Source organism: Simiduia sp. 21SJ11W-1 (genome assembly GCF_024138675.1).
Classification (GTDB): Bacteria; Pseudomonadota; Gammaproteobacteria; order Pseudomonadales; family Cellvibrionaceae; genus Simiduia.
The window spans coordinates 2,667,066-2,782,408 of the sequence record NZ_CP090959.1; the positions used below are offsets into that span (position 1 = coordinate 2,667,066).

A 115,343-nucleotide genomic window follows, 5' to 3' on the forward strand; every position below is an offset into this window, starting at 1 on the left:
GGCGTTATCCACGGTGAGAGTAGCGGCAATACCGGCCTCGGTAGATGCCACCGCCTGAATGCCCGCTTGCTCCAGACAATGCACCTGGCCTTGCATCAATGCGCGGCCAAAGGCCTGCCGGTTGGCGAGCTTGGCGCGCGGGAAACCGCTGCCGCGGTTAAGCAGAACCACGTGATTGTGTTTGGCCAACAGCAAGGCATCTTCAAGCGCGGAATCACCGGCGCCCACCACCAGCAGGCGTTTGTTTTTAAAACCTTCGGCCGGCACCTGGTAGTGCACTTTTACACCCGCCGCCCCTTCGGCTTGCAGTGGCCGCGGCTGACGCGTGCCGTAGGCCAGCACAACATTGCGTGCGCTGTATTGCTCGCCGCCGGCGGTGCCCACTGTAAACCGGCCTTTGCTGCCGGTTATGCTGGCAAGCGGGCGCTGGTAGTGAATGTCTAGCGCTTCACTGGAGGCATCCCAGCTGGCCAGCAGGGCTTCACGGGCATCGGCCTCAAAGGGCAGGCGCGCACGCAAGGTAACCTGGTCTGGCTCTGCCATCACCCATTTACCTTGGGTAAATTCACGCACGGTATTGGCAATGGCCGCGCCCGCTTCCAGCACCAGGCAGCTTAAGCCCCGGTGTTTGGCTTGCAAGGCTGCAGATAAGCCGGCCGGGCCCGCACCTACAATAATTACGTCGTACATTTTCATAATTTCAGGCGTAAAAAGTTCTAGGCCGCGCACGCGCGGCGTGAATTCAATGTGGCCCGCGCTGCAGGCCCTGGGAGTTGCCACAAGGTGGCTAAGGGTTTGGTGCAGGCCTAGTTCACGTTGGTGAAAATGCCTGGAATACTGCTGGCGCCATAGGGCACGCTGATGCCCGCAGCCTGGCCGATCGTCGTCCAGACGCGCTGCATGTCTACGGCCTTGCCCATGCGCCAGTGGCTGCGCTCGCCTTGGTCGTACAAATCTTTTACGCGCCCGCCCTGGTGCTTTAACAAACCAGAAGCGCCACCAATTAATGTGACGGGCACATCTTGCATATGCTCGGGTGCGCCATCGGCCATTTCGGAGGTAAATACCACCAGCGTGTGGGCCAGCAGGCTGTCTGTGGGCACATCCGGGTCTGGCATGGCATTTAATTTATCCAGCAGGTATTTCACTTGCTGCACGTACCAGGCGCGCGAGTCGCGCCACTCGGTTACGCTGCCGTAGCGGTGTGCACAATCGTGCGGGTTGCGCGTGGCCGATACAGATTTAATGGCCACCGGATCTGCACTGCGGCCAATCTGCAAAGTGGCCACGCGGGTGCTGCCGCACGATAAGGCGCTCGCCACAATGTTGGAGTGCGCGCGGGTCACTTCATCGCGGTAATCAGCCGAAGTGCTCACAAGGCCCGCCGCCGGTTCTGCATCGCCCGGCGTGCAGCCGCCGGCCACAGGTACAGAGGCATTGAGATCGGTAACTACTTGTTCAATGGCATCCAGGTGGGTGTCTAGCTTGGCGCGCTCAGAACCGCCAAGGTTTGCCCGCAATTGCTGAATGCGGCTGTTGGCGTTATCGAACAAATGCGCGCGGCTTTGGGGCTGGCTGCCCCCCCCCATGCCACCGGCACCGCTGCCGTACACCTGCTCGAATAACTGGTAGGGATTAATTTCCGGCACGATCATCGCGTTGCCATCGTAAGACACGTTCCAGGCGGCGCCCACGGTGGCGTGCGGGCCGGAATACAAACGCTTCATCAAGGCATTGGTGCCGCGCAGTTTGTCGCCCAGCAACAAGTCGATAGAGGTTTTGCTGGCGTTGGTATCGCGCAGGATGGTGGTCCAGGCGTTGTGGCCACCGGTGCCGGAACCCACAATCAACCCCTTTAAAAACAGCGATTGGTTTTTGTAGGCAGCCAGGTGCTTGGACATTTCATTGAGCTGGAAATTGCCCGTATCTTTTAGCCCGCCGGTTTCGGGGAACCACAGGCCCTTGTTGTAGCCGCCGTAGGCATCTACGCCGAAGCCATCGGGGATCACCGCAAAAACCACTTTTAATTTTGCACTGCCCTGGGCCAGCGCCATGCGTGCAAAGCCACCCATAGAGAGCGGTGCAGCAACGCCTGTGGCTAACAAAGATTGTAAAAATCGACGACGGTTCATGGCAATTTCCTGAGCATTTTCTGAGAGCTACAGAGTACCGTTTACCGGCAAGAAAACTATTGGCCGGACGGCCTAGGCCGTCCGGCTAAAAGGATTACCGATCGACGCGGTAAAGGAATGACGTGGAGCTTAGGCTGGCTTTTACCATGTCTTTAACGCTGCCGGTCACCACAAAGGCTTCGGCCTGGGCTTTGGCATCGGCTGCTACACCGCTGTCTGGGCGGTAGCCGTGGCTGTAGCGGTAGTAGCTATCGGCAAAGCAGCTGCGCGCCTCACTACTGCTGGCCAGGAACTGGGTGAGTTCGCGCCCGTTGTTAAAGTAGGTAAGCTCTGTTTGGCCGCTGTTGTCGCGCAAAATACCTGCCGCATTGATGGCCAGCGCCACGCTCGGCTGATTGTACGCAGGCTCCGAATCGCGCCAACGGCCGGTTTGGTCGAAGTTTTCAAAGGCGCTGCCCGGCTCGTTCATGAGCTTGTGGCACTGCCAGCACTGGCCATTGGAGGCATCGGGCCCGGTGATCACATTCCAGCGCTCGCGGGTGGTGATTGCATGATCTGGCATCTCGATGGTTGACGGATCAATACCCACGGGCACACCCATGTCGTGGCACAAGAGGTTTTCACGGATCATCTTGCCGCGCTTAACGAGCGAGGTGGCCGCAAAATCCGAGTTCATCACCTGGGTGTAGCCTTGGTGCAACAGGCCGCCACGGCGGTCATCTGTAGCGACCTTCACAAGGCTTGCACCACTCACACCGCTGATGCCGTAATGGTTGGCAAGGGTTGCGTTCACAAAGGTGTAGCCGGGGTTCAGCAGTTCATCGAACTTGCCCGTACCTGCGCTCAACCAGTGCTTGATGGCCGCACGCTGTTCTTGCTGCATGGCACTGATCACCGCACCTGAGAGATTGGTTTTCTCAGATGCCAAGCCATCGGTGTGGGTGTAGTAGCGCACGAAATCCACAAAGTTTTCCGCAAAGCGGGCATCGCCCAACATGGCGTTGATCTGGTTGGCCACCGCCTCCTGGGTGGTGAGCGAGCTTGCCGCAGCCAACAGGCTGGCATCGGGTGTGGTGCCAAACAGCTGGAAGCTTAAGGCGCTGGCCACTTCGTAGCCGGTGAGCTTGTAGGCTTCTTTTTCGGCATCCCAGCTACCCAGCTCGGTGCGGTACAGGAAATCGGGTGCCATCAACAGGCTCGCCAGTAAATCGCGGGCGCCGTAGGTGGTGTTGAACGACTTCAATGTACTCTGTTCCTGGCTGGTCAGCGCCCGTCGCCACACCTTGGAGGCCACGCTCACCACCTGGCTGTCGGTACAGCTATCGGCAGTACAACCGAGCTTGGTGAGATTGGCATTGGCGGCAATAGATTCTGCCAGGCTCAGGTAAAGGCTGGCCGCACTGTGGTTAACCACACCCTTTTCCGCTTGGGTTGGGTATTTGAAGTTGTCGTCGTGGAACGCCTTGGGCAGCTGGGCATCAGCCAGTTGCACACCGGTGAGATCTGCCACGGCGTTGCGGAACTGCCACGGGGTGAGCAGGCGCAGGCCACGCACACCGCGGTCGGCAGTGATGGTTTGCTGCTGGCCGTAGAGGTTTTCAGTAATGTAAGCCGCCACGTGAACCGCACAATCGCCGGTACAGTTGGCTGCATTGCCCAGCGGCATGCTGGCATCAATGTAAGCGGCCAGTGCCTGCTGGCTCATGGGGGCAGTCACAATGCTCTTGCCCGTGTTGCCATCGGCACCGTGACAGTTGGCACAGCCCTGTTCGCTGTAGTACTGGGCACCCAGCATGGCATCGGGCGTGGTGGTGCCGCCGGAAGAGCCGCCAGATGAGCCGCCAGAGGTATCGCCACCGGACGAACCGCCAGAGCTGTCGCCACCGGATGAGCCACCTGTTGATCCACCTGTTGAACCACCAGAGGTATCACCACCCGACGAGCCGTCAGAGTCGCCGTCATCGCCGCCAGACATAGGGTAGAGGTTATCTACCACGTAGCGGGCAATGGTGCTGGCACAATCGCCCACACAGCTGGAGGCCTTGCCGTAGGGCATGTTCAGCTCAATGTAGTTGGCCAGGTTATCGAAGCCGCGCGGGTTTTCAATGATGGAAACCAGCTCGTCGCCTTTGGCGCCATGGCAGGCGGCGCATTCTTTTTCCACAAATAGGGCGGCGCCATCAAGCGGGGTTGGCTCTACATCCACCATGCCCAGCTGATTGGCAGTGATTTCAATTTGGGCGGCCGGTGAGGCCTCAGACACGCGGCTGCCATTAATGGCCACTACGCGCAGCGCCAGCTTTTGCGCGCTGTCTATCTCCCACTGGTGCTCTTGGGTATTGGCCGCAAGCTGGGCCAGGTTCGACCAGGCACCGCCATCGCGCTGCTGCTGAACCAGGTAGCCTGTTTCGTTTTGCGCCATGTCGGCCCACTTGAGGGTCAGACGCTTTTGCGCTTGGGCAAACTGCACTTGCAGCGCCAGTGGCTGCTGGGGTGCGGCCTCCCAGGCGGGGCGGCTCTCTTGTTGCCTGGCCCACTGGGTATCCAGGTACACAGGTACACTCTCGCCAACACTGGTGAGGCTCGCCAGGTTGCGCAGGGCCTCAATGCCTTCGGCCATGGCGAAGTCGGCCGCGCGCACCACAATGGGCGACTGGCTGAAAATACGCAGGCGATCGTTGGCTGCGCGCCACAGGGTCAGCTCGGCTTGCACGGTTTTGTGCACGCCGTGCAGGCTCAGGCTTGCGCTAACGGTTTGGCGGGCAAGCTCGCCCACCGCCAATGCTTCGGCAGCAGCCAAGTCTACCTTGGCGTTCAAATACAGCTTGGGCAGCCAATTGTATTCAAACAGCACATCGCGCATTCGCTGATCGCGCAGCTCGATGCCGGTAGACACACTGGCCAAAGGGATTTCAAAGCGCAGGTTACCGCTGGCATCCAGATCTGCACGCATTTCGGTAAATTGCTGCACCTCGGCCACGTGCTCTTTCTTGTAGGTCACAAACCGCAGCGAAGAAGCCGCCGGTGTTAAGGTCCAGGCCGTGGTCACGCTGCCATCGGGCGTAGGCGTAGGTGTTGGCGTCGGCGTGGGCGTGGGCGTGGGCGTCGGCGTTGGCGTCGGCGTTGGCGTCGGCGTTGGCGTCGGCGTGGGCGTGGGCGTCGGCGTGGGCGTCGGGGTCGGGGTCGGGGTCGGGGTCGGCGTGCCGGTATTGGCACAGGCACCCAGGCTCTTCCAGGCATCTTGCCAGGCCAGACCATTGCCGGGCTCGTAGTAGAGTGCTGAATTCGAGGAACACCAGCCGCCTACGGTACATTCGTAGGCGTCACCCAGGTTTTTAACCTGCGTGCCCGCGGCATAGCTTGTGCCCGCCTTATAGGCCGGCAAATTAGTACAATCGGCACCATAGGCACCGGCAGACAGGGCGCTGGCGAGCAGGGCCACAGATACTATACGTTTCATTAGCGCACCTCCTCGTTGCGAACAAATACCAGTTGCACATCCACAGGCACGGTGGCGCCAATGGAGGTTAAGCCAGCGAGTGCTTTCAGCTCGTCTATGCCGGCCTGCAATTCAAACGCTGTGGCATCCAGCAACAGGGGCGCCCGTGTGCGCACCAGCAGGCGATCTGCGGCTATTTTCGCCAGCAATACATCAGCGTTCAGGGTTTGCTGTACGCCGTGTAAAACCACATCTATAGCCACCGTGAGCGGCTTTTCGCTGCCCACAGCCAAAGACTCAATCAACGCGGGATCTACCCGGGTAAACACTTCAGCCACGGGAAAGCGCGCCACTTCAAACAGCAAGTCGCGCAGGCGTTGATCGCGGGTGCCGTTGGCGGTATCAACCGAGCCCAGCTCTACCTGAAATTCGCCGCTGCCATCGCTGTAGATGGCACCGTTCAACATGGTGAAACGCCCTACTTCAGCCACATGCAGCTTTTTGGTCATCACAAAATTCAGCAGCGACTGGTTAGACTGCAGCGACCACTGCTGGGTTTTGGCATCAACCGGGTCATCGCCACCGGTAGGCGTGTCGCCGCCGTCTGTGGGCGTATCGTCGCCGTCAGTGGGGTTGTCTGTCTGGTCGCCACTGCCGGTATCAGGGGTTTGGGTTGCCGGAGTATCGGTGGAGCCAGACTCGGAACCGCCGCCACCACCGCCACAAGCGGTTAGCAGGCCGGCAATAAACAGCATTGCGAAGAATTTTGGGCTAATAGTAAACACGGGACATGCCTCTGGTAATTTCGAAGGCTAGCTTAGAGAAAGCCCCGCGCCCGAACCATTGGCATCATGGCCTAGGCCATGGCTTAGGCCATGCAAGCAACAGGAGAAAAATTCGAAAAAACGCCAAGCGCTAATGCGCCCGAACGGAGGCCACACCAAAGCCCAAAGGCAAGTTTGGAAGGTTCATCAGAGGGAGCGAAAACCGCTTAGAAATACCACCAAATGAGGTAAATGGCTGCAGCCATTGCACCGTAATAACCCACGAGCAATGTGTATTCTGCAATCTTTTTAGCAACGGGTTTGAAACGCAACTGCTGCTCGAAAGCGGCGCCGCAAAGTGCCGTTAACACCGTTAACAAACCCAGTGCGGCCACTGTGGCCAGCAGTTTTAGTATCCATACAAGCATCGGCAAGCCTTAAAAACGGGGGCAGTTGTTACACATTAACCGGTAAAGAAATCAAACACATTACCAAGGGTTGAGGCACTGGCTTTGTAGAACTCGGTATAGGTGCAACGGGCGCAGGTGATGGCTGTGTATTTTTTGTTTTGCACATCGAAAATACGCGACCAAAAGCCACCCGATACGCACTGCTGTCCCACAAATCTGTAGGCATGGAATATGGGGCGGAGTTTGTGACCGTCACCCGCATGGACGCGGGTGCCGAGACTACATGGATGTATTTACGTCGTGTCACAAACTGCGCCCCAGATTTCATGTCCAGACATCGCGTAGAAACTCTGAGATATAGGTAGTATCAACGTCTGCCTTCCATGGAGACTTAAACTATGGGACAGCAGTGACCCGATACGCGTATTTCACCCAGCTCATATTCATTGTGCTGGCACTTGGGGCAGGCCCAGTTTTTATGCTGCATTGCGCGCTCCTGTTTACCATGGCGTAACTGCCACGGGTAAAGCGCCAATCATAAACACCTTCGCGATTGCTGAACAGTAAAAGCCCGCCCAAGGCGGGCAGTAACTTAAGCGATTAATTTTGCGGCAACAGCCATTCGTTAAAGATGGCATCTACATTTTCACCGGCGGCCAGTGAAAACTTTTGCCGCAAATAGCCCCAGCCACTGCCGGGCTCACGGTCTAGCTCTGCATAGAAATTACGATAAAAATCCCACCCGTACCGGGTTTGAAACTCCATCAAAAAACACAGGCCTGCCCAAGGGTCTGTGCCTTCTGTAAGGCCGGATGCATCGTTACCCGCCAGGTATTTTTGTTTACGGGCTGGGCAATCCAGGTCGCGCTTTGGCAAATTCAGCATTTCTTGTGCATGCACGCTGAAGATATTCGGCCAGACTTCAATACCCAGCTTGGTGGCGTAATACCAGGTGCCACCGGCAAAGTTGAAATCGTGCCCCAGTTCGTGGGCAAAGCCCCAATTGCCGTTTTGCGCGCGGGCGGCCCGGGTTATGCGGTCGTTATTGTTAGCGTATACCAGCGCCGGGTCCATGCGCACGGGGTTGCCCGCCAGCATCCAACCGGGCGCATCTTCGGTATCGGGGTACCAGCGAATGGGCTGGCCGTGCTGCGGGCGCTTGCCACGCAGGCTCACGTGCAATGTGTAGATGTCGTCTAAGCGCTTAATGGCGTCGGCAATTTCACTGGCATCTTGCTGTGCAATGCTCGCTGGCAAATGTAAAAGGGTATGTTTGCCCAGCACTTCAACCCAGCCGCTTTCAATTTCGCCATAAGGGAAGTTTGCAGCAGCGCCCACCTCGATGGTGGGCACAATTTTGCCCCTGCTGCCATCGGGGTTTACCGCGCTTACGGTAACGTTAATGGCACCTTCGGCGCGCGCACGGGTTTCGTAAGATTCCCCCAGGTCGTTAGAGACAATACCACCCACAAACACCACGCCTGCACGCGGGGCGGTATAGGTCATGGCCTTGCCGGCACAACCTACCAACGGATCTTTGTAGGCCAGGCCAATGCGCACCACCAGGCTGCCAAGCTTGCAGCCGTTTTCATATTTTTCGCCATAGCCTTCGGGGCCGTGCATGGGGGCATCGCCTTTTAACTTCCAGCTGCCTTCGGCGCTTACCTCAATGGTTGCGCCCTTTTCCACATACAGGCCTGCATTCACCCAATTTTGCGCTGCAGGCACGCGTAAGGTGTAGGTGGTGTAATCGCCCAGGCTTTCAAAACTGAAATAAGACCAGCCGCCATCAACCGTATGAGAGGTGGCCGTTTTGGGAGCGTCTGCCGCGCTATTTTCCTGGCCCGTGTTTTCATTTTCAGGCGCAGTGCTACCGTTTTCAGCTTGTGTGTTCGCTAAATCTTCAAAGGGGCCCTGCCAGCGCTGATTGGCGTTGCCATGATAGCTGTAGATGACGACTTCAAGATTGGCCCTATCTAAATCAATGGCCCAGTTACCCTGCACCAGTGCGCCCTCTTTCAGGGCCCAGTGCTGCAGGCTTTGCTCGCAAGGGGCGAGTGCAAGGGTGCCATAGTGATCAAGGCTCTGCGCAATCAGGCAGTAAGATTCATCCAGCACTGTGTGTATTGTGCCGTCTGCTTTTACCAGCCAACGCTGACCCGGCGCATCGCTGCAGGCAGCCAGGCTCACAGAGGCTTGCGTGCTGGTGAAATTTTCATCTTCAACGGCCAGGCAATATTCGGGCATCGCTTGTGATGCAATCACACCCCCACGCACAGGCATGGGGTTTGGTGCATCGCCAGTGCCGGTTTGCTCACCACCCACTGATTCACTTTGGGAGTTGTCTGTGGCATCAATGCCACTGTCGTCGGCTGCACCGGTGTTATCCGCGCCTGAGGTTGCACTTTCGCTTTCCGCTGGATCACTTGCATTGGGGGCATCTGCGCTATCGGACGCCTCGCCGCCATGTGCATCACTGTTATCAGTTGCGTCGCCGCTGGCTGCATCATTGCCATCGGTTGTGCCGCCGCTGGCTGCATCATTGCCATCGGTTGTGCCGCCGCTGGCTGCATCATTGCCATCGGTTGTGCCGCCGTTGGCCGCTCCATCAATCACAACGCTTACCGAGCCGTCGTCATTCACACTCACATTTCCGCTGGCCTCGCCACCGCAGCCGGTGAGCAGAAGGCCCGGCATTAACAACACCATCAACGCTGTGGCTGATTTCATGATTACACTCCAAAAAGATAGCGGCCCTTAGCGAATTGCATTCAGGCACATTATTTACAGTGGGCATCATAAAAAGCGCGCAATGGCGTGGGTATTGGCCAGATGGTGATGCGCAGGGCTAGCCCAAACGGGCTAGATAATCAGGCGGATACTAAAGTGTGACCCAATCGATATAATTTCATCATTAAATTTGGAAGTGACACAGAGGCCACCATGTTCAACATTAACCCACAGCAAGCTATTCGTACCCAAGATTACATTTCACCCTACTCCATTGAGTACAGTAATGGCCGCTATGTGATCTACTGGTTAACCAAAATTCTTTCCAGCCACGCATCGCTGCGTGAGGCAGAGTCTGCTGTTATGGGCTTAAGTGCTGCCGCCTGAGGCTTGCACGCAGGCAAGGGGTACAGCCTTGCTCACACCAAATAAAAAAGCCCGCACTTGGCGGGCTTTTTGGTGCTTAAAGGCGTGTTACTCCCATTCGTAACCGAAGCTCACGCCAATGGTGCGCGGGCGGCTTGGGCCGAAGAAATGGGCCGGTGCAATACCGCCATTGTTGTTCATGCCATCGTAGGTATTTTGATTGGTAAGATTTTCAACATAGCCAATCACAGACCAGTTGTCGTCTGAACGGTAGCCTGCACGCAGAGTCCACTCCTGGTAGGCATCAATCTTGGTTTCATCCAGATCTTCCCAACCACCGCCCCGCTCGGACTCCCAGGTGACTGCCAAGTTGCCTACCACCTGGCCACCGGCCACAGGGTAGTGGGCATTCAGCACGGCACTGCCGGCAAATTCCGGCGACCAGAACAGCGAGCGGCCTTCACAACCCAGCGGATCATCCAGGCCACAAATATCTTCAAGCTTGTTGGCTTCGGTATCCAGGTAGCCTGCGGCAAGGTAGAGATCCCAGTTTTCGTTCAGCGAGGCAGTAATGGTGCCCTCAAGGCCTTTGCCGTCTACCTCACCGGCGTTTTGCACGCTGGAGGCGCCGCCGTCTGCAATTACAACCTGCAGGTCTTTGTAGTCGTACCAGAAGGCCGTTAAGGTGACATTGGCCTTGCCATCGAGAATGGTGTCTTTGTAGCCCAGCTCCCAGGAATCTACGGTTTCCGGATCAAAGATGTTCAGGCTTTGAACGTTCGGATCTATCTCGCTGCCCCATTCGAAGTCGTCATCAAAATCCATGTTGAAGGTGCCGAAGCCACCGGGCTTGTAGCCCTGGGTGTAGCTTGCGAAGAACATAACCGTATCAAACGGACGCCAGCGCACCAGTGCACGCACGGTGGTGTCTTGCCAGCTTTCGGAACCTTTGACGTCGCCATCTGTGTAGAAACCGTAAGCCCAGTAGGCGCCCAGGTAGCTATCTGGCTCGGGCACATTTTGAGTGAAAGTTTTCTTGTCGTCCGAGTAGCGAACACCCAGGCTTGCATCCAGCGCTGCGCTGAACTCGTAACTTAAATCTACGTAGGCAGCCCAACCTTCGTACTCGCCAATGGCGCGGCTGGTTTCATCCAGATTGCCGTTGGCGCTTGGCTCAAAATCGGTGTAGTAATCGCTACAACCGCCAATAGTGGCATCGTAGTACTCGTAGTAGTAGTACTTGCACATTTCATCTTCGCTGGCACGGAAGAGAAATTTTGCGTCGATAGTTTCCTGGTAGTAAGACACACCGGCATACCAGCTAAGTGCCTCGCTGCCGGTGGAGGTCAGGCGGAATTCCTGCTGGAAGTAATCACCGGTTTGATCCTGGCTGTAGTTATTCAGATTGGCAGGCGTGCCGTCGTAATCTTCTGAATAGTAGTAGTCGTGATCTTTGTAGCCGGTGTTGGAGGTAAATTCAGCAAAGCCCAGATCGTAGGTAAGCTTTAAACCGAGCGATAAAATATCGGCGTTGTCTGCCTCGCCTGAGGCCAGATCAATATCGGCATCGCGCTCGTCGCCGCGCAAGGTGATGGGGCCATTCGAAGCCTGCAAACGCTCCCAGGTATCGCCTTCGGTCACGGCGCGATACACAGAGCCCGATTGCTCGCGGGTTTCATATTCCACGGTTGTGTCTATGCCGAGGTTGCCGCTTTGATAGGCGGTAGACCAACGCACAGCGGATTTATTGTGGGCAATTTGATCATCACCACCGAAGTGGTTTTTCACATAGCCATCTTCCTCTGAGTGATAACCCGCCACACGCATGGCGAAGTTATCGGTCATGGCCAGATTTACGGCACCTTCCAGCACGCCGTGGCCGCGCTGGCCAATATCTACATCAATGTAGCCCGAGTTGCCGCCGTTGAGGTCAGCCTTGGCTGTGTGCACGCTGATGGCGCCACCAATAGAGGAGCGGCCAAACAAAAAGCCCTGCGGGCCACGCAGCACTTCAGAGCGCTCCATGTCGTACAGGCTGGTTACCGCCGCGCCATTGCGACCTTCATAAAAATCGTTTTTGAAAAATGCAGCCGAGGGATCCCCGCCCACACCAAAATCCTGCGTGCGGATACCGCGCACGCTTACGGCATCCAGAAAGGAATCTTTCGAGTTACCGGTCACACCGGGCGTGACGTTAATCAGATCTTTTACGTCATCCAGGTTGTTGTCTTTGGTGAAATCACCAGTGAATGCGGAGATGGCAAGTGGAACATCCTGCACGTTCTCGGCGCGCTTGGTGGCCGTTACTGTTACCTCTTCCAGCCAATCCTGGGCGTGGGTGGTTGCCGATAATCCTGTGGCAAATACAGCAGCAGTGATGCTGGCGGCGAGCCGCTTGCGCTTGAGCGCGGTTGGGTGGTTAGTTTGCATGGGTTCCTCTCTTGTCATTGTGATCCCCGGATTTAGCTGATGTGCTTGTTAAACCTCAATGTTTTCATTGCTAAGTGTCTGCAAAATAGGTTGCAGGTGTTGTTGGTATTTTTTCCAGCGCCCGATGGAGCGGGTGTGCACCGGTTCACGCACTTGCGCTGCACTGGCGGTAGCCACAGTGGCAGCTTGGGCATGAAAATCCAGGCAGGCCGCTTGCCAGGGCAGCTCTAGGTATTCAATTAACGCGCGCGCATTGGGTTCAAGATTTTGCGCGGTGGCCTCGTAGCTGATATCAAAAATGCGCCCGGGAAATTGCGCGTGATAGTGCGCCATCAAATGCCGGTAGCGCGCGTGGTGGCGCGCCATTTCTACTTGATCATAGGAGTGCAGGTAGGCATCGGCAAACAGCTGCTTGAAACTGGCAAAGCAGGCATCCATCGGGTTGCGGGTAAGATGCACAATTTTCGCGTTCGGCAGCGCTTTTAAAATAAAGGGAATCAGCAGGTAGTTCACCGGCAGTTTATCCACAAAGCGTGCAGTATTGCCCTGCATGCGTTGGGTGGCCTCCATGTAGAGGTTGCCCACCTGGCGGTAATCCAGATCCAGCGCCGATTTAAACAGCGCCGCAGAAAACCGCTTTGGATCTTGATGGCGGCTAAGCCTGCGCAGCGATAAACCAAACTGCTGTAATTCACCTGCCGACGTGACATCGCTGTGGCTGGTAATAATGCGCTCAATCAAAGTGGTGCCGGTGCGCGGCTGGCCCAATACGAAAATGGGTGCGCGGTGATCACTGCCTTCACCTTCTGCCAGCCAATCGGCGGTGCAGTGGCGGGTGAGAAAATCGAACATCTCGATTTCTGCCGCCTCATCAAAGGCCACCGTGGCCCGCCGGGCACGGGCACCGGCCATGAAGGCCGCAATGGCGCCCTCCCAATCTTGTAAATCTTCACACTCTTTGCCAATGGCGTACTGCAAAAATGCCTGCGCGCGCTCGGGCAGATCGGGCCGTGCCAGCAGTGTTCGCATTTGTTGAATGTGGTGGTCGTCACGGGCTTTATGGGCAGACGCTAGGGCCCAGTGTGCCTGCGCGTGGCCGGGTACTTTTTCAAGTACGGCGCGGTAATCCACAGCGGCCTCTGCCAACTCGCCGTGATAGACGCGGTTGCTGGCAAGGTTCAACTTGAATTGAATGTTCTCTGGCGCACCGGCCACGGCCTGCTCAAACTGCGCCCGCGCCAGGGTGTGATCGCCCATGCGGGAATACACCGCACCTAACACATCGCGTACCAGCGGGTCTTGGGTGTTGCCGGCCTCGGCCTGTTTGAGCGCGGCATCGGCTCGGTTAACCTGGCCTTCTTCCATAAACAGCTTGGCCAAGTGGGCCCAGCCGGCGGCGTGATCCGGTTGCAGGCTCGTCACCGAGCCAAAGGCCTGCACGGCGGTTTTGCGATCGCGCATATCCAGGGCCACCAGCCCCACCAGAAAGTGGGCTTGCACCAGCCGCGGGTTGGCCGCCAACAATTGCTGGCACAGCTGGGCCGCTTGCCGGGGCTGGCCTGCATTTAACAGTGCAAAGCCTTGCTTGAGCATGGCGGGCACGGTTGGACTGGCGGTTGCTTGATCCATGAAAGCCTGTATTGATTAATGTTGTTGTCATTATTGTGGCAATCGGCCAACGGCACGTCAGAAGCCTTTGGGCTGCGTGCACATCATTGAACCAAATTGCGCCAACCCGAATAATTATTCAATACCCAATTGGGGTCAAGTGATTCAATGCTGGCGTAACGGCCTGTGCTTGGTTACATTCCGCTTTTCGTTTGACGCCAAAAACTGCTTTTATCAGGTGCCACATGCCACATAACAATAGCAAATACCGCCCGCTACGGGTGTTGTTCACCACCGTTTTCCTGCTGCTCATAAGCCTAGTAGCCAGCGCCAGTGAAGCACCCGAAAACAGCCCCTGGAGCCTGCCTGCCATAGTACTGAAGGACGTGCCCTTTAGCATTACCATTGAAGGCGCGAGCCCATTGCAGCAACGCACCCTGTTTGTGAGCATCAATGGCGAAACCCACCAGGGCACCCTGGCCGATGGCACCCTCACCTTTGAAGGCCTGGTGAGCGCGCAAAGCCCTGCAAAGCTTAGCCTTAACAGCAATGGCCACCTGTTGGCCGAGGCTGAAATCACAGCCCTGCCCGGCTGGTTTTCACTGATTCCGGCACTGATGGCCGTAACCATGGCGCTGCTGCTGCGCAATGTGATGGTGGCGCTGTTTGTGAGCCTGATTACCGGCATCTGGATGCTCTACGGGCTTTCTGCCTCGGGCCTTGGGCACGCCATTCTGGATGCCTGCCAGGTGTATGTGATTAACGCGCTAACCGAGCGCGAACACATGGAGGTGATTGTATTCTGCTTTTTAATTGGCGGCATGGTGGGCATTATTTCCCGCAACGGCGGCACCATGGGTATCGCAGAGCGCATTACCCGCGTGGTTAAGAACCGCTCACAAACCCAGCTTTCCACAAGCTTCTTAGGCCTTGCCATCTTCTTCGACGACTACGCCAATAGCCTGATTGTGGGCAATACCATGAAGAAGATTTCAGACACCATGCGCATCTCGCGGGAAAAGCTTGCCTACCTGGTAGATTGCACCGCCGCACCGGTTTCGGCCATTTTGTTTGTTACCACCTGGATCGGCTTTCAGGTGGGCGTAATCAACGATGGCCTGGGCGCCATTTCGGGTTTTGATGAATCGGCCTATTCGGTGTTTTTAAACTCGCTGATGTTCAGCTTCTACCCGGTGCTGGCCATCGTATTTGTGCTGTTTATTGCCGGCACCGGTAAAGATTTTGGCCCCATGTTGCGCGCCGAACAGCGCGCATTTCACACAGGCCGCGTGCTGAGCCCCGGCATGGACAACGATTCAGGCCCGGCGCCGGAAGAAAAAGACCTAGAGCCCAAGCCCGGCGTGCCGCACCGCGCCTTTAATGCGGTGATCCCCATGCTTGTGCTCATTGGGGTAACCATGATCTCCATCTACTACACAGGCCTTGCCAGCCCTGATCGTGCCGACGACTCACTGCGCGAAATCATCGGCAATGCCAACTCTTTTGCCTCTATGATGTACGGCTCTGTGGCCGGTTGTATCGTGGCGTTTCTGATGACCTTGGGCCAGCGCCTGCTCACCGTACACGAGATTACCGATGCCTGGTTTGGCGGCGCCAAGGCGGTGATGCTGGTGATTTTTGTGCTTACCCTGGCCTGGTCGCTGTCGGCGGTGAATACCGAGCTGCACACGTCTGATTTCCTGATTTCAGCACTGGGCGACACCTTGAACCCCAACCTGATGCCGCTGGTGATCTTCCTGCTGGCGGCCTTCATGGCCTTCGCCACCGGCTCCAGCTGGGGTGTGATGGGCATTATGATGCCCATGGTGGTGCCCTTGGCCTGGGCGGTACTGGTGCACAACGACATGACCGGCACCGAGCACCTGCACATCTTCTACTCCTCGGTGTCGGGCGTGTTGGCCGGTGCCATCTGGGGCGACCACTGCTCACCGCTGGCGGAATCTACCCTGCTTTCGGCCATGGCCTCGGGCTGTGATCTGATCGACCACGTGCGCTCCCAAATGCTCTACTGCCTAGTGGTGGGTGCCGTGGGCATGCTCATTGGCACCCTGCCTGCAGGCTTCGGCCTGCCCTGGTGGCTGTGCATGCTGGTGGGTGCGGTACTGCTTTGGTTGATTGTTCACTACTTTGGCCGGCGCGCAGAAGATACCCCGCTGCAGGCGAGCCAAACAGCCCCCCATGGCGCGCCCGAAAGCGCCTGAACCAATCGGCCCGGGCGCACCTGAGTGCTACTGGGCCGACACCGCCACACCGCCTGCCGCGGCCAATCAGCCCCTGGCTGCCAGTTACGATCTGGTGATCATCGGCGCGGGCTTTACCGGCATAAACGCGGCACTCACCGCCGCCGAAGCCGGCATGCAGGTACTGGTGCTTGATGCCCACCGCCCCGGCTGGGGTGCCAGTGGGCGCAACGGCGGCTTTTGTTGCTTAGGGGGCGACAGGCTCGGCATTAGCGCCATCGCCAACACATTTGGCGAAACCGAGGCCAAACACTACGCCCAAGGCCAATTAGCCGCCATCGAGCGTGTAGAAGCCCTGCTTGCCAACCATCACATAGAGGCAGACCGCTGTGGCCAGGGCGAATGGGTGCTGGCCCACACAACCAAACACCGAGGCGAGCTGACCCAATACCAGCGGGAGCTGGCGCACTTTTACGGCATTCAGGCCCAGCTGCGCCCCACCGCCAACCTCGATAGCGCGGGCAACGCCAACCCCTATGCCCAACCGGCCCTCTGGAACCCGGCGGGCTTTGGCCTACACCCGCTCAAATACCTCTACGGGCTACAAGCCGCAGCGCTGGCCGCCGGTGCCCAGTTTCATGCACCGGCGCAGGTATTGCAGCTAAAGGCCAGCCCCAAAGGCTGGCGCCTTGGGGGCCGCAACTTCGAACTGTTCGCCCGGCGCGTGCTGGTGGCCACCAACGGCTATACCCCCGATAATCTCACCGCCACATTGCGCGGCCGCTTGTTGGCTGCGCAATCAAACATTCTGGTAACCCAACCGCTGCCGGCCAGCACCTTGAAGGCCTTGCACTGGCAACACCTCACACCCGCCTACGACACCCGCAAGCTGCTCTACTACTTCCGCCTATTGCCCGATGGCCGCCTGTTATTTGGCGGGCGCGCCGGTATTTCGGAATCTACGACCAGTTTTGCGGCGAGACGGGCCCAACACACGGCAGACTTCCAGCAGCTGTTCCCCGCAGCACACGGCCTTGGCATAGACTACTTCTGGAGAGGACGGGTTGCCTTGAGCTTTGGGCAAACGCCGCACGTGGCACAACTGGGCAAGGGTTTGTATTGCGCCCTTGCCTACCACGGCAACGGCATTGCCATGGGCAGCTGGTGCGGGCATCAGGCAATCAAGCTGATGCTGAACGCCAGCCACCAGTTGCCGCGCTTCATGCAGCGGCCACCCAGGCGGTTTCCGCTCGCAGCACTCAGGCCCCTCTACCTGGCCGCGGCCTACACCGCCTACCGCTGGTTCGACTAGCGCACGGGGCGGCCTTATTGCCAGGCGCAAGCCTGCATCACCAACGTTGGAAACACGATGGCGCAAAACATTAAACGCTGGGCATTAATCGCAGCCTTGGCCTTAGGCCTGATTGCCTGTGCCTGCGCGCTTGCGTTTATTTTGCTGTGCGGGCTTACGCCCTCGGTGATGGTGTACAACCAAAGCCAATGGCCGCTTTCACACATCCGCGTTGAGCTGCCCGCCAAAACCCTGCACTTTGAAAACCTGGCACCGGGCGAAGAGGCGCGCGCGTTTTACGATGCCAACCAACCCAAGGGCAGCTACCGCATAAAGTTACACCGCAATAATTTGCCGCTGGCAACAGATTGCGGCTACATCACAAGTGGCGAATGGGGCAAGCGGGTGCACATTGTGGTAAACGACACCCGCGTGAGTTGCCGCGAGCAGCTGCACTATTAATTGGGCCGTGTTTAACGGCGGTATTTAACGAAAGGATTGAGAACAAGAATTGAGAGGCATCGGCGTTTTGGCGCCGCTAGCTGGTTGAGTGCCCCAACTGTCGGCTCACTTCCGCCAGGCATTGATGCAAAGCATCCAGGGTAATGGGTTTACTTAATACACTGTTCATACCGGCATCGAGCGACATTTGAGTGAACTCATCCAGTGCGTGCGCAGTAAGCGCTACAATATATTGCGCCGGCAAATTGTGTGTTTGCTCGTAGGCGCGAATAGCACGCGTGGCCTCCCATCCGTTAAGTTCCGGCATTTCACAATCCATTAAAATCAGATCTGCACTTTGATCTTGCTGATAGGCATCAAATAACAGCTGGCCGTTATCAAACAACTTGAACACGTGGCCAATTTTTCCAAGCAATAACGAGATGACTTTTTGGTTTACCTTGTCGTCTTCTGCCACCCAAATATTAAGCGGCGTGAATACAGCCTCAACAACCGCCTTATTTGGGCGCTCGGGTTTTTCACTGGCAACCTCTAGCGGCAACACCAGGGTAAACACGGAGCCCTTACCCAGCTCACTCACCAGCTCGATTTTGCCATCCATCAAGGCCGTAAGCCGCTGACAAATAGCAAGCCCCAAGCCGGTACCGGCAGCACGCGCGCCCTTTGCGCCCACCTGTACAAATTCGCTGAAGAGCTTTTCGCTATCTTCTTGGCTCATGCCGGCGCCGGTATCTTCAACCGAAATGCACAGCGCGCTATCGCGCATGGCGGCGCGCACAGTGATCTGCCCATACTCGGTAAACTTCATGGCATTGCCAATTAAGTTCAGCAGCATCTGCCGAATGCGATGGGCATCGCCCTGCATGTATTTGGGCAGCTCGTCGGCAATCGAGACTTCCAGCGCCAACCCCTTTTCTGCCGCACTGGCTTTAAAAATACTCACCGTATCTGTGAGCAATTCACGAGGGCTGAAGGGCCTGGGGTTCAGCTCCATTTTGCCGGCTTCTATTTTCGAGAAATCAAGAATGTCGTTAATAATGCTCAGCAATCCACCGGCGGCGTTGCGAATAATATCCACCCGCTCCCGATCGTCTGCGCCCAATTGGCTGGATTGCAAAATCTCCGACATCCCGATAATGGCATTCATGGGTGTGCGAATTTCATGACTCATGGTGGCCAAAAATCGGCTCTTGGCCTGACTGGCTTCCATTGCTTGCTCGCGCGCAAGCTCCAGTGCCTCGTTGTTGTGCTCTAACGCCTCGCGGCTTTTCAAGAGCTTTGCACGGTTGCGCCCCAACAACAGCAGCAAGCCCACCACCGCAACCAGCGCAATACCCACCGCACCCAGCAACATAGTTTGGGTGGTAATAATGGATTGCTGCTTGCGGGTGGTTGCGGTTTCTGCATCAAGCTTTTGGGTAAGCGATTCCAGCAACGCCTGGCGCTCACTGATTTGCCCGCCCAATGCGTTTAGCTCGGCCAATGCCTGATCGCGCTGCTGACGCGATTGATTCGCCTGTAAAACGGCCTGCTCGGCAGCCTGCGCCGAGGCCTCGGCTTTGGCACGCGCACTGGAAGTTTCTGCAGCCAGCGCAGCTATACGCTCATCCAGCGCAGCTATGGCGCTCTCTCTGGCTTTTACATCGCGATTGCGGGCGGCCACCTCACCTTCTGCACGGTTTAATTGCTGCGCTTTTTCCGCCAACTCTTGGGTGCGCTGGCGAATCTGGCGGTTAATGGCAGCAAGTTCGGCATTGGCCGCCTGCAGCTGCAGTGCCAGCTCACGCGCGCGGGATTCGCTGGCTTCAAGCTCCTGCTCTTTGGCCTCAAACAGCGCGACTACATCAAGCTCTGTACCGCCAAGCAATAAGATATCCGGCCCAAGGGTGAGCGAGGCCTGCAATATATTGGGGCGGTTGATTTCGAAACTGAGCTTGCCCTTGGCAGAATCCACAATGTTGATCATAACCTGGCTGCGATCTACCGCTTTATCTGATACCACCAATAGCTGCCTGGCTTTCGCCTGGGGCAACAAGGCCTCAAGCTGTGCCAAGCGCCCAGGCGCCACCACCAACACGGCCGGTGCATTCACCTGCTGCCAGCTATCAACGGTTACCACCTCTACTGCCATGGCGCGAATGCGCTTTTGGGCAAGGCCAGATACCAATGCGCTTTTAAGTGACGGTTGCGCGCCTAACAGCGCAAATGTGAGTGTTTTGCCGTCTTCCTCGGGCCAATAGGTGTGCAGCGCAAAGTTATACACCAGCGCCGCTTTGATATCGTGCCGCTCTTGTGCCGCAGCGGGGCTTGGCCCTACACACCATGTAACAACCAAACCCACCACCCATACGAAAAGCCGCTGTTTTATCTTGCATAAAACAGCGGGCTGCCTAACTCGGCTAACGCTAACAGGCTTTGGGTGCGCGAAGGCAGGCATCGCGGGTTCCGGACAATTCAGCTTAGAAGCAAGGAGTATAGGCCATCAGGCGGGAGACACCGCGCATTGCTACCTAGCACAAATGTTTAAAATTGCACGGACAAATTAACAGGCTAAGCTGAATACATAATCTGGGCTGCAGTATTCAGCCCCTATAACTAAAAATAGCCTTGGGTCGACCATGACGCCTGCACACAGCGATCTCACGTATCAACAACTCACACTAGGCCGGACCAACAAAGGCCTGCAGTGGTCAACCGGGGCAAGCTTGCGCCGCAAAGCCTGCCTGAGCCTGCTGGGTGCAACACTGCTGGCCAGCGCACCCGCCCTTGCAAACAAGGCGGCCACAAGCCTGTTTGAGCTAAGCCTTGAAGAACTCACAAGCCTGAGTGTTTCTGCGGCCTCCAAGCAGCAGGAATCTTTGCTGGATGCCTCGGCCACCACTTACGTATTCACCGCAGAAGAAATCAAACTCTATGGCTGGCGCACCTTGGCCGATGTACTGCGCGCAGTACCCAATACGGATTTCAGCTACAACTACGAAACCACCAGCTTCAACCAGCGCGGTTTCACCGGCGACGGCAAGCAAACCCTGATTCTGGTAAACGGCGTTGAAAACAACGAAGTGTTCGATTTCAACGCCCAACTGCGCGGCTGGTATGGCGCCAATGAGATTCAACGTATTGAAATACTCATGGGCCCCAACTCCACGCTCTACGGCAGTTCTGCGCTATTTGGGGTGGTAAACATTGTTACCCGCAGCCAAGGGGCAGCTAATTCCACTGGCAACCTGCGGGTCTCCTACGATGAAGCCAACAACCTTATGGCCGAGGCCAGTAGCGTAAAGGTAAGTGATAATTACCGGCTGGGCGCTACGTTCAGCGTGCGAAAATTCGAAAACGACTGGCCGCAAGTGAAAGAGTTCACCACCCGCGATGACGATTTTTCCCGCACCAAAACTACAGACCCGTTCCGGGACAAAAATCCGGAAAACGTGCGCCTGCTGGATGAAACCTACAGTTTCGACAGTTACCTGGAAATTCACGATTTTTACGCAGGCGTGCGCTCACAACTGCAAGATGGCACCCAGGGGCTGGATCGCACCCGCTTTCAATGGGGCGAAAATACCGGCCAAACCCGGCGCCATACCGCCTTTGTGGGCTACAACTGGCAAAGCGAACAATGGGCTTGGGAAAATCGCCTAAGCTACAGGGAATCTACCCGCGACTTCACCTTTTCGCGTTTGAATAACGTCAATATCAACGCAAACTTTGTGGATTTCTTTCAAGAACTTTGGGGCGTGGATTTAAGTGCATTCCCGCAAGCTACAGACTTCAGCGACCTATCGGTATTGCTTTCCGGGGTGTTTAGCGATCAAGGCAAAGAAACCGCCTGGCAATCCACTTTCGATTACATAGGCTTTGACGACATAAAACTGAAAGTGGGTGTAGATGTAAAAGATAAATCCTACACATCTTCATTTGCACAGGAAAACAGATCCCGACCTAGCCTTAGCAGCTTTAACGATGCTCCCAGCTACCGCGTCAGCTCACTCTACGGGCAAATTGACTACCAAATTATTCCAGACAAACTCAAAATGGTCGCCGGTGTAAGAACCACTCACGACAACAATCCCTTTGCAGACGAGAAAAATTTTGTAACGCCCAGGCTATCGCTTATTTACCGTCCGGGTGCCGAACAATCTGTGCGCTTCACCTACAACGAAGGGTTCCGCCAGGAATACCGCAACGACTTCCCCATCACGCCTGAATACATGACCATGTATGAGCTGCAATACAGCCTGCAAAAGCAACTGGACAATGGCGAGGGTTCTTACTACTTAAGCGTTACGCCCTACCATATGAAATCAAAAGGTTTAATTCGCGAATCACTGAACCCCGACCAGAACGCACGTGCGCGCGTGATCATATCCAACGGTGCCGACTACAACATATCGGGTGTTGAAAGCCTCCTTCGCTTGCGCCAGGGCCGCTGGTCTTGGCTGCTTGGCATGCGCTACCTTGCAAGCGGCGAGGTAGACGTAAAGCTGCTACAGGAAGATCAGGAAAAGATCCTCAAAGACGTACCCCGCTACAAGTTCCAACTGGGCTTAGGTTACGGCTTTGAATACCTGACCACCTCGGTATTTCTGGACTACTGGGCCAGCAGCCAAACAGAAACCGTATACGCAGATCACCGCACCTTTACCGTAGGCAACAGCACACTACCGGCAAAAGAAATTCTGAAAACAGACAAGCTGCTTCTGGTTAATCTCACCATCAGCAGTAAAGATTTTGAAGTAGACGATGCCAGCTACCGTGTGTTTCTAGAGGCATACAACCTGCTGGATAACACAAACTACCACGTAAACCTGGACAACTCCCCAGTGCAGTACATGCAACCGCCACGCACACTGCGCTTTGGGTTCGAGCTTGCATACTAGCGACTTTCTCTGCCCACGCCTTGCAGGTAAGATAACCGGCCAACCAAGCGCACAAGGCACACCGAGTGAACGCACTGCACGGCATTATTTTTGATTTAGACGGCACCCTGGTAGATTCCAAACTGGATTTCCCCGCCATGCGCGCAGAGCTTGGCCTGCCAGCAGGCACCGGCCTGCTGGAGCACTTGGCAAGCCTTGAAGACCAAACACAACGCACCCAAACCCAGGCAGTGATTGAACGCCACGAATTACAAGGCGCCCAAGCTGCCAGCTGGATAACCGGCGCACAAGCCGCACTGCACACACTGGCCAATGCCGGCATTCCCATGGCCATTGTTACCCGCAACATGCAAAGCGCCACCCAACAGATGGTAAAAAGGCTTGGCATTCCCATCCGCCTGATCATCACCCGCGAAGACTGCACCCACGTCAAACCCCACCCAGAGGGTTTGCTGCGCGTAGCCAACCAATGGCAAATCGCCCCCGAGAAACTCGCCTACCTGGGCGACTACACCTTCGATCTGCAAGCCGCCAAACGCGCCGGCATGCAAGCGTGGCTATGGCGCAACGAACACAACGCCGCATTTGAAAGTGAGGCAGATAAAGTATTCAGCGAATATGAAACCCTGGTGCGGGAGTTTATTTAGTGGCAGTGGGAAACAGCGGTTTTGGGTAGCGACGTGTACCTGTGGGATTTGGTTGATGGGTTATCTGCTCATGAGGCTATGTGGCTGACACAGAAGTTTGAACGCACTCTGAAAAACTGGACAATAGGTATTCCTTTTATTCCGCTACATACGCATTAATCTCACATTCAAACCTAGCTGGCTGACTTTCGCCATATGAAACAATAAAAATTATTTCATTTCTAGTTAAAAAGTATAACTTACTGCCTCTTGCCGTACCTCTATATATACAAAGTGAACCCAATCGTGTTTTTTCCGTATTTAAAGATCGAACCACATCATCAGGAGCTAGATTACTGCTAGCTTGGTTGATTTCGGCAATTGGTCGAAGTTCACTCGGACTGAAGCTAAACCGTCCTAATTTGATATGGTCTAGATCCGCGTTAATCAACGCTGGCTCTACGCCATCGTAAACGCAGATGTCTGTAGGTAATGTTGTTAATTTCATATTATTTCAACTAAATACCCTTCTTTGACCAACGTCTCAATATCCGCAGGAAGTTCGTACTGCATTCGCTTTCCTTTTTTCCGAACCAGGGAATTGCCTTCCCGGCTTTGACATCAGGAATTTCCTTTTTCACTATATATTTCTTAAGAATTTTGTTTTTCGTGCCATCGGGTAATGCTCTGTTTTCAAATGGTTCATTTAGTCCTGCGGTAAATGTACCCGCATCTCTAAACTCCCCAGACTTTTCATCGATAAAACCTCCAAATCTATCAATTTTTTTAGGGGGTTTTAGAGATATATTTTTGGTAGATATGGCACCACCATTCGGGGGCCAGCCACCATTTAAACCTTTTTTGTTAAAAAATGACTCCAACTCCTTCCAGTTTTCTTGCTGAAACAGCTTATAAGCCCTCTCGGCATCCGGGCCGCCACTTTTAAACTCTTTAACTGATTTTTTAAAGTCATTGTAGCTGACAAATCGCGGAGAATCGTAGCTAAATCCCACGCTATTATCGTTGTTGTTTTTGCTGTTAGACTTTGATTTCCTATCCGCCGCATCCATATCCGTCTTCAGATCATCAAAGCTCTTCTTCGCAGCTTTAGCGGCTTGTTTGGCGCGGGCTTTGGTGTGGGCGGCGAGTTGTTTGCTGGCTTTGGCGAAGTCTACCAGCAGTTCGCCGAGCTTTTTAAACTTGGTCATGTGGCGGGCTTTGCTGCCCATAGAGGCCACAGCGCCTACACCGCCGCTTACGGCTGCCAGAATTGCCGTGAGGATGATTTCAAAGGCGGCACCGCCGCCCATTTCTGTGAGTTCGATGGCGTGTTGGGCTTTGGCCCTTTTTACCTATTTAGCCGCATGCGAAGTTTTTGAGATCATGGCGCAGGGTGATATCGCAAGTAAGGCGGTTTAATTCACTCCGCCCCCTTTACCGGGAGTTTATTTAGTGGCAGTGGGGAACAGCGAGCTTGGGTAGCGACGTGTACCTGTGGGATTTTGTTGATGGGTTATCTGCCCATGAGGCTATGTGGCTGCCAGAGAATTTTTAACACCTTATTTTTTAGGTCTTGCCGAAGGGTGGTATCGCAAGCAAGGCAGTTTAATTCACTCAGACCCCGTTACACTCCAGTTATCCGCCAATTACAAACAACGCTTTAAGGCTGGCAATACTTGATCTGCAATAGCTTCTCTCGGAATTTGAAAGGATTGCGGTGCAATATCCGTAATATGATCTAGGCGACTATAGTTTCGTAATGTATAACCTGGATTATTCTCTTCGCAGCAATGCCTACTTGGGCTTAAAACCAGCGATTCACCAGAAAATATATCGTCTACAGAAACGTCCCCTGGCTCGGCAGCTACCTTTAGCGGCTTGTTTTGTGCGCCAAGTTCTAGTTGACCTATAAGCCAACCCAATGAATTAAGTGGAAACTCTTCCTGAGCACACTCTCTTTTCTTTGTAAATATATCCATATAACTCGTCCAGAAAATGTAATGTGTTTTAGTTTTATAAAGACAAATTTTATCTCCAGGAAACACCCTATATTTAATCTCTTGGACATACTTCACGCCATCGTCAAGACTTAATGGATCAATGATTTTAAAACTTTCAATTATTTTTCTATTCATGCTAGCTACCAATTGGCACCAAATCTATCGTTACTACAGTTCCGGCTGATTGCAATTGTGAAAGTGGCGGCGTATTGTAATCCATAGTTAAAGTCTCGACTACTCCATAGTTTCCACCACCTGAAGCCGTATTTGCAGTAAGCCCATTGCCAGTAAACTCTGTATTGGCACCGATCTCAGTTCGAATACTATGACGCATTAAAAATTTTGATTTTTCAGACTCACTCATTTGGCTGGAAAATCTCTTAACTTCTCGCTGATTATACTGATTTCCGCCGCTTGACCAAAATTCCTCCATTTTTGTCGCATATTCGGCTTGGCATTCACTAGACATAACAGAGTCAATCAGGTCAGGATCTGCCTTTGCTAAATGATTTTTACTAGCATCACTTAAGTTATCCCACGTGGGCACAATGGTATTGTTACCATACTGATCTAGGTTTTCCCCCCTATCAATAATATGCATAACATATTCTTTATTGGGATCAAAATTAGATTGCGCACCCAAAACTTGATGGATTAATTTTGGATCAGAAACTGCCGCCTCAAGCTGATCAAATGAAGTCGTCCAAGCTGGGGCCAGCTTACTCTCCCGCTGAAAAACTAGAGTGGCATCTGGTGATGTATCTTTAGGTTGCACACTAACTAAAAATCTTTCGTTTGCAGTGGCCCCATTTTCCGCCATCGCAATTAACTCCTGATCTGAATACTTTGGCTTGTATTCAGGCAACCCAGCCTTTCTTCGCTGAATAATTTCTTTCCGGGCTTCTGCCAGCCTAGCCTTAGCCTCCTCTACAGATTTGATCGGGCGTTTTCTTCTCGGCTTCTCTATAGCCCTTGGCCTCTCCCCCTTCTGAACCGGGGCGTCCATATCCGTCTTCAAATCATCAAAGCTCTTCTTCGCAGCTTTGGCGGCTTGTTTGGCGCGGGCTTTGGTGTGGGAGGCGAGTTGTTTGCTGGCTTTGGCGAAGTCTACCAGCAGTTCGCCGAGTTTTTTAAACTTGGTCATGTGGCGGGCTTTGCTGGCCATAGAGGCCACAGCGCCTACGCCGCCGGTTACGGCTGCCAGAATAGCCGTGAGGATGATTTCAAAGGCGGCACCGCCGCCCATTTCGGTAAGCTCAATGGCGTGTTGGGCTTTGGCCCTTTTAACTTATTAGCCGCATGCGAAGTTTTTGAGGTCTTGGCACAGGGTGATGTCGCAAGTAGGGCGGTTTAATTCACTCCGACCCCTTTATCCAGACCCCTTTATCCAGACGATCCACTTCCCGGATCGCTTGGAAAAATACATCAGCCTATGAGGCTATGTGGTTGACACAGAATTTTGAACACCCTCTATGTGGATGACACAGAATCTTGAATACCTTATTTTTGAGATCTTGCTGAAGGGTGGTATCGCAAGCAAGGCAGTTTAATTCACTCCGCCCCCTTTACCGTCATTCCAGATCAAGACCAACTATACACATCAGGCTTTTTTAGTTTTCATTAGGCCATGAATTCTGTTAAGTGCACTAGCCCTTTCTACATCAGAATCAAGCAACAACATCTTTCGAATTATCTCAAACTCTTCAGGAAGATTTTTTTGATCCCGCGAATACAAATAGTTGCACACTCCCAACAACGCCGTTTTAATTACTTGGCGTGAAGTTTCGACCTCCAGCAGCTTAGCACAAAATATAGCATAATTCATTGGACTTAAAATTCTCTTCAGCACTCTACCGAGCGCTGATCGCCTCATGTCCCAACTTCTATCCCCATAAAAAATTCCGTCCTTCATCCTTTCAATGTAATTATCTTCTCCAGTAAAACGATAAAGCATGTAAGAAATATAAATATATCCATGCTCCGAACGTTCTAACCTCTCTAGGCGACCCTCCAAGAACCTCCTCCAATCATCACCCAACAAATTTTCGGTAAACTCCAGTAGCCATTCAGCACCCTCCTCAACATTATCTAGCAATAATTCAATCGCCTGCGCTCTTTCCTCTCCGACTAGATTAGTCAAATTTACATTGTCAAAATATTGCCTTTCTGTAGGATGGGCATTTATCTCCGCTGCAATTTTATCCAGCTCTGACCTACTCAATCGCCTGCTCCACTTATATTTATAGCCATTTCAGAAATTTGCTCCTTATTGTACACCACTCTTTGACGTCCATTTAAATCTAAAATTTCAATCGACTCTACTTTTCCTTCGCCCGCAATTGTCGGCAGCTCTCTTGTTCTCCAAATTTTACTACCACCATCCAAAAATGCTTCATCGCTGTGTACTACGCGAACTTTCCCACCAACTCCTGACGCATATTTTTCAGAGAAATCACCCCAAAACTGACCACTTATTGGACTATTATTTAACTGATCCCAATTATTAACTATTCGTCCACCTTTAGTCGTTTCAAGCGATACCCCATTAGCCTCTCTCGCAAATTCAGCAGCTTTATCAAGCGCACCTTGTTGATATCCAGACCAGAAAAATGCTCCGTCTTTGGGCGAATCAACATCTAGCCTAGCCAAAAGCTCTGCCGGACTATCATCATCTAAATAATCAGCCAATATTTCCCTAGCCTCCTCTATTAACCGGTCACGTTTCTCTATGTCATTACGTAACTCAGCCTCATGAGCTTGCTCCGAAAGCTCACTAACCTTTTTTCGATCGCTATCCGCAAGCGACAATATTGATTTATCGTTTACCTTTTCTCTAGTAGCCTTCGGCCTCTCCCCCTTCTGAACCGGGGCATCCATATCCGTCTTCAAATCATCAAAGCTCTTCTTCGCAGCTTTAGCGGCTTGTTTGGCGCGGGCTTTGGTGTGGGCGGCGAGCTGTTTGCTGGCTTTGGCGAAGTCTACCAGCAGTTCACCGAGTTTTTTAAATTTGGTCATGTGGCGGGCTTTGCTGGCCATAGAGGCCACAGCGCCTACGCCGCCGGTTAAGGCTGCCAGAATAGCCGTGAGGATGATTTCAAAGGCGGCACCGCCACCCATTTCTGTGAGTTCGATGGCGTATTGGGCTTTGGCCCTTTTTACCTATGAGCCGCAGGCAAAGTTTTTGAGGCCCCGGCGCAGGTGATGTCGCAAGTAAGGCGGTTTAATTCACTCCGGCCCCTTTATCCCCAGCTGATCAAGGCTAGTCGACCAATATTTTGAACCTTTACCTGAGGCCCCATCCATAGTCATGCCCATCGCTCCGCTAAGGTGTTCTGATGGACTGTCTCGATGTACCAGATATTTTGTCTCGATAAATCTTACTTGGAATCGTTCAGCGCCAACATTCCCATGCTCTGCCAAGTAAGCTAGCTCATCATCGGTATATTTTGGCCTGTAACCTTCGCGGGTAATCTGAGCACGCCTTTCGGACAATCGAGCATTTGCCTCAGTCAGATTGCTGGCATGGTATTTCTTTACTGCAATATTCTGACTTCTTGCGTTTGAGTTCGAATCTACGTCAGCAACAGCGTTACTCCCCTTCGGCCTCTCCCCCTTCTGAAGCTTGGCTTGCATATCCGTCTTCAGATCATCAAAGCTCTTCTTCGCAGCTTTGGCGGCTTGTTTGGCGCGGGCTTTGGTGTGGGCGGCGAGTTGTTTGCTGGCTTTGGCGAAGTCTACCAGCAGTTCACCGAGTTTTTTAAACTTGGTCATGTGGCGGGCTTTGCTGGCCATAGAGGCCACAGCGCCTACGCCGCCGGTTACGGCTGCCAGAATAGCCGTGAGGATGATTTCAAAGGCGGCACCGCCGCCCATTTCTGTGAGTTCGATGGCGTGTTGGGCTTTGGCCCTTTTAACTTATTAGCCGCATGCGAAGTTTTTGAGGTCTTGGCACAGGGTGATGTCGCAAGTAAGGCGGTTTAATTCACTCCGCTTCCTTTACCGGACCCCTTTACCGCTAGAGCTTAAATTTCTTGAATATTTGTATCTTTACCGCCTTTCCAGCTTATCCTTTTAAATTTACCATTTATTAAACCTAGATCCCTCAGATGTTCAAATACCTCCGATGGGCACCATTCTTTTCCGTCCGAAAAAAGAACTCCTATTGCTCTTAATTTTTCAAATATATTTGCTTTTTCAAGATTATTGGAAGCATTTATTTCAAATTGATTTTTATCTATTTTTTTAAATCCGAGTTGTATCAGTTTATTCGAAACGTCTTTGTCGTCAGCATAAACCTTTACTTTGTCTAAATCTGCCTTATCTACGTAGGAGTAATTCACTTAACTATAATCTCCGCAATTGTTTTTACATCGTTTGAATCGACTGTTGGTATGGATTCAATTACCAGTTCCGGCGCTCCGCCCGGCAGGTGCTTTCCTGGCCCAAGAAAATACTTATTGCCTTCTAGTGGGCTCCGAGTCAACTTGTCGTTTATATTTTCTACTTTTCTAATTTTAAATCCGCCATTAAGTGTTCCAGGCTCCAGCCCGAAGTCCTTCTCTAGCTTAGCTACGTCGGCAGCGTTAATGCTTGTCATATTTTGGAAGTCTCCGAGCACGTCCGATATCCCCTGGCTGTCCGAAACAAACGTTCCATTACGACCTATTGTAGGGTAACTGTCCCAAGAGGTAGGGCTGATGTTGTAGCCTACATTGTCTTCTAGCATTTGGTGTTGACGCTTCCTTGCTTGCCGTATTCGAATTTCTTCAGACGTTGCCGTGACCCTATTACTATTTTTTCGCGCCCTCGGCCTCTCCCCCTTCTGAACCGGGGCATCCATATCCGTCTTCAAATCATCAAAGCTCTTCTTCGCAGCTTTGGCGGCTTGTTTGGCGCGGGCTTTGGTGTGGGCAGCGAGTTGTTTGCTGGCTTTGGCGAAGTCTACCAGCAGTTCACCGAGTTTTTTAAATTTGGTCATGTGGCGGGCTTTGCTGGCCATAGAGGCCACAGCGCCTACACCGCCGGTTACGGCTGCCAGAATAGCCGTGAGGATGATTTCAAAGGCGGCACCGCCACCCATTTCGGTAAGCTCAATGGCGTGTTGGGCCTTGGCGTAATCCCACGCGAAGTTTTTGAGATCTTGCCGCAGGGTGGTGTCGCTCCACACCAGGTCTGCCGCTTCCATGGCCTCGGCCATTTGTTGCTTGCTGATTTGGCTTGGGTCGAACCCCATCACCTCTACCACTTCGCGCCACTCGGCGGCCATGTGGTTTTTGGCGTAGACCTCTAGAAAATTGTCTTCACCCCAGGCATTTTTAGCCGAGGTGTACTGGTTGTGCAGGCGCACCACGGGGTTTACCAGGTCGCTCACCTCTTTTACCCAGCACAATAGGCCCCAGGCGGCTTTGCCGAGGCCCGTCATGGCGGCGCCCGTATTAATCAGGCCTTTATTCAGGCTACTTTCTTTGCTGAGTAACGCTTCGTGGCGGGCGGCCTCCTGCCGCTCTGAAAGCAGAATCGCCCCCAGCGCTTGGCGAATTTTCATGCGCAGCACTGAGCGCGGGTCTTCAATGGGTGTGAGGCTGGTATCGGCTTGCACTACCAAGTGCGAGTTGCAAATGGCCTCGGCCACGCGCTGGGCGGGTGTGCGGGTTACCGTGGGAATGGCATGGCGGTGCAGGCTGCTGCGGTTTACCGGCGTTTCACGCAGGTGGCGCGGGCGGTGATCTGTGCCGCCAAAAAAACAGCGCAGCACTTCTGAAAGCTGCTCGTTACTTAGCCGCTCTACAAAACTGCTGGCCTCTGCGTGGCCGCGACATATGTTATGGGTATTGCAGGGCCCGGAGCCCCAACCGTGAAGAATGCGAAACCGGCGACCCATCGGGTCGGTTAGACTTACTGACATTTCCTTGTCCTGATCAGCAATCACCTGAGCTGGGCATTATGCGCACGATTGCCCTGCGAGGCACCTTTTGCCGCTTTTTTAGCCAAGCCCGCCTGCCCGCGCACAGCTAATTGGGACAGGCGAACCAGCATGGCGCATTGAGCCTTCAGCGCGTAAACACCACACATGCCAGATTTTCAACAGTGCTGGCTGCAAACCTTTGCCAAACTTGCACTAACACGCCTGCCTGACTATGCGGATCAACGACTCTGACCCTATTGATCCCTTAACAGTACAGGCTGCAAACCTTTGCCAAACCTGCACTAACACGCCTGCCTGATTATGCGGATCAATAACTCTGGCCCGAATGGCACTATTGGCCCTTGGGTGCGACCTTTAAAATCTTGCCGTTTTTGGCATCGGTGAGCAGGTAGAGAGCGCCTTCAGGCCCTTCGTATACCGCGCGCAGCCGTGCGCCAACCTCTTTAAACAGCGCTACCTGATGCGCGGCCTGGTTGCCTTGCATCTGCACCCAGCGCACCTCGTTGAACTTCAAGCTGCTGCTGAGCAAATCGCCCGCCATGGCGGGGAAGGCCTTGCCGCTGTACACAATTAACGAGGCCGGGGCGATTGAGGGCGTCCAGTTAACCAGCGGCTGCTCCATGCCGGGGTACTCTGTGTAAGGCGTGATAGAAGCCCCGGAGTAGTCGCGCCCGTAGGTGATTACCGGCCAGCCGTAATTTTTGCCGGGCGCGAGAATATTAATTTCATCGCCGCCTTTGGGGCCATGCTCGTTGCTTAACAGCAGCTTGCGCTTGGCATCGTATGCCATGCCCTGCGGGTTGCGGTGACCCAGGGAATAAATGGCTGGGTGGTAGGCTTTTTGGTTTACGAAGGGGTTATCTTCCGGAATGCGCCCGTCATCGTGAATGCGCACCACCTTGCCCAACAGGCTATCGGTTTTTTGGGCGTCTTCCCGGTAGTTGTAACCATCACCAATGCCCATTACCAGTGTGCCATCCGGCAGGAAATCCAGCCGGCCGCCGTAGTGTACGGGGGTATCTTTCAGGGGGGTTGCCGTAAAGACTTCTTCCACATCCACAAAGGCCTCGCCCTTTACGCGCCCACGCACCAAACGCAGGGCGTTTTCTTTGGGCGAGCCCCAGGCAAAGCTTAAATACACCCAACCGTTATTGGCGTAATCTGGGTGTAACTTAAGGTCGTGCAGGCCGCCCTGGCCTTTAAAGTAAGTAGCTGGCACGCCCGTTAAGGGCGCTGATACCGCGCCATCTTTTACCAGGCGCAAGGCACCGCTGCGCTCACTCACCAGCAAGCGGCCATCAGGCAAAAACGCCATGGCCCAGGGCAGGTTTAACCCCTCTGCTACTGTATTGATGGTGTAATCACCCAGTGTTTTGGGGGCTTGGGGCGCCTTGGTATCCGGGGCTTCTGCCTGCGCCAGCTGCCCGGCAGCGAGCACGGCAGCAAGCACGGCACACGACACAGGGGTTAACAGGCCACGCCAAATGCGCGCGCAGGTATACGGCTTCATAATTTTCTCCAATTTGGCAACAGGCACACTCTACTGGGTTGCCTGCCGGCATTTCAATGCACCAGGCGCCATGGCTCACACCCGAACGCAGGCATCATAGCGATGGGCAAAGTGTGCGGCTAAATTTCTGCCCGGCTTTATTTCATAGCCAAACCGTGCTGATATAGCACGGGCTTTCAGCAACAAAGGGAATTACGCATGTTTTTAAAACACCGATTACTGCCATGGCTGCTGGCCTCTTGCGTGGGGTTTGTGTTGGCAAGTATCAGCCAATCGCAATTTGTGCTGCACCGTTTGGCAGAAGTGGGCGTGGCGCTGCCTGTGGGCGTGCGGGTAGATTTCACCCTGGGGGATTTGCTTGGCCTGGCACCTGCGTATTTGCCCATTATCGCCATAGGCCTGGCCATTGCCCTGCCCATTGCAAGCTGGCTTTCGCAGCGGTTGGCAGCGCAAGCGGGACTTCGCACAGCGCTGTTTACACTGGCAGGTTTTTGCACCATGGCCACCATTTTATTAAGCATGGAGCCCATCATGAACATTACAGTGATCGCGGGCAGCCGCGGCATAGCCGGCCTTTTGGGCCAGTGCCTGGCAGGCGCAGCCGCAGGTTGGCTTTATGCGCTTACAGCACCGCCAGCAGCTTCTTCGCAACCAGCTTAAAGCCTGCAGAGTTGGGGTGAATCTCATTGCGCCAATGCTTTTCAGAAAGCGTGCCTTGGGTATCTACCACCGTAAAGCGGCCAGGGTATTCCACCGCCAGCGCCTGAAGCATTGCGCGAAATTGCTCCAGCAGGTATTGCACCACTTCAGCCATAAAACCCACATCCTGATACCCCAAATATTTAAACACCGGGTACATCCAGGATTCGCCAATGGGAAATAAATCAAACAGCGCATAGCCGCGCTTGTTGGGTATGGGGTAGTCGTAGCAGTGGGTAACAATGCGCGTATTGGGGTTGTGGGAAAACTGCATCACCCTGTGAATCAGCTCTTCATACACCGCGCGCAGCTGCAGCAGTTTGTTTTGCAGGCGATCTTGGTGCACAGCCGCCAGCCTGTCGCCGCCGGGCGTGAAGGGTTTAACCAGGTAATCCAGATCGTAGCGGCCCACTATGTCGTTACCGCCGCCGGAAAACAGCAAGTAATCGAAATGGGTATTGCTGATGCGCTTCATTAGCGCCAGCTTCTGCTCACCGCTAAGCATGGTTAGCGCCTCATCGCCATTGCTGGCGGTGGCGTAAATTACCAGGTGATCTTTTTTTGCCAGGTGATGCACGATGTTGGCAGGCTTGCCGAAGGCGAGGTAGCGCCGGGGGTAGGCAAACCAGGAATCACCCTCGGCCAAAATGCGCTTGGCTTCCGGGCGCTCGGCGGTCAGCTCGTCAAACTCGCGGGAATCGGAGGTATAGGGCACGGCATATCCTTACGCTATGACTTTTCTATTTTTGCAGGCCAGCGCTATTACACAGCCGGCCTGTAATGGGAAATCTGCAGCCTTTTAATGGTGCCGAATTGCACCAAATTTATTCGCCTAGGCTTCATGGCTACTTCACTCAGCAGAGAGCCGCGCTTTGCGTTCGTCGTAATAATCCACAACACCTGCAACTGCATCTTCATCAAATTCGCGCAGGCCACTGAGCACCAGGCACTTTTCACCGCGCCCTACCACTGTATTGCCGTCTTTAAATTCAAAGGCCACTTTCACCTGGCCGCGCTTGCCTTCCACGCTCAGGCTGCTACCTGCGGGCGCCAGTTGCAGGTCTGCAATGTCTAGCCTGTCGAACTGCAGGTGCATGGATTGGTAAATCACCATGGGGCGCGCGGGGTTAATCATCACATTTTTATCGCGCCACAGGGGCACCAGAATGTGCGGGAAGGTATGGCCAGAAAACGCCACATAAGCGCGGGTTAGCTTTTCAATGAGCGCGGCATCCTGGCTGCTGGCGCCGCTGCGCGCCACCGCCATATACACCTTGCCTGCGGCGTCTTTCACCTGCAGGCCGGCCTCACCTTCATGAAAGTGCAGTGCCACATCTTCCTGCACCATATCGGCAAAGGTGAAATCCATGGTTTGCGAAAGGCCATTTTGCGCAAGCGTTACGGCAAACAGCAAATCACCGGGCACGCAAAAGCGCTTGGCATCGGTATCGTGAATGGGGTTGAAATCATCGGCAATCTGCTTGGCAAAACGGCTTGCCTGGGCCCGAGTGAACGAAAACTCTTGACCAGATTGATTTAAAAAGTCACTTAACCACATGCTGAACTGCCTGATTCTAATACGAAAGCGCGATTATACAGGCTTGCGGAGGGATGCAAAGGCTCTCAACGAGCCTGCAAAGGCAATACACCTACACCACTGCCGCAGTTTCGCGCCACGCTACCTGTGCCACTAACACCGGGGGTTCAATACCTCCACCAAACTACCAGCGGAAGACAGACGCGGCAGGGATATGCCGATGCCATCGACATACCGGCAACGTGCAGAAAACAGCGTTTTTATGGGCACATCACCCAAAGTACTCCACCACCCAGGCACACACCTGCGCCACCGTCACCTCAGCCAGCGCGATGGTTTTGTAGTTACCATCCGGATCAACATCCCGCCGGCCAAACAGGTAACTTACCTGCTCTGGCTGGGCATCGTGCAAAATCAGCAAAATGCGCTTGTTGGAAACCAGGCAATCCACCGTAATGACATCCGCACCTATACCACTGGCACGCATCTGCCGGTTGATACCCACCACGGGGTTAATGTGCGCATAATCGCGCTGAATACGCGCATGAGCCTCGGTTAACACCTCTGAGAGTGTGCTGAGTTGCGGCGTAAGGGGAAATTGTTGGGGGGCCATAACATTACCGGTGTGAGAAAAGGGCATTATGGCATATGGAATAAAAAGAGCGGCAAAGCACTAACAGCTAACAGCTAACAGCTAAAAAGCAATTTTTACTATCCTGACATCGAAAATCAAATACAAACAAAGCAAGTGTTTACCGCCGGCGACTTTCCCAGTACTCGCCAGCCAGATAGCCCAAAACAAACGCCTTACTCTCTTCATCCAACGCTTGCCACTGTTGCCAATCGGCGGCCAAACGCGCCTCGCGCTCTAAACGTGCGTCTTCAGCCAACTGCTCATACATCACTCGCAAAGGTTGAAAATGGCCAACCATTGCGGCGTTGATTGCGCATCTGGATTCTTCTGTCATTGTTGCCAGCTCCACAATGTTTCAATGGCTAAAAGCGTTAACTTCGCTTGCGCCGCTGAATATGAAATTCGTGCTCAGCCCTGAAAATAATATGCCCCTGCGGGCAGGCCCACTGGGTGGCCGAGCTTAACAAACCGTTCGCCCACCCCGCCTCGACCTTTTCCCGCACCGCTTCCTGTGCGCCCTTATTGCACTCCAGGCAAGCTACACTCACAGGCCCATTACGAAACAGATTGTAGTGAAATATAAATTCATCCAGGTAAGGCACCACCAGCGGCTGCATGAGCGCAGGCAATTGGGTAATTTCTTCCGTAGATTGCACATCCGCGTTTTGCAGCCAAATTGGCAGCGCCTGCGTTGCAACCTGAACATCCACATCGGAATGCCAGCCCGATGCGGCATGGTGCTTGGCCCAGCGCAATAGATCTTGTGCGGCAAGCGTAACCTCACAATTACAAAACGGCTGACTTTCACGCGCGCCAAGCACCTGCACTTGCGCACTGCAGCGTGGCAAGCTTTGCAGGTAATTTGCCACCAGCGCATTGTAATCAGGCTGTATTTTTTGCAGCTTTTCTGGCTTTTTGAACAATCGGTGGAAAAATTTCATGGCATGTTTGCTTTATCAGGTTGCCCGAATAAATCCAGCTGCCGGTATTTAACGTTATCTAACACCTGGCGCCGAATATCGCGCACCAGTGCATGGCAACCCAGCGACTGCAATTCCTGCGCAACGCAGATTAAGCCAATCTCCACGTTTGCCGGCAGATTGGTGTAGCGGTGCAGCGGCCAATCATCAGAATTTTTGCCGCCAACCTTGCGCCAGAACTGCACCAGCGTTTTGATGGCCGAGCACGAAAGCGCCCTTTCAAAATCGGCACCATACAACCGCTGCAGCGCTGCCTCTGCACTCATGAGTGTGCCGCCAGTGCCGCATCAATGGCCTGTAGCGCTTCCAGTGCACCCATGGGCAGGCACACTGCGCCTGGCTTTTCCGATTGCGGTTCACGCGGATTAATGCGGATCAGCTGCCCACGGCGGCTATCACCTTGCCGCCGCACGGAAGGAATGGCCGTACCCGCACCACACTCCACAATTACCAGCCTTTCTACGTCTGCCAGCCAGCGTTCCAGCTGCCGCTTCTGGTGGCTGGCACGCACGCTGTTCCAGTGGCTGTCGCCAAACATCAGGATATTGGGCCGCGCTAGCCCACCGCAGTGCGGGCACTTGGGTAGTGGCGGCGCGGCAAGGCAGCGCGCTTCATCAATTTGCAACCCGGCTTCTGGCGCGGGCCAGATATCAAGCTCGCAACAATCCACACATTGCAGGTGATTTATAGATCCATGGCACTCCACCACCCGCGCGGGGTCAAACCCTGCCCGCTGGTAATGGCCATCCACATTGCTGGTAAATACAAAGTACCCCTTCGGGCATCGCTCGCCCCATGCCCGCAACAATCCAAAGCCCCCATGGGGCTGTGTACGGCGATACAGGTTCAGCCGGTGGCCATAAAACCCCCAGGCCAACGCCGGCGACTGGCTGAACTGGGCCGGATTGGCGATGGCCTCAAACCGCACACCCGATGCCGCCAAAGCAGGGTATGCGCGCCAAAAGCCTTCGTTACCGCGAAAGTCCGGCAGGCCGGAATCTACCCCCATGCCGGCACCACCGGTAACCAGCAAACCATCCGCTGCGGCAATTAACGCAGCGGCGCGATTGATTAATGCCTGATCCGCCTTGCTCATTGAGCCTCCTCTTCATCGCCTCCAAACAGGCTGCCCTGCTCGGGAATGGGAATACCGTGGGCTTCACAATGCTGGCGAATCAGCAACTCCACCATATTGGCCACCGACCGGTGCTGGCGCTCGGCAGCAATGCGCAAAGACTCTTTTAATATCGGGTCTATTCGCAGGTTCAAGGTGGCTGTTTTTTTGGGCGCCAAAACGGACTCCTCACAAAGTGTTGTAAATGTAACGCGTTTGTATGCTATACCTGTACAGCAGAAAATCAAGCACTTTACAAAACACACCAACGAAAGGATGCAGCCATGCCCCAGCTACCCAGCGGACGCCACGTAGCGCTAGACCCAGCCCCCTTAAGATCACTGATAGACAAAATACTGGATGAGGAATCGGTAACAATATGGCCGCTGTTGGCTATACAAAAACCCATAGACTGCCTGCAACACCTGGAAGTTATCTACCTGGTGCCAGATCAAGGCGAGGCACTGCAACTGGCACCAGGCTCACTGCCACTGGATGCCAACCTGCAGAAACAACCCACCGGCCTAAAACCCCGAGACGTACTCCACCCCGATTTCAACTGGCCCCGCGAAGACAAACTGGCCTTTGCAAACTACCTACAAGGCCCGCGTGTGGCTGCCTATCTGGAAAAGCAATTTGAACGGGTGATGGAGGTAAAACAGGCATTAAAAGAGCATGGCACCGGGCTTGAGCAGTGGGAGGTGCATACCTGGGAGGCTGGGGTGCATCCGGTGCAGGAAAACAGCTAGCCGAAAGGGCAATCAGGAAGCTGCACCCCTAGCCATCAAACAAAAGATGAAAAAATCTCCTGCAATCTGGCCTGAATTTTCATCTTGTATCAACAGGTGGAATTTCTTTAAAAGCAGATGCAGCTGAAATCCAGTCACGGATTTCCTCGATAAGTGGGCCGAATGGTATTTGGCCCCTTGCTTTCAATCAGCACACCACTCATTTCTTGGGTACGATAGCTTGATGCGAGCCCCATTTACCTATGATCCGCAGGCGAAGCCTTTGAAGGCTTGGCGCAGCGTACTGCCGCAAGCAAGGCGGTTTAATTGGCTCTGATCCTATTGATCCTATTGATCCTGACTAAGCCACTGCTGCAGCAAAGGTGGCATACAAATCACCGGGCAACAAAAAATCTAACTTCCAAGTAATACCCATGGGTCGCTCAGATTCATGCGATACATATCTGGCTGGCCCCAAAAACCAGAAGGCTCTCTCCTCAGTATTTTCACGGGCAAATAACATAATTGATGAGCCTTCATTCACATGATTACAATAGCGCTTACCCGTTGGGCTAATCGCAGTTATCGAAGACTGCGTTTCCCAGTGTATTAGCTCACGACTGATGGCATAATCACGGTATCGTGTGGTTGGGGAGAAATTTCCAGCTGATTTATCGAGTGTAAAAGCACACACATCTGACTTTTCTCCCTCAACCCATAAAACACCCTCGCGCCACGGCCTCGTTTTTGCGGCATCCCCTACGCCAAATGCAGCAAGTATTTCTATTCTTGTGTACTTCCCGTGAATTTGAAGCGGAACATTGCTATGCGAACTCACTGGCTGGTGCACATGATCTATTCTCTGCCTTAAAAATGTGAACAGCTCATTCAGCTCGGCAATCACTTGTGGATGCTGCCAAAGCACTTCAACACCCTGGTCAAGTAGCATATCTTTTTCTAAAACTTGGTCACACATCGCAGCTACCAACATGCGAACCATTCTTTTCTCGCGTTCTGATAAAACATCTAACTTAGGGGGTGTTGAAGCCTTCAGAACACCAAGATAGAAATCCAACCGCGCTTCATCATCGATATGAAGCATACGGCCAATCGCACGTCGTAACTTCAACTCATTAGGGCCCGGTAGTTGTATCCCAATACCTACTGCGTCTAGAAAATCTGACCATGACTTTTGAGACGCATAAATATCCGTCAACTCCATACCCGTCTCGTACAAATACGTCTCAATGCTTGGGCTAAATCCAGCTGCTATTAGCGAGCGCAACTCTTCAACTTTGTCATTCCATCGACTGGGCAGTGCTGACTTAAGGCTCTCCAGTACAATCTGGCTCGCCTTCTTGTCCAACTCCATATGGCAACCGGCGGGAAGATAAGGAAAAGCATTTTCAACTTGCGATTGCACAAACTTTCTAGATCCCCCCAGCAGCGCAATGAGCCTCTTGTCAAATCGAAACTCTCGGCGATGCATGCCGACAAAATCTAATACTGTGCACTGTAATTTATCCCTACTCTTTCGTAGGCCTCGGCCTAGTTGCTGCAAAAATAATGTAGCACTTTCAGTTGGTCTCAACAGTAGGAGCGTATCTACTGTGGGAATATCAACACCTTCATTAAATAGGTCCACAGAGAACAAAATCTGTATCTTGCCATCCGCCAGCATATTCAACGCTTCACGTCGCTCCGCATGCGGTGTATCACCCCAAACCGCTGCTGCAGCAATGCCTGCTTTGATAAACTGACATGCCATGAACTGTGCGTGTCTAACACTTACGCAGAAGCCTAACGCCTTCATTGAAAATGGATCATCTACTCGTTTAGCAACCTCTTGTATAACAAGGCGAACCCATGCCTCACTCGACGTGTACAAATTACTGAGCTCCTGAATGTCGTAACCTACTCCCCTACGCCAAGGTATTGCTCTTAAATCTAAACCATCGTGGATACCATAATAGGAAAAAGGTGCTAAGCGATGTTGGTCAATAGCATCCCACAATCGAAGTTCAGCCGCGATGCGGCCATCAAACCACTCAAGAATTGATAAACCATCCGTACGTTCTGGGGTAGCTGTTAGGCCCAACAACTCCACGGGCTTCACGTGTGATAGGAGTTTTTTATAAGAGGGAGCTGCCGCATGATGAAACTCATCAACAATCACAATATCGAAATGATCCACCGCTAGATGCGAATACCCAGCCGCGTTCAATGACTGTATAGAAGCAAACACAGCGTCAAAATTTGAGGGACGGTGGCTACCAACCCACTTCTCGCCAAAAGTAGGCTCACGCATTGCGTACCTAAAGGTAGCTAAGCTTTGATCTAAAATTTCTTCCCTATGTGCCACAAACAACAGCCGGCAGCGGGGAAGCATTTTCCGCAGCCGGGAGTAATCAATGGCCGCCATCACCGTCTTGCCGGTTCCCGTAGCGGAAACCAATAGGTTTCTATGATGGCCTTGACGTCTAGCCACAACCACCTGCTCTAACAGCCGCTCTTGAAAAGGTTCCAACCTGAGCTCTATAGGACTTAGAATGATTGTAGGGCCGGATACCCGAGTGCGTTCTGTCTCCTTAATAAATTCATCGCGATCAAAATTCCGGAAATCCCCACCGGTCCAATAGGCATCAAATACAGAAGCCATCTTGCGCAACACATCGGGGTTACGTAAACCTGATACTCGAACATTCCACTCCATCCCACTGACTTGCGCAGAATGGGTAAGGTTGGATGAGCCTATATACGCCGTTGACGCACCGGAGGAGCGGTGAAAATGCCAAGCTTTCGCATGCAATCGAGCTCCAGTCGTATCGTAAGAAACTTTGATATCAGCGCCCAATTTCTGAAGCAGTTCTAATGCCTCCAGCTCAGTCGATGCTGTATAAGTTGTTGTCAATACACGAAGGCTTGGTCTTTTCTCGGCTCGCTGACAATGTTCTCGTAAGTTGTCGATAAACGGTCTTATACCACTGCGACGAATAAACGCCATGATAATATCAATCCGGTTTGCGGACGCAATTTCTGTAACGATCTGAGAGCCCACACGCGGCTCTCCTGGCGCATTGGTAAGTAATGTGGTGTCTAACAATGGGGTTAATGGGCGATCCATTTCAGCGACACTACCATCAGGCCTCAAAGTTAAAATGGAGGATAGAAACTCATTCGTTTCCAGCGGCTGATCATCTTGCACGCCAGCTTTGCTAATCGTTGTACCGATACTTGACACCAATTCACGAACCAACCGGACACCTATCTCGACACGATCCTTATCGTTAACCGTAGAGAGCGCTCTTTCTACCACCTTGCCAATATGCATAGCTAAACGATCACTGACTTCAGCAGGGTGAAGTTTTTTCCTCTGAACAGAAACCACTTCATCATCTAGAGCCTCTAATTCACGATTAACTGACTCGGTAATAATCGCTTCATAAATTCCAACCTTAGATCTACTACCAGCCATTTCGCATTACCTATTTATTTGATTCCAATGAATCAGAATCTAATGAGGTAGAAACCATCTTTTTATATCGTTCGACCAAGGGAATATCAGCTGGCGCCCAGTCAACACTGCCCAATTCATCCAACGAAAGCCAGCGTAACTCATCGTGGTCAACCAGCTCAAAATTCCCTTCTACATGCTCAACCTGATAAGCCAACAAACGGACAACTTTAGCACCGTAATCGTAGATACTTTCACTAATGAAATTGCCAACACGGGTCGTAATACCTAACTCTTCCAAGAGTTCGCGTTCTAAGCATTGCTCAGGTGTTTCACCTGCCTCTATCTTTCCTCCTGGAAATTCCCAATAACCAGCGAGATGCATACCCGGCTTCCGACGCGCAGAGAAAATTCTATTATTTTTTACGATAATCGCAGCTGCCACATCAATTTTCTTTTTCATTGAGCACTGATATGGGAGTGGTGTGGGACGTTTGTGTTTAGGCGTGGTAACAATTTAACACTCGGCATTCTCGCCACTCCTTATGCAATCAATGTGAATCATATAGCGTTTCCCGGCTGCCCTGATATTAACCAAAACACAATTTAAGTGCCAGAAAACTAAAACAATTGTTTGGTTTTCATGTGGTCAAAAAATTATCTAAAATGCTTACTGAAAGCACCTAGCTGCAATCACCTCTCAGCGTCGCTATCGGGACAACCACTTTAATTCCCCATGCGCTCAGCCCAACAAAACAACCAAACCACTACTTACTCCCCCCCCGCAACGAAACGTCTGGTCTCAGTGCGGTTAGTACCGGTCTTGCATGCCTTTTGTTTTTGAGTAAGCATAGGTGTAGCCGTTGATGTTGGTTTCTGGCCAACCCAGTACTTGGCCTTGTTTGACACAGATGTCGCTTATCTCAGGGGGCAGGTATTTGTAGCCGGTGTTGTGTTGTGAGTTGGGGTCATGCTTTGTCCTTTAATACGCTCTTGCACTTCCTTGCCCAAATTCCGTGGGCATTGGAAAGTTAACTCATTTAATACATTTGTACCAGAGCAGGTACGAGTAGCGCCCGGCAGCCTAGCTTTTAAGCTTGGCGCGATATTCACCAATTGTGCAGACTACCCGCCACCTTAGCTTTTGGCGGCCTGCCGCCCCCCCCTTTTCCATTTCGCCCATGCGCCGCTATGCTTTACCCATTCCACACAGAAACCAAAAGGACACATTATGACCAAGGCCCTACAGCTGTTTTCTGAAATCAAGCAGAGCGGTGCGCTGGAAGTGAGTTTGCGGGAGGTGGCGGTGCCGGAGCCGGCGGCCGGGCAGGTGCTGGTGCGCATGCAGGCAGCGCCTATTAACCCCTCTGACATGTGGCCGCTGTTTGGCCCGGCCGAAATGCGTGAGGCCAAGTTGAGTGATGATGGCATGGCGCTGCGCGCGCCTGTGTTGCAATCTTGGCTTGGGGCTATGAAATCCCGCTGGGATCAGGCGCTGCCCGTGGGCAACGAGGGCGCCGGTGTGGTTGAAAAGGCGGGTAAAGGTGCCGAGCATTTGGTTGGCAAAACCGTGGCGGTGATGGGCGGTAGCTGCTACGCGCAATACTGCTGTGTGCCCATGCACAGCTGCCTGCCCCACCAGGAGGGTATTACCCCGCGCGAAGCCGCCTCCTCTTTTGTGAACCCGCTTACGGCATTGGGCATGGTTGAAACCATGCGCATGGAGGGCCACACGGCGCTGGTGCACACGGCGGCGGCCTCGAACCTCGGCCAGATGCTGAACCGCATATGCATTGAAGACAAGGTGCCCCTGGTAAATGTGGTGCGCAAGCCTGAGCAGGCCGAGCTATTAAAAGCGCAAGGCGCGCAATACGTGGTGGATTCCAGCCAGGCAAGCTACCGCAAAGATTTGTACGCCGCCATTGCCGCCACCGGCGCCACGCTGGCCTTTGATGCCACCGGCGGTGGCGAGCTTGCGAGCGATATTCTGGCCACCATGGAGGCCTACCTAAGCCGCGATATCAAGGGCCTGAACACCTATGGTTCTGATACCTACAAACAGGTGTATTTATATGGCGCACTGGATGTAAGCCCCACCATTTTGCGCCGTGCCTACGGTATGAGCTGGGGCGTGGGCGGCTGGCTGCTGCCACGCTTTATTGCCAAGGTGGGTATGGAGCGCGCGGTGCAACTGCAACAACGGGTGGCCAAAAACATTAAAACCACCTTTGCCAGCCAGTTCACCGAAGAGATTACCCTCAAAGATATGTTGAAGCCCGAGGTGATCAAGCGCTATACAGAAAAGAAAACCGGCACCAAGTTTTTGGTGAACCCCACTCTTTAACTCACTGTAAAATGCGGGGTAGTTACCTGCCCCGCCAGCGCCCCACAAAAAAGGGCAGCCGAAGCTGCCCAGACATGCACAAAATAATGCTTAATCAGCGCAACCTCAGTTGGCCTTCAAGCGCAGTTTTACGTTTGAAGAGCTGGAGTAGCCGCGCACATCCATATGCCAGCGGCCGCCGGCGGGATTGCTGAAGGTGCAGGTTTCTGCATTGCCCCATTTATAGGGCCGGCAATCGTAGCTGCTGGTGGACGATTGCGCGCCAAAGCGCACATACAAATCGGCATCGCCACTGCCACCTGAAATGCTTACTTCCAGGTTGCTGTAACCGGCTGGCAGGTCGTAGTAGTAGCGCGCCCAGCTGCCCTGATTCACATTTACCGTGGCGATTTCTGTGTCTATGGGCGATGGGCCAGTGGAGGTGCTGTAACTGCCTTGCAGGGTGAGGCCGCTGAAGGTGGAATAGGCTTTCACCCGCACGTGGTAGGTGCCCGCGCCCTGGTTCATATTGCAGGTTTCGTTGTTGCCGTTCAGGTATGGGCGGCAGTCGTACACGCTATCTGTTGGGGCCGAGCCGTAGCGCACGTAGAGATCTGCATCACCGGAACCGCCGCTGATCTGGAACTTGATGTCAGAGGCGCCGGCGGGTACTTCCATGGTGTAGGTGATATCGCTGCCCTGGCTTGCACCAAGCCCCGTTACCGGCACGCCATTTTCAAGCTCGTCGCCACCCGGTGGCGGTGGCGGCGGTGTGCCATCCAGCAGCGAGTAGAGCATCAGGTTGGGCGAGCCTTTGGTATCGCTAATGGCATTTTGCGTTGCCGCACCCTCAAGGGCTGCTTCAACCTGGGCAGGTGTGGCGCCTGGATTTTCCGCAAGGTAGAGCGCTGCCACACCGGCTACATGGGGGCTTGCCATAGAGGTGCCGCTCATGGTGGTGCTGCCGCCGGATTGTGAGGTAGAGGTAATGCTTGAGCCAGGGGCAAAAATGTCTACACAGCTGCCGTAGTTAGAAAAGTAAGAGCGCGCATCGCCCTGCGCAGTAGAGCCCACGGTAATCGCACTGGCTTCGCGGGCGGGCGAATAGTTACAGGCGTTGGAATTATCGTTACCGGCGGCCACCACCGTTACCACACCGGCATTTACCAAGTTGGCTACGGCGTTATCTACCGCAGTGGAGGCGCCACCGCCCAGGCTCATGTTCGCCACGGCGGGCTTAACGTGATTTTGCGCCACCCAATCGATGCCGCTGATTACGCCGGAATTGGTGCCGCTGCCGTTACAACCCAGCACGCGCACACCCACCACGGTTGCGCCCTTAGCCACACCCCAGGTGCTGCTGGCAACGGTGCCGGCCACGTGGGTGCCGTGGCCCTGGCAATCTGAGCTGTTGCCGTCGTTATCTACAAAATCCCAACCGTTTTGCACGCGGCCGCCGAAATCCGGGTGGCTGTTTACACCGGTATCAATTACATAGGCGCGCACGCCGGCACCGGTTGAGGTGTAGTTGTATTTGGTATCAAGCGAGCTTGAACGCTGATCAATGCGATCTAACCCCCAGGTGGCATTGTTTTGGGTGGCATCTATCGAAACTATTTGATCTTGTTCAACGATGGCCACTTGCGGGTGATTCGCCAGGCGTTGGGCGGCGCGCTCGTTCATGCGCAACACACCGCCTTGCAGTGCGGCACTGAAGTGCTGGCTGGCCGTGGCGCCATGGGCGCGGGCCAATTCGCCCACCTTGGCTTCTACCATGGCGCGCACTTCTGCCGGCGCCATAGATTGGCTTTGAATGGCCAGCGTATTTTGCTTAAGCACCACAATGTATTGGCCTTCAATGGCTTTATCTGCTGTGGCGGCAATAAATTGGCCGGCGTGCGCGCCACTGGCGGCCAGCAAGCCCACAGCCATCGCCAACGGTTTTATAACAGGCGTTAAGACATTTTTAGATTTATTCACGTTCGTTCCCCGTAATTATTCTAAGCCGTTTGCACGGCCCGATTTTTTTGAAGAATTTTCTTCCGATGTACAACAGCGGTTCTGAACTGCACACATCTCAGAGGTATCGAAGGAAAATTTTGAACCACCCAAGGAAGTGGGCGGCCACAGAAGGCTAGAAGAACTGGCCCATTCGCGCGCGCAACAAACAAGCTAATTTATGAGAAAAACCACTTAAAATTGCTGGGCGTATTTTAAGTATATGAAATTTCTATTGTTTAGATATGGCAGCAGCGATGCGGATTTTTATTAAAAAAACCCTCAGCAAACTGCGCCTGTATTTCGAAAAGATGAAAGCATGTACGGGAGTACAAAATAAAAATAAAAAGCTGCCTTGGCGGTCAGAATAGTGAAGGTAAAAAGCGCGTCAAAAAGGTATTTAACATGCCACGTGCAGCCAATCACTCGGCCAGTGTTTTTTGGTGAGCGGCAACGCCTATTACCCACTGCACCAGTGCGTAACTGATTTCAATTACGGCGCCAAGTGCTGCGCCCTGGGTGAAACTTGCCCCAGCCACTGCCAATGGGTAGGCAGAGCCCGCCAGCGCCAACCCTAAAACCCAGTAACTCTTGATGCCATAAAGGGTTGCAAACACCAGATAGCGGCCACCAATAATCAACATCAACGCAGGAAAAAACCACAGCGGCTCAAGCATAAAAATGCCGTAAGCCAGTGGCAGGGAAAATATCAACCAGGCCGTAGAGGCCAAGGCCAACCCCTGCAAGGGGTTAGCTTTTTCAGCGCTACCTGTAGCGCCCATTAGCTTGGCAATTAACACCGCCAGCGGATGAATCAACGCACCACAGATGAAAAATAACCAAACTACCTGCTGCGGGTTTGCCACCAATGAGGCACCTGCAGCCAATGCCCACACCAGCCCCGAAACCAGCACCCCCGGGCGCCCCTCATCATAGGCTTTGCGCATATCGGCTTGTGCCAGTTGTATGTCCATTACCTGCTCCGTTTATTCACTTGCGGTGCATAAATACCCATCACTTTTATTGGGATTTTTGCGCTGCGTACTTTTGCAAGGCGCGCTAGCACGCCCTAAGTCAGCCAAGGATTGCGCAATAATCCACAGGTGGGAAGGGAAAATCGGCTAGCGCACGCCAGCTATCGGCCACTTTCGGTCAGCGCCACCCAATTACGCCAAATGGCCCAACGGTTTGGCAAGGCTCTCTGGCGGATGGGTGAACCAGGCGGGGCCGGTTTCTGTCATGTAGAGGCAATCTTCCAGGCGCACGCCAAATTCGCCGGGTATATAAATGCCCGGCTCATTGGAAAAGCACATACCCGGTGCAAGTGCGGTGGTTTCACCGCGCACGAAGTTCACAGGCTCGTGGCCTTCCATGCCAATGCCGTGGCCAGTGCGATGGCTTAAACCGGGCAGCTGGTATTGGGGCCCGAAGCCCTGCTTTTGGTAGTAGTCGCGCACTGCGTCGTCTACCTTGCCTGCGGCCACGCCGGGCTTGGCTGCGTTAAACGCCACATTCTGCCCTTCACGCACCAGCTGCCAGATTTTTTGTTGTTCGGCATTTGGCTCGCCAAAAACAAAGGTGCGCGAAATATCCGACTGGTAGCCCTCTACCGCACAACCGCAATCCATGAGCACTATCTGCCCTTCTTTGATTTCTTGCGGTTGGTCTGAGCCGTGTGGGTAGGCGCTGGCCTCGCCAAAGAGCGCCATTGTCCAAACACCTTCGCCACCTAGCGCGGCCTGCGCATTGCGCATCAGGTTGTTTACGTCTTGGGGCGTCATGCCTTTTTGCAATTGCCCGTACACGGCGCCATAGGCCAGCAGGGTAATTTCGTTGGCCTTTTTCATGAGCGCAAGTTCGGCGGCGCTTTTGTACATGCGGCACCCGCGGGTAATCGGATCTGCCGATACCAGCTGCAGTTTGGGTGCGGCCTGGCGCAGGCCATCGGCCACAAACCAACGCACGCTGGCCTCAAGGCCAAGCTTGCCGGCTTTTATGCCTCTGTCGCCCAATAGTTCTGCCACACGCAGAAAGGGGTTTTCGTGCTCGTGCCAGGTGCGTACATCGTCGCCAAAGCTCATAGATTCGCGCACGCTGGGCTCTTCAAAGAAAGGGGTAATAATGCCTATGTCGCCAGTGCGGGGAATTACCACACAGGTAAGGCGTTCGCTGCGCCACCACTTGATACCCGTGAAATACAGCATGGCAGGGCCGGGTTCGAGCACTATGGCATCGATTTTATGCCAGTTCATCAAGGCCTGGGCCCGCGCCACCCGCGCTTCGCGCTCGGCCACAGAAATGGGTTTTATATCATCGGTAATGGGCGCCAAGGCCGGGGCGGCCTCTTTAGCAAGGCCCGGGGCGGCCAGCGTGGCCGCAGCTATAAGCGCCGAGCCCTTGATAAGTTGACGTTTGGTAAACATGCCACGCTCCTTGCACGCCGGGCAGCAAACGGCCCGATGGGAAAATAGGAAAACCTAATACTAGCAACCCAGGCACCAAGGAGCACCCGCCCGGTTCACATTTACCAACCGGGCGGGTGTAAAGGTTTATGCCGGTGGCGGGACTTCTTTGCGGAAGGATAGAGGGACGGGGCTTAAGTCAGCATCTGGGTGTACGAAGGTAACTGGGCCATCCGATGGAAAAGGGCCAGGCATAGCTCTTGTCGTTAGCAATGCGTCTATTACACCTGACGCCTCTACGGCGGATACTTCATTTGGCTGATTGGGTTTTGGCCTGAATGAAAAGGCGCTGGCCCGCTTTAAAGCCGACTTCGCAAGGTAAACATACTCCGGCGAAGGAGATAACCTAGGGGCTGATTTTTTCAGCGATGCAGAGAGCATAGCTATGCCCGCTGCCAGTTTTGGGGTTGGTGTAATGGAAATACTTTTGACAATTTCGTCAACAACCTCCTTAAACGGCTCCAGAGGGACGCGCTGATCTGCCCGAATGTAATTTCCTGCATTATTGACATTGCGCCATAGATGGCCTGCGATTCTTAGGTAACGGTTATCATCTATCGGGACAATATATTCAACATCATTAACTGAGTCCCTTAAATTGATAGACTCTTTGTAAAGCACAGGGCAACCGGACAAAATTGTCCAATGGCACCCCAACATATCCAGCTCCTTAGGAACGTGATAATCGTTCAAATCTCGATTACTTTCCGGAGCTAGCGAATAAGTTCTATTTTTTGATAAAAAAGAAAATTCCTTTTGCAAACAATCAACTAATACTTTTGGGCAAAACAATGACTCATTTACGCCCAACCAAGGCGTTTCAATAAGCCGAATCGAAAAGCCCACACTCCCAACAGAGTGCGATATCAAAGGCACGCCCTTCATACTCCATGACGAACCAAACAAATCTACGAAGCGATTTACCAACTCACCGAAAGTATTGAGAAGATCATCAAAAGCTTCAGATGTAGACTGAATTTCGGAATAATCAAAATCCGATGGTATATTTTCACCCTCTGGCTTCGGCGCCAAAAAACTAAGTGTGCACGTGGGTAATCTTATAGAATATTTTCGCGCACTATTAAATGAAGGCTTTGCCGGATTTTTTTCGCTTGAGAATGGCCACATTCTATTAATCTCTTCCTAGAAGTTTACCCAAGGATCTGTTCAACAGCTCTGCAGACGCCTGATCAGATCGGGTTTGATACTTGTTGGTTAAGGCTGGAATGCTACTTGCAGCAAATTCCAATATCTTACCAGCAACTAAGGCGCTAGCAGCGGTTACTCCAAATCCAGACCAGGCAACTAAGGATCCAACAAAAATACCGTGATTTTTAGTCGCCACGGAAAAAGCGTCATTGCCAAGCTGATATAACTTTCCTGGCCTTTGTTCTTTGGGCGTATCTTTCATCAAAACCGTCAGACTATTACTTAGTCCAGAGAAGCCCAATTGGCCACCACCTACCGCATATCCAATACCAAACCCTGCATTCACCCACTGTGGCTCAGATATATCCATATTTAATTTTCTTCGATAGTTATCAGCAACCGCATGGCTTGTGGAGTTATCACTCAAAAAGATTGATTGCCGTTTCTGCAGGTCAACATTCTTGTTCGCAAGCAACTTCATGGCCTCAGTTAGCGTATAAGATCCTCCTCTGTGAGAGGTCCACTCTACCTTTAGCTGTTTGTTATGCGCCTCCTGCATATAGGCGGCCAATATAGCAGCTTCGTTTTCCTGATTATCGTTTTTTAGCACACTTATACTGTGCATAATCGATTCCCATCCGGCCTTTACTACACTTTTGCTTGGTGAGTAAAACAAGTGGTAGCCAGTGGCCTCTAACGCCCTTTCTTTGCTAGCACTGCCTCGACAAAGATGAGACGGCATAAAATTTGAAGCAGCCTTCATATCTTTAAAATACCCATTTACCCCCACTTTGATTGCCGAATTATCAGGTACTGTAGAGAGATCAGGAAGCCACTGCTCGGCATCCCATTTTTCCTGTGATCGTGACTTTTCTTTGCGTACCGACACCTTCCATAAACCGGCACGCTTTGCGTTTTTGACTTCCTGCTTCAAAAGCCGTATCTCAACAATCTCAATCGCCCCCTGCCCAAACACGCCGGGCACCACTTCGTACTCAATTTCAAACCCCGAGTGCACCAGGCAGCGGCGGCTTGGGCGGTGGGGTTGGTATTGGGCGTTGGGCAGGTCGCCGCCGGCGCGCAGGCGCTCTACGGCTTTGGTCATGCTGAGGGCGTGGTAGCCTTCTGAGGAGGGCTTGGCGGCCATGGCGTACATGGCATCAAGAATTTTACGTTGTTGCTGCCCCACCATCACGCTGGTGCCGGCGCCGCCGTTGAAATTGGGGGCTAAGGCCTGTGCTGGTGGAACCAATAGCGGGGGCAACGCGGGGGAGTTGGGCGTTCATGGGCTTTCCTTGTCTTAAGCTGATCCTGACAAGGAGTGTATTTTCGGAGGATTGGGGTCTCAACCAAAAAGGCGGGTACAGGCGTGCCGTAAATTCCCGCTAGCGCGCCTTGAACTGCGCAGGCGTAATGCCCCGCCAGCGCTTGAAGGCTTTGGCAAAGCTGCGCTCGTCTGAAAAGCCCAAGCGCTCGGCGATATCCATCACGTGGGTGCCGGCATCTAGCATTTGTTGGGCGAGTTTGGCGCGCACGTCGTCTTGCAGCAATTTAAAGCTGCCCCCTTCAAGGCCCAGCTTTCTATTTAAATGGCGCCCGCTCATGTGCAGCAGGTTGGCGATATCGTCTTTACCTAATGCGGGGTGCTCGCGAATTAAATCTGCCACGGCGCGTGAAAAATTGCTGCTGCTCAGGCGCGCCAGGGCTTCATCTGCCAGCACGCGCATGCGCTCGAACACCTGCGCATTGGCTTGCACCAAGGGCAGGTGTAGCTGGCTTTCCGAAAAGGTGAATACATCGGCAATTTGATTGTAGGCAATGGTGCAACCGGTAAGGGCTTGCGCCTGGGCCGGGTTGGCAGGCGCGCTGTGGGCAAAGGCTATGCGCGCGGGCTGGAAGGCACCGCCGGTAAGCCAGCGGGTGAGCGCAATAGTGGCGCCCATTACTGCCGCCACCCGTTGTTCGCGGCAGGTTTCATATTGCGGTGCGTAGATCAACCGGCACTCGCCGCCGGCCTTGGCCAGGCTGAACTCGCCCCCCTCCCCCACTATGGGGTGGTAGTCAATGAGGGCGTCTAGCGCTTCGCCCAGGCAATCGCAGCTCATCAGTAAAAAGCCCACTACATCCAGGTTGCCAGGCTGCACATTCAGGCCTGCGCGCAGGCCAAACAACTCATCTTTACTGGCAGCCACGCAGGCTTGCCACAGCTCATCTACCGAGGCCAGTGGCACGCGGTCTGTGGCGCTATGGCTGGCCAACCACTGCTGCACACTGGCGGGCAGCTCTTCGGCCTGCCCTTGCAAGGTGTTTAGAATGGCGCGGGTAAAATGGATGGTGACCGTTGCAGACATGGCCTTACAGGGTGCTCTTGTTATAGGCAGGCTCGGTGGCGTGTCCCGCTGGGTGAAATTTGGTCCCGTCTGGCGCCTGCCGGGCAGGGCGAGATTCGGTAAGGTTAAGAACTCACTATAACGAATAATAGAGCCGAATCGGAGTTTACTGTTTATGAATCATCAATACGCAGTGATTGGCGCAGGCCCCATGGGCCTTTGTACGGCGCGCCAGCTCAAGCGCTTTGGCATACCCTTTGTTGGCCTGGAGCTACACAGCGATGTGGGCGGCCTGTGGGATATTCAAAACCCCCACTCCACCATGTACCACACAGCCCACCTCATCAGCTCCAAGCAGATGACGGAATTTACCGATTTCCCCATGCCCGAAGGCACGGCCACCTTCCCCAAGCACGACGCCCTGTGCCAGTACTTTCAGGCCTATGCGCGCGCGTTTGATTTGTATAACCACTATGAATTCAATACCCGCGTGCTGGCGTGCACCCCTAACGAACAGGGTTGGGAAGTCACTACAGAACAAGGTGGCCTGCGCCAAACGCGCCAATTCAAAGGCGTACTTATAGCCACCGGCACCCTGCACAAACCCCTGCAACCGGCGCTGCCGGGGCAGTTTGAGGGCGAATTGATACACGGCGCCCAGTACAAATCACCGGCGCAATTTGCCGGCAAGCGGGTGCTGATTCAGGGCTGCGGCAATAGCGCCTGCGACATGGCAGTAGATGCCGTACACCACGCCGATTCGGTAGATATGAGCGTAAGGCGCGGCTATTACTTTCTGCCCAAGTTCATTATGGGCAAACCCACCGATACCTTAGGCGGTGCCATTAAATTACCGCGCAGGCTAAAGCAGTGGCTGGATGCCAAGCTAATTCGCCTGATTATGGGCAAGCCCAGCCAATACGGCCTGCCAGACCCGGATTACCGCATGTACGAATCTCACCCGGTGGTGAATTCGCTCATCTTGCACCACTTGGGCCACGGCGACATTACCGCCCGCGGCGACATCACCGCAGTTGCCGGCAAAACCGTCACCTTTGCCGATGGGCGCCAGGCGGAATACGACATGATTCTGCAAGCCACCGGCTACCAGCTGCACTACCCTTTCATAAACCCCGCAGACCTTAACTGGCAGGGCGATGCACCGGCGCTTTACCTGAATGTATTTCATCCCGAGCGCCGCAATTTATTCATGATGGGCATGGTTGAAGCCACAGGCCTTGGCTGGCAGGGGCGCGACGAACAGGCAGAATTGGTGGCGCTTTATATTGCGCAATCTGAAAGCGGCAGCGCCAGTGCACAACAACTGCACGAAACCGTGCGCAAAAATGCAGGCCAGCGGGCCGATGGCGGCTACCAATATTTACAGCTCGCACGCATGGCCTACTACGTAGATAAAGCCACCTACCGCGCCGCCATTGCCCGGCATACCCGGGCACTAAAAGCGGATTGGCCAGCTATTAAACCGCTTCCGGCAAGCAAACTTAACACCGCGGGTAACGCCTGATGGAACCTACGCTGCACTTTGGCAGCGACCAGGTGCTATTACTGAATTGCATTCTGGCGATTATGATTTTTGGCGTTTCTGTTACCCTTAAGCCCGCCGATTTCAGCCGCGTGGTGCGTGCGCCCAAAGCGCCGCTGGCCGGGCTTTTTGCGCAGTTTGTTTTGCTGCCTGCGCTCACCTGTGCCTTCACCTGGGTGCTGGATATTGAGCCCACCCTGGCCCTTGGCATGATGCTGGTGGCGGCCTGCCCCGGTGGCACCTTTTCAAACATCATGACCTTTCTGGCGCGCGGCAATACCGCGGTATCTGTGAGCATGACGGCGGTTTCAAGCGTGGGCTCGGCGGTACTTACGCCCTTTAACTTTGCCTTGTATGCAAACCTAAACCCCAACACCCAGCCGCTGCTGCAAAGCATCGCCATGAACCCTGTGCACCTGGCGGGTTTGTTTTTTGGGGTGCTGATCATCCCACTGGTTCTCGGCATGATGTGTGGCCAACGTTGGCCCGCCTGGGCGCGCCGCACTGAGCCCGGATTTCGCGTTTTTTCAGTGGTGACTCTGGTGGGTTTTGTGGTGGTGGCCGTGGGCCAAAACCTCAATACGCTGATGAGTTACCTGGGCGTTTTGGTGGCGGTGGTGATTGGCCACAACACGCTTGCGTTGTTGATGGGTTACCTCAGCGCGCGCTTTGCCCAGCTCAATGAAGCCGATACCCGCGCCATCACCCTGGAGGTGGGCATCCAGAATTCAGGCTTGGCGCTGGCCATTTTATTTACCTTTTTTCCAAACCAAACCAGCATGATGGCGGTGGCGGCTTTTTGGGGCATTTGGCACCTGATCAGTGGCGGGCTTTTGAGCTGGCTTTGGAATCGCAAACCGGTGGGCGAGGTTTCCCGTGTCGAATAAACGCATTTTAATTACCGGCGCGGCCGGCTATTTAGGCTCACAACTTGGCCAGCGGCTGCACGCGCAGCACACCGTAATTGGCACAGATATCCGCTCGCGCACCGATGTGGCCTTCCCTATTTTTCAGGTAGATATCCGAAGCCCCGAGTTACACAACATCATTGCCAATCATCGCATCACCCAGGTGGTGCACCTGGCCAGCATTGTTGAGCCCTCGGAAGATACCGTGCGCGATTACGATATAGACGTCAATGGCACGCGCAACCTGCTGGCCGCGTGCGTGGCCCACGGGGTTCAACACATTACCGTCACAAGCTCGGGCGCGGCTTACGGTTATCACCCAGACAACCCGGCATGGCTAAAGGAAACCGATGCGCTGCGCGGCAACTCCGAATTTTCCTATGCCTTTCACAAACGCGAAGTTGAAAACCTTCTAGCCGATTACCGCGTGCGCGCACCAAGCCTGAAACAACTGATTTTCAGGCCAGGTACCGTGCTTGGCACCCACACCCAAAACATGATTACCAAACTGTTTACCGGCCGCCGGCTGCTGGCCATTCAAGGTTCAGATTCGCCGTTTGTGTTTATTTGGGATCAGGACGTAGTGGCTGCAATTGAACAGGGCATCAACCAAAATCAGGCGGGAATTTTTAATATGGCAGGCGACGGCGCGCTCACTATGTCAGACATCGCCAGCCGCCTGGGCAAGCCTTTAATTGCACTGCCAGCCTGGCTTGTTAAAGCCGCGCTCTCTGTTGGCAACGGCATGGGGCTCACCCGCTATGGCCCATCGCAAATCAATTTTTTACGCTACCGCCCGGTGCTGGATAACACCGCACTCAAGCAAGATTTTGGCTACACACCGCAAAAAACCTCAGCCGAGGTGTTTGAGTATTTTATGAGCCACGGCCAGGCGCTGCGCGCGGCAAGGCAACCCCATGAACGCTAGTGCAAAGCGCGTGGCCCTTGTTACGGGCGCAGCCAGCGGCCTGGGCTGGGCGCTGTGCCAACAGTTGGCGCCTCACTGCAGGCTGTTAATGACAGACATCAATGCACAATTGCTCACCGAGCGCGCCGCCACTCTCGGGGCGCGGGCACAGGCCGCAGACATCACCACCACCGAAGGTCAGGCGGTGCTACTTGGCTGCCTGCAATCGGATTTCGGGCAGCTTGATTATTTAATTAATTGCGCGGGCATTACCCACCGCTCGCTTGCGGCAAATACCCGGCCCTGCGTGTTTCGCAAAGTGATGGCCGTAGACTACCAGGCACCGGTAGAACTCAGCCTGCAATGCTTGCCCCTGCTTAAACAAAGCCGCGGGAAAATTGTAAACATCAGCTCCATGGCGGGCTGGATGCCGGTGCTGGCACGCGCAGGCTACTGCGCGGCCAAAAGTGCGATGAACCAGTTTTTTGAAACCTTGCGCTGTGAAATCAAGCGCGATGGCATTCGGGTATTGATGGTATACCCAAGCTTTTTGGATACACCCATTGAAACCAACGCCTTGGGTGGCGACGGCAACAAAGCCCGCCACCGGCGCTCGATGATTGGCAAAATGCGCTCGCCCGAATGGATGGCCGTGCGTATTTGGGCGGCCATGCAAACAGAACAAGAGCGGCTTTTTCCAGATGGTTTTACCCGCATGGCGAGCCTGCTATACGCCCTGGCGCCTGCGTTTTTCCTCAAGCGTATGAGCCAAAAATTTGCCTCAGAACTCAACCCGCCGGGAACCCTATGACTGCCGTATTGCTGGGCCTGTTTATCCTTTTAAGCTACACCATTGAAGCCATGACGGGCTTCGGCTCTATTGTGATTGCGCTCTCACTGGGTGCGATGTTTCTGCCCATAGACACATTGCTACCCATTCTGGTGCCGTTGAATCTTGGCCTTTCCGGCTTTTTGGTGATCACCCAGCGCCGGCACATTCAATGGCCCATGCTGTTAAAAGTTATTGCGCCTTTGATGGTTGCCGGCACAGTGCTGGGCACCTGGCTCAGGCCCGCCATTGGCAATCAGGAACTGGCCACACTATTGGCTCTGGTAGTGGCGAGCTTTGGCGCACGCGAATTGTGGAAGGCGCACAAACAGCGCCCTGAAAAACCCCACGGGCGCACACTGAACCAGTTGCTAATTGGTGGCGCGGGCATTACCCACGGGCTTTTTGCCTCCGGCGGGCCACTGCTGGTGTTTGCGCTGGCCGGCGGCCAACTAAACAAGGCGCAATTGCGCGCAACGCTGTTATGCGTGTGGTTTAGCTTGAACTTGCTGCTAACCCTCATTTTTGCCTGGCAAGGCAAGTTGCAGGCAGCGCTACCGGATATTTTGCTGTACACGCCCATGGTTTTGGGCGGGTTATTTATTGGGGATTACCTGCACCACCGGGTAGCAGAGCAACAGTTTCGCCAATGGGTGTACGGTGTTCTCACGGTCATTGGCATTATGCTGCTGATACGTGCGTCGCTTTGATGCAAAAAACACGGTTTTGCACCAAAGAGCACCGTTGAAACCCCTTAGCTCCCACAGCCTGGCGGCCCATCTGTTAGCCTGGCGCCGGTTCATCGGTTGGCAATAAAAACAGGCTAGCTGGTACACCCTTTGCATTATCCTGAATATCCATTCACCCGGTTTCAGGATTTACATACCATGCATGCTCAAGCCAGCGAACGCACACTGCCCCAACACACCGCCCAATTGGACGCAGACCTTGCGTTGCTTGCCGAGCTTATTGGCCAATTACAAATTCACCGGGGTGCAAGCCTGGCCGCCCTTGGCGGTGCCCAGGGCTTTCAGCAGCAGCTGCAAGAGCTGCAGCCACAAATAGATCAACTGCTTGCGCGTATGTCTTACGCAGCCACCAAAGCAGACCCGGCCCTTTGGCAACTTATTCAAAGTGAATGGCGCAACACCCGCAAGCATTGGCGCCAGGATAACGCCCTGAACAATTTTGAAATTCACAGCTTTTTAATTGAGCAATGCCACCGTTTGCTCTGGGGCCAGCTCACCCACACCACCGGTGGCAAGGGGCGCACCTGGGAGCTGCTGCGTGAACTGGCTGCCCACACTGAGTGCCTGGCGCAATTGCGGGGGCTCGTGAGCTACGCCATGGCAACGGGCGCGGAATCTGCGCAAGCAAACGATTTACAAGGGCGCATAGTGCAGCTTAATCGCCAAAGCCAGGCGGGTTTGATAGACACCCAGCAAGCACTGATTAAATACTCAAATCAACACGCTATTCACATGCCGCCACTGAAGGCCCGGGTGCAGTTAACGGGCCAGTTTCTACAAAGTATTCAAACCTACATTAACAGCCGCTGCACGCTGCCGGCTGAAAAGGTCTTTCACTTGGGCACGCTCGCAATTGAAGCCAACCAACGGGTGTGGCAAATACTGATGGAAGCACGCTAACGCAAATCAGGTGGCGAAATACACACTTTGAATAATCAAGGCCAGGGCCAACACCAAAGCCAGGCTGCGCCAGAACAACACCGGGTTTCGCTCAAGCAGCGGCTCTGCTTCAAAGCTTGCCACAAGCGCCCGATTGGGTTGGGTTAGGTCGTGCAGAAATTCCGAATAGGCCGCGTAGCGCCCGCGCGGATTGGGTGAGAGCGCCTTTTCAAGCGCCAGATCCAACCACAAAGGCACATCTTTGCGCACCTGACGCAACGGCTGGTAGCGCCACTGATCAAAATGTTTGGGCGGGTTATGCTGCATATTGGGTAACTTGAACGGCAACTGGCCGCAGAGCATTTCATAGGCTATAACCGCAAGTGAAAACAAATCCGAGCGATCGCTCCCCGGCTGGCCCAACAAATATTCGGGTGCAATGTAATCCACAGAGCCCACTGGCACATCTTCAATTAATGGCGAGGCAATTTCACCCAGCCCCGCCACATACACCGTGCCAAAATCGATAATCACCGGCCGCCCCTTGGGGGTAATAATGATGTTTTCAGGTTTTAAATCCCGGTGAATCATGCTTAGGCGCTGAAACGCCCGCAGGCTGGCAACCAGCTTTTCCATCCACTCGCGCACCTGGTTAAAGCTGGGTGCGGGGTTGTCAAATATCCACTGGCGCAGGGTGATCCCCTCAACCCATTCGCACACATGGTACAAAAACGGGCTCTTCTCAGGGCGCGGTAGAATTTTCATAACACCCGGGTGGTTAATACGCCGCCCCACCCACTGCTCACGGATAAACCCTTCAAGGTATTGGGCGTCGTCTTTGAAGTTTTCGGAAGGTGCCTTTAACGCATAGTACCGCTGGGTGTTAATGTCTTGCACTTTATACACGTGTGAGCGGGTGCCACTGTGCATCACAGAAAGCACTTCATAGTGATCCAGCTTTTGGCCCTCTTGCAGTACCGGCGGTATCACCAGTTGAGTGAGCTTTTTGTGCACCTCATCGAGCTCCGCCAATGGCAGCTCTTCTACTTTAACCAATAAACAGGTGAGGTTGTCGTCACTGCCGCGGGCTCTTGCCTGCTCACACAGCGCATGGGCTGCCTGTTCAAGATCATCGCCTGCGGCAAGAATAAGCGCGCTAATATCGGCATCGCCAAGCCAATCGTGCACGCCATCGGTGGTGAGAACAAATATGTCGCCAACGGCGGTTTCCTCTTGCACGTAATCCACTTCAAGGCGGCTATCCATGCCGAGTGCACGGGTAAGAAATTGTTTATTGCCCTGCTGGCGGTGGCAGTGATCTCGGGTGAGTGGCTGAATGCCGCCTTCACGCAATACCGCAATGCGGCTATCGCCTGCGTGAAAAATATGCGCGGTGTTGGATTTTATGAGCAAAGCACTGAAGGTGGTTACAAGGCCATTGTGGCGAGCACTGGCCTGCTGGCCGTGGTGATACAACCAGGAATTTAATGAAGATAACACCCGGTTAGCGGCAACTTTTACAGGCCAGGTATCGGGTGTGGAGAAATAGTCTTCAATGAACAAGGTTACACTGGTAGACGACGCCTGCTGCGCGTTATCGCTACAACTCACGCCATCGGCAATACAGGCCACCCCGCCTTTTAGTTGTGCCACCGAGCCCTTGGGCAAATGTGCGGCAAAGGCATCCTGATTCTCGGGTTTGGCACCTGCTGAGGTGCTGCCACCAAAGCGCAGCTTGAGGGTTTTCTGCCCGGTAATGGCCAGCTCACTCGGATGATCTTGCTCTGTCATAGTGGCACTCGCATAAAGAGAAATGCGCAATGGGTTTTAAAATATAAAACCGGCCACGCAAAAACGTGGCCGGTTGTGCGCTTAGCGTGAGGCTAACGCCCGCCTTTACGATACGGTAATTAACTCAACAGAGCCATCTTCGCGCACTTCGGCAATGTGGCCTGAGGGCTCTTCCATAAACAACAGGGTAACAAAGCCCAGCACGGCTGTGCCTGCAATAACAAAGAAGAAGCTTGAGTAATCTACAAAGCTCAACACGGTAAGGTACACCACTGCACCCACGTTACCGTAGGCGCCGGTCATGCCGGCAATTTGGCCTGTAAGGCGGCGCTTGATCAAGGGCACCACCGCAAACACCGCGCCCTCACCGGCCTGCACGAAGAAAGAACACGCCATGGCGGCAACTACCGCCAACACCAGCGGCCAACCGGAATCGACCATGCCCATTAAGGCATAACCCATAGCCAGGCCTGCGGTAAGAATAAGCAGCGTGGATTTACGGCCAAAGCGATCTGATAACCAGCCGCCACCGGGGCGCGACATCAAATTCATAAACGCGTATGCCGAGGCCACCATGCCAGCCATTACCGGCGTAAGCGCAAAGGTGTCTGCAAAAAACAGCGGCAACATAGAGATAACGGCAAGCTCGGAGCCAAAGGTGGCAAAATAAAGTACGTTTAATACGGCAACTTGCTTGAATTTATAGCGGTGCATTTCTGGCACCGGTTCGCGGAATACATTTTTATTCACCTTCCATACGTGGGTAAGTTCGTACAAGAACAACAGCACCAAGCCCACATAGCACAAGATAGATACGGTTTCCGACAGCATGCTGACACCCTTGGGTGAAAGCTTCCAGGTGAGCAACGCCAGCGCTGCGTACATGGGGATTTTCATAATTACCAGCAAAAAGAAATCGCCTTTGCTGGTAACTTCAATGGCGCCCAGGTTTTTCGGGCGGAAGTAGGTAGAACCTTTGGGCGTATCGCTCACACTGCGATAAAAAATGAAGGCAAACAGCAGGCTCATTAGCCCGGTTAAGCCAATGGCGTAGCGCCAGCCATCGTCGCCGCCAAACAATACCGCAATGGTGGGCAGGGTGAAGGCCGCAGCCGCCGAGCCGAAGTTGCCCCAACCGCCGTAAATGCCCTCTGCCGTGCCCAGCTCGTGCGCGGGAAACCACTCACTCACCAAGCGAATACCAATCACAAAGCCCGCGCCAATAAAGCCCAGCGCAAAACGGGCAATGGCCGCCTGAATGAAGCTATCGGCAAGTGCGAACATCAAGCAGGGAATGGCGCATACCGCCAGTAAACCTGAATACACCAAACGTGGCCCAAAGCGGTCGGTTAGCATGCCTATCAATACACGCGCGGGAATGGTCAGCGCTACGTTCAAAATCAGCAGGGTTTTGATTTCAGAGGGCGTGAGGCCCAGAGAGCTCGCCACCGCTTGCAACATGGGGGCAAAGTTAAACCACACCACAAATGTAATGAAAAAGGCCATCCAACTCAGGTGCAGAATTTTCATCTTGCCTGTGAAGGAGAACAAATTGAAAGGCTGTGCATTGCTCATATCAACGTCCCGTTTGAAGGTTTGAAATCTGATAACAGGGCATAGAGCAAAGGCCATGCCTAAATAAGTTGCGAAGATAAAAAAGTGTGAACCCCCCGTGTGAAGCGGGCTATATGTACACTTTGAATGCAGGGCGACCCGCATATGCTCATAAAAATCTGCAAAAACGCACAGGCATGGAGCAAAGCGCACCCACAAAGGGCAGCCCGCACTGCGAACCTGAGCGCTTGGGCAAACTCCAATAGCAAACGGGCAGTGAACAGCAAAGGCTTAAACGCCCCTAACGTGCCGCTGAAATTCGGGCACAAAAAAAGCGGGTTCAGGTTTAACCCCTCGCCCGCCCTAAGGTGCAAATCGGTAACGCTAAATTTCTGATAGGTTCAGTGGCAACAGCTAGGCTGCAACTTCCACCAGGCCATTGTTTTCGCGCACGCTGTATACCGGCACGGCAACCTCTTCTTCAAGGCAGGCGCCTGTGGCCAGCACAAAGTGTTGCTTATACAAGGGCGAGGCCACCACCAGCTGGTCGCCAATAGAACCCTGGATGCCGCGCGAGAGCACATTGGCCTTGCCGATAGGGTCGAAATTATCCAGCGCGTAGAGCGCCTTTTCTTTACGGGTGCGGAAAATCGCGACCTGTCGGCCACCTACCAGTGCACATACGCCGGTGCCTGGCACTACATCTTCGGAACGGCAGACTACCTGCCAGCCTTGTTCGCTTGAATTACTCATTGCTGTTCTCACACTCTGATTAATCGCTTTAACCCGCGCTTGCTTAGGCAGGCACCGGCTCCACAACCTCTATTGACGGAATACGCTCTGCTTCATTTGCCGGGCGAATTTGCTCGCGCTCCACAACATAGGCGAGATTATCGTCACGGGCATCGGTGTTAATGAAGTGGCTAAAACGCTTAAGCTTTTCTGGGCTTTCAATGGTGGTTTTCCACTCGCACTGGTAGTGCGCAATGTTATTGGCCATTTCACTTTCAAGCTCTGCACCCAGGCCCAGGCTATCTTCAATGATCACCTTCTTGAGGTAGTCCAGGCCGCCTTCCAGGTTTTCAAGCCATACCGAGGTGCGCTGCAGGCGATCTGCCGTGCGCACGTAGAACATCAAGAAGCGATCCACATACTTAATAAGGGTTTCTTTATCGAGATCTGTAGCAAAAAGGTCTGCATGGCGCGGGCGCATGCCGCCGTTACCACACACATAAAGGTTCCAGCCTTTTTCTGTGGCAATTACACCCACATCTTTTGATTGCGCCTCCGCACACTCACGGGTACAGCCCGATACCGCAAACTTCAGCTTGTGGGGTGAGCGCAAGCCTTTGTAGCGATCTTCAATTTCAATGGCAAGGCCTACGGAGTCATCTACCCCGTAGCGACACCAGGTAGAGCCCACGCAGGATTTCACCGTGCGCACAGATTTGCCGTAGGCATGGCCCGTTTCAAAACCGGCATCCACAAGCTTGCGCCAAATGATGGGCAGGTCGTTGAGCTGCGCGCCGAACAAATCCACCCGCTGGCCGCCAGTGATTTTGGTGTACAGGTTAAACTGCTTGGCCACCTCACCCAGTACGATGAGTTTCTCAGGTGTGATTTCACCACCGGCTACACGCGGCACCACTGAATAGGTGCCGTCTTTTTGCAGGTTGCCCAGGAATACATCGTTGGTGTCTTGCAGGCCGATGTGGGCATCTTCAAGAATGTAATCGTTCCAGAACGACGCCAATATAGAGCCCACAGCAGGCTTACAAATATCACAGCCATGGCCTTTGCCATGGCTTTCCAACAATTCATCGAAGGTACGAATTTTCTTGATCCGCACTATGTCTGCCAGCTGCTGGCGCGAGTAGGCGAAGTGTTCACAAATGTCGTTATTCACTTCAACGCCAAGCTTGGTGAGTTCGGCATCCATAACCTGCTTCACCAGCGCCGAGCAACCGCCACAGCCGGTAGAGGCCAAGGTGGTGGCTTTTATGTCGCCCATGGTTTGTGCGCCCTCTTGCACGGCGCAGCAAATAGCCCCTTTGGTTACATCAAAACACGAGCAAATTTGCGCGGTGTCTGGCAGGGAATCTACGCCCATTACTACACCGGCACCGTCTACAGAAGGTAAAATCAGCGCGTTCGGATCTGCAGGCAAATCCATTTCATTGACGCACAACTGCTGAAGTGTGCCATAGGCCTCGGCATCGCCAACCAACACCGCACCCAACAGGCGCGTGCCATCTGCGCTTACCACAATGCGCTTGTACACTTCGTCTACACCATTGCTGTAGGTGTAACTTTTACTGCCGGGTGTGTTGCCGTGGGCATCGCCCACCGAGGCTACATCTACACCCAAAAGCTTGAGCTTGGTGCTCATGTCTGCGCCGGTAAATGTTTCGTCTGCACCCTGAATGTGAGACAGCGCCACCTTCGCCATCTGATAACCCGGCGCCACCAAGCCATAGATACGGCCACTCCACAATGCACACTCACCAATGGCGTATACATCGGGATTAGAGGTTTGGCAGTTGTCGTTAATTTCAATGCCGCCGCGCTCACCGAGCGCCAGCCCGCACTTGCGCGCCAGCTCATCTTGCGGGCGAATACCGGCCGAAAACAAAATCATGTCGGTTTCAAGGTGGCTGCCATCGGCAAAATTCATGCGGTAGCGGCAAGTCTCACCGGCCACAATTTCAGTGGTGGCCTTTTGGGTGTGCACGCTCACACCTAGGGATTCAATTTTGCTACGCAGCAACTGGCCGCCGCCTTCATCCAGCTGCACCGCCATCAGGCGCGGGGCGAATTCCACCACGTGGGTTTCAAGGCCCGCCTGCTTGAGCGCGTTGGCAGCTTCCAGGCCCAATAAACCACCGCCTACTACCACGCCCACCTTGGATTGCGCAGCCGATGCAGTAATGGCCTCGAGATCTTCAATGGTGCGATACACCAGGCAGTGCGGCTGATCATTACCTGGAATGGGCGGCACGAATGGGAATGAGCCTGTTGCCAGCACCAGTTTATCGTAGGCTTCACGGCGGCCACTTTCGGTGATGACTTCTTTGTTGTCAAAATCCAGATCCACAACCTTATCGGAAAGTACGTAGTTAACGCCCTTTTCCTGATAATAGCCTTCGGTGGTCAGCGCCAGGTCTTCAGCTGTGGAGCCGGAAAAATATTTGGAAAGTTGCACGCGGTCGTAAGCCAGCCGCGGCTCTTCTGAAAATGTGACCACCTGATAATTACCCGCCTGTGCAGACGTGACCAAATTGTCGATGAATTTGTGGCCTACCATGCCGTTGCCGACCACCACGATACGTTGCTTACTCATTGGACTTCCTCAAATCAGGCTGACAGTTCTTTCCAGGGGGAAACAGAATTTGGTGTTACTGCAGCGGGCTCCGCTTGCGGCCACCACTGCAATTGGCTGCGTAGATCTACCACATCGCCCACAACGATTAGCGCAGGTGATTCAATGGCATGGCGCGCCACCAACTGTGGCATTTGGGCGAGTGATGCACTGAACACGCGCTGGGCGCGCGTACATCCGCGCTCAATAATGGCAGCCGGCGTGTTACTGGCAAGGCCCGCGCCCAGTAGTTCGCTGGCAATCATCTGGGCACTAGCCAACCCCATGTAAAACACCAGGGTATGGCCACTGGCTGCCAGTGCTCGCCAATTGGCATTGAGCGATTGCTCACCGTGAGCTGTAACAAAACTCACGCCCTGGGTAATGCCGCGGTGCGTTAAAGGGATGCCCGCATAGGCGGTGGCACCGGCACCACTGGTAATACCGGGCACAATTTCAACACTAATGCCGGCAGCCTTTAGCTCCAGCATTTCTTCACCACCGCGACCAAACACAAAGGGGTCGCCGCCTTTTAACCGGCATACACGCAAGCCAAGCTGTGCGGCATCCACTAACAAGGCATTTAAATCCTGCTGGGCAATGGCGTGGCGATCTTTTGCTTTACCCACATAGATGGCGGGCGTTTGGCGCGGAAACAACGCGCGAATATCTTCACTTACCAGACGGTCGTAAAAAATAACGTCGGCCGATTCAATAGCGCGCAAGGCTTTAATTGTTAACAAGTCGGCATCACCGGGGCCTGCCCCCACTAACGCAACCACACCGGGCAGCTCAGGCCTGCGCGGTTTAATGCCCGCAACAATTTGCACAGGCTTGCTTACCGCTACTGGCGCTGTGTTTGCAGTAAACACCTTGGCACCCAAGCCGTGAGAGAGTGTGTTACAGGATGATGTGTGCATAGCGCTTCCTCTAGCGAGCAGGGCTGGCTGCTGATTTACCAGAGCTAGAGCAAGGACAATGCCAAACTACAATTTTGCAAAGAAAAATAATTATCAGCCTAACAATCCGTATTTTTTTACCCGGCCTATATAGAAGCAGTAGCAAAAAACAGGGCCGCCACTACCCAAAACAGTGCCCGCGCACCAACATGGGTAGCAGAGGCTTTGCGCAAGTGCGCAATCTAGGTGCGCAACGCACCAACCTGGCACCACCAGAATTTTCATGGTGCACCATGGGTGAGCCTTGCGCCCCACAATGGCGCCTTTGCTTTTGCAAAATTGCACCGCAAACAGCCACATTTGGCGTAAACGCACACAATTCAACCAACCAAACACCGTGGCACGGCGCCGGCACAGGGTTTTGATGGGTGAAAAATAAAATTTTTATGGGCTTTTAAAGTTGGTTCGCTAATTGCAAATACACAGGCGTGAATCACTGTTTCGTGTGTGCCAAGCCACACACGCTTGAGACTTTGGAAACCTAGGACGCGCTATGATCTTCGGCCGCAAAAAACGCAAACCCATCAGCATTCCGGCGAAACCTGTAAAAGAGTGGAAGTACACCACCTGCAATTATTGCTCAACCGGCTGCTCCATTGAGCTGGGCCTTAACGATGAAGGCCGGGTGATTACCAGCCGCGGTCATGCCGGTGCCGATGTGAACCGCGGCAAGCTGTGCATCAAGGGCCTGCTGGAGCACGATCTGTTTCACTCGCCCGGGCGTGGCACCGAGCCGCTGATGCGCGAGAAGGCACACCAGCCCTTTGCGCCCGCCAGTTGGGATAGCGCCCTGGATAAAACCGCCAGCAAGATTAAGGAAATTCAAGACAAATACGGGCGCGACAGCTTTGCCATTGTGTCTACCGGCCAGCTGCTCACCGAAGAGTTTTATGCGCTGGGTAAACTTGTGCGGGGCCAGATTGGCACCAACAACTACGACGGCAACACCACCTTGTGCATGGCCTCGGCGGTTTCGGGCTACAAGCGCACCTTCGGTTCAGACGGCCCGCCCGGCTGCTATGAAGATTTCGAGCACACAGGCTGCCTGATGGCCTTCGGCTCCAATTTGCCCGAGCAGCACCCCATCATTTACTGGCGCTTGAAAGAAGCCCGTGAAAAGCGGCACTTCCCCATGATTGTGGTAGACCCGCGCGTCACCATGCTCGCGCAATTTGCCGATATTCACCTGCCGATTACGCCCGGCACCGACACAGTGCTCATCAACGCCATGATGCATGTCATCTTTAAAGAGGGCCTGGCCGATGAAGACTACATCGCCAAGCACACCCAAGGCATTGATGACTTAAAGCAACTGGTGTTGGAAAAATACGATCCGAAACACGCACAGCACATTTGCGGCATTGATGAAGATCGCATTCGCCATGTGGCCCGCGTGTACGCCAAGGCGAGCAGTGCCATGAGCATTTGGACCATGGGTATCAACCAATCTACCCACGGCTCTGATGGCGTGTGCAACATCAATAACCTGAACCTGATTACCGGCAACATCGGCAAGCCCGGTGGCACCAGCTTATCAATCACCGGCCAGTGCAATGCCATGGGCACGCGCGAATGGTCTTCGTGTTCGGGCCTGCCGGGCTATCGCTACCTGGAAAAGCCGAAAGACCGAAAGCACATTGCCGATTTCTGGGGCATTGATGAGTCATTTTTCCCGCCCGCGCGCGGGCTTGCCCAAACCGACATTTTCCCGGCCATTGAATCCGGCCAGATTAAAGGCCTATGGCTGGTTGCCACCAACCCCATGACCTCTATGCCCAACCAGCCACGCATTCGCAAAGCCATGGAAAAACTTGAGTTTCTGGTGGTGCAGGATGTGTATGAAGATGTGGAAACCAACAAATACTCACACGTGTACTTCCCTGCGGCTGTGTGGGCAGAGAAAGAAGGCTGCCACACCAATACCGAGCGCCGGGTAAACCTCACGCGCAATGTCTTGCCCGCCTACGCCAACTCCAAGCCGGATTTCTGGGTATTTAAAGAAATGTCCAAGCGATTCCAGGATCGCAACCCCATTGCGTTCCCCGAATCTGCCGAAGCCGCGTTCAATGAAATGCGCGAGCTTTCCAAAGGTACTGGCCGCACACTGGATATTTCAGGCATGACCTGGGATCGCATTGAAGCGGCGCGCGGTATCCAGTGGCCCTATAGCGAAGCCGACGCGCTGGCCGATGAAGAGCGGCTCGGCAAAGTTATTGCCATAGACACCAAAAACCGTGTGGATTACAAGGGCAATCAACGCCTGTACACAGATGGCGTGTTCCAAACCGAAAGCGGGCGCGCCAATCTGATTTGCGTAGACTTTGTGAACAACAACGAATGCCCGGACGACGACTACCCCTTCTGGTTGAACTCGGGCCGGGTTGTTGAGCACTTTCACACGCGCACACGCACCGGGAAAATCGGCAACTGTAACAAGTTCAGCCCAACCCCCTATATGGAAATGAACCCGGATGCCGCAACAGAACTTGGCATTGAACACGGCACCTACGTGCGCTTGGTGAGCCGCCGAGGCGATGCGGTGGTTATGGTGCAAACCACTCACCGTGTGGGGCGCAATATGGTGTTTATTCCTTTCCACTTTCACGATTGTGTAAACCGCTTGACGCTCGGCCTGCTGGACCCCTACTCACGTCAACCCGCGTTTAAACAAAACGCCGTGCGGGTAGAAAAAGTGGATCAGAAGGAAGCCGCGCAACTGAATTTGGAGCGCCGGAAGTTTTGATGCGCTTTAGTGTGGGCAGTGAAGGCAAATGGAGCTTTCGGCTACCGGGGGGCACGGCAGACGCAGCCCAGACACTTGCGGCACGCGTGAATACATCCTTGCAGCTCTGCATCGCCTTCCAGGGCGATGAAGGCCGCATGCGTCTGGACTACATCTACCTCTGTGCCGACGGGAATGTTGCGGTAGCAATGAGGATTGCAAAAGAGCAAAAAGCACTAAACAAGCATTGCGGTTTTAAAACGTTTTAGATTGATTACGCGAGACAGGTTAATGACAACGAACAACGAGTTACACAACCAGTTCGAGAAAATTCCAGGCCAGGATGCTGCTGGTGCCGGGCCTACAGGCGAAGAGCGCTCGGGCAGCCACGGCGCCATGATTTGGGAGATTCGTACCGAAGAGCAACCCTATGCGTTTTTATCTGACAAAGAAATAAAAGACACCAACCGCTACGGCCAGAAAATTGACCTCATTGATTTAACCGAACACAAGCTGCCCGTAGGCCGCTCGCTGTACATTAATGAAAACCCGGCCGTGGGCACCAACCCCAATCGCAACAAGCAGCACGGATTTTTCTTCACGGCCGACAACTGCATTGGTTGCCACGCCTGTGAAGCCGCCTGCAGCGAGAAAAATGAAAACCCCGCACACCTGGCGTTCCGCTCTGTGGGCTATGTGGAAGGCGGCAGCTACCCAGATTACAAGCGCATGAATATCTCCATGGCCTGCAATCACTGCGACAACCCCGTGTGCCTGAAGGGCTGCCCAACGCGCGCCTATACCAAACACGTAGAGTATGGCGCAGTACTACAAGACCCTGAAACCTGCTTTGGCTGTGGTTACTGCACTTGGGTATGCCCTTACAACGCGCCCCAGCTGGACCCTATTAAAGGCCAGGTTTCCAAGTGCAACATGTGTGTAGATCGCCTGGAGGTGGGCTTGAAGCCTGCGTGTGTGTCTGCCTGTGTGGGCAACGCGCTGGATTTTGGCGTTATTGAAAACGTACCGGAAAATCGCGAACAGGCGCTTACCGATATACCCGGTTTCCCAACGCCTGAAATTACCCACCCCAATGTGCGCTTCCAGCAGATTAACGAGCTGCCAGAGGAAATGAAGCGCACCGATTCCATGCCCCTTAAATACCACAAGGATGAGAACGGCCGCTACCGCCCGGCTGTTGATCAAAAGAAAGGGCGCGAAAAACACTGGAACCTTGGGCGCCTGTCTTCGCGAGAAAACCCTTTGGTTTTGTTTACGCTCTGCTCGCAAGCGGCCATTGGAGCCTTTGGCTTAAGCTTTTTGGGCGCAGAACTCGGGCTGCAGGAATTGGTGAATTTTAAACAATCAGCGCTCTATGCACCGCTGGCTATTCTGAGTTTTTTGCTGGTGGGCTTTGGCTTGTTTATGTCTACCATGCACCTTGGCAAACCGCACCGTTTCTACCGTGGTTTTAACAACCTGCGCCACTCGCCTGTGTGCCGCGAAGGCCTTGGCATTGCGTTGTTTATGGGCGGGCTTGGCATGCACATTTTATTCAGCCTGCCCAACAACAGTGTGTTCCAGGCCCTTTACAGCTGGGTAATAGGCGCAGACATCACCGCACTTATCGCCCCGGCCACCGCCGGGCGCTGGGCCACGGGCTTTGCGTATTTTGCCCTGCCTGCAAGCCTTGTGGGCCTTTACTACATGAACAAGTGCTACCGCATTGAAGCGCGCCCCTTCTGGAACCATTGGCAGGTGGGCACTGCATTTTTCGGCAACATGCTGTCACTCGGCGGGCTGGTGGCCGGGGCGGTAATGGTGCCTACGCTCGCGTTTTCGGGCCTGGGTTATGCCACAGCCTTGGCCGTGTGCGGCGGTGCGATGGGCGCAGGCCTTGTGATTGAAGGCATAGGCCACATTGCCCACAGCCGGGCCATGGGCCAAGCACACCACGAAGGCGGTGCCTCTCACTACATTCAAACCACCACCTTTGGCAAAAGCTTTTGGGCACGCAACGGCCTGTTGGCGGCGAACACTGTGCTGGTAGGCGCACTACTGACCGCCCTGCTGGTGTGGGATGCCAGTGGCCTTACGGCGCTGCTGGGCTGGGCGCTGGCGGGCTTACTGCTGGTTGTTACCTCGGTAGTTGGCCGGGCACTGTTTTATGTGCTGGTAGTGCCCACCACTATGCCGGGCGCCTTCTTCTGGAAAAACAAAGGCTTTGAAGAGCACGCCCGCGACATTGGCCTGGCGCACATGCCGCAGGTGGGCGTGGTACCCTTAAGCCACTAAGTTACTTACTTTCAATTGGCCGCGCACACTGTGTGCGGCCACCGGCAACAAGACCCCTATGGACCTCAATTCGCTGATTGGTAAAACCTGTGTTATTGGCCTTTCGTATTTCGATTTGGACGGGCGCCTGCTGAAGCAATCACAATGCTGTGGGCAGGTAATAAAAACCGATGCAGAACTCGGCATCACCTTGCGGCTGCAACACACCCAGGCCAGTGAGGCCGAATTTATTCTGCCCCCCAATCTAAACGCCTGGTACAAGGCACCGGCGGGCCACTATCGCAACGCTGAATTCGGCGTAGACATGGAAAACCCCGACTACCTGGTAACCTGGGATATTCACCGCACCCAGCAAGAGCACCGCGAAGGCCAGCACGAGTGGTGGGAGTGGGTGCCCAACACCCAGGCCCCGCAGGTGGGTAGCCAGGGCAGTTAGAGGCGCCGCACCTGCTGCTCACTGGCAGCGCTAATCCCCTATCATGTAAGCTTGCAGGCTAACGGAGCAGACAACCCCATGCTGATCGACCGCTTTAATCGCACCATAGACTACATTCGACTGTCGGTAACCGACCGGTGCGATTTCCGCTGCGTCTATTGCATGAGCGAAGACATGACCTTCATGCCCCGCGCCCAGGTATTAACCCTTGAGGAGCTTGCGGAAATCGGCACTGCTTTTGTGGAACTTGGAGTAAAGAAAATTCGTATCACCGGCGGCGAACCCCTGATCCGGCGCGATGTAATGCAGCTGTTTGAACAGCTGGGCCAGCTGCCACTGGATGAACTCACCCTCACCACCAACGGCTCGCAGCTTGTGCAGTACGCCTTGCCCCTGCAGGCTGCCGGTGTGCGGCGCATCAACATCAGCCTGGATACCTTAAACCCTGAAAAATTTACCGCCCTCACCCGCACAGGCCAGCTCGCACAAGTGCTGGCGGGCATTGAAGCCGCGCGCGAGGCAGGCTTTGAGCGCATCAAGCTCAATGCGGTAATTTTGAAAAACCGCAATGCCGATGAAGTGCCCGCGCTCACGCAGTTTGCATTAGATAAAGGCCTGGACATCAGCTTCATTGAAGAGATGCCACTGGGCGCCATTACCGAACACAGCCGCGCACTGGAATTTTGTTCCAGCGCCGAGTTGCGCGGCATACTGCAACAACACTTCGCCCTCACTCCCCTTGAAGACGAAAGCGCCGGCCCTTCGCGCTACTGGGCGGCCACGGGCGCCGATGGCAAACCCGGCACCAGCCGCATAGGATTTATTTCGCCCCACTCCGAAAACTTCTGCGCCAGCTGCAACCGCGTACGCGTGAGTGCCGAGGGCAAGTTGTTACTCTGTTTAGGTAACGATCACGCAGCCGACCTCAAACACCTGGTGCGGGCCTACCCCAATGATCGCGAGCGGTTAAAAGCCGCTATTGTTGCGGCCATGGATTTAAAGCCCGAAAAACACCATTTTAACCTGCACGATGAACCGCAAATTGTGCGCTTTATGAATGCCACCGGCGGTTAGCGCCCAACGCCCGCTGCTGTGGGTGCTGGCGGCCACCGCATCCTTTTGTTGCGTGGCGCTGGCCACGCGCGCCATAGGCAATAATCTGGCTACCACCCAGGTGTTATTTTTCCGCGCACTGATTGGCGCCTTGGTACTTGCGCCCATTGTCTGGCGATTGCGCCCGCGCCTGCACAAAGCATTATTCACCTTGCACCTGGCCCGCAACAGCCTGCACCTGCTGGGCCAATACGGCTGGTTTTTCGGATTAATCTGGCTGCCCTTAGCCGATGTCACGGCCATCGAATTTTCAACACCGCTGTGGGTTGCCCTCTTGGGTTGGGCGTGCCTCGGCGAGCGGCCGAGCCGGCCCACGCTGCTTGCCATCGCGCTGGGGCTGGCAGGTGTGCTGACCATCAGCATGGAAAGCCTAAACCAATACAGCAGTGCCAGCCTGTGGCTGCTCGCCTCGGCCCTTGGCTATGCCGGTGCACACCTGTGTACGCGCAGCCTTGCCACCGCCGGCCACTCGGCACTGGCCATTTTGGTGTGGATGTACCTGTTACAAACGCCCGTCACGCTAGCGCTGTGCCTCAACCATTGGCAGTGGCCAGCCGCTGGCCTTTGGCTGTACCTGCTGCCCATTGGCCTGTGCGCCTTGTCTGCCCACTATTGCCTAACCCGAGCACTGGCTCTGGCCGACACCGCCAAGGTGATTGCCTTCGACTACCTGCGCCTGCCTATTCTGGGCGGCGTTGGCCTGCTCGCGTTTAACGAACCGCTCACCGGCGCGCTGCTAGCCGGCAGCTGCTGTATACTCGCCGGCTGCTGGATAAACATGCGAGGGGCAACACCGGCGGCCCCGTTATTGCGGAAGCCCGAACAACGTGCCCTTTAAGCTTGCCCCCAAACGCCTGCGACAACTGTTTCTCACCGCAAGCCTTACGCTTACCATCTGGTATTTACTGCTGCTGTGGGATCTTGCCCGTGGCGAAACGCTGGGCATGCTGCAGCCCTACCTGGCCGATTTACTCACCATTGCCGACGGCGCGCTGGTGGTGATTGCAGGCCTTGTGCCATTGATTTTATTTTGGGGCTGGGCCAGCAAGGTGTTTGCAAACCTCGCGCTCAAACAGTTGGCGGTAGATCTCAAACGCCGGCGTATTGAGCCCGGCCAATCGGGCGAACACAAGTGCGAAAAACAGCAATAAAAAAAGGGCAGCAGGCTGCCCCGAGAGGGAGGAATACAGGCAGCACCTGTATCAACAAAACCGAAGAGTTACCTACAGCAAGAGCGACTGCTGCGGCGATGCTATAGCATTTACGCCCCGACACCACTGAAACTGGTACCTCACCCGCACCGATGCTATACACGCAGCCAAACCGATACCATGCGACCTTGGTATGGTGCATTTTCCGTACACGGCAAACCTATACTCAAAACCACATCTTTACAGCGCACACATTTCCAGCGCGCACCTTGTAAATAGGGTTGCACGCCCTCAGATAAAGGGCCTTAATAGCGGGCCAATTGCCTGAATTTATTGCGGCTGTGGCTGCGCTAAGTGCAGTAGGCCATACACGCAGCTGCTCCCACTTCACAACCATCAAGGACGCACCATGGAAATTGCCATTGCCATCATTTTACTGGCCCTGATTCAATACATGATTTTCTCGGGCCGGGTGGGTTGGGCCAGAGCCAAGTACGGCGTGGCGGCCCCTAAAACCGTAGGCCATGAAATATTCGAGCGCATCTACCGCGTGCAGGTAAATACCTTAGAGCAGCTGATGATTTTTATTCCCGCAACCCTGGCCTTCAGCATTTACGTGCACAGCTTCTGGGTGTGGGTACCGGGCGTGGCGTTCTTGTTGGGCCGTATTCTGTTTGCGCGCTTTTACGAGCGGGCGCCAGAAAAACGCGCGGTGGGTTTTGCCATGGGGTTTCTCGCCAATGTGGTGATGGTACTCTGGAGCCTTACCGCCATTTCTATTAGCCTGCTCAGCGCTTAAAGACACAATAAACACATCGCCAAGGCACAGGCTTGCCTGTATGCTGGCCTTTCCCGGTACACCTGACGCCTGTGCCTCTCGGTGCAATTGCGCCCTACTCCTCGGTGTACCATGGCAAGCCCCCTGTACCGCTACCAAACCCTAACGATTGGCAAGCTGCATGTGCACATGCGCACGCTGCTTGATAACCAGCAGTTTTCAGATGATCAGGGCGCGGCCGAAGCGCTGGGTATCAGCTCTGCCAGCTGGCCCCTGTTCGGCACCCTGTGGCCCTCGGGCCAGGTGCTCGCCCAGCTGATGCAAAACCAAGACATTACCAACAAACGCATTCTTGAAGTGGGCTGCGGCATGGCACTTTCAAGCCACGTACTTAACGCCCGCCACGCAGACATCACCGCCACCGATTACCATCCGGCAGCGGAAGAGTTCTTGCTTGAAAATACCCGCATCAATGCCGGCAAACCCATCCCCTTTACGCGCACAGGCTGGGGCGACCCGGTCAGTAATTTGGGATTTTTCGATTTGATTATTGGCAGCGATTTGCTCTATGAAGCCGAGCATGTGCCGTTGCTCGCAGGTTTTATAAATCAGCACGCCAAACCCGAGTGCGATGTGGTGATTATTGATCCGGGCCGCGGCAATCACGCCAAATTCAGCAAGCGCATGGTGGCACTGGGCTTTAGCCACAGCCAATACGCGCCAGACACCCAAACCTATTTAAGCGCGCCTTTTAAAGGTCGTGTGCTGCAATACCACCGCAGCGGCAAGCCCAGCTGATTGAAGGCAAAAAAAAGCCCCACCAGGTGGGGCCAAGCCTTAGAGAGCGCTGAATTTTTTACACCCACCAAAACGTAATGAAAACTTAAAAAACTTTGATTCGCAGGGACAATTCTCTCCGCTTTAAGCAAAACAGCTAAATACAACACATCAATGGCGCACCGGCTTATTGCACAGGCAGCCAGGCTTACGGCTTAGAAAAAGCATCAGCGCAACGCCGCAATTAAAGCCCGCAATTACTCATGCACTTTTGCCAACAGCCACCGCGCCCAGCAGCTGGCCTGGGTGAAACCGCAACCACGGCAACCAGCGGCCCAGGCGCGCAAATAGGCCGTGCTGCTCAATAAAGCGCGCGTAGGCCACGTAAACCGGATCTTTTGCCAGGTGGCGCTCTTCAGTACGCGCACGTAAAAAGTAAATGCCGTTCAGCAGTAAAAGCATGGCGCATTGGCGCAGGGTTTGCTCAAGGCTTGCAGACACCATGAACGGCATCGAGATCATCCACCAGGATAAATTTTTACTCACATAAGCCGGGTGCTTGGTAAAGCGAAACGGGCCGTTGGTGAGAATGCCCCGGTGCGTTAAATTCGAAAAGCGCAAGCCAAAGGCAAGGCTTGCCCACACATACACGCAAAGTAGCGCCAGAATGCCAAGCCCCCACAAGAGGTAGGCGAGATCCATACCCCAAAACCAATAGCCCCAGCTGGGCCCTTGGTCGTAGTAGATGTAAGTGCCGGAAAACAAACTCCAAAAAGGCTGGTAGCACATCAACGCCACGGCCCAACCCAGAAAACTGGGCTCGGTTGAGCGGATGTGGGTATCCAGAATGCGCAGCGTGCACACATAGCCCACTGCCACTATCAGTAAATCGATGAAATATAAAAAATTAAACGCAACATCAAAAAAACGCTGAAAGCTTGAAAAAATATCGCTCCAATCAGTGTTGTAAATGGCTTGCAAATTATTGCCCATGTACACAAACATCAGGGGCAGGAAAAACAGTTTTACCACCCAGCCCAACAACAGCTGGCCGATTTTATCGGTACAGGTTTGACGCCCCAACAGCCAACGGCCCAATTGCCAGTAGCCGTCTTTCGGGTTCACCATTTTGCTATCAACCCAGTAGAAATACCCAATTGCCAACACTAGCCAATAGGGCAACGCCGCCCACACCAGCGAGAAATAGCCATCGTAAAAACTGCCGTGGTACTCAGGCAGTACCCAGTACACCAAGGCAACGGCGGCAACAACGCCATAAAAACCCACAAGTTTTACAATGCAACGCCCCCAATGGGGTTGGCTTTTTTGCCATTGCAAACCGGTGCTTTCATTGCGGTGGGTTTTCAAAAACAGCACTTCGGCCACAGCGATTGGCAACGCAAAGGCAAGCCCTACCAACACCACACCCAAGGTACGCAATTCATCGCCCCAAGGCTCAGACACAAGCCACGCCACCACCACTAACGCCGAGGCCAAGCCAGAAAGATTAATGAGCATATGCGTAGGCGCAGGCGGCGGGCTTTTGTGAACGCTTTCAACGGTATTTGCCATATAAACCTCCACCAATAATCACAAGAAAGTCGCGCCCGCGGGCGCGACTGTTACTGAGCCTGTGTTACTCGTTGGATTTAATGGCTTCGATCAGCTCGCCGTTGGTTGTGTCGCCACTGAGCTCCCAGAAGAATGCACCACCCAAACCTTGGCTGCGGATGTACTGCATCTTGCCGGCAATGGTGCTTGGGGTATCGTAGCTCCACCACTTGTCGCCACAGTGGGCGTAGGCGGTGCCCGCAATGGTGCCGTTAGCAGGGCAAGTATTTTTCAATACTTTGTAATCTTCAATACCGGCCTCATAGGTACCCGGTGCGGCACCCGTCGCCGAGCCACCCGGTGCCGACTGGGTTACACCCGTCCAGCCACGGCCGTAGAAGCCAATGCCCAGCAAAATTTTATCGCTGGGAACGCCCTTGCTCTTTAACACTTGAATGCCGTTATCTGAGCTGAAGCCCTGAATTGGCATGCCTGGGTAGTCGTAGAGTGCAGAGTGCGGTGCGGTTGGGCCGGTTTTATCCCAGGCGCCGAAGAAGTCGTAGGTCATCAGCATGTAGAAATCCACATACTGGGCTGCGCCTCCGTAGTTGGCTGCATTGAGTTTGGCCTCACCGGCACCAATGGCCGAAGTTACCAGTTTGTCTGGCCCGAAACGGGTGCGCAGTGCGCGCATCAAATCGGTGTAGCCATCAAAACCGCTGTTATCGCAGGTTAAACCACACTCGTTGGGGTATTCCCAGTCGATGTCGATGCCGTCAAACACACCGGCCCAGCGGGGGTCGAACACCAGGTCGTAACAGGAGTTGGCGAAGGCATCGGCATTGGCTGCCGCCTCACCAAAACCGCCAGACCAAGTCCAACCGCCGAACGACCAGATCACCTTGATGTGCGGGTACATTTCTTTCAGACGCTTGAGCTGACCGAAAGAGCCGCGCAGCGCGCCGGTATCCCAGGTGTCTGCCACGCCATCCACGCTTTCAGCGGCGCTGTAGAAGCGGTCGTAATCGGCGTAGGAATCGCCAATTACACACTGGCCGTTCTTCACGTTACCGAAGGCGTACAAAATGTGCGAAAGCTTTTCAGCCGAACCGCTGGTGTGAATATTTTTCACGTGGTAGTTGCGCCCGTACACACCCCACTGCGCAAAGTAGCCAATCACTTTGCCGCCACCAGAGGAACTGCCGCCAGAGCTTGAGCTGCTGGATGAGGTTGAGCCACTGGAAGATGAGCTGGTGCCGCTGGAGGACGACGTAGTGCCGCTTGATGAGCTGGTGCCACTGGAAGAACCCGAAGACGTGCTGCCGCCAGAGCTGCTGGAAGAACCGCTGCAATCGCCGTTGTTTTGCCAAGGGCCATACTCACCGCCTTCGGCGGGGTTATCGCCTTGGGTCCACCATTTGGCGCTGTAGCCATTGCCCAGGTATTGCACCTGATCGCCGCCGTTATACACCGCGGTGGCATTCCAGATGGGCAGGCTGGTATCGCAGCTGCCACCGGAGGATGAACCGCCCGATGAACCGGAAGAACTGGTAGAGCCACCAGACGAGGTAGAACCACCGGACGAGGTAGAACCGCCAGAAGAGGTAGAGCTGCCGGAGGAGGTAGAGCCGCCAGAAGAGCTTGAACTGCTGGAGCTGGAAGTGCCATCGTCGCAGGCACCCAGACCGTCCCAGGCTTCAGTCCAGGCCCAGCCCTGGCCGGGCGCGTAGGGCCCGCCGGTGGAGCACCAACCGCCCACTTTGCAGCTGTAGGCTTGGCTTGCATTTTGTACCAGGTCGCCGTTGCCATAACTGGCACCGTCTACGTAGGCGTTGAGCGTGGAGCAATCGTACGCTTGGCTTTGGGACGCAAAGGCCCCCAGCAGCAAGAGCGCGGATAATTTCATTTTCATGGCTGAATCCATTGAGACTGTTATTTTTTGATGACAGCCGGGAGGCTCGCTTAAACCTCACATCAGGAACCGCTGTACCTCAAAACGCGATGCCTGCGGCTATCGCCCGCAGTACTTCATGTTCTCTAAGGCCAACACAGAAAGCGCAGTGAAAATCGATCAGGGTCTTGTGCCCCGCTATCGTCACACTGCCGGTGTGGTTCTCAGTTATTATTATTTGCCGCCAATCACCACCCGCAGCGGTAAACTGATTGACAACGTTGTCTACCTTAGACCCGCAAATACAACGTTGTCAACATTGATTAAAAACAAACCAACCAGTACAAAACTTCGTTTAAAATCCGGATTTATTACGAAAAAAGGCAGGTAAAAGCATTAAACATGCAGAACTTGCAGCCTGCTTTCAAACCGCAAGGCAATTAAAAATCACGCGGTTTTTGTGAACTATTTAACGGCCGCAGGGCACGCCCGCCTAAAGCAGCGGGCGCCGATCAAACCAGGGTTGCGCGTTTTCCAACTGCCGTGCCAATTGCAGCAGACGCCCTTCGTCGAGCATGCGGCCCACAAACTGGCTACCCAAGGGCAGGCCGTTGGCCGTCCAGTGCAGGGGCACAGACATGGCCGGCAGCCCCGTCACATTGCCCATGAGCGTGAAGGCCATGCGGCTTAAAACCCGCTCGGAAAGCGAAAATAGCAGGCCGGATTTCATCAGTAATTTGCCAAGGGGCAAGCGATGCCCCAGGCGCATTTGCAAGGCCTCGAAGGCCGTGGGCGGAATCACCCCATGCCTGGCCGGCTCGTCTATCAAGGTGGGGGTCAGGAGCATGTCGTACTCCTCAAGGTAGCGCCCCATGGCCGCGCGCACCTTGTGCCAGCCCTCTTTGGCCTGGGCCACATCGGCACTGGAAAACGAGCGCCCGAGCATGGCGGCACTCAAGGTTCCGGGCTCAAGGCTGGCGGCGGCTTTGCTGCCCCAAATAGTCTTGATCTGGTTCACCTTGGCCGCGGTGTGGCCGCTGATCACCACCATGAAATCCGCCCACATTTGCCCGGCATCTATTTCAGGGTGCGCCTCTACCACCACGTGGCCCAAATCCTTCAGCAATGCCACTGTGTTGGCCAGTGCGGCCTTTGCCTCAGGCGACACCTCTGCGGCGATCATGGGCCTGGCCGACACGCCAATGCGCAGGGGTTTCAGGGGTTTCTCCAACTGCGATAAAAACGTCTCGGTAGGCTTCGGGATTTTAAAACCCGTGCCCAGCTCCGGGCCCGAGAGGCAATCGAGCATGGCGGCGCTGTCGCGTACTGACAGCGTGATGGGGTGCCCGGCTATGGCGCCATCCCAACCCTCGGCCTCCAATGGCCCGGTAGGGTTGCGCCCGCGCGAGGGCTTAAGGCCGAACACACCACAGCAAGCCGCCGGAAAACGAATGGAGCCACCACCATCATTGGCAGAGGCCATGGGCACAATGCGCGCCGCAACAGCTGCCGCCGAGCCACCGCTAGAGCCGCCCGTACTGTAGCCTGCCTTCCAGGGGTTGTGGGCCGGGCCAAAGGCTTTGGGCTCGGTGGTTATCATCAACCCGAACTCGGGCAAATTTGATTTGGCAAAGGGCACCAGGCCCGCCTGCAAATAACGATTTACAATTTCAGCATTTTGCTCTGGGTACCAGCGCACCTGCCCGGTACCAAGGCTTGTGGGCTCACCGGCCAAATCGTCTAGCAGGTCTTTCAGAATAAACGGAACGCCGGTAAACGGGCCATCAGGCAAGGGCTTGCGCGCGCGTGCTTCGGCACTTTTCACAAAGGTGTGCACACAGGCATTTAATTGCGGGTTAAGCACTTCCAGCCGCGCAACTGCCGTCTGCAACAGCTCAACCGGTGTCACCTCGCCCTGGCGCACGAGCGCGGCCAAACCCAGGCCATCGTATTGGCAATATTCTGAAAACTTCATAGCATACAAACCCGTTGTTATGTTTTTTATGGCGGCTCTTATTGTGCCCGCTTTGCGCGCAATTGCCATGCACTATTTAACGTGAAAAACAAATAGCTCTGTATTTTTTGAATCTTTTAAGGGCGTGGCTGAAGGCCAGGTTTTTAAATAAAAATCGCAGGCGCTGCAAATATTCGGGCAGGAGAAACGCGGCATCTACACAATGCAGATGCCGCAGAGGGCAATTACTTTTCACTCATGCGGGCAAAAGCGGCGAGCGAGGCACTCATGCTGCCCGCGCCATTTTGGGCCCAGCCGCCGTCTACGGGCATCACCACACCGCTTACATAGCTGCCGAGTTCACTTGCCAAAAACAGGCAGGCATTGCCAATGTCCTCAGGGTTGCCCATGCGTTTAATGGGCACAGATTCCACACAGGCTGCACGCATTTCTTCTGTGGGCGCAAGCCGCGCCATGCCCTCGGTGTTATCAATGGGGCCGGGCACAATAGAGTTTACCCGCACACCTTTGGGGCCCCATTCCAGCGACAAAGTGCGGGTGATCATATCCACACCGGCCTTGGCTGCACACACGTGGCTTTGGGCCTCCATGGGAATAAACGCCTGCGGGGCTGAAATGTTAATTACCGCAGCACCGGGCTTGCGCAAGCAGGGAAATACCGCCTGCATAACGTGAAAGGTGCCCAGCAGGTCGATATCAATCACTGCCTTAAACGCATTGGTAGACATGCCCATGGCCGTGGCCGGAAAATTGCCCGCAGCGCCAGACACCACCACATCCAGATCGCCCATTTGTGCGTGTACTTTTTCAACACCGGCTTTAATGGCCTGGGGGTCGCGCACATCGGCGGCAAAACCTAACGCATCGCTACCGAGTGCTTTCAGCGCGGCTACCGTGTCGTCTACTTTATCTTGCGAACGGCTGGCAACGGCCACGCGCGCACCGTGCTTTGCGAACAATTCAGCAACACCACGATTAATACCGCTGGTGCCCCCCACTACCAATACATTTTTGCCGGTGAAATCGAGAGTAATGCTCATGTCACAGTCCTCGTTGTGGGTGCCTTAAGAAAATGAAGAAAAATCCGGTTTACGTTTTTCAAAAAATGCCGTGGCTGCCTCTTTAAATTCACCCCCCGCCAGCCCCTCGGCAAAGCCTTTGAATTCACTTTGCATCACCGCCTGCGACTCACCCATAGCCGGTGCGCGCAGCAGCGCCTTGGTGGCGCGAATAGCCGCCGGTGGCTGTTCGGCCAAACGCAGCGCTTGGGCACGGGCACGGGCCAAGGGGTTTGCCTCTACAGCGTTGATGAAACCCATCTCGCGGGCTTGCTCGGCGCCAAATCGCTCGCCCAATAACAAGAGTTCGGCTGCGCGCACCTGGCCCACCAGGCGTGGTACCAACAGGCTTGAGGCAAACTCTGGCACCAGGCCCAAATTCACAAAGGGCATTTGGAACTTGGCACTTTCATCGGCATAGGCCAGATCACACTGCAACAACAAAGTGGTGCCAATGCCCACTGCCGCGCCGGAAACCGCTGCCACAACAGGCTTGGGAAAAGTCATTAACGCCTGCAAAAATTGCACTACGGGGTTGTCTGCATCCAGCTCGCCGCCGGCCAGAAAATCCTGCAGATCGTTGCCCGAGGTAAAGCAGCCCTCGGTGCCGCTAATTAACGCTACACGAATCTCCGGGTCGCCAGCGGCCTGATTCAGGCTCTCGGCAAGTGCGGCATACATGGCTCGGGTAATGGCGTTTTTGCGCTCGGGCCGATTGAACTGAAGGTGCAAAATACGCTGGTCGCGCTCGATAACAAGATGCTCTGACATGCTAGCCCCTTTAAGACTTTCTTAAATTTAACAATCGCTTGAGTGTAGCAGCCGCGCGGTCAGTTTCAGTGGCATTACCGACCAATTTCAGTGGTAGAAACGACTGATGAACCCTCGCTTTGCACCGTCTTACATAGGCCAACCCGAGAAGAGGCCCAAATGCCCATGCTTGAAACCGAGCGCCTGCGGCTGGAACCGCTCACACCCGTGCATGCGCCGCTATTGCAGGCGGTGTTTAACGACGCCGACTTCCTGCGCTATGTAGGCGATAAAGGCCTTAAAACAGAGGCCGAATGCGCGCAATACATCATCAGCACTGCGCAGTCTGCCCCCGCAGGCGTTGTGAACTATGCCGTGGTATTAAAAAACACCGGCCAATGGGCAGGCATTTGCGGGCTATTAAAACGCCCGTATCTGGATGCCCCGGATTTAGGCTATGGCCTGCTGCCCGAGGCCCGGGGCCAAGGCATTGCCCGCGAAGCTGCGCGCACCCTGCTGGCCCAAGCGTGCGCCTTTACGCGCCTGTGGGCCATGGTCAATCCGGCCAATCGCGCCTCTTGCAGGCTACTGCAGGATTTAGGCTTTAGCGAAGCACCCGCGCCCTTGCCCGAAACACCCTTTGATAACCTGCTTATCATGCAATGGAATAGCGCTCTGGAAGCGGCACACACCCAGCCCTTCGGGCACAACCGATGACCACTTTTAAATGACCATACAACCCTAAAAATTCACCCAAAGGACGCCGTATGAAAACCTTCACGAAGATCCTGGTTGCACACCTTTGCCTGGCATTGGCCTGTTTTGCAACGCTTGTGCACGCCAAGCCCATGCAACTTGATGATGTGTTTCAACTGGAGTATGCAACAGACCCGCAGCCTGCCAACAAGGGCAAGCAGATCATTTTCGTGCGCAATTATTTTGACAACCAAAATGATAAGCAACGCAGCAACCTGTGGCTTACCGATGCACGCACAGGCGAGATGCAAGCGCTCACCAGCGGGCTCTACAACGATTACGCACCGCGCTTAGCACCCGATGGCAAACGCCTGGCATTTATTTCAAACCGCACAGGCAGCGCCCAGATTCACATGCTTTGGTTAGATAGCGGGCGCACAGCTGTGATATCACAATTGCCTGCAAGCCCGGGCCAGCTCACCTGGAGCCACGACGGCCGGCAACTCTACTTCACCCAATTTGTGAAAAGCCCCAGCAAGCCACCGGTGAGTTTGCCCGGCAAGCCCGAACAGGCAAGCTGGGCCAAGCCGCCGGTGTTTATTGATGAAACCTACTACCGTGCAGACGGCGCAGGTTTTACCGAGCGCGGCTTTACCCAAATTTTTCGCATCAGCGCAAGCGGTGGCAGCGCCGAGCAATTAACCCGCGCCGAGATGGATCACAACGGCCCCTTGGCCATTTCGCCAAATCATCAGCAGCTGTATTTTTCTGCAACGGCCGACCCGGAACAGGCGGTAATTAACAGCGCCCTCTACGCCCTTAACCTAAGCAACCTTGAAACGAAAAAAATTCTCGATGGCAACGGCCCGGAGGCACAACCACGGCTCTCGCCCGATGGTAAAACCCTGGCATTTATAGGTTTTGAAGACAAGCTGCGCTTGTATGAAGTGTCGCGCTTGCACCTGCTTGATCTCAAAAGCAACAAAGTGCGCACCCTCACCGGAGATCTGGATCGCGACATCAACGATGCCCAGTGGCACGAAGATGGCAAAGGGCTTGTGATCAGCTACGACGATCACGGCAAAACCCACCTGGCCTGGCAGCCCCTCAGCGGCAAGCGCGCCATTATAAGCCGCGATGTGGGTGGTACCACCCTTGGCCGCCCCTACCCCAGTGGCAACTTCACGCTGGCAGGCGATCTGGTTGCCTTTAGCCACAGCCAACCGCACCGGCCCGCCGAAGTGGGCATTACCCATTACCGCAAAGCCAATACCGAGGTAATTACTTCACTTAACAGCGATTTCAATGCGCGTACACACATGGGCAAGGTTGAACTACTTCAATACCAATCCAGTGTGGACCAGCTGCCCCTGGAAGCCTGGATTGTGTACCCGCCAAATTTCAATCCAAATGAAAAGTACCCACTGTTACTTGAAATTCACGGCGGCCCTGTGGCCAATTATGGCCCGCGCTTTTCATCTGAAATGCAGCTATTTGCCGCAGCCGGCTACGTGGTGGTGTATGCCAATCCGCGCGGCAGCGATTCCTACGGCCCGGATTTCGTCAATGAAATTCACCACAACTACCCCTCGCACGATTACGACGACTTAATGGATGCAGTAGACGCCACCATTGCCAAGGGTTTTATTGATGAAGAAAAGTTATTTGTTACCGGCGGTAGCGGCGGTGGTGTACTCACCGCGTGGATTGTTGGCCACACCCAGCGCTTTCGCGCGGCAGTGGTTGCCAAACCTGTCATCAATTGGTTCAGTTTCAGTTTAACGGCAGACTTCTACCCCTACTTCACCCGCTACTGGTTTGCCAAAAAGCCTTGGGAAGATGTAGAGCACTACATGGCGCGCTCGCCCATCAGCTACGTGGGCAATGTAAAAACGCCCACCATGCTGCTTACCGGTGAAGCCGACTACCGCACGCCTATGTCTGAAACCGAGCAGTACTATCAAGCGCTGAAACTGGCAGGCGTTGAAACCGCCATGGTGCGCATTCCCGAAGCGGGCCACAGCATTGCGGCACGCCCGTCTAACCTGATGAACAAAGTGGCGTATATTTTGTGGTGGTTTGAAAAACACGGTGGCAAGAAAATCGACACTGAAACAGCCACGCATTAACTCCGCTTTATAAAACCCCTCCAATTTCTTTACACAGGCAGGGCCTGCCTGTGTAAAGTTTTTCGTCATTGTTGGTTTAAGTGACAGCTTTGTGTATATCTTGCCAATGGGTTATTGCCATTCGCGCTTTTTTAACCATACTTTCACTGGCTGCGCTGTTTTTTATATGACGTTTTCATGTAGTAAGGTTTCTGGATATACAGATTTCGCATGGCAGCCCTACTAAACGCTCAGGTTTTTGGCCTATTTACTGCAACGTGAACCAGAGCAGATTTCATTAACAAATAACAGCGCACAATCGGGAAGATGAAACCGCCAACAACACAGCGCAGCATAGATCGCTGAGCCAGGTTGCAGGCCAGGCAGCAGGCCCCGTGCACGCTTACCAAGCAGCAATAGCGTACCAAGCAACGCTAAATGGAAGGGCGCTGCCCACATCAGGAAAAAGGAGATTTACCCATGGCTCACACATCAAAGCGCGCAATTGATCACGCAGTGCATGGCTCCTCGGCGCACGGCCAACGCGCAGGCGCTACCGCAAACGCCGCTGCCAACACAGGCACTAGAGGCCTGGATGTCATCTTCATCGATAAATACATAGACCCGGCTAAATCTCTGGAACTGCTGAAAAAACTGCAGGAAAAATTCCTGTTCAGTGAACGCACCCTGCAACAACTCGCCAGCGGTTACCCGGTAGTGGTTAAACACGATACCGACCCAGCCACCGCACAGAAGTTGGTAGATTACATCTTAGCCTTGGGCGGCGACTGCTGGATGCAAGCGGCCAATCCCGAGGGCTTTAAAGATCGCCGTGAAGATAACCGCCGGCTCACCGTTGATCGCAGGCTATTACACCGCGGCTGGGCCATAGTGCCCGATCGCCGTAAAACCCGCGAACGGCGCGTGTACTTTCACTAATTCTTACCCCCCTTTCCCTTGCGCGCGCAGGCGATTTTCTGCGCGCTGTTTTTTCACGCATCTTAAATTGCGCAAGATTGCCCCCCATAAAACCGCACCCCTGCTTACATTCCCCACGCCTTGCCTAGGCCCGCATGCCTGTGCCACTCTCAGGCCACCGCCCGCGCCTTACGCAAAGGTTTACTCTACGAGGGGATGACTCATGCAAAAACAGCTTTGCCAAAACCCACGAACAAAAGCTCAACCAAGCCGAGTGCAACGCACAAGGCACACCACTGCCCTAAAGCACCTGCTGAGCTACACCTGTGCGGGTGCACTTTTTCTTGTGGCAATGGGCACAAAGGCTTCCGATATTCTGATTGAAAACATAGTGGGCTACACCCACACCCAGGCAAACGCCACCGCCTTGGCGCAACAATTTAGCGCGCTGCTTATTCGCGATGGCCGCGTTGTCACTACCAAACCCGAAGAAATAAACGCCCAGGTAAATGCCAACACCCAACGTATAGATGGCAAAGGCCAAATTCTATTGCCAGGCCTGATTGACGCTCACGGGCATATTGAAGGCTTGGCGCAACTGCTTAACAGTGTTGATTTGCGCAATGCGCCTTCTGCTGCGGCGGCGGCAGAGCAAGTGCAAGCCTTTGCAAAAAATCGCCCAGAGGGGCAATGGATAGTTGGCCGGGGCTGGAACCAAGAGCGCTGGCCGGGTAAAGCCTTTCCCACCACCCAAACGCTGGACGCCTTAGCGCTCAAGCGCCCCATCATCCTTGAACGGGTAGATAGCCACGCACTGTGGGTAAATTCGCAAGCCCTCGCTATTGCCGGCATTGATGCAACCACACCCGACCCTGCCGGTGGCCAGATTGTGCGCGACAGCGAAGGCCGGGCAACGGGCATTTTGATCGACAACGCCATGTCACTGGTTACCCGGCATCTGCCCAAGGCGCAGCCAGCTGAACAGGCGCGCTCATTGGATCTTGCCTTTGAGCACCTGTTAAGCCAGGGCATTACCGGCGTGCACGATGCCGGTATTGATCAACCCATGATTGACCAATTAACCGCGCGCGCAAAAACCAAACGCTGCCGGTGCGGGTGTATGGCATGCTCAATGGTGCAAGCCCTAGCCTGAAAAGTTGGCTAACAGCCGGGCCCATAGGCGACCTGCACGACATGCTGAGTATTCGCAGTGTAAAGCTCTACGCTGATGGCGCGCTGGGCAGCCGGGGGGCAGCACTGCTGGCGGATTACCGCGACGCACCGGGCAATCAGGGCCTGCATGTCACCTCAAAGGCCCAGCTGATGGCACTGTTTAAAACCATCGACGCGCACCAATTCCAAATATGCGTGCACGCCATTGGTGACAAGGCCAACCGGCAGGTGCTGGATAATTTTGAGCAGCTGTTTAACGAGGGCGGCCAGCGCAAGCTGCGCCACCGCATTGAGCACGCACAGGTCATAGATAAGGCCGACCTCTCACGCATGGCGGCTCTGGGGTTAATCGCCTCTATGCAGCCCACCCACGCCACCAGCGACATGCACATGGCCGAAGACCGCCTTGGCCAGCAGCGGCTAGCTGGCGCCTACGCCTGGCGCACACTGCTGGATGCCAACACACCCATGGCCTTCGGGTCAGATTTTCCGGTGGAATCTGCCAACCCCTTCTTTGGCATTCACGCAGCCGTGACCCGCCAGGATCACAACAACCAACCGGTAGCGGGCTGGCGCGCCGATCAGGCGGTGAGTGTGGGCGAAGCGCTAAGGTTATTTACCCGCGACGCCGCCTGGGCGGCCCACATGGAGGCCAAGGTAGGCACGCTTGAGCCCGGCAAATGGGCCGATTTCATTTTACTTTCACAAAACCCTTACACGCTTGCACCTGAAAACCTGTGGCGAGTGAAAGTGGCTGAAACCTGGGTGGCAGGCAAGCCTCGCTGGCGCACGCCATAAGCACCCGGAGGCTGCGCCCAATTGCATTTGGGCGCACAGCTGAGTATGTTTAGGCCTTAAAAAAATAATGACAGAAGCCAACCATGATCGACTCTCAAGACCGCACCAACGACAAGCGCATAGCCCAGTGGCTGCTGATTTGCGCCTTCGCCATTTTTTGCATGATTATCTTGGGCGGCGTTACGCGGCTCACGGAATCTGGCCTGTCGATAGTGGAATGGAAACCGGTAACCGGCATTTTACCGCCACTCAATGACGCAGCCTGGGCGGCCGAGTTCGACCGCTATAAAGCCTACCCCGAATACCAGCAGGTAAACCGGGGCATGAGCCTCGATGACTTCAAAACCATTTTTTATTTTGAATACGGCCACAGGCTTTTGGGCCGCATCATCGGCATTTTATTTTTTGTGCCCTTTCTGTATTTTTTGATGGCCGGGCGCATTAAAACCGGGCTTACCCCCAAGCTTTGGCTGCTCTTTGTGCTGGGCGGCCTGCAGGGGTTTCTGGGCTGGTACATGGTTAAGAGCGGGCTGGTAGACAACCCACGGGTCAGCCAATACCGGCTGGCAGCACACTTAGGCATGGCAGTATTGATTTATGGCGTAATGGTGTGGATTGCGCTGGGCTTGTTACAGCCGCGTGCCCAACCCGCAACCTATGCCAAGCGCAGCCTTGGGCTTTGTGTGTTGTTATTTTTAATGATTCTTACCGGCGCCTTGGTGGCCGGCACCCGCGCGGGGCTGGTGTACCCCACCTGGCCATTAATGGGTGAGAGTTTTATTCCACCTGGCCTGTATCACACCTCGCCCTTTTGGCTGGCGGCCTTTGAAGATTTAACCACCATACAATTTAACCACCGGCTGTTTGCCTACCTGCTTTGCGCATTGATTGCCGCATTGTGCATTGGCATTTGGCGCGCCCGCCTTGGGCCGCAGGCGCGCATGGCTAGCATCCTGCTTATTGCCGCGCTGGTGGCGCAGGTTTCACTCGGCATTGCCACGCTCTTGCACCAAGTGCCTGTGGTGCTTGCAGCCACCCACCAAGGCGTGGCCGTGGTTTTGTTTACCGCAGCGCTGTGGCTGGCCCACAGCTTGCGCCTGCCCCAGCACGCAGAAAACTAAACAACAACGCAGGCCTAAGCCTACCAGGGCAGGGCCTCGCCATTGGAGTGCCAAAAGCCGCCGGAATTTTCCAGGGTCAAGGCCTCAATGCGCTTAACCAAGCGGCTTGCGGCTTCATCGGCACTGATATCGCCATTGTGATTAACCATGGCCGTTTGCACAAAGCCCGGGTGCAGCAGGGCCACTGCCACGCCCTTGGGTTTTAAATCTATGGCCAAGGATTTACCGGCAATATTCAATGCCGCCTTCGACATACGATACCCGTAGTAACCCCCTGAACCGTTATCTGCCACGGAACCCATGCGGCTGGTTATCAACGCCACCTTGGCACCTTGGCCCAAGTTAGCCAGCAACGCCTGAGTCACCCGCAACGGCCCCAGCGTATTCACCGCAAACTGACGCTCAATATCACCCCAGGGCAGCTCGCCCAGTTGATCGCCCACTAACAGGCCTGCATTGTTTATTAATAAATCAATGGCCTCGCCTGCGAGTGCTTTTTGCAACTGTTCAATGCCTTGCGGCTGGGTGACATCTACCTGGTCGATAATACGGGCATCTGTGGCGCGAAGCTCGTCGCTGGCCTGGCGACATACCGCGCTTACCTTGTGGCCTGCGGCCAGATAACACCGGGTGAGTGCCAAGCCAATGCCACGGTTAGCGCCAGTAATGACTGTATGCATGGAGTGCTCCTTTTTAGTTATCTACAAAATCAAGACGGCGTCATGCCGCCAAAGTTGTTGCCGAGCCAACGGCAAATGGCGCGCCCGTCGTTGATATAGGCGCGCCCGGTGTCAGCCACTGCCACACCCGCTGGCCGCACGCCGTCAGGGAATACCAGTGCGGGGCTGTTTTGTAGCGCCTCGCCCAACAGCGCCACCAGTGGTGCACGGGGGCGCGCAAAGGCGATCAGCTCAATTTCTACAGCCTGCGCCATGGCCGGCTCGTACTGAAAGTACCCCAGCACCAGGGCGCAATCGGGGCAAAATTGATTGGCATCATCACCGTAACCGGGCTTTAACAAAAATAATTTGGGTTTTGCGGGTGCGTTCACTAAGGTGTACCTATCTTATGAATACCGAAAAATAGCTATAACAAAACTGGGAGCCTAACATGTTACGCACTGCCCTGCTGTTGATTAGCCTTGCGTGTTTACCGGCCGTGGCTGCAACAGATGCCAATGAAAAACTCACAGATGCTCACTCCAAAACACAAATCAAAGAGCAATACAAAGGCGCCCCCGCGCTCATACCCGCGCTTGAAAAATTCCGCCCGTTTATCGGCAAAACCTACCAAGCCGAATTTGAAGGCCCCAATGGCCAGCCTGTGACTGATGTCAGCCATTGGGAGCGCGCCCTAAACGGTACAGCCATTCGGATAATGCATTCCATTAATGAGGGAGAGTACGGTGGCGAAACGCTCATTTTTTACGATAAAAACGCAGCCAGCCTACGCTTTTATTATTTCACTACCGCAGGCTTTTACACGCAAGGCGCAGCACACTTTGAGGGCGGTGCGTTTATCAGCACTGAAACCATAAAAGGCGACGCCCAGGGCATTACCCATGTGGTGTCTAATGCAACACTTAATTCCGATGGCACACTCACCCTGCAGGCCACATTCTTTAAAGGTGACACTGCAACCTCGGGCCACACGGCCCACTACCGCCCCGTTGAAAACCTCATGCCGGTGTTTCGCTAACATTTTGCTGCCCAACCCAATACCAAGGTCGCATGGTATGCGTCAGCCAGCCTGCTAGGGTTAACAGGCTGCCAGGAAGGCACAGGGGTCAGGCCTGCGCAAGATCACCGCTGTAGTTGCCTGAATTTAAGTTGCCTGAATTTAAGTTGCCTGAATTTAAGTTGCCTGTAAAAGGTGCCTGAAGCAGCAGTTTGTACCTGCTTCAGGCTGCATCTTTTCACCGCATACAGCGCCTGCACTTCCCCACCCAACCCGAGCCCCATGGCCTGGTAACACCTGCGGTAACGGTCTTCCAGTATTGCGCTTTTCGCCAAGGCTCAAACCAACTAAAAATAACAAGCGTTTGGAGCAATGATCATGAACCTTTCACAACACCGTCCATTGGGCGCGTGGCTGCTTGCCTGCAGCTGCATTTTCTTCACCCTGCCCGCCCTTGCTGGCAGCTGGCAAAACAATGTTGCCGTTGGCGGCTTTAATAAAGTGCATTTATACACACCCGATAGCGTCTCACCCATTGGCAACGGCAAGGCGCTATTGATTGTGCTGCACGGCTGTACACAAAGTATTGATGCCTACAAAACTGCAAATCTATCGGCCGCCGCAGAGCAGTACGGCATGGTAATCGCCGTGCCCGATGCCATGAACAAATCCGGCTTTAGTTGCTGGCACTATTGGGATGCCACAAAATCGCGCAACCATAAGGACTATAAAAACCTGATTAACCTGGCAAACACGCTAAGCGGCGACACCAATCGCAATATTGATCCGGATCAGGTGTATATTGCAGGCCTGAGTTCCGGTGCGGCCTTTGCCAACACCACCGCCTGCCTTGCACCGGATGTATTTGCCGGCATGGGTATTAGCGCAGGCCCGAGTATTGGCACCAGCTCAAACGGCGCCATTGGCACCTGCGAAAGTGCCAATGTTACCAGCCGGTGCAATAACTACGCGGGCAGCTATAAATCACACTTCGCAACCCAGATTGCCTCTATTGCCCACGGCGATAACGACACCACAGTAGACACCTGCTACAACCAGCAAAATGCCAACGGCATGGCCGGTGTTTACGGTGTCAGCATGCAAAGCGGCAGCCAAACCCTGACCGAAGGTAGCAAAACCGCCCAACAATTTTTATGGGAAGACGGCCGCGTTTCCATGCTTTGGCTCAACAATCTCGACCACAGTTGGTCGGGCGGTGCGGGCGCATCTGGCAGCTACATTGGCAGTGCCAGCATCAATTATGCAACCTACCTGGGTGAGTTTTTCAAAAATAATAATCAGCGCGTTAGCCGCAATAGCGCTCCTACACTTAGCAATGTTTCAGCCAGCGCCAGCGGCAGTAGCCTGTTAATTTCAGGGGTAGCCTCGGATCTTGAGGGCAGTGTGAGTGCCGTTACTATCCGCATTGATGATTTCAACCTGGGCACCGCTGCAATTGAACGCACAACCACTGTTGATAGTGCGGGGAATTTCAGCCTTGCAGAACACAACCTCGCTGATGACCTGTATGAAATTTCAATCACCGCAACAGACAACGAAGGCGCGGTAACAACACCCGCCAAAGTGCTAACCCAACGCGTGGGCCCGGAGCCACCGGCAACGGCACCGGTGGTGCAAACGGCAAGTGCAAGCCTCAATGGCCAGTGTGCCACGGTTTCGGGCAGCGCCTTTGATGAAAACAATAACCTGAGCCAGGTTAGCGTGACTTTCAGCAATGGCACGCAAACGGCAACCCTTGACGGCAGCCAGTACACGGCCACCCAATGCAACCTGCCAGGTGGCAGCAACACCGCCACTGTAACCGCGAAAGATTCCACCAATCTCACAGGCCAACTAAGCATCAACTTTACCGTAGATGCAGGCTCAACGGGCAACTACAACCATCACATTAACGAGGGCCACATTACCTGGGGCGATGGCTACTCGGCTTGTTACCTTGCCTTTGGCACCAGTGCCTTCACTATGCGTGAATACCCGGGCGCCAATAACCAGTGCGAGTGGATTGCCGATGGCAACGCCAGCTGCAACGGGCCTCTGCAAACCTGCAGTAACAGCACCGGCCCGCAAGATTCCGATGGCGATGGCATTGCCGATACACAAGACAACTGCCCTAACGCCCCCAATACCGACCAGGCAGATAACGATAACGACGGGCTGGGTAACGCCTGCGATAGCACCCCCAACGGCAACACAGCCCCAGATGCCGATGGCGACGGCGTTGCAGATGCACAAGACAATTGCCCCAACACCGCCAATGCCGATCAGGCAGACAACGATGGCGATGGCCTGGGCAATGCCTGCGATACTACGCCCAACGGTGACTACCAGTGCACCCAAACCACGGCCAGCAACTACGCCCACGTGCAAGCCGGGCGCGCGACCGCAAGCGGTGGCTATGCCTACGCGAAGGGCTCGGGTAGCCGGATGGGGCTGTACAACACTTTCTACAGCAGCACGCTGGCGCAAACCCAGGCGGGTTATTTCATCATTGGGAATTGCCCGTAGCAAGGTAGGCCAGAGCCGGTACATTCATGGAATGTACCGGCTCCCATGTATCGTGACGTTTAATCTATAGCAATTTCGGGCCGCCAGCTGCGGCCCTTTTCATTGCCTGACCGTTTGTTAACTCTCAACCGGTTGTATTCCCCAACCTGCACTTAACCCAAAGCCGTTGCGCTCCCTGGCCCGCTCATATCACTGGCGAGTTAAGATGCGGCCACAATACCTCGATCAATAGCATGCGGTTCACCCAACATTTGCCAAAGCAAAGCATCCGCGCACTAAGCCGCCGCCAACGAAAACCGGAAGCAACTGCCACGCCCTGGCGCGGAATCCACTGCAATGCTGCAGCCGTGCAAATCCAGAATACGCTTCACAATGGCCAGGCCCAGGCCCGTACCCTGCTCGCTGTGGATGGCCGCCGCCTGACTGCGGTAATAGCGGTCAAACAGGTGCGGCAAATCATCGGCGCGCACGCCAATGCCTGTATCTTCCACGCTCACTTTTACTCCCTCAGGTGCGCTGGCTGCACATAAAATTACCTTGCCGCCCTCGGGCGTGTAGCGCAGTGCATTTTCCACCAGATTTTCCAGCACCCGCTCGATCAGTGCGATATCTGCCAATACCGGGTGTACCTCACCTTCTGTATGAAAGGCCAGGGTTATATTCTTTTCACGGGCGTTCAACTCAAATTTATGCATCACATCTTGTAACAATTCAGCCAGGGAAAACTGTTCAAGATTGGGTTCTACCCTTCCGGCATCCAATTTGGAAAGCTCGAACAATTCACTGATTAACTGGCCCAGCCGTTGGCAGTGTTTATGGGCGGTAGCCAAATAGCGGGCGCGATCTTCACCACTTAAGCGCGAATCTTTTACCGTTAGTACCTCAAGGTAGCCCTGCATTGAAGCAAGCGGTGTGCGCAAGTCGTGCGACACATTGGATATCAATTCTCGCCTGAGCCGATCAGTTTCTTCCAGGCTTTGCATTTGGGCAATAATGCGTGCAGCCATGGCATCGAAAGTTTGCGACATGGCAATAATTTCATTGGGGCTGTGGGCAGGCTGGGCCTCGGGCAAGAGCTGCTGCTGGCGGGCAAAGCGTTGCATCGCCTGGGAAAGCTCGCGCAGCGGGCGCGTTAAAAAACTGAACAACAGCATACCCACGGCCAGCCCGAACACCAGCAACGCTGCAATGGCACCGGCGGCCAATTGCAAACTGTAGCTGGCCTTGAGCGAATCGCTGAGCGTACTCACCTGCTCGCCGCCTAAAATAACGTACAAAAAGCCCTCGGGGTTCGCGGCATTACCCACGGGGAATGCAGAAAACACCTTGCGACCGGAGGCCGCGCGCGGATCTGTGCCCAGCACCGGCGTTTGCTCGGGCTCGGCCAACCAGCGTTTGATTGGCGCCAAGTCCACCTGGTGGCGCACCACATCTTCTGCGGGTATTCCCTGCGCCAGAATGTCGCCTGCGCTATTGAGCAAATACACTTCCACAATGGGGTTCACCACCATCACCAGGCCAGATAACTCTGCCATGGCGGCATGGTTTACCTGGCCGTTAGCAATAAGTGGCGCGCGATCCACTATGTACATAGCCAGGCTGCGATTAATACGCTGGGTAATTTCCTGATAGTGGCGTTCGCTGCTCCAAAAGATCAGCGACACATAGCTCACACCAATAATACAAAACAGCAATATAAAACTTACGCTAAGCCGCGTGCGCAGGCTCCAGTTTGCCCACCTCATGCCGGCACCCAAAATTTGTAGCCCACACCCCACACCGTGAGAATGAACTCAGGCTTACCCGGATCTGTTTCTATTTTTGCACGCAGCCGATTGATGTGGCTGTTGACCGTGTGCTCGTAGCCCTCATGGCCGTAACCCCACACTTCGCTTAATAAATCCATGCGTTTAAACACCTTGCCGGGGTGGCGTGCGAAATGATGCAACAAATCAAATTCCTTGGCGGTGCACTCGATATTTTTGCCCGCCACTTTCACCTGCCGCCGCTCTGGATCTAACCACAGCGTGCCGCAGGCAAGCGGCGACTGTGCACGGGCAACGGGGGTGCCCGCCATTGCCGCGCGGCGTATTAACGCCTTCACCCTCGCGCTAAGCTCCAGGGCACTGAAGGGTTTGGTTAGGTAGTCATCGGCGCCAAGTTCAAGCCCCAGCACACGGTCGAGTTCTGTGGCTCTTGAGGTAAGCATCAACACCGGTGTCTGCACCCCTTGTGCTCGCAGTTCGCGGCAAATATCCAGGCCGTCCATGCCGGGCAACCGTAAATCCAGCAAGATGACATCCCAATGCTTTGCCAGCGCCGCCTGCAATCCATCCGGCCCGGTGTGGGCGAGGGTTACCTGGGCGGGCAAATCGGCCAGTTGCAAGCGCACTAGTTCGGCGAGATCGCGCTCGTCTTCAATAATTAAAATCTGGCGCTCGGCCGCGGGATAGGCAAGAATCTGTGCGCTCATGTGGCCCTCGTGAAAAATAGCGGCCACCGGGCAAACACCCGGTGGCCGGTGGCACTATTGGGTGCGCGTAATGGTGATGCGCAGCGCCGGATTATCGAACTTGTGCAGGCCTGTGAGCGTAGACGTACTCATGCCGTCGTCGCGGGTTAACACGCCGCTGTGCATCAACACTGCATCGGGCTCATCGCGCGCGGCGTTAAAGCCCTCTTGAGCGCCGCCCGCGGCCGCCGGGCCAGGAATGGTATCGGCGGTTTCGCTGTTGGCCTCTGTGCCTGCATCGTATACAACAGTAGTGAAGGTCATTGAGTCACCCACACCCAGGTTTGTTACATCCACGCCGTTTAGTGCGCTAATGGCATCGTTGGTATTTACCAGCATGGTCACCAGCGAAAGCGACACATCTGCATCCACGCCAAGCTCTGCGCTGACACTCAGCAGCTCGCTTTGGCCTGGCATAAGCACACCGCTACCGGCTGCCGTGCTGAAGGCCTCCGGGTTATCTGCAAGGCTTGCCAGCAGGTCGCTGTTATCGCCACCCTCTGCCAGTACTTCCAAGGGGAGGCTAGCCGGCGCGCCCACGGTAAATATTGAAAGCGACGGCTGATGCAACGCCAAGGCCAACGGGGATACGGGCTGAGCGGCGGTCAAGTTGGTGGTACTGACATCAAAGCGCAAGGTTTGCAGCTGATCTTCAGGCTGGTCATCGTCATCGCGATCAGGGCAGCCTGCCAACAACAATGCGCTGGCCAGCGCGCATGCGGGTAAAAGTATGCGTTTGGGATTCATGGCCAGCTCCTTAGTTAACGGTGACGGTAATGCGGGCCACCGGGTTCAACCAACGGCTCTGGCTGGCATCAATATCGCTGGTGCCACCGGTGGCATCCAGGTCACCCAGCACGCCGCGATGAATGTGTACAAAACCTTCAGCGGCGGCATTGATGCCGGTGCCGTTGGTACCCATCAACGGGTCGAGCGGCGGCGGTACCGGCATACCGGGCATGCCAGCTGCACCGGAGCCTCGAATTTCGTCGTTGCCTTCGGTACCGGCGTCATAGGCGTTCAGCTCATACACGTAGGTGCCAGCCTCGGTGGGCAGAGTGAGATTGCCCAAACCCACAAAGCCATCGTTGGAGGGCAAAATCATGCCCACAATGGAAAGCTGGCTGCTGGCCATGTTGTCGGTATTGCTAAAGCTTGCGGTTGTTGTCATGCCCGGTGCCAACAGGCCGCCGGCAGGGTTGGCCACGGTGATGCCACCGGCGGCCTGAACCGCGCCTTCAAGCTGGCTGATATCGCCGCCTTCGGCCATCACCTGCAGCGCACTATCGGCCGGTTGGCCTGCCTCAAACAGCTGCGCACTGTCTGGGTGTGCAGCCACCAGCAGCGGAGTGAAGTAGCTGCCACGGGTGAGGTTTTGAACGTCAATGCTGTAATCGGCAGCACTCGCACCCAGGCTGAGCAGGCCCAGAGCAACGGCACCGAAAATGTTTTTGGTAGGCATAATGAATTCCCTGTTTTGCGTTATGTGAGTGTGGGTTTTGGTGTTCAACTGCTGACACTCAGTCTCGCAACAGGGCGGGCTCTAATCCTCACAGAAGTATCACAAGTGCGTCACAATTTCTTACGTACTTCACACTTTGTGCTTAATTATTGCGGGCTCAAGGGGGCGAATTGTTCTCGGCAGCCCATTGCTTTACCTTTCGGGCACACCATTTTGCAGGTAACTATTGATGAAACGCGCATTGCTAACGGCAATTGCCGTGTTGCTGGCCCTGCCGGCGGCACTGCAAGCCAAAGACACCCCGCTCACCATTGAACGTATCTACGCAGCCCCGGCCCTGGGCGGGCCTGCTATGCAAGGGCTGGATTTAAGCCCCGATGGCCTGCAGGTTACCTACCTGAAAGCCAAACAAGATAACCTCGAACAACTGGATTTATGGGCCTATAACCGCACAAGCGGCAAGCATGCCCTGCTGGTAGATTCCGCCACACTGGCACCGGAGCGCGCGCTTTCTGATGAAGAAAAGGCCCGCCGCGAACGCGCCCGCATCAAGCACACGGGCATCATCAGCTACCAGTGGGCCGCCACCGGCAAGGGCTTGCTGTTTCCGCTCTCGGGTGATTTGTATTTTTACGATGTGGAAGCACAAAAAGCCAAACAGCTCACCGCCACAGACGCCTTTGAAACAGACCCTATAATCTCGCCAGACGGCACCCAGGTTGCGTTTATCCGCGAACAAAACCTGTTTGTGATAGACATCAACCAGAGCACCGAACGCCAGCTTACCTTCGATGGCAAAGGCACCATTAAAAATGGCATGGCCGAATTTGTAGCCCAGGAAGAAATGGGCCGCAGCACCGGTTTTTGGTGGGCACCTGACAGTAAAAAAATCGCCTTCATACGCATTGATGAAAGCCCTGTAGGCATTGAGCAACGCTACGAAATTGAAGGCGAATCCTTCACGGTGTTTGACCAGCGCTACCCGCGCACCGGCACCAAGAATGTGCTGAACAAGGTGGGCGTGCTGGATTTAAGCCAACACAAACCCAAGCCCCAGTGGTTAGACATAGGCCAGCAATCAGACATTTACATTGCCCGGGTAAACTGGTTTGCCAATAGCCAAGAGGTGCTGATCCAACGCCAAAACCGCGCCCAAACCCGCCTGGATTTGCTAAAGGCCAACAGCCACACGGGCAAGTCATCGCTGCTGTTTACAGAAACCGGCGCCCACTGGATCAACCTGCACGATCATGTGAAATTTCTGGATGACCAAAAACACTTTATTTGGGGCAGCGAGTCGCAAGACACTATGCAGCTGTACCTCTACACAGTTGATGGCAAGCGCGTAGGCACCCTTACCCAAGGGGCGGGCGTGGTGTTAAGCGTTGAAGGCGTGGATGAATCTGCAGGCTGGGTATACTTTACCGCCAACTACAACAACCCGCTGGAAACCCATTTTTACCGCGCCAAACTTTTTACAGCAGAGCCCGTGGTTGAACGCATCAGCCAGCGCGCGGGTACCCACGGCATTACCCTGGCCAAAAAAGCCAACACCTACCTGGATAACTTTTCATCAGTAAGCCAACCCACACAAACCAGCTACCACAACATTGATGGCAGCCACATTGAATGGCTTGAACAAAACTTACTGGATGAAAACCACCCCTATGGGCCCTTTAAAAGCGCCCACATTGCACCGGAGTTTGGCAGCCTGAAGGCCGAAGACGGCCAGGAGATGTTCTACCAGCTGTTGAAACCCGCCAACATGAAGGCGGGCAAACGCTACCCGGTGATTATCGATGTGTATGGCGGCCCGCACGCACAGCGCGTGACAAATACCTGGGAGCAACGCAACAGCTACTGGCACCAATACATGGCCCAGCGCGGTTACGTGGTATTTAAACTGGACAACCGGGGCAGCGGTAATCGCGGCTTGAAATTTGAAACACCCCTGCATAAAAAGCTGGGCGAAATAGAACTGCAGGACCAACTGGTGGGCGTGGATTTTCTAAAAGCCCTGCCCTATGTGGATGGCGAGCGGATCGGGATTTTTGGCTGGAGCTATGGCGGCTACATGACCATCATGGCGTTGTTTAAAGCACCGGAGGTATTTAAAGCTGGCGTATCGGTGGCACCGGTAACCGATTGGCGCCTGTACGACACCCACTACACCGAGCGCTACCTGGGCCACCCGGAAGAAAACCCCGCAGGCTACGATGCCAGCAATGTGTTCCCCTATATTGATGGCTACCAAAACGGCCTGCTGATTGTGCACGGCATGGCAGATGACAATGTACTGTTTTTAAACGCCACCAAAGTCTATGCAGCGCTGCAAAACAAAATGAAGCCCTTTGAGCAATCAAACTACCCGGGCAAAAAGCATCGCATTCGCGGTAAAGAAACGCGCATTCATTTGTTTAACCAAATCACCGAGTTTTTTGATCGCAAACTTGCCAATTAATATTGGCATTACAGGTTTTGCAGCTGAGGTTGAGGCATTGCCGCCATCAATGAAGGTTTCTGAACACGGGGCTCTGAACGCTGCCAAAACCGTCACCCGCAATCGTGCGGGTGGCGGCCTTGCTGCATGCCTGTTCAAAAGATCGATTAACCTGCAGACTTAATCACCTACAAAGCCTGTTCATGTCCTATTGCAGGCGGCTCAGCTTTCCAGCCACACATCGCGCGCCCAGTACCAGATGGTCTCCCAACTTTCGTCAGTAAGATCACCGTCTTGCCAAAGCAACACTTCGCCTTCCGGGTCTAGGCAGTAGTAGCCATTGGCCATTTGGCAAAAGGCAATCAGCGAGCGCGGTACACCTTGGCTCCAGGCAGTGGCGCATACCTCGGGCAAATAGTTGTGCGCCGACGGGTCGGCCACCACGGCGGGCTCAAGGCTGCCCACTAGCACATCGCTCACCGTTAGCAGAAATTCACGGTAATCGCGTGGCAGCGGCAGCAGTATTTGCTCTTCGGCCTCCACGGTCATCTCGTGGGTGGGCAGTTCCAGGCCCCAGGCAACCTGTGTATTGGCCTCGCGCAACAAATCTACAATTTCGTCCATTTTCTCTCCTGAATCGTGGCGCTCAATATGGCGCGCATTTAAACCTAGCCCCCGGGCCACTGCAATGCCAGAAAGTTTCTGGCCGGCACCCGTGTAACCGGCGCACCCCGCACTGGCAACACATATTGCGCAAGCAGGGCGACTTTATGCCTGCACTTGCGCACATTCGACGAAACGGCTGCAAAAGCGGAAATAACGGTTGCCTGCGCGGGTGTGAGTCAGTACTTTTAGCCACCTCGCCCCTAAACCGAAAACAACAATGGGTGTTTCTCCCCTATGAAAAATATAATTTCCAAAATTGCCAACACAAGCTTGATCAGCCAAATTGCCGTGGGCATTGTGGCCGCTGTGATATTGGCAGAAATATCCGCCAGTGCTGCGGCCAGCGTGGCCGTTTTAGGTAGCCTTTTTGTGCAGGCCTTAAAAGCTGTGGCCCCCATTTTGGTGTTTGTGCTGGTGGCCAGTGCCATTGCCAACCAACGCGGCGCCAACAGCCACATGCGCCCTATTGTTGTGCTGTATTTGGTGGGTACGCTGAGTGCGGCATTCATTGCGGTGCTGCTGAGCACCCTCTTCCCCTCAACCTTGGCGCTCACGGTAACTGAAACCAGCCTCAACGCCCCCCAGGGCATTGGCGAAGTGCTTAACACCCTGATTTTCAAACTGGTAGATAACCCCATTAATGCGCTGCTTACCGGCAACTTCATTGGCATTTTGGTGTGGGGCATTGCCCTGGGGCTCGGGCTTCGTCACGCTCAAGAGGCCACTAAAAGCACCTTTGCCGATACCGCTCACGCAATGACCTATGTGGTGCGCTTTGTGATTCGCCTGGCACCTTTTGGCATTTTCGGGCTGGTTGCGGGCAATCTGGCAGAGGGCGGCCTGGGCGTGCTGGCAGGCTACGCGCAGGTGCTGGCGGTACTGGTGGGCGCCATGCTGATTATGGCGCTTGTGGTAAACCCTGCCATTGTCTGGTTTAAACTGCGCACCAACCCCTACCCGCTGGTATTTACCTGCCTGCGTGAAAGTGGCGTGACCGCCTTTTTTACCCGCAGCTCGGCGGCCAATATTCCGGTGAACATGGCGCTGTGTGAAAAGCTTAACCTCGATGAAGACACCTACGCCGTCTCTATTCCTTTGGGGGCCACCATCAACATGGCCGGTGCGGCAATCACCATTACCACCCTCACCCTGGCGGCAGTACACACCCTGGGTATTCCGGTTGATTTGCCCACCGCGTTATTGTTGAGTGTCATTGCATCGCTGTCTGCCTGCGGCGCCTCCGGCGTGGCCGGTGGTTCGCTGCTGTTAATTCCTATGGCGTGTAGCCTGTTTAATATTTCAGACGACATCGCCATGCAGGTAGTGGCCGTGGGCTTTGTGATCAGCGTGCTGCAAGATTCGGCGGAAACTGCGCTCAACTCATCCACAGATGTGGTTTATACCGCAGCGGTTAGCCGCGCAAACAGTTAACAGTAACTTGCAAAAGGAAAGGCCCGTGACCGACCCAGTGGCATGCGCGCGAAGATTTGGCCTGCCGGGGCTTGCAGCCCTGGCGCTACTGGCCTATTCAAGCGTTGGCTTGGCCAGTAGTACTGCGCCTGGCCTCGTTCAAGAAACCTGTTACCTAAAAGGGCTCGCAGACCGCGCCGAGTGCTTTCAATTGCAGGTACCAGAAGACCCGGCGCAACCAGACGGTGCCACCTTGCCACTGCACGCGGCGCGCCTGCCCGCGCTCACCCCCAGCACCCAGCCACCGTTGGCCATTCTTGCCGGCGGGCCTGGCCAATCGGCTATTGAAGTGGGCGGCACGGTGGGCCAGGCATTTCAGGCGCTCAGGGCCGATCGCGATATCCTTTTACTGGAGCAACGCGGCACCGGCAAAAGCCACGGCTTAAAGTGTGAAGACCCAGAGGCAGACCCATACCAAGACCTGTTTGACAGCGCCCAAAGCGCGCGCATCATCAGCAACTGCCTGGCCGACTTTCCCGGCCAGTTGCGCCACTACAACACCCCCAACGCCATTGTCGATTTCGCCCGAATGGTGCGTGCCCTCGGCTATGAAAAAGTGCATCTATACGGCGGCTCCTACGGCTCGCGCGCGGCCTTGGTGTTCATGCGTGAATACCCAGAGCTTGTGGCCAGTGCAGTAATTGATGGCCTGGCACCGGTGCAAACCATTGTGGGGCCCTTCGCACAACACGGTTTGCGCGCGCTAAATTTATTGTTTGATGAATGTGAAAACAGCCCCGCTTGCGCCCAGAAATTTCCGAATCTACGGGCCGATTACTGGGCACTCTGGCAAGGGATCAGCAGCCAGGAAAGCCCGCAAGCTGTGCCCATTCGCCACCCGAAAACCTTGGCGCCCCACACCCTTGCGCTGGATAAATACAAATTTTTCCAGCTCACACTCAGCAATTTATACGCCCAGGAGCAACGCCAGTTATTACCCTTTGCCATCAGTGAAGCGGCAAAAGGAAACTGGCACCCCTTTGCGGGGTTGATGGCCATCGCAGGCGACAACGGCATGTACACAGGCCTTACCACCAACATTTTGTGTAACGAAGATTTGCGCAGGGCCAGCCCCGGGCAATTGGCCGCCGACAGCGCCACCCCCTTCGGCGATACCTCCGTTGCACTGCTGCAACAGCTGTGCGCCCAGTGGCCGGGTGAATATCGCCTGGATGCCAGCCACTTTGCGCCCGTTGAAAGCAACCTGCCAGTGCTTGCCCTTTCCGGCAGGCTCGACCCGGTTACACCGCCTGCCTGGGGTGAGTTGGCCACCAGTCAACTTGGCAATGCCACCCACCTTGTGGCCGAAAACGCCGCCCACATTGTGGCATTACGCGGCTGTGGGCCAGAGCTTGTGCGCGCATTTTTAAACAACCCCAACGCCGCGCTTGAAGACACCGCCTGCCTGGCAGAGCTGCCGGGCGTTACTTTTATGCGCAATGAAAACGCCCACTAAAACCGGAAGCCACCATGCTGGAAGTACACAACCTCAGTAAACATTTTGGCAGCGTTACCGCATTAGACGGGCTGAGTTTTCGTGCAGAAGACGGCCGCATCACCGGCATACTTGGCCCCAATGGCGCAGGTAAAACCACCGCACTGCGCGTGCTCTACGGGCTGCTTTGCACCGAATCCGGTTATGCCCGGGTAGACGGCATTGATGTAGCCGAAGATGCCATTGGCGCGCGCAAACGGCTGGGCGTATTCCCAGACAAATTCGGCCTATACGAACGCCTGAGTGCCTTTGAGCAAATCGCCTACTTCGCGGGCCTGCACGGTTTTGACCGCGCGCGCGCCAAAGCCGCCACTAACGCGGTTATCGCAAAACTTGGCCTTGAAGACATCGCCCAGCGCCGCAGCCAAGGGTTTTCCCAGGGCCAGCGCATGAAGGTAGTGCTGGCACAGGCGCTGGTGCACGCACCACAAAATCTGGTGCTGGATGAACCCACGCGCGGGCTGGATGTAATGAGCACCCGGGTTTTGCGCCAGCAGCTGTGCGACCTGCGCGATGCAGGCCACTGCATTTTGTTTTCAAGCCACGTAATGCAAGAGGTGGCCGCATTGTGCGACCAGGTAATTGTGGTGGCCAAAGGCAAGGTGGTGGCCGCCGGCACACCGGCCGATTTATGCGCCCAAACGGGCAAGGCCCATCTGGAAGATGCCTTCGTCACACTGATAGGCAGCGACGAGGGCATAGCCGCATGAATGTTGTATTTCGCACCCTGCTACACAAAGAAATTATTGACGCCATGCGCGATCGGCGAGCACTCATGGGCGCGCTGGTGTACGCGCTGTTTGGCCCGTTGGTTTTGGCTGGCGCCCTAAACTTTGCCATAGCCAACAACAAGGAAGACAAGGCCATTTATATTGCCATTAACGGGGCGGAATTCGCGCCTGTTCTGGTGGAAAAATTGCGCCAGAATTATATCTACCCGCTGGGTGAAGGCAGCCAAGACGCCGAGGCGCGCTGGCAAGAGCACCCCATCACCCTGGACATACCCGCCCACTACCCTGAAAAAATCGCCAGCGCCGAGGCCCTTACTCTCACCCTTTGGGTGAACTCCGCCGAAGAAGGCCGCGCCAGTGCCCAGCGCCGTGTGCGCGCCGTATTACAGCAATACGGTAACGAACTGGCCACCTACCGGCTGGTGTTGCGCGGAATAGATGCAAGCCTGCTGCAGCCCTTCAGCGTTGCGTTGCACGATCGCGCCAGCGCACAGGAAAAAAGCGGCATGGTGATGGGCATGCTTGCAGTGTTTGTATTAATGAGCGTGTTTGTAGCCAGCACCAGTATCGCCATAGATACCTCTGCCGGCGAGCGCGAGCGCAATGCGCTGGAGTTGATTTTAATTCAACCCATTACCACCACCCAGCTAATTGGTGCAAAGCTAATTGCGGTTTCTATGTTGGGGAGTTTGGGCGCGCTGCTCACTTTGTGCGTGACATCCCTGGTGATGGGATTTGTGCCGCTTGCAAAAATGGGCATTGGCTTTGAGCTGGATGCGCTCACCATTGCCACCATCATGTTGGCCATGCTGCCACTGGCGGTGTTTGCTGCAGCCTTTCAATTATTTTGCGCTTTTCAGGCAAAGAGTTTTAAAGAGGCGCAATCGTATATTTCGCTCACTATTATGATCCCGCTCACCATTCCCTTTGCGGTGCAATTTATGCCCCATAAGCCCAACTGGGTAGACTGGGTGCCCGTGGCCAGCCAAAGCTCGCTGATTGAGCACATTGCCAAGGGCCAGCCAATCGATTGGCTGGCGGTAATTACCGGCGCCTGCCTCACCCTGCTTTTGGCAGGCCTGTTAGCAGGTTGGCTTACGCGCACGCTTAAATCCGAAAAGGCCATACTGGCACTCAGTTAACAGCAAAGGGGGAAACAATGGCACTAAAAACCCAACCCAACAGCGCATCAGTTACTGACTTTCTCGCGGCCATTAGCCACCCCACCCGTCGGCAAGACGGGCAGACGTTACTGACCCTCTACCAAGACATCACCCAAGCACCCGCCGTGATGTGGGGCGAAAGTATTGTTGGGTTCGGGCAGTACCAATATCAGCAAAGGGGCGAAACTTTACAGTGGATGCAAGCGGGTTTTTCGCCTCGCAAACAAAACTTATCGCTGTATATCATGAACGGTTTCGGCCGCTACGCACCACTATTGGCTAAACTGGGCAAACACAAAACCGCGGTATCTTGCTTGTATATCAACAAGCTCGCCGATGTAGACCAAGGCGTATTGCGCGAACTGGTGCAAGATTCCTGGCTGCAAGTGCGTGCAGGCCATCGGATCTGCTAGGATTTGCGCAACCAATGGGTTAGTGTTGACCAGGATGCAGGTGCGCTGGTAGAGTGCGCGCCACATCAAGAGAGTGGCTGACGCCAACGCCAACCTGCCGAACCTGGCAAGGTGGCCCCCAACCAAGCACCCGGTGCGAGTGTTTGATTTCGAAGAGTAAGTTTCGAAAGTGAGTTGGGGATGCGGTCGCCAGATGCCCAAGGGCTCTGCGGCAACCAACAGGATACCAGTGGCGCACAACGCCCTGCCCCGTCAGCCCTCACCAACGAGGGTTTTTTAATGTCTACACCACTGCCATTTCGAATGTGAAGCGCACGTGTTTGCGCCTACCCACTCACACATTTGGAATTTGTTATGACACTGCAAAACATAAATTACATACACACCCAACGCCATGTAATTACCGATCACTTCATCGGCCCGCAACACCCGTTTTTGGGGCTTCACCCCCAACGCTGCCACACGCTGTTAAAACGCAGCAACTGGCAACAAAAAGCCATTATGGAAGGCGACCACTACCTGTACGTGAGCCACGCCTTCCAGGCCAAGGGCCGGGTAAAAGGCTATTGCGTAAACCATTGGCACATTGCACAAAAAACCTTTGTAAACCAAACCTTTGTAACCGATCTGGGCCTGGCCCTGGTACTGGCAAACAGTGCCGCACAGGGCTTGCGAATGCGAAGGTCAATGCCCCGGGCAGCCTGAGCCGCTAGCCAACAACACCTAACCCCTCATCCACCCGGTGCAATGTATGCACTCGCAAACCTGTGCATAGATTGCGCCCTGCCCTGCAATTGAGCCTGGTTCTGGCAAGCCTTTAAAAAAGGCGCAAAAAAAAGCGCCCGCAAGGCATGAGCCTGCGGGCGCTGTATTTACACCTTGCACACTGCTGGCAAGGCTTGCGGCCTAGCTTTAAAAGGTGGCAGTGGCACGCAGGTAGTAGTAGGCACCGTTAAAGCCATAGGGCGATGTCACGGCGTACTGCTGGCCCAAAAAGCCCAACACACCGTTGGCCTCTTTATCGGGGTATTGGTCGGTGATGTTATCGCCACCGAGCGACACACTGTAGTGCTCGTTGATATCCAGCGTAAATTGCACATCTACCAAAATTGCGCCGCTGTAATCTGCAGCATCTGAGGCATCACCGGGGCCAAACAAACCGCCGGTGCTCGACCAATCGTCGTAACGGTTAAAGCGCACCAGGCTGCTGAGTTCCATGCCCGCCAGCGGGTGAATGAAATCCAGTGTCAACACGGTGCTGTGTTTTGGCACCTGGTTTTCCAGGTCATACACACGGCCCTGGTTGATGGTGTTGCCTTGCACGTCTGAGACTTCCTGGCTGTTGTAGTTGTGGCGGAAATCCACATCCAGGTTGCCGCTGCCCAGTTCATGACCTGAGTGGAAGTTGAAATCCACGCCGGAAACCGTTGAGGTAAAGCCATTCACAAAATAGTTACCGTTGCTGCCGTCGAGCAGATTGGCATCGGGAATGCCAGCGGCATTCAGCAACGCCAACTCATCTGGCCCCACGGTGAAGCTGCGCAGCGCAATACGGTCTTCAATTTCAATGCGGTACACATCCAGCGTGATGTTCATGTTATCGGCCGGGGTGTACACAAGGCCTGCGGTAAAGCTGGTTGATTCCTCAGGCACCAGGGCTTTGGAACCGAGTGCCTGGGAAATGGGGTGATCTACCGGGTAGGTACCGCTCGGCACCAGGTTACCGCTGGAATCGGAAGTGGTAGTCACGTTCAAGGTGTTTACCTGGCCCGGCGTAGGCGCGCGGAAACCGGTGCTCACTGTACCGCGCAGGGCGAAGTTATCGGTAATGTCATAGCGGGTAGATAACTTGTAATCCAGGGTGGAATCAAAGGCATCTGAATCTTCATAACGCACCGCCACAGCACCCGACCACTTATCGGTGAAGTCGGTTTCCAAATCGGCGTAAGCCGCGTAGCTGTCGTTTTCAAAGGAGCCTGCAGATTCTACCGGGAAGCCCTGAAAGCCATCGGAACCTACACCAAACTGTGCATAGGTGGGGCCTACCGCAATAGAGGCTGTGTCGCCTGCGCCAATTTTGTAGGTTTCATTGCGCCACTCCAGGCCAAAGGCCAGGTTCATGGGTGAGTCGTCCCAGGTTTTTACAAAGTCTGCGTTTAAGCTGCTTTCCTGCTGGGTTAAGGTGCCGGGGTTAAACTTGGTGGGCGACAAGCGGCCAAGGCTTGGGTTAATACTGTCTTCCAACACGTAAGACACTTCGTTTTCTGCCGTTGATGCGCGCAGATCCCAGGTCAGGTTTGCATTGAACTCACCTTTGGCGCCAAACACCAGCGAGTAGTCGCTCAGGCTTGCACCAAACAGCGGGCTGTAACCGCCGGGAAATTGTGTGTGAATGGGGTTGAGCAGAGAATAACCGCTGGGGCTTGTGCCGTCGGCTGTGAGGTAGTCGGCCGGGTTTAAACCTGCGGCCACGATATCGGCTACCAATACGTTGCTTGCGGCATCGGCAATGCCGTCTGAATTGGCATCAACCATCAAGGTACCGCGTGGCGGGTTGGCGATGTTGTCGGCAGGCGTAGGCAATACCGGGCCACGATAGAAAAAGCCCGAGAGTGTTTCGGTATCCATGTAGCTGGCGTGGCCGTATAGGCTCACCTTGTCGTTCAGGTCGTAACCGGTGTTGACAAATAATTTTACCGATTCAATGTCCGGGTCTCCCCAGCGCTGGCCAAAACCGTTGTAGGGCACTTTGTCTGCGCCAACAATCTCGGCAATGGCTGCGGCATCCGGGCGTGCGGTGCCGCGGCTGGTAATTTCGGAGCTTGTGTATTCAGCAGTCACGTTAATGAAACCGTCGTCACCCAAACCGAAACCTGCATTGGCTCCGAGGTTGGTGCGCGCGCCATCGCCTTCGGTGTATTCACCGTATTGGCCGGTGAGGCTGAAACCTTCGGCGGCATCGTTTAACACCAGGTTCACAACCCCTGCAATGGCGTCAGAGCCGTATTGTGCAGACGCACCGTCGCGCAGCACTTCTACGCGCTTGATGGCGCCCGAAGGAAAGGCCGAGAAATCCACACCCTGGGAGCCCTGGTTCACGGTGCCCAAAGGTGCCAACTGTAAATTCACCAATGCCGAGCGATGACGGCGGCTGCCGTTTACCAACACCAGCGTATGGTCTGGCGATAAATTGCGCAGCGTTACCGGGCGCACAAAGGCTGTACCATCGGCAATAGGGAAGCGCTGGGTGTTCAATGAGGGCACAACTTTGGTGAGTGAATCGGTTAAATCAACCGAGCCTTGTTTGCTAAACACTTCACCACCCAACACATCAATGGGCGACAGTGTTTCGGTGGGGGATTGCCCTTCCTTACGGGTGCCGATGGTCACCACTTCTTCCAATAATTCCAGGCCGGCATCATCTTGTGCAGCCGCGGGTTGAGCGATGACACCGGCAATTGCCAGGGCCAGTAGCGAGGGTTTTACAAGGTGGCTATTTCTCATTGCCTACTCCAGTTAGTTCCAGTTTTTGTTGTTATCAAGTTAGTGTTATCAAGTTAGAAAAATGGCGCCTCCTAAGAGGCGCCAAAGGTTCGCGAACTAAAGCTCGCGAGGATTGAAAAAATCACAACAGTTAATGCGATAAACCGACCACATTAAAATCTGTAGTTTGCCTTGGCATACCAGAAGCTGCCGTTAATACCAAAGGGTGAGGTTTCGTAATACCAGGCGCCAGACCAACTTGGATCCGGGTTGCCGTTAGCACCGGTATAGCGCATTGGCTCTTGATCCAACAGGTTGCTGGCACCCACTTTCAACGCGAAGTTTTCGTTGATGTCGTAACCCACTTCCATGTCCAGCGTAATGGCCGAATCGCCGGTGATGGCATCGCTTGAATCATCGGCGTGAATAGCCAGGTACTCACCGTAGTAATTGGCGCGCAAGAAGCCCGACAAATTACCCCAGTACTGGGCCCAGGTGAAGGTTGCGCGGTGGTTGGGCAGCTCTTCTTCCAAACGCTGCACATCCCAATCACTGGTGATGGTGTATTTGTCTACTTCGGTCTCGTTGTAGTTGTAGGCTGCGGTGAAATCTGCAGACCCACTGAACAAATCGGTACTGTAGGTAGCTACAACATCCACACCCTGGGTTGTGGTGTCGAAATCATTGGTAAAGAAGTTAAAGTGCGTGAGGGTGCCAATCAAATCTGCAGCCGGCATATCCGATGGCAAGGAGGCTCGAGTGGCATCATCCAGGAACTTGGAATCGGTCACGGTAATGCGGTCGGTCACTTCAATGTGGTAGAAGTCTACGGTCACATCAACCTCACCCACATTGGCAACCAAACCCAAGGTGAAGCTTTCGGATTCTTCCGGCGACAGCGCTTTACCGCCCAGCGCCTCAGACACCGGGTGCAATGGGTCAAGCGTTGCCACGTTCATCAAACCAAAACCTTCAATGTTGGTGGTTTGGGTATTCACCACATTGCTCTGGCCCATGGTGGGAGCACGGAAGCCGGTGCCCACAGAGCCGCGTAAGGCCAGGCTATCCATCAAGCTCCAGTTGAAGGTGAGCTTGTAATTGGTGGTATCGCCGAAATCCGAGAAGCTTTCGTAGCGCAGCGCACCACCCACCAACAGCGCATCAGTAACCTGGTGCTCTATGTCGCCGTAGAGCGCGAAATTATTGCGCTCGTATTGGCGTGCGGAATCCGAGTGGAAACCCGGGAAGCCGTGCGAGCCCACGGTAAATACCGCCAGCGAATTATTTGGATCCGGATCACCGGAAATCACGTTATCCAAATCCGAGTAGCGGCCCGCTTTCCAGGAGGCGGTTTCACCGGCCACAATTTCAAAGCTGTCTTCACGCCACTCCCAACCGGCCGCCACACTGGTGTCGCCAAATACACGGGAGAAATCAACGTTAAAGGTTTTTTCCTGCTGGATGTAAGAACCGGTATCAAAGTTTTGTGGTGATTCGGGGCCCATAGACGGGTTAATGGTATTGTTTAAACCGAATTTGGATTGGCTGCGGCCAATGCCGAAGCTGAAGTCGTAACCCCACTCATCCATAAAGCCACCGTTAAAGGTGCCTTTGGTGCCGGCGGTTAAGGCTGAATCGATTACTGTGCCAACAAAGCGCGGGGTGTAACCGCCCGGGTACATTTCGTTTACAGCCCAGCAGCTATCCGAGGCGATAATCGCCGCCAGCAGCGGATCAGTATCGGGGTTGCCGGTGCCGGCGGGGCCGGTGGCGAGATTACAGTTGCCATCAACGTTGGCAATCAGGCGGTTGCTATCCCAGGTAAATACACCCTGACGCCCGTTTGGCGGCCGGAAGTAAAAACCGCCATCTGCCGTGCGGGTTGCGTGGTTGGCAAACAGGTAGGCCTCTTTATCGCCACCCAATTCAAGGCCCGCATTGATGAACAGGGTCATGTCGTCTTCAATTTTTGGCGAACCCCAGATCATGCTGGGCGAAGGTACATCTTCTACGCCATCGGCAATCAATGCCAAATCGCGCGAGCTTGCGCTGGAACGCACCGTGTCATCCACCTGGTTCCACTGGGCGCTAACGTTGAAAAAGCCGTTGCTGGTGAGTGGCATGCCGATGTTGGCAGAGATGGTGGTGGTGTCGCCATCGCCCTCGGTGTATTGGCCGTATTTCACTTCAACGTTGCCGCCTTCGGCATCGTCTTTCAATACAAAGTTCATCACACCGGCAATGGCATCAGAGCCGTACTGGGCGGCCGCGCCATCGCGCAGCACTTCCACTTGTTTGAGTGCAATGCTTGGAATAACAGAAATATCCGGGCCCTGGGCGCCTTTGTTCAAGCCGCCGCCCTGGAACACAATCACAGAGGAGCGGTGGCGGCGCTTGCCGTTGACCAATATCAGTGTGCTGTCTGATGCCAGGCCACGCAGGTTAACCGGGCGAATAATAGAGGCCGCATCGCTGATGGGCTGCTGCAGCACGTTGAAAGACGGAATGCTGCCCTTGAGCATTTCCAGCATGTCGCTGGAGCCGGATTTTGAAATTTCATCGGCGGTAATTACATCCACCGGCACCGGTGATTGAGTGGCGGAGCGAGGGGCAACCCGCGAGCCCACGGTTACAACTTCTTCCAGAAGTTCCATATCGTCAGACTGCGCCATGGCCATCGGCACACCCATGCTACCCAGCAACGCTACAGCAGAGATTGAAGTCACTATCTTTCTCTGAATCATTATGTGTCTCCCAAAGAGCTTTTATTGGTTATGTACGGCTTTGTCGAAACTACCCATTGAGGATAGTTCAGTCCGTATTAGGAGTACGTAAAAGTGTCAAAAAACCGCTAGCGGAAATTACTACCCAGGGAAAGTAATTAAATCTGCACAAGGTTTTAACAAATAAAGAAATGATTCTTGCTGAGATAAACTAAAAGAAAGGATAAAAAACCTAAAACAACCACTCGGCGCGCAGATAATAAAAGGCCCCGTTAATGCCGTAGGGTGAGGCCTCCCAAGGGTATCTAAAACTTTCGCCTGAGATAGACGCCAATAAACTGTCTTTGGCAATTTCGCGCGGGTAGGTATCGAGCAGGTTGTTGCCGCCCACCGCCATTGAAAGCCCCGTGCCAAAGTTGTAGCCGATATCGCCATCGAGTAACCAAGCAGTGCCCGAGTGGTGCACCGAATCCTGCACATCGGGTAAATCTACCCCCAGGCCCTGTTCGGTAAAATAACTGGTGCTCACATTGCCGTAATAGTTTGCGCGTAATCCCAGCGACCAACCGCGGTACTGCCAATCCAGATTCACCAACAATCGCTCTCGGGGTTGGCCGCGCTCCACCAACATCACTTGCGCGTCGGAAAATAACCGCCCCGGCGCAATGCCCGGCGGCTCTACCAACGCTAACACTTGTGTGCGATTGGTGTGGGCAGATAAAGACACGCCTGTGGCTCCCAGCGAGTGCTGCCAACGGTAACGGGCCACAAAATCAAAGCCCAGTGTGCGGGTATCCATGCTGTTGTAAAGAAACTGCACCGCGCCCACATTGTGCGCCTGCTGCGCGAGTGCCTGGGTGAGTGCGCAGTTCGACGGGCAGGGCTCATCGGCCGCGGCAATCACATCGCTCAAGGCAATGGCATCGGCCACATCAATTAAAAAGGCGTCGAAGGTGACGGAAAATTCAGCCAACGGCTGCCACACCAGCCCAAGACCCGCCTGACTTGAACGCTCGGCCTCCAAATCCGGCACCGCCAGCGCGTCCAGCACCGGGTTGCCCTCAGCAGCATGAAGTGTGTTGGTGAGCACATCCGGCCCGATGTTGGTAATGATGTGGGTAAAGTTCGCCTGATTCAGCCCCGGTGCCCGAAAGCCCGTGGCCAGGGTGCCGCGCGCACTCAAACCCGGCGCCAGCTGCCAGCGCAACGCCAGCTTGCCGGTAAGATTGCCGCCAATGCCATCGTAGTGCTCCCAGCGGCTGGCCACCGACACCGCCAGGGCCTCATTGGCCTGCATTTCAACCTCCACAAAGCCTGCGCCACTGTTGCGCACATCAGACACCGGCAAGCGGTAACCCGGGTAGGCCTGCATACCGGCCTGCGCCCGGCTGCGCGCCTGGCCGTCGCTGCACTGGGGGCCTGCCTCTGCAGGGCATGGGTCTAGCGGGCTTGGGATAAACAGCGCGAAATCGTCTTCGGGGCCATAGGCGTAAGAGGCGAAATCTCCCGGCCGAATTTGGTAGTGCTCGCGCCTGAACTCAAGCCCCAAGGTCACCCAGAATTCATCCAGCCCGTTGGCATCCAGCAAACCCGAGGCCACCAAGCCCTGCTGCCACTGGCTGTAGCGCAGCTCACCATTGCGCGCCTGGGTTGGGGTATCGCTGCCGAGAGAGACGTTCACCGAGTAGTCGGTACCCTGCTGAAACCGGTTGGCACCGTAGCTGCTGAAAAGATCCAACTGCCAGTGCTCCGAAAGCGCCCACAGCGCACCCACCGTTAGCGCGTCGTCTTCGGTGCGGGTGTATTGCAGCGGCAAAAAGCCTTCCGGGTCTAGCTCGGGTAAGTAGCGCGCGCTTACCGGCGGCGCTCCGGCACGGGCTCCGGCACCGCGATAAAACCCGGCCGATAATCCTTCGCGGTGCGACACGCCGCCAAAACTGTAGAGCGCCAATGCATCGCTTAACGGCAGCCGCGCATGGGTAAACAGGCTGCTACTGGTTTGCTCGGTATCGCCAATGCGCATGCTCACCCGCGCGGGGGTAAAGCGTTGATCGGGTGCGGCGCGGTTGGTGGCGGCGCGGTCTTGGCCTTCGAGGGTTACAAACACACTGCCCTGCTCGCCCAGCGCCAGGCCGCCTGAGAGGCTGGCAATCACCGTGGCGCCATCGCCCTGGGCCGTTTGGCCGTACTGGACATCCAGCTCCGGGGCCTGTTCACCTTCTTTTAACACCAGGTTTAACACGCCGGCAATGGCGTCTGACCCATACTGGGCGCTGGCGCCATCGCGCAGCACTTCAATGCGCTCAAGCGCCGCGGTGGGTATGGCGTTCATGTCGGTGCCGGATGAACCCCGCCCCACCACCTGCTGGATGTTGATTTGGGCCTGATGATGGCGGCGCTTGCCATCTACCATTACCAGCAACTGGTCGGGGTTCATGCCGCGCAGGGTTGCCGGGCGCACCAGGTCTGAACCATCGCTGACCATAGTGCGCGAATAGTTAAATGAGGGTGCCTGGCTTTGCAGCTGCTCGCCGAGCGAGGCCGGGGCTGCGCGCTCCAGCAGGTAACCTTGCACAATATCCACCGGCACCGCCGATTGCAGCAGCCGCCGCTGGCGCGCGCGCGTGCCGATGGTTACAAGCTCTTCCATTACCGGCTGCGGTAGCTGGCCAGTATTGGTGGGCGCTGGAGTGGCTTGTGGGTTTTGCGGCTCGGAAGCGACAGGCGGTGCGGCAAGCGCACCCGGGCTAATCAGAAAAATGCCCGGCTCCAGTTCCTGCAGCTGCAGCGGCAGGCCACTGAGCAACTGGCGCAGGCCCTGCTCTGGCTCAAGCTCCCCCACCAAAGGGGGCGCTTGCAGCCCTTCAAGCTCAGGCGGACGAAATACCAGCCGTAAGGTGGCAGATTGCTCGGCAAAGGCCAGCAGGGAATCAGCCAGTGGCTGGGCGGGTAAATTAAATGATTGCGGTGCAGCGCAAATGCTGGAAACCCACGCGCCCAACCCCAGGGCCATATACCAAGGCCTGAGGCTACCGGGAAATCGCTTGTGAGAATAACCTGCCACAGAGAGCTTCTTTTAAGTCCGCTTGTGCGTGTTATACCAGAGTTTGCGCCATAAACCGTATACTGGCGCCACCAGCCGACTAGTGCGCGGGGTCAGTGTCGCGATACAAGAGCGTCAGCAGCGGGGTAATTTGCACGGCTTTTATGGGGAAGCCTGCCTCAAGCATGGTAACCGCACCCGGGGTATCGCCAATGGCAAAGGCACCGCCCACTCGCACGGCCGACAAATCGGCATCGGCAATCACCAAGCGCTGGTAGCTGTGGCGATTCATTTCTTCAACAAACTCCGCCAGCGCCACATTGGCGAAATACAAACGCTGCTCGCGCCAGCTCAAGGCCTTGCGTACATCTTCGGCGCTGCGCTCAGTCACAAGGCCCAGCTGCTCACCCACGCGAATACTTTGCTGGGCAGCGAGCCGCTTGGCCGGTGCCGCGGCCGCACTGACATCCACCAGCCCCTCGGTAACCAACACCGAGGTGGCATCGCCATAGGTGCGCACGCCAAAGGCCGTGCCCACTGCTCGGGCATCGCCCTGCTCGGTTGCCAC

Annotated in this window: 96 protein-coding genes and 1 riboswitch (2 of these 97 cut by a window edge); of the genes, 40 read left to right on the forward strand and 56 right to left on the reverse strand. The window is 54.7% G+C overall.

Annotated features, from left to right (window positions below; genetic code table 11):
* The 7 genes from L1F30_RS11730 to L1F30_RS11755 form a co-directional block, all read right to left on the reverse strand.
* On the reverse strand, nt 1-696 hold the 5' end (the start) of the coding sequence (locus L1F30_RS11730; RefSeq protein ID WP_253356270.1) for an NAD(P)-binding domain-containing protein. The gene continues 1,584 nt to the left of window position 1, outside the view; only the first 696 of its 2,280 coding nucleotides appear in the window; its start codon is at nt 694-696; its stop codon lies beyond the left edge, outside the window.
* A 110-nt stretch (nt 697-806) separates the two neighbouring features.
* The gene (locus L1F30_RS11735) at nt 807-2,132 is read right to left on the reverse strand and encodes a DUF1552 domain-containing protein (protein ID WP_253356271.1); all 1,326 of its coding nucleotides are present in this window, start codon (nt 2,130-2,132) and stop codon (nt 807-809) included.
* 94 nt (nt 2,133-2,226) lie between these two features.
* Nucleotides 2,227-5,592 (reverse strand): DUF1588 domain-containing protein, encoded by a 3,366-nt coding sequence (locus tag L1F30_RS11740; RefSeq protein WP_253356272.1) that lies wholly within the window; start codon nt 5,590-5,592, stop codon nt 2,227-2,229.
* Nucleotides 5,592-6,356, reverse strand: a complete 765-nt coding sequence (locus L1F30_RS11745) for a YceI family protein (protein ID WP_253356273.1) — start codon at nt 6,354-6,356, stop codon at nt 5,592-5,594. The genes L1F30_RS11740 and L1F30_RS11745 overlap by 1 nt, the downstream gene beginning before the upstream one ends.
* 206 nt (nt 6,357-6,562) lie before the next feature.
* Nucleotides 6,563-6,763 carry a hypothetical protein gene (locus L1F30_RS11750; RefSeq protein ID WP_253356274.1) on the reverse strand — a complete coding sequence of 67 codons (201 nt, stop codon included), beginning with the start codon at nt 6,761-6,763 and terminating at the stop codon, nt 6,563-6,565.
* 35 nt (nt 6,764-6,798) lie between these two features.
* Nucleotides 6,799-6,957, reverse strand: a complete 159-nt coding sequence (locus L1F30_RS17600) for a zinc ribbon domain-containing protein (protein WP_371922632.1) — start codon at nt 6,955-6,957, stop codon at nt 6,799-6,801.
* A 388-nt stretch (nt 6,958-7,345) separates the two neighbouring features.
* Nucleotides 7,346-9,475, reverse strand: a complete 2,130-nt coding sequence (locus tag L1F30_RS11755) for a M60 family metallopeptidase (RefSeq protein WP_253356286.1) — start codon at nt 9,473-9,475, stop codon at nt 7,346-7,348.
* A gap of 213 nt (nt 9,476-9,688) precedes the next feature.
* Between L1F30_RS11755 and L1F30_RS11760 the strand changes: the two genes are divergently transcribed.
* Entirely contained in the window at nt 9,689-9,862 is a 174-nt protein-coding gene (locus L1F30_RS11760) for a hypothetical protein (protein WP_253356288.1), read from the forward strand.
* An 87-nt stretch (nt 9,863-9,949) separates the two neighbouring features.
* On the opposite strand, the gene L1F30_RS11765 is transcribed toward L1F30_RS11760, so the two are convergent.
* Nucleotides 9,950-12,271, reverse strand: coding sequence for a TonB-dependent receptor (locus L1F30_RS11765; RefSeq protein WP_253356290.1), 2,322 nt, complete (start codon nt 12,269-12,271; stop codon nt 9,950-9,952).
* A gap of 48 nt (nt 12,272-12,319) precedes the next feature.
* Nucleotides 12,320-13,900: a tetratricopeptide repeat-containing sulfotransferase family protein gene (locus L1F30_RS11770; protein ID WP_253356291.1), complete on the reverse strand. Its 1,581-nt coding sequence runs from the start codon at nt 13,898-13,900 to the stop codon at nt 12,320-12,322.
* Nucleotides 13,901-14,124: 224 nt separating this feature from the next.
* Here L1F30_RS11770 and L1F30_RS11775 point away from each other — a divergent pair, with 224 nt between their 5' ends.
* From L1F30_RS11775 to L1F30_RS11785, 3 genes are read left to right on the forward strand one after another with little or no spacing between them, the layout of a single operon-like run.
* Complete coding sequence (locus L1F30_RS11775) at nt 14,125-16,101, forward strand: Na+/H+ antiporter NhaC family protein (RefSeq protein WP_253356293.1); 1,977 nt, start codon at nt 14,125-14,127, stop codon at nt 16,099-16,101.
* Nucleotides 16,079-17,392 (forward strand): FAD-binding oxidoreductase, encoded by a 1,314-nt coding sequence (locus L1F30_RS11780; protein ID WP_253356295.1) that lies wholly within the window; start codon nt 16,079-16,081, stop codon nt 17,390-17,392. The genes L1F30_RS11775 and L1F30_RS11780 overlap by 23 nt, the downstream gene beginning before the upstream one ends.
* A gap of 57 nt (nt 17,393-17,449) precedes the next feature.
* Nucleotides 17,450-17,833 (forward strand): hypothetical protein, encoded by a 384-nt coding sequence (locus tag L1F30_RS11785; RefSeq protein WP_253356297.1) that lies wholly within the window; start codon nt 17,450-17,452, stop codon nt 17,831-17,833.
* Nucleotides 17,834-17,909: 76 nt separating this feature from the next.
* Here L1F30_RS11785 and L1F30_RS11790 read toward each other — a convergent pair whose 3' ends face one another.
* A complete protein-coding gene (locus tag L1F30_RS11790) occupies nt 17,910-20,168 on the reverse strand; it encodes a YfiR/HmsC family protein (RefSeq protein ID WP_253356299.1) in 2,259 nt (752 codons plus the stop codon).
* Nucleotides 20,169-20,451: 283 nt separating this feature from the next.
* On the opposite strand from L1F30_RS11790, the gene L1F30_RS11795 reads away from it, so the two are divergent.
* Both L1F30_RS11795 and L1F30_RS11800 read left to right on the forward strand, forming a co-directional pair.
* Nucleotides 20,452-22,713 carry a TonB-dependent siderophore receptor gene (locus L1F30_RS11795; protein WP_253356300.1) on the forward strand — a complete coding sequence of 754 codons (2,262 nt, stop codon included), beginning with the start codon at nt 20,452-20,454 and terminating at the stop codon, nt 22,711-22,713.
* A 65-nt stretch (nt 22,714-22,778) separates the two neighbouring features.
* On the forward strand, nt 22,779-23,360 hold the full coding sequence (locus tag L1F30_RS11800; protein WP_253356302.1) for an HAD family hydrolase: 582 nt from the start codon (nt 22,779-22,781) through the stop codon (nt 23,358-23,360).
* Nucleotides 23,361-23,857: 497 nt separating this feature from the next.
* Here the strand turns inward: L1F30_RS11800 and L1F30_RS11805 are convergent, their stop codons facing one another.
* The 9 genes from L1F30_RS11805 to L1F30_RS11845 form a co-directional block, all read right to left on the reverse strand.
* Nucleotides 23,858-24,649, reverse strand: a complete 792-nt coding sequence (locus L1F30_RS11805; protein WP_253356304.1) for a TNT domain-containing protein — start codon at nt 24,647-24,649, stop codon at nt 23,858-23,860.
* 336 nt (nt 24,650-24,985) lie between these two features.
* Entirely contained in the window at nt 24,986-25,474 is a 489-nt protein-coding gene (locus L1F30_RS11810; protein ID WP_253356305.1) for a hypothetical protein, read from the reverse strand.
* Nucleotide 25,475: 1 nt separating this feature from the next.
* Nucleotides 25,476-26,585: a hypothetical protein gene (locus L1F30_RS11815; RefSeq protein WP_253356307.1), complete on the reverse strand. Its 1,110-nt coding sequence runs from the start codon at nt 26,583-26,585 to the stop codon at nt 25,476-25,478.
* A gap of 354 nt (nt 26,586-26,939) precedes the next feature.
* Nucleotides 26,940-27,560 (reverse strand): hypothetical protein, encoded by a 621-nt coding sequence (locus L1F30_RS11820; protein WP_253356308.1) that lies wholly within the window; start codon nt 27,558-27,560, stop codon nt 26,940-26,942.
* Nucleotides 27,557-28,456, reverse strand: coding sequence for a hypothetical protein (locus L1F30_RS11825; protein WP_253356310.1), 900 nt, complete (start codon nt 28,454-28,456; stop codon nt 27,557-27,559). The genes L1F30_RS11820 and L1F30_RS11825 overlap by 4 nt, the downstream gene beginning before the upstream one ends.
* 108 nt (nt 28,457-28,564) lie before the next feature.
* Nucleotides 28,565-29,212 (reverse strand): hypothetical protein, encoded by a 648-nt coding sequence (locus L1F30_RS11830; RefSeq protein ID WP_253356312.1) that lies wholly within the window; start codon nt 29,210-29,212, stop codon nt 28,565-28,567.
* Nucleotides 29,213-29,361: 149 nt separating this feature from the next.
* Nucleotides 29,362-29,679, reverse strand: coding sequence for a hypothetical protein (locus tag L1F30_RS11835; RefSeq protein WP_253356314.1), 318 nt, complete (start codon nt 29,677-29,679; stop codon nt 29,362-29,364).
* Nucleotides 29,676-31,244: a hypothetical protein gene (locus L1F30_RS11840; protein ID WP_253356315.1), complete on the reverse strand. Its 1,569-nt coding sequence runs from the start codon at nt 31,242-31,244 to the stop codon at nt 29,676-29,678. Before L1F30_RS11840 ends, L1F30_RS11835 begins: the two co-directional genes overlap by 4 nt.
* A gap of 352 nt (nt 31,245-31,596) precedes the next feature.
* Complete coding sequence (locus tag L1F30_RS11845; RefSeq protein WP_253356317.1) at nt 31,597-32,775, reverse strand: PQQ-dependent sugar dehydrogenase; 1,179 nt, start codon at nt 32,773-32,775, stop codon at nt 31,597-31,599.
* Between the two features lie 198 nt (nt 32,776-32,973).
* Here L1F30_RS11845 and L1F30_RS11850 point away from each other — a divergent pair, with 198 nt between their 5' ends.
* Nucleotides 32,974-33,435 (forward strand): hypothetical protein, encoded by a 462-nt coding sequence (locus tag L1F30_RS11850; RefSeq protein ID WP_253356318.1) that lies wholly within the window; start codon nt 32,974-32,976, stop codon nt 33,433-33,435.
* On the opposite strand, the gene L1F30_RS11855 is transcribed toward L1F30_RS11850, so the two are convergent.
* The 8 genes from L1F30_RS11855 to L1F30_RS11890 all read right to left on the reverse strand — a co-directional run bounded on the left by L1F30_RS11855 (nt 33,398) and on the right by L1F30_RS11890 (nt 37,918).
* On the reverse strand, nt 33,398-34,189 hold the full coding sequence (locus L1F30_RS11855; RefSeq protein WP_253356320.1) for an SGNH/GDSL hydrolase family protein: 792 nt from the start codon (nt 34,187-34,189) through the stop codon (nt 33,398-33,400). The two genes, L1F30_RS11850 and L1F30_RS11855, sit on opposite strands and share 38 nt — an antisense overlap.
* Before the next feature lie 135 nt (nt 34,190-34,324).
* Nucleotides 34,325-35,032 (reverse strand): DUF3581 family protein, encoded by a 708-nt coding sequence (locus tag L1F30_RS11860; protein WP_253356322.1) that lies wholly within the window; start codon nt 35,030-35,032, stop codon nt 34,325-34,327.
* A 250-nt stretch (nt 35,033-35,282) separates the two neighbouring features.
* Nucleotides 35,283-35,624, reverse strand: coding sequence for a hypothetical protein (locus tag L1F30_RS11865; RefSeq protein WP_253356323.1), 342 nt, complete (start codon nt 35,622-35,624; stop codon nt 35,283-35,285).
* A gap of 139 nt (nt 35,625-35,763) precedes the next feature.
* Nucleotides 35,764-35,979: a hypothetical protein gene (locus L1F30_RS11870; protein WP_253356325.1), complete on the reverse strand. Its 216-nt coding sequence runs from the start codon at nt 35,977-35,979 to the stop codon at nt 35,764-35,766.
* Between the two features lie 37 nt (nt 35,980-36,016).
* Nucleotides 36,017-36,586: a hypothetical protein gene (locus L1F30_RS11875; protein WP_253356327.1), complete on the reverse strand. Its 570-nt coding sequence runs from the start codon at nt 36,584-36,586 to the stop codon at nt 36,017-36,019.
* A complete protein-coding gene (locus tag L1F30_RS11880) occupies nt 36,583-36,891 on the reverse strand; it encodes a hypothetical protein (protein ID WP_253356328.1) in 309 nt (102 codons plus the stop codon). Before L1F30_RS11880 ends, L1F30_RS11875 begins: the two co-directional genes overlap by 4 nt.
* Nucleotides 36,888-37,721 carry a Sir2 family NAD-dependent protein deacetylase gene (locus tag L1F30_RS11885; RefSeq protein WP_253356330.1) on the reverse strand — a complete coding sequence of 278 codons (834 nt, stop codon included), beginning with the start codon at nt 37,719-37,721 and terminating at the stop codon, nt 36,888-36,890. The genes L1F30_RS11880 and L1F30_RS11885 overlap by 4 nt, the downstream gene beginning before the upstream one ends.
* Nucleotides 37,718-37,918, reverse strand: a complete 201-nt coding sequence (locus L1F30_RS11890; protein ID WP_253356332.1) for a hypothetical protein — start codon at nt 37,916-37,918, stop codon at nt 37,718-37,720. The genes L1F30_RS11885 and L1F30_RS11890 overlap by 4 nt, the downstream gene beginning before the upstream one ends.
* A gap of 105 nt (nt 37,919-38,023) precedes the next feature.
* On the opposite strand from L1F30_RS11890, the gene L1F30_RS11895 reads away from it, so the two are divergent.
* Nucleotides 38,024-38,488, forward strand: coding sequence for a hypothetical protein (locus L1F30_RS11895; protein WP_253356333.1), 465 nt, complete (start codon nt 38,024-38,026; stop codon nt 38,486-38,488).
* A 340-nt stretch (nt 38,489-38,828) separates the two neighbouring features.
* Here L1F30_RS11895 and L1F30_RS11900 read toward each other — a convergent pair whose 3' ends face one another.
* Both L1F30_RS11900 and mutT read right to left on the reverse strand, forming a co-directional pair.
* A complete protein-coding gene (locus L1F30_RS11900) occupies nt 38,829-41,942 on the reverse strand; it encodes a DUF3427 domain-containing protein (RefSeq protein WP_253356335.1) in 3,114 nt (1,037 codons plus the stop codon).
* A gap of 10 nt (nt 41,943-41,952) precedes the next feature.
* On the reverse strand, nt 41,953-42,384 hold the full coding sequence (gene mutT / locus L1F30_RS11905) for an 8-oxo-dGTP diphosphatase MutT (RefSeq protein ID WP_253356336.1): 432 nt from the start codon (nt 42,382-42,384) through the stop codon (nt 41,953-41,955).
* A gap of 768 nt (nt 42,385-43,152) precedes the next feature.
* Here mutT and L1F30_RS11910 point away from each other — a divergent pair.
* Nucleotides 43,153-44,265 carry a zinc-binding dehydrogenase gene (locus tag L1F30_RS11910; RefSeq protein WP_253356338.1) on the forward strand — a complete coding sequence of 371 codons (1,113 nt, stop codon included), beginning with the start codon at nt 43,153-43,155 and terminating at the stop codon, nt 44,263-44,265.
* Between the two features lie 105 nt (nt 44,266-44,370).
* On the opposite strand, the gene L1F30_RS11915 is transcribed toward L1F30_RS11910, so the two are convergent.
* The 6 genes from L1F30_RS11915 to L1F30_RS11940 all read right to left on the reverse strand — a co-directional run bounded on the left by L1F30_RS11915 (nt 44,371) and on the right by L1F30_RS11940 (nt 52,204).
* Entirely contained in the window at nt 44,371-46,224 is a 1,854-nt protein-coding gene (locus tag L1F30_RS11915; protein ID WP_253356340.1) for a S8 family serine peptidase, read from the reverse strand.
* A 440-nt stretch (nt 46,225-46,664) separates the two neighbouring features.
* A complete protein-coding gene (locus L1F30_RS11920; protein WP_253356342.1) occupies nt 46,665-47,216 on the reverse strand; it encodes a hypothetical protein in 552 nt (183 codons plus the stop codon).
* A gap of 192 nt (nt 47,217-47,408) precedes the next feature.
* Complete coding sequence (locus L1F30_RS11925) at nt 47,409-48,665, reverse strand: Xaa-Pro peptidase family protein (RefSeq protein WP_253356343.1); 1,257 nt, start codon at nt 48,663-48,665, stop codon at nt 47,409-47,411.
* A gap of 126 nt (nt 48,666-48,791) precedes the next feature.
* Nucleotides 48,792-49,832, reverse strand: a complete 1,041-nt coding sequence (locus L1F30_RS11930; protein ID WP_253356344.1) for a hypothetical protein — start codon at nt 49,830-49,832, stop codon at nt 48,792-48,794.
* Nucleotides 49,833-49,836: 4 nt separating this feature from the next.
* Nucleotides 49,837-51,105, reverse strand: coding sequence for a hypothetical protein (locus L1F30_RS11935; RefSeq protein WP_253356346.1), 1,269 nt, complete (start codon nt 51,103-51,105; stop codon nt 49,837-49,839).
* A gap of 133 nt (nt 51,106-51,238) precedes the next feature.
* Nucleotides 51,239-52,204, reverse strand: a complete 966-nt coding sequence (locus tag L1F30_RS11940; protein ID WP_253356348.1) for an AraC family transcriptional regulator — start codon at nt 52,202-52,204, stop codon at nt 51,239-51,241.
* A gap of 154 nt (nt 52,205-52,358) precedes the next feature.
* Between L1F30_RS11940 and L1F30_RS11945 the strand changes: the two genes are divergently transcribed.
* The 6 genes from L1F30_RS11945 to L1F30_RS11970 all read left to right on the forward strand — a co-directional run bounded on the left by L1F30_RS11945 (nt 52,359) and on the right by L1F30_RS11970 (nt 58,019).
* Nucleotides 52,359-53,708 (forward strand): NAD(P)/FAD-dependent oxidoreductase, encoded by a 1,350-nt coding sequence (locus tag L1F30_RS11945; RefSeq protein WP_253356350.1) that lies wholly within the window; start codon nt 52,359-52,361, stop codon nt 53,706-53,708.
* Nucleotides 53,708-54,613: a bile acid:sodium symporter family protein gene (locus tag L1F30_RS11950; RefSeq protein ID WP_253356351.1), complete on the forward strand. Its 906-nt coding sequence runs from the start codon at nt 53,708-53,710 to the stop codon at nt 54,611-54,613. Before L1F30_RS11945 ends, L1F30_RS11950 begins: the two co-directional genes overlap by 1 nt.
* The gene (locus tag L1F30_RS11955; protein WP_253356353.1) at nt 54,603-55,562 is read left to right on the forward strand and encodes an SDR family oxidoreductase; all 960 of its coding nucleotides are present in this window, start codon (nt 54,603-54,605) and stop codon (nt 55,560-55,562) included. The genes L1F30_RS11950 and L1F30_RS11955 overlap by 11 nt, the downstream gene beginning before the upstream one ends.
* A complete protein-coding gene (locus L1F30_RS11960) occupies nt 55,552-56,352 on the forward strand; it encodes an SDR family oxidoreductase (protein ID WP_253356360.1) in 801 nt (266 codons plus the stop codon). The genes L1F30_RS11955 and L1F30_RS11960 overlap by 11 nt, the downstream gene beginning before the upstream one ends.
* Nucleotides 56,349-57,080 carry a sulfite exporter TauE/SafE family protein gene (locus L1F30_RS11965; RefSeq protein WP_253356362.1) on the forward strand — a complete coding sequence of 244 codons (732 nt, stop codon included), beginning with the start codon at nt 56,349-56,351 and terminating at the stop codon, nt 57,078-57,080. The genes L1F30_RS11960 and L1F30_RS11965 overlap by 4 nt, the downstream gene beginning before the upstream one ends.
* A gap of 177 nt (nt 57,081-57,257) precedes the next feature.
* Nucleotides 57,258-58,019, forward strand: a complete 762-nt coding sequence (locus L1F30_RS11970) for a hypothetical protein (protein WP_253356364.1) — start codon at nt 57,258-57,260, stop codon at nt 58,017-58,019.
* Nucleotides 58,020-58,025: 6 nt separating this feature from the next.
* On the opposite strand, the gene L1F30_RS11975 is transcribed toward L1F30_RS11970, so the two are convergent.
* The 5 genes from L1F30_RS11975 to cobA form a co-directional block, all read right to left on the reverse strand.
* Nucleotides 58,026-59,789, reverse strand: coding sequence for a bifunctional protein-serine/threonine kinase/phosphatase (locus L1F30_RS11975; protein ID WP_253356366.1), 1,764 nt, complete (start codon nt 59,787-59,789; stop codon nt 58,026-58,028).
* Between the two features lie 105 nt (nt 59,790-59,894).
* A complete protein-coding gene (locus tag L1F30_RS11980) occupies nt 59,895-61,364 on the reverse strand; it encodes a NarK family nitrate/nitrite MFS transporter (RefSeq protein ID WP_253356368.1) in 1,470 nt (489 codons plus the stop codon).
* A 393-nt stretch (nt 61,365-61,757) separates the two neighbouring features.
* Nucleotides 61,758-62,096 (reverse strand): nitrite reductase small subunit NirD, encoded by a 339-nt coding sequence (nirD, locus tag L1F30_RS11985; RefSeq protein WP_253356370.1) that lies wholly within the window; start codon nt 62,094-62,096, stop codon nt 61,758-61,760.
* Between the two features lie 43 nt (nt 62,097-62,139).
* Nucleotides 62,140-64,683, reverse strand: coding sequence for a nitrite reductase large subunit NirB (gene nirB / locus L1F30_RS11990; protein ID WP_253356372.1), 2,544 nt, complete (start codon nt 64,681-64,683; stop codon nt 62,140-62,142).
* Nucleotides 64,684-64,697: 14 nt separating this feature from the next.
* A complete protein-coding gene (cobA, locus tag L1F30_RS11995; RefSeq protein WP_253356374.1) occupies nt 64,698-65,621 on the reverse strand; it encodes a uroporphyrinogen-III C-methyltransferase in 924 nt (307 codons plus the stop codon).
* A gap of 532 nt (nt 65,622-66,153) precedes the next feature.
* Between cobA and L1F30_RS12000 the strand changes: the two genes are divergently transcribed.
* The 9 genes from L1F30_RS12000 to L1F30_RS12040 all read left to right on the forward strand — a co-directional run bounded on the left by L1F30_RS12000 (nt 66,154) and on the right by L1F30_RS12040 (nt 74,953).
* Nucleotides 66,154-68,403: a molybdopterin oxidoreductase family protein gene (locus L1F30_RS12000; protein ID WP_253356375.1), complete on the forward strand. Its 2,250-nt coding sequence runs from the start codon at nt 66,154-66,156 to the stop codon at nt 68,401-68,403.
* A complete protein-coding gene (locus L1F30_RS12005; protein WP_253356376.1) occupies nt 68,403-68,651 on the forward strand; it encodes a hypothetical protein in 249 nt (82 codons plus the stop codon). The genes L1F30_RS12000 and L1F30_RS12005 overlap by 1 nt, the downstream gene beginning before the upstream one ends.
* Before the next feature lie 22 nt (nt 68,652-68,673).
* Nucleotides 68,674-70,677, forward strand: a complete 2,004-nt coding sequence (locus tag L1F30_RS12010) for a DmsC/YnfH family molybdoenzyme membrane anchor subunit (RefSeq protein ID WP_253356377.1) — start codon at nt 68,674-68,676, stop codon at nt 70,675-70,677.
* 58 nt (nt 70,678-70,735) lie between these two features.
* Complete coding sequence (locus L1F30_RS12015) at nt 70,736-71,113, forward strand: hypothetical protein (protein WP_253356378.1); 378 nt, start codon at nt 70,736-70,738, stop codon at nt 71,111-71,113.
* A 78-nt stretch (nt 71,114-71,191) separates the two neighbouring features.
* The gene (gene moaA, locus L1F30_RS12020) at nt 71,192-72,187 is read left to right on the forward strand and encodes a GTP 3',8-cyclase MoaA (RefSeq protein ID WP_253356379.1); all 996 of its coding nucleotides are present in this window, start codon (nt 71,192-71,194) and stop codon (nt 72,185-72,187) included.
* Complete coding sequence (locus L1F30_RS12025; protein WP_253356380.1) at nt 72,171-73,064, forward strand: DMT family transporter; 894 nt, start codon at nt 72,171-72,173, stop codon at nt 73,062-73,064. The genes moaA and L1F30_RS12025 overlap by 17 nt, the downstream gene beginning before the upstream one ends.
* Nucleotides 73,054-73,377, forward strand: a complete 324-nt coding sequence (locus L1F30_RS12030; RefSeq protein ID WP_253356381.1) for a hypothetical protein — start codon at nt 73,054-73,056, stop codon at nt 73,375-73,377. The genes L1F30_RS12025 and L1F30_RS12030 overlap by 11 nt, the downstream gene beginning before the upstream one ends.
* A gap of 409 nt (nt 73,378-73,786) precedes the next feature.
* The gene (locus tag L1F30_RS12035; RefSeq protein ID WP_253356382.1) at nt 73,787-74,176 is read left to right on the forward strand and encodes an MAPEG family protein; all 390 of its coding nucleotides are present in this window, start codon (nt 73,787-73,789) and stop codon (nt 74,174-74,176) included.
* A 111-nt stretch (nt 74,177-74,287) separates the two neighbouring features.
* The gene (locus L1F30_RS12040) at nt 74,288-74,953 is read left to right on the forward strand and encodes a methyltransferase (RefSeq protein WP_253356383.1); all 666 of its coding nucleotides are present in this window, start codon (nt 74,288-74,290) and stop codon (nt 74,951-74,953) included.
* Nucleotides 74,954-75,193: 240 nt separating this feature from the next.
* On the opposite strand, the gene L1F30_RS12045 is transcribed toward L1F30_RS12040, so the two are convergent.
* Nucleotides 75,194-76,504 carry an isoprenylcysteine carboxylmethyltransferase family protein gene (locus L1F30_RS12045; RefSeq protein WP_253356384.1) on the reverse strand — a complete coding sequence of 437 codons (1,311 nt, stop codon included), beginning with the start codon at nt 76,502-76,504 and terminating at the stop codon, nt 75,194-75,196.
* Between the two features lie 64 nt (nt 76,505-76,568).
* A complete protein-coding gene (locus L1F30_RS12050; RefSeq protein ID WP_253361825.1) occupies nt 76,569-78,389 on the reverse strand; it encodes a glycosyl hydrolase family 18 protein in 1,821 nt (606 codons plus the stop codon).
* A 154-nt stretch (nt 78,390-78,543) separates the two neighbouring features.
* On the opposite strand from L1F30_RS12050, the gene L1F30_RS12055 reads away from it, so the two are divergent.
* Nucleotides 78,544-78,765, forward strand: a complete 222-nt coding sequence (locus tag L1F30_RS12055) for a hypothetical protein (RefSeq protein WP_253356386.1) — start codon at nt 78,544-78,546, stop codon at nt 78,763-78,765.
* Nucleotides 78,766-78,867: 102 nt separating this feature from the next.
* On the opposite strand, the gene L1F30_RS12060 is transcribed toward L1F30_RS12055, so the two are convergent.
* The 3 genes from L1F30_RS12060 to L1F30_RS12070 form a co-directional block, all read right to left on the reverse strand.
* Nucleotides 78,868-80,349 carry an amidase gene (locus L1F30_RS12060; protein ID WP_253356388.1) on the reverse strand — a complete coding sequence of 494 codons (1,482 nt, stop codon included), beginning with the start codon at nt 80,347-80,349 and terminating at the stop codon, nt 78,868-78,870.
* Nucleotides 80,350-80,573: 224 nt separating this feature from the next.
* Nucleotides 80,574-81,389, reverse strand: coding sequence for an SDR family oxidoreductase (locus L1F30_RS12065; protein ID WP_253356390.1), 816 nt, complete (start codon nt 81,387-81,389; stop codon nt 80,574-80,576).
* Between the two features lie 24 nt (nt 81,390-81,413).
* Nucleotides 81,414-82,178: an enoyl-CoA hydratase gene (locus tag L1F30_RS12070; RefSeq protein WP_253356392.1), complete on the reverse strand. Its 765-nt coding sequence runs from the start codon at nt 82,176-82,178 to the stop codon at nt 81,414-81,416.
* A gap of 159 nt (nt 82,179-82,337) precedes the next feature.
* On the opposite strand from L1F30_RS12070, the gene L1F30_RS12075 reads away from it, so the two are divergent.
* The 6 genes from L1F30_RS12075 to L1F30_RS12100 all read left to right on the forward strand — a co-directional run bounded on the left by L1F30_RS12075 (nt 82,338) and on the right by L1F30_RS12100 (nt 88,971).
* Nucleotides 82,338-82,874: a GNAT family N-acetyltransferase gene (locus L1F30_RS12075; protein WP_253356393.1), complete on the forward strand. Its 537-nt coding sequence runs from the start codon at nt 82,338-82,340 to the stop codon at nt 82,872-82,874.
* Nucleotides 82,875-82,924: 50 nt separating this feature from the next.
* On the forward strand, nt 82,925-84,982 hold the full coding sequence (locus L1F30_RS12080) for a S9 family peptidase (RefSeq protein ID WP_253356395.1): 2,058 nt from the start codon (nt 82,925-82,927) through the stop codon (nt 84,980-84,982).
* 459 nt (nt 84,983-85,441) lie between these two features.
* A complete protein-coding gene (locus tag L1F30_RS12085; protein ID WP_253356396.1) occupies nt 85,442-85,900 on the forward strand; it encodes a hypothetical protein in 459 nt (152 codons plus the stop codon).
* A gap of 331 nt (nt 85,901-86,231) precedes the next feature.
* Nucleotides 86,232-87,032 carry an amidohydrolase gene (locus tag L1F30_RS12090; protein WP_253361827.1) on the forward strand — a complete coding sequence of 267 codons (801 nt, stop codon included), beginning with the start codon at nt 86,232-86,234 and terminating at the stop codon, nt 87,030-87,032.
* Entirely contained in the window at nt 87,005-87,850 is an 846-nt protein-coding gene (locus L1F30_RS12095) for an amidohydrolase (RefSeq protein WP_253356398.1), read from the forward strand. The genes L1F30_RS12090 and L1F30_RS12095 overlap by 28 nt, the downstream gene beginning before the upstream one ends.
* An 83-nt stretch (nt 87,851-87,933) precedes the next feature.
* Nucleotides 87,934-88,971 carry a COX15/CtaA family protein gene (locus L1F30_RS12100; protein ID WP_253356400.1) on the forward strand — a complete coding sequence of 346 codons (1,038 nt, stop codon included), beginning with the start codon at nt 87,934-87,936 and terminating at the stop codon, nt 88,969-88,971.
* A 20-nt stretch (nt 88,972-88,991) separates the two neighbouring features.
* Here L1F30_RS12100 and L1F30_RS12105 read toward each other — a convergent pair whose 3' ends face one another.
* Both L1F30_RS12105 and L1F30_RS12110 read right to left on the reverse strand, forming a co-directional pair.
* Entirely contained in the window at nt 88,992-89,651 is a 660-nt protein-coding gene (locus tag L1F30_RS12105) for an SDR family oxidoreductase (RefSeq protein WP_253356402.1), read from the reverse strand.
* Nucleotides 89,652-89,680: 29 nt separating this feature from the next.
* Entirely contained in the window at nt 89,681-90,022 is a 342-nt protein-coding gene (locus tag L1F30_RS12110) for a DUF3088 family protein (RefSeq protein ID WP_253356404.1), read from the reverse strand.
* A 59-nt stretch (nt 90,023-90,081) separates the two neighbouring features.
* Here L1F30_RS12110 and L1F30_RS12115 point away from each other — a divergent pair, with 59 nt between their 5' ends.
* Both L1F30_RS12115 and L1F30_RS12120 read left to right on the forward strand, forming a co-directional pair.
* A complete protein-coding gene (locus L1F30_RS12115) occupies nt 90,082-90,669 on the forward strand; it encodes a hypothetical protein (protein ID WP_253356405.1) in 588 nt (195 codons plus the stop codon).
* 357 nt (nt 90,670-91,026) lie between these two features.
* A complete protein-coding gene (locus L1F30_RS12120; RefSeq protein WP_253356407.1) occupies nt 91,027-93,174 on the forward strand; it encodes a PHB depolymerase family esterase in 2,148 nt (715 codons plus the stop codon).
* Between the two features lie 275 nt (nt 93,175-93,449).
* Here L1F30_RS12120 and L1F30_RS12125 read toward each other — a convergent pair whose 3' ends face one another.
* The 4 genes from L1F30_RS12125 to L1F30_RS12140 are packed head-to-tail and all read right to left on the reverse strand — an operon-like array spanning nt 93,450 to nt 97,148.
* Nucleotides 93,450-94,919, reverse strand: a complete 1,470-nt coding sequence (locus L1F30_RS12125; RefSeq protein ID WP_253356409.1) for a cell wall metabolism sensor histidine kinase WalK — start codon at nt 94,917-94,919, stop codon at nt 93,450-93,452.
* Nucleotides 94,916-95,647: a response regulator transcription factor gene (locus L1F30_RS12130; RefSeq protein WP_253356411.1), complete on the reverse strand. Its 732-nt coding sequence runs from the start codon at nt 95,645-95,647 to the stop codon at nt 94,916-94,918. Before L1F30_RS12130 ends, L1F30_RS12125 begins: the two co-directional genes overlap by 4 nt.
* 54 nt (nt 95,648-95,701) lie before the next feature.
* Nucleotides 95,702-96,433, reverse strand: coding sequence for a spondin domain-containing protein (locus L1F30_RS12135; RefSeq protein WP_253356413.1), 732 nt, complete (start codon nt 96,431-96,433; stop codon nt 95,702-95,704).
* A gap of 10 nt (nt 96,434-96,443) precedes the next feature.
* Nucleotides 96,444-97,148 carry a spondin domain-containing protein gene (locus L1F30_RS12140; RefSeq protein ID WP_253356415.1) on the reverse strand — a complete coding sequence of 235 codons (705 nt, stop codon included), beginning with the start codon at nt 97,146-97,148 and terminating at the stop codon, nt 96,444-96,446.
* Nucleotides 97,149-97,377: 229 nt separating this feature from the next.
* On the opposite strand from L1F30_RS12140, the gene L1F30_RS12145 reads away from it, so the two are divergent.
* Nucleotides 97,378-99,609, forward strand: a complete 2,232-nt coding sequence (locus L1F30_RS12145; RefSeq protein ID WP_253356417.1) for a S9 family peptidase — start codon at nt 97,378-97,380, stop codon at nt 99,607-99,609.
* 201 nt (nt 99,610-99,810) lie between these two features.
* Here the strand turns inward: L1F30_RS12145 and L1F30_RS12150 are convergent, their stop codons facing one another.
* Complete coding sequence (locus L1F30_RS12150; protein ID WP_253356418.1) at nt 99,811-100,212, reverse strand: SMI1/KNR4 family protein; 402 nt, start codon at nt 100,210-100,212, stop codon at nt 99,811-99,813.
* Nucleotides 100,213-100,488: 276 nt separating this feature from the next.
* On the opposite strand from L1F30_RS12150, the gene sstT reads away from it, so the two are divergent.
* From sstT to L1F30_RS12180, 6 genes are all read left to right on the forward strand, one after another.
* On the forward strand, nt 100,489-101,685 hold the full coding sequence (sstT, locus tag L1F30_RS12155) for a serine/threonine transporter SstT (RefSeq protein WP_253356420.1): 1,197 nt from the start codon (nt 100,489-100,491) through the stop codon (nt 101,683-101,685).
* A 25-nt stretch (nt 101,686-101,710) separates the two neighbouring features.
* Complete coding sequence (locus tag L1F30_RS12160; RefSeq protein WP_253356422.1) at nt 101,711-103,180, forward strand: alpha/beta hydrolase; 1,470 nt, start codon at nt 101,711-101,713, stop codon at nt 103,178-103,180.
* Nucleotides 103,181-103,194: 14 nt separating this feature from the next.
* Complete coding sequence (locus tag L1F30_RS12165) at nt 103,195-103,929, forward strand: ATP-binding cassette domain-containing protein (protein ID WP_253356424.1); 735 nt, start codon at nt 103,195-103,197, stop codon at nt 103,927-103,929.
* Nucleotides 103,926-105,092 carry an ABC transporter permease gene (locus L1F30_RS12170; protein WP_253356426.1) on the forward strand — a complete coding sequence of 389 codons (1,167 nt, stop codon included), beginning with the start codon at nt 103,926-103,928 and terminating at the stop codon, nt 105,090-105,092. Before L1F30_RS12165 ends, L1F30_RS12170 begins: the two co-directional genes overlap by 4 nt.
* A gap of 17 nt (nt 105,093-105,109) precedes the next feature.
* Nucleotides 105,110-105,526 carry a DUF1801 domain-containing protein gene (locus L1F30_RS12175; RefSeq protein ID WP_253356428.1) on the forward strand — a complete coding sequence of 139 codons (417 nt, stop codon included), beginning with the start codon at nt 105,110-105,112 and terminating at the stop codon, nt 105,524-105,526.
* A 57-nt stretch (nt 105,527-105,583) separates the two neighbouring features.
* Nucleotides 105,584-105,696, forward strand: a riboswitch (SAM-I-IV-variant riboswitch).
* 184 nt (nt 105,697-105,880) lie between these two features.
* Nucleotides 105,881-106,231 (forward strand): hypothetical protein, encoded by a 351-nt coding sequence (locus tag L1F30_RS12180; protein ID WP_253356430.1) that lies wholly within the window; start codon nt 105,881-105,883, stop codon nt 106,229-106,231.
* 207 nt (nt 106,232-106,438) lie between these two features.
* Here L1F30_RS12180 and L1F30_RS12185 read toward each other — a convergent pair whose 3' ends face one another.
* From L1F30_RS12185 to L1F30_RS12200, 4 genes are all read right to left on the reverse strand, one after another.
* A complete protein-coding gene (locus L1F30_RS12185) occupies nt 106,439-109,030 on the reverse strand; it encodes a TonB-dependent siderophore receptor (protein WP_253356432.1) in 2,592 nt (863 codons plus the stop codon).
* 152 nt (nt 109,031-109,182) lie between these two features.
* Nucleotides 109,183-111,753 (reverse strand): TonB-dependent siderophore receptor, encoded by a 2,571-nt coding sequence (locus L1F30_RS12190; RefSeq protein ID WP_253356433.1) that lies wholly within the window; start codon nt 111,751-111,753, stop codon nt 109,183-109,185.
* Nucleotides 111,754-111,964: 211 nt separating this feature from the next.
* Nucleotides 111,965-114,796 carry a TonB-dependent receptor gene (locus L1F30_RS12195; RefSeq protein ID WP_253356435.1) on the reverse strand — a complete coding sequence of 944 codons (2,832 nt, stop codon included), beginning with the start codon at nt 114,794-114,796 and terminating at the stop codon, nt 111,965-111,967.
* Nucleotides 114,797-114,875: 79 nt separating this feature from the next.
* Nucleotides 114,876-115,343, reverse strand: the 3' end of a protein-coding gene (locus L1F30_RS12200) for a FecR domain-containing protein (protein WP_253356437.1). 519 nt of this gene lie beyond the right edge of the window; only the last 468 of its 987 coding nucleotides appear in the window; its start codon lies off the right edge, out of view; it ends in the stop codon at nt 114,876-114,878.

Bases quoted from the DNA above. Each gene is read 5' to 3' on its own strand.
- L1F30_RS11860 (WP_253356322.1), bottom strand. From the start codon at position 35,032: ATGTGGTTAAGTGACTTTTTAAATCAATCTGGTCAAGAGTTTTCGTTC.
- L1F30_RS12145 (WP_253356417.1), top strand. From the start codon at position 97,378: ATGAAACGCGCATTGCTAACGGCAATTGCCGTGTTGCTGGCCCTGCCG.
- L1F30_RS11875 (WP_253356327.1), bottom strand. From the start codon at position 36,586: ATGAAATTTTTCCACCGATTGTTCAAAAAGCCAGAAAAGCTGCAAAAA.
- L1F30_RS11950 (WP_253356351.1), top strand. From the start codon at position 53,708: ATGGAACCTACGCTGCACTTTGGCAGCGACCAGGTGCTATTACTGAAT.
- L1F30_RS12040 (WP_253356383.1), top strand. From the start codon at position 74,288: ATGGCAAGCCCCCTGTACCGCTACCAAACCCTAACGATTGGCAAGCTG.
- L1F30_RS11775 (WP_253356293.1), top strand. From the start codon at position 14,125: ATGCCACATAACAATAGCAAATACCGCCCGCTACGGGTGTTGTTCACC.
- L1F30_RS11980 (WP_253356368.1), bottom strand. From the start codon at position 61,364: ATGAGCAATGCACAGCCTTTCAATTTGTTCTCCTTCACAGGCAAGATG.
- L1F30_RS12185 (WP_253356432.1), bottom strand. From the start codon at position 109,030: ATGAGAAATAGCCACCTTGTAAAACCCTCGCTACTGGCCCTGGCAATT.
- L1F30_RS11755 (WP_253356286.1), bottom strand. From the start codon at position 9,475: ATGAAATCAGCCACAGCGTTGATGGTGTTGTTAATGCCGGGCCTTCTG.
- L1F30_RS12005 (WP_253356376.1), top strand. From the start codon at position 68,403: ATGCGCTTTAGTGTGGGCAGTGAAGGCAAATGGAGCTTTCGGCTACCG.
- L1F30_RS12120 (WP_253356407.1), top strand. From the start codon at position 91,027: ATGAACCTTTCACAACACCGTCCATTGGGCGCGTGGCTGCTTGCCTGC.
- L1F30_RS11895 (WP_253356333.1), top strand. From the start codon at position 38,024: ATGCCCCAGCTACCCAGCGGACGCCACGTAGCGCTAGACCCAGCCCCC.
- L1F30_RS12035 (WP_253356382.1), top strand. From the start codon at position 73,787: ATGGAAATTGCCATTGCCATCATTTTACTGGCCCTGATTCAATACATG.
- L1F30_RS12025 (WP_253356380.1), top strand. From the start codon at position 72,171: ATGCCACCGGCGGTTAGCGCCCAACGCCCGCTGCTGTGGGTGCTGGCG.
- L1F30_RS12180 (WP_253356430.1), top strand. From the start codon at position 105,881: ATGACACTGCAAAACATAAATTACATACACACCCAACGCCATGTAATT.
- L1F30_RS12000 (WP_253356375.1), top strand. From the start codon at position 66,154: ATGATCTTCGGCCGCAAAAAACGCAAACCCATCAGCATTCCGGCGAAA.
- L1F30_RS11740 (WP_253356272.1), bottom strand. From the start codon at position 5,592: ATGAAACGTATAGTATCTGTGGCCCTGCTCGCCAGCGCCCTGTCTGCC.
- L1F30_RS12140 (WP_253356415.1), bottom strand. From the start codon at position 97,148: ATGCCTACCAAAAACATTTTCGGTGCCGTTGCTCTGGGCCTGCTCAGC.
- L1F30_RS11805 (WP_253356304.1), bottom strand. From the start codon at position 24,649: ATGGGCGGCGGTGCCGCCTTTGAAATCATCCTCACGGCAATTCTGGCA.
- L1F30_RS11870 (WP_253356325.1), bottom strand. From the start codon at position 35,979: ATGACAGAAGAATCCAGATGCGCAATCAACGCCGCAATGGTTGGCCAT.
- L1F30_RS11885 (WP_253356330.1), bottom strand. From the start codon at position 37,721: ATGAGCAAGGCGGATCAGGCATTAATCAATCGCGCCGCTGCGTTAATT.
- L1F30_RS12095 (WP_253356398.1), top strand. From the start codon at position 87,005: ATGCTCAATGGTGCAAGCCCTAGCCTGAAAAGTTGGCTAACAGCCGGG.
- L1F30_RS11845 (WP_253356317.1), bottom strand. From the start codon at position 32,775: ATGAAGCCGTATACCTGCGCGCGCATTTGGCGTGGCCTGTTAACCCCT.
- L1F30_RS11970 (WP_253356364.1), top strand. From the start codon at position 57,258: ATGCATGCTCAAGCCAGCGAACGCACACTGCCCCAACACACCGCCCAA.
- mutT (WP_253356336.1), bottom strand. From the start codon at position 42,384: ATGAAAAAGAAAATTGATGTGGCAGCTGCGATTATCGTAAAAAATAAT.
- L1F30_RS12085 (WP_253356396.1), top strand. From the start codon at position 85,442: ATGGCTCACACATCAAAGCGCGCAATTGATCACGCAGTGCATGGCTCC.
- L1F30_RS12060 (WP_253356388.1), bottom strand. From the start codon at position 80,349: ATGAAGTTTTCAGAATATTGCCAATACGATGGCCTGGGTTTGGCCGCG.
- L1F30_RS11930 (WP_253356344.1), bottom strand. From the start codon at position 49,832: ATGTGGCCATTCTCAAGCGAAAAAAATCCGGCAAAGCCTTCATTTAAT.
- L1F30_RS11925 (WP_253356343.1), bottom strand. From the start codon at position 48,665: ATGTTTACCAAACGTCAACTTATCAAGGGCTCGGCGCTTATAGCTGCG.
- L1F30_RS11750 (WP_253356274.1), bottom strand. From the start codon at position 6,763: ATGCTTGTATGGATACTAAAACTGCTGGCCACAGTGGCCGCACTGGGT.
- L1F30_RS11940 (WP_253356348.1), bottom strand. From the start codon at position 52,204: ATGTCTGCAACGGTCACCATCCATTTTACCCGCGCCATTCTAAACACC.
- L1F30_RS11840 (WP_253356315.1), bottom strand. From the start codon at position 31,244: ATGTCAGTAAGTCTAACCGACCCGATGGGTCGCCGGTTTCGCATTCTT.
- L1F30_RS11735 (WP_253356271.1), bottom strand. From the start codon at position 2,132: ATGAACCGTCGTCGATTTTTACAATCTTTGTTAGCCACAGGCGTTGCT.
- L1F30_RS11830 (WP_253356312.1), bottom strand. From the start codon at position 29,212: ATGGGCGGCGGTGCCGCCTTTGAAATCATCCTCACGGCTATTCTGGCA.
- L1F30_RS12065 (WP_253356390.1), bottom strand. From the start codon at position 81,389: ATGAGCATTACTCTCGATTTCACCGGCAAAAATGTATTGGTAGTGGGG.
- L1F30_RS12105 (WP_253356402.1), bottom strand. From the start codon at position 89,651: ATGCATACAGTCATTACTGGCGCTAACCGTGGCATTGGCTTGGCACTC.
- L1F30_RS11760 (WP_253356288.1), top strand. From the start codon at position 9,689: ATGTTCAACATTAACCCACAGCAAGCTATTCGTACCCAAGATTACATT.
- L1F30_RS12070 (WP_253356392.1), bottom strand. From the start codon at position 82,178: ATGTCAGAGCATCTTGTTATCGAGCGCGACCAGCGTATTTTGCACCTT.
- L1F30_RS12150 (WP_253356418.1), bottom strand. From the start codon at position 100,212: ATGGACGAAATTGTAGATTTGTTGCGCGAGGCCAATACACAGGTTGCC.
- L1F30_RS12100 (WP_253356400.1), top strand. From the start codon at position 87,934: ATGATCGACTCTCAAGACCGCACCAACGACAAGCGCATAGCCCAGTGG.
- L1F30_RS11960 (WP_253356360.1), top strand. From the start codon at position 55,552: ATGAACGCTAGTGCAAAGCGCGTGGCCCTTGTTACGGGCGCAGCCAGC.
- L1F30_RS11795 (WP_253356300.1), top strand. From the start codon at position 20,452: ATGACGCCTGCACACAGCGATCTCACGTATCAACAACTCACACTAGGC.
- nirD (WP_253356370.1), bottom strand. From the start codon at position 62,096: ATGAGTAATTCAAGCGAACAAGGCTGGCAGGTAGTCTGCCGTTCCGAA.
- L1F30_RS11785 (WP_253356297.1), top strand. From the start codon at position 17,450: ATGGCGCAAAACATTAAACGCTGGGCATTAATCGCAGCCTTGGCCTTA.
- L1F30_RS12190 (WP_253356433.1), bottom strand. From the start codon at position 111,753: ATGATTCAGAGAAAGATAGTGACTTCAATCTCTGCTGTAGCGTTGCTG.
- L1F30_RS11765 (WP_253356290.1), bottom strand. From the start codon at position 12,271: ATGCAAACTAACCACCCAACCGCGCTCAAGCGCAAGCGGCTCGCCGCC.
- L1F30_RS12045 (WP_253356384.1), bottom strand. From the start codon at position 76,504: ATGGCAAATACCGTTGAAAGCGTTCACAAAAGCCCGCCGCCTGCGCCT.
- sstT (WP_253356420.1), top strand. From the start codon at position 100,489: ATGAAAAATATAATTTCCAAAATTGCCAACACAAGCTTGATCAGCCAA.
- L1F30_RS12015 (WP_253356378.1), top strand. From the start codon at position 70,736: ATGGACCTCAATTCGCTGATTGGTAAAACCTGTGTTATTGGCCTTTCG.
- moaA (WP_253356379.1), top strand. From the start codon at position 71,192: ATGCTGATCGACCGCTTTAATCGCACCATAGACTACATTCGACTGTCG.
- L1F30_RS11780 (WP_253356295.1), top strand. From the start codon at position 16,079: ATGGCGCGCCCGAAAGCGCCTGAACCAATCGGCCCGGGCGCACCTGAG.
- L1F30_RS12075 (WP_253356393.1), top strand. From the start codon at position 82,338: ATGCCCATGCTTGAAACCGAGCGCCTGCGGCTGGAACCGCTCACACCC.
- L1F30_RS12080 (WP_253356395.1), top strand. From the start codon at position 82,925: ATGAAAACCTTCACGAAGATCCTGGTTGCACACCTTTGCCTGGCATTG.
- cobA (WP_253356374.1), bottom strand. From the start codon at position 65,621: ATGCACACATCATCCTGTAACACACTCTCTCACGGCTTGGGTGCCAAG.
- L1F30_RS12165 (WP_253356424.1), top strand. From the start codon at position 103,195: ATGCTGGAAGTACACAACCTCAGTAAACATTTTGGCAGCGTTACCGCA.
- L1F30_RS12125 (WP_253356409.1), bottom strand. From the start codon at position 94,919: ATGAGGTGGGCAAACTGGAGCCTGCGCACGCGGCTTAGCGTAAGTTTT.
- L1F30_RS11880 (WP_253356328.1), bottom strand. From the start codon at position 36,891: ATGAGTGCAGAGGCAGCGCTGCAGCGGTTGTATGGTGCCGATTTTGAA.
- L1F30_RS12170 (WP_253356426.1), top strand. From the start codon at position 103,926: ATGAATGTTGTATTTCGCACCCTGCTACACAAAGAAATTATTGACGCC.
- L1F30_RS12135 (WP_253356413.1), bottom strand. From the start codon at position 96,433: ATGAATCCCAAACGCATACTTTTACCCGCATGCGCGCTGGCCAGCGCA.
- L1F30_RS11865 (WP_253356323.1), bottom strand. From the start codon at position 35,624: ATGGCCCCCCAACAATTTCCCCTTACGCCGCAACTCAGCACACTCTCA.
- L1F30_RS12010 (WP_253356377.1), top strand. From the start codon at position 68,674: ATGACAACGAACAACGAGTTACACAACCAGTTCGAGAAAATTCCAGGC.
- L1F30_RS11850 (WP_253356318.1), top strand. From the start codon at position 32,974: ATGTTTTTAAAACACCGATTACTGCCATGGCTGCTGGCCTCTTGCGTG.
- L1F30_RS11770 (WP_253356291.1), bottom strand. From the start codon at position 13,900: ATGGATCAAGCAACCGCCAGTCCAACCGTGCCCGCCATGCTCAAGCAA.
- L1F30_RS11920 (WP_253356342.1), bottom strand. From the start codon at position 47,216: ATGGACATACAACTGGCACAAGCCGATATGCGCAAAGCCTATGATGAG.
- L1F30_RS12050 (WP_253361825.1), bottom strand. From the start codon at position 78,389: ATGAAATTATCCGCGCTCTTGCTGCTGGGGGCCTTTGCGTCCCAAAGC.
- L1F30_RS12115 (WP_253356405.1), top strand. From the start codon at position 90,082: ATGTTACGCACTGCCCTGCTGTTGATTAGCCTTGCGTGTTTACCGGCC.
- L1F30_RS11945 (WP_253356350.1), top strand. From the start codon at position 52,359: ATGAATCATCAATACGCAGTGATTGGCGCAGGCCCCATGGGCCTTTGT.
- L1F30_RS11910 (WP_253356338.1), top strand. From the start codon at position 43,153: ATGACCAAGGCCCTACAGCTGTTTTCTGAAATCAAGCAGAGCGGTGCG.
- L1F30_RS11965 (WP_253356362.1), top strand. From the start codon at position 56,349: ATGACTGCCGTATTGCTGGGCCTGTTTATCCTTTTAAGCTACACCATT.
- nirB (WP_253356372.1), bottom strand. From the start codon at position 64,683: ATGAGTAAGCAACGTATCGTGGTGGTCGGCAACGGCATGGTAGGCCAC.
- L1F30_RS12090 (WP_253361827.1), top strand. From the start codon at position 86,232: ATGGGCACAAAGGCTTCCGATATTCTGATTGAAAACATAGTGGGCTAC.
- L1F30_RS12130 (WP_253356411.1), bottom strand. From the start codon at position 95,647: ATGAGCGCACAGATTCTTGCCTATCCCGCGGCCGAGCGCCAGATTTTA.
- L1F30_RS11975 (WP_253356366.1), bottom strand. From the start codon at position 59,789: ATGACAGAGCAAGATCATCCGAGTGAGCTGGCCATTACCGGGCAGAAA.
- L1F30_RS12175 (WP_253356428.1), top strand. From the start codon at position 105,110: ATGGCACTAAAAACCCAACCCAACAGCGCATCAGTTACTGACTTTCTC.
- L1F30_RS11900 (WP_253356335.1), bottom strand. From the start codon at position 41,942: ATGGCTGGTAGTAGATCTAAGGTTGGAATTTATGAAGCGATTATTACC.
- L1F30_RS11825 (WP_253356310.1), bottom strand. From the start codon at position 28,456: ATGGGTGGCGGTGCCGCCTTTGAAATCATCCTCACGGCTATTCTGGCA.
- L1F30_RS11815 (WP_253356307.1), bottom strand. From the start codon at position 26,585: ATGGGCGGCGGTGCCGCCTTTGAAATCATCCTCACGGCTATTCTGGCA.
- L1F30_RS11810 (WP_253356305.1), bottom strand. From the start codon at position 25,474: ATGAATAGAAAAATAATTGAAAGTTTTAAAATCATTGATCCATTAAGT.